Raw genomic sequence first — 110501 nt, 5'->3', positions numbered from 1 at the left:
CCTCTCGAATTTCGCCTTTGCCTCCGGGGCGGTCGCAACCGGCGTCGGCAGCTGGGTGATCCCGGCGCCCTGGGCCAATGCGGCCGAAGCCCCGATCAAGGTCGGCATCGCCACCGATCTCACCGGACCGATCGCCTACGCCGGCAATGCCGACGCCAATGTTGCGAAGATGGTGATCAAGGAGATCAACGCCGGCGGCGGTCTGCTCGGCCGTCCGCTCGAGCTCTACATCGAGGACACCGCCTCGAACGAATCCGTCGCGGTCGGCAACGTCCGCAAGCTGATCCAGCGCGACAAGGTCGACATGGTGCTGGGCGGCATCACCTCGTCGATGCGCAACGCCATCAAGGACCCAATCGTGGCGCGCGGCAAGACGCTCTACATCTACCCGCAGCTCTACGAAGGCAAGGAGTGCACGCCCTATCTGTTCTGCACCGGGCCGACGCCCGCGCAGCAGTGCGACGAGTTTATTCCCTGGCTGATCAAGAACGGCGGCAAGAAGTTCGCGCTGCCGAGCGCCAACTATGTCTGGCCGCACACGCTCAACGTCTACGCCCGCAAGGTGATCGAGGCCAACGGCGGCGAGGTCGTGTTCGAGGAATACTATCCGCTCGACCAGGTCGACTTCTCGTCGACCGTCAACCGCATCATCTCCAACAAGGTCGACGTCGTCTTCAACACCGTCATCCCGCCGGGCGTCGGTCCGTTCTTCAAGCAGCTCTATGAAGCCGGCTTCCTCAAGAACGGCGGGCGGCTGGCCTGCGTCTACTATGACGAGAACACGCTCAACATCAATCAGGCGGCCGAGATCGAGGGTCTCGCCAGCTGTCTCGATTATTTCAAGGTGCTGACCAAGGAGAACCCGTTCGACGCGAAAATCCAGGCGGCCTACGAGAAGGATTTCCCGGGCAATTTCCTGTTCGCCGCCGGCAGCGCCGCCACCGGTACCTATCGCGGCCTGAAGCTGTGGGAAGCCGCCGTCAAGGAAGCCGGCAAGATCGACCGCGAGTCGGTCGCGGCTACGCTCGACCACGCCAAGATCGCGGAAGGCCCGGGTGGACCGGCCGAGATGGTGCCGGGCAAGCGGCACTGCAAGATGAAGATGTACACCGCGGTCGCCAAGGGCGGGAACTACGAGATCGTCGGACGCAGCGACGGCCTCGTCGATCCCAAGGAATGCTAGAGTCGAATGCCGAAAGCGATGGGCGCAGTGAAGCAGGCAGTCCCCGCCGAGGTCGGCGGGGAGCCGAACGTTGCCATGGTTGAACACGGATCAGCAGGGCAAGCCGGTTCGGTGCGGAAAATCCTGCCGATCGTGGAGGGCGTCGTGCTGGTCGCGGCGCTGTTCGCGCCGTTGGTGCTGCAGGACTACCTCACGGTGTTCGCAACGCGCGTGATCATTCTCGCGCTGTTCGCGCTGTCGTTCGATCTGGTGTGGGGCTATGCCGGCATCATGAGCTTCGGCCAAGCGCTGTTTTTCGGGTCGGCCGGCTATGGCGTGGCGCTGCTCGCGCGCGATCTCGACATCACCAATATCTTCCTGGTGCTGCCTGCGGGAACGCTGATCGGGCTCACCTTCGCGCTGCTGCTCGGCGGCTTCCTGCTGCTGGGGCGGCATCCCTCCAGCGTGATCTTCGTCTCGCTGGGCACGCTGACCGGATCCTACGCCGCCGATCGGCTGGCGCGCGGCTGGTACTATCTCGGTGGCCAGAACGGCATCCCCTCGATCTCGTCGATGACGCTCGGCAGTTACGAATTCTCGGAAGGGCCGCCGTTCTACTATCTCGTGCTTGGCCTTCTTGTCGTGGTCTACCTGCTTTGCCGTTTTCTGGTGCGCTCGCAGTTCGGGTTGGCGCTCGCGGGATTGCGCGAGAACGAGCAGCGCATCGCCTTTTTCGGCTACAAGGCGCAGCACCTGAAGGCGATCATCTTCGCGATCGGCGGCGCGGTGGCGGGTCTTGCCGGCAGCCTCTATGCCTTCCACGAAGGTTTCGTCTGGCCCAACATGGTCGGCGTCGTCGTCTCGACGCAAGTGGTGCTCTACGTGCTGTTTGGCGGCTCCGGCACGCTGATCGGCGCAGTCATCGGTGCCGTCATCGTCGAGGGCGTCAGCTTCTGGCTCTCGGACAATTACCGCGAGGTCTGGCCGATCATCCTCGGCGTGCTGCTCTTGCTCGTGATTCTGTTCCGGCCGCTCGGCCTGATCAGTTTCGTGCTCGGCGAACGCGAGCGAGTCGGCAGCTTTGGTGGCAAATCCAGCAAGATCGGGAAGGAGAAGCGCGATGCCGCTCCTTGAAGCGACCGGCGTCAAGAAGATCTTCGGGAAGCTCACCGCGCTCGATGGCGCCGCGCTCACCGTCGGCGAGAACGAGTTTCACGGCCTGATCGGTCCGAACGGCTCCGGCAAGAGCACGCTGATGAAGTGCATTGCGGGCGCCGAGGTGCCGACGCAGGGCAAGGTGAGTTTTATCAACACCGACATCACCGCGTTCACGCCGACCGAGCGTGCCCGCGCCGGCATGAGCCTGAAATTCCAGATCACATCCGTACTGCCGACGCTGACGCTCTACGACAACATCCTGCTCGCGCTGCAGGCGCAGTCCTCGCTGTTCGACCTCGTGTTCTCGCGCACGCGCGGGCTCCTGCACGATCAGGTCATGACCATGCTGACGCAGTTTCGCCTTGCCGACCGCGCTTTCGATGCGGCCGCAGCGCTGTCGCACGGCCAGCAGCAATGGCTGGAGATCGCGATGGCGCTGGCCGGCAAGCCGAAGCTTCTGCTGCTGGACGAGCCCACCGGCGGCATGAGCCTGGAGGAGCGCCGCGTCACCGGCGAATTGCTGCAACCGATCAAAAAACATTGCTCGCTCGTCATCGTCGAGCACGACCTCGATTTCATCCGCGACATCTGCGATCGCCTCACTGTGCTCGACCAGGGCAAGGTGCTGGCGTCCGGCACGGTGTCGGAGATCCAGGCCAACAAGGCCGTCCAGGAGATCTATTTGCGCCGTGCCTGAATTTTTGGACATCAAGCATCTCGACGCCGGCTATGGCCGCAGCCAGGTCCTGTTCGACGTCAACCTCGGCATTCCCTGGCGCGGCGGTGTCGCCGTGCTCGGCCGCAACGGCGCCGGCAAGACCACGCTGATGAAGACCATCGTCGGCGAGCTGCCGGCGTGGAAGGGCGAGGTCGCCTTCGACGGCCGCGACATCAGCCGCCGCGCGACCCAGGAGCGCGTGCGCGCCGGCATCGGCTACGTGCCGCAGGAGCATTCGGTGTTCGCGCGCCTGTCGGTGCGCGACAATCTCGCGGTCGGCTCGCTCGCGAGCAGGAAGGCCGACGCGGTCGACCACGTGCTGACCATCTTCCCAAAGCTCGGCCAGCGCCTCGACCAGCCCGCCGGCACGCTGTCCGGCGGCGAGCGCAAGATGCTCGCCATCGGCCGCGCGATGCTGGGCGATCCCAAGCTGCTTCTGCTCGACGAGCCGACCGAGGGCGTCTGGATCGGCGTGATCGAGGAGATCACCGAACGCCTGATCGAGCTCGCAAAAACCATCGCCGTCATCATCGTCGAGCAGCACCTCGACCTCGCGCTCCGCGTCGCGGACTACGCCTACGTGCTGGACCGCGGCCGCGTCGCGCTGCAAGGCGAGGCGGCCGAGGTGAGGGGCAATCCGGAGCTGCTGCGGTATCTGGCGCCGTAGGAAAGCGCGCGTGAAGCGCGTCGCTCTCACACCGAACTCGGCTGTCATGCCACGCGAAGGCGGGGCATCCAGTACGCCGCAGCTTCTCGATCGATAAGGGGTGCCTCTGGAATACTGGATTCCCCGCCTTCGCGGGGAATGACGGCGTCAGGCTGGGATGGATCGGAGAGATTAAGCGGAGCGCCCGCCTACTTCACCGCCCCGAACCGGCTGTCGAACGAGTTCGACTGCACCACCGGCGCGGCGCCCATGATCTGGGTCGCTTCACCCGCGCCATCCGACACCGACGGCTTCAGCGTCGGGCGGGTCGCGGCGAGGCGGGTGTCGGGCTTCGCAGGTTCGGCGGGCTTGGCTGCGGCAACAGCCGGCTTCGGCGCGTCCTTCGCTGCTTCCTTGGACGTGTCGCGACCCGGAACGAACCGGGTTACCGCGGCTTTCAGCCGGGACGCTGCCGTGGGCGGCGTCGTGGTCGTCGCGGCCGGGGCGACGGATGCCGTGGCCTGCGGCGGAGGCGTGGTCGCCGTCGCGTCGGCGTTGCCCACGCCCATCTTGCGGCCGAGATTCGAGAAGAAGCCGGATTTCTCGGGCGGGGCTGCGGTGGCGACGCGGGCGTTGGCGGCGGGCGCGCTGACGGCGACGACCGGCTCTTCCTGCGGCGAGGGCGCGGCTGCATCGAGATTCGGCTTCGGCGGATTGACGTGTCCCGGGATCGTGCCCGGCGCCTTCGCCATCGCCAGCATCTGCAAGGTGGTGCCTTCGGCGCCCTCGGACAGGCCGGTCGAGCCTTCCGGAATCTTCGCGGCGAAGATCTTGTTCATGCCGCCGTCGATGCCGGTGTTCATGCGCGCAACGGGTGTGCCGCGCGAGACCAGCTTGCTGTACTCCGCCTGGTCGCGCGCATCCTTCTCGCGCACGGCGCTGGCGATCTCCTCGGGGATCACATAGGCCGGGCACTTCGCGGACGCGTCGAACACCGGATCACGCTTGGCGTCGGCCGGCTTCGCCGCGTCGAACACATACTTCTTCTCGCAGAAATCGACCTTCGGCTCCTGCCGCGTCACCTCGAAATGATCATAGCCTTCCTTGATCATCTTCCAGAACGGCATGTTCGGATTGTTCCGGTGCTTGGCCATGTTCACCGGCGTCATCTTGAACGGATAGGCCTGCAGCTGGAACGCCTTCTGACCGCCGAAGAAAGATTCGCGCCCGAGCGAATAGATCTCGGCGATCTGCTCGTCCGTCATCGCGTAGCAGCCGCGCGACGAACAATCGCCATGCACCATCAGCTGCGAGCCGCTGCGGCCCAAGGCCTTGTCGAACGCGTTCGGATAGCCCGTGTTGAACGACAAATAGTACGCGGACTGCGGATTCATCTGGCCCGGATTGATCGAGTAGAATCCTTCCGGCGCCTGGCGGTCGCCTTCGCGCACCTTCGGGCCGAGGTCGCCCGACCAGCGACAGATCGGATAGGTCTTGAGCAGCGCGAACTGGCCGTTGCGGGTCTGCTTCCAGACCTCGAGCTCGGCCTCCTGCTTGAACAGCCGCACCAGGATCGGGGATTGCAGGTCCATGTTCTTCTCGACCATCGCGGCGAGAAGTTTTGGCGGCACCGGCTGGTTGGCCTTGGCATTGGTCGCAAGCGAAACCTGGTCGGTATCGCAGCCGGCCAGCACGAAGCTGGCGGCAAGCGCCACCGAAACCAGAAACGCGCGAGCAAGCGAACGAGAAATCAAGATGGACCCCACACCGTCCAGGGCATCGCGCGCAAACCCCAATCTTGAAGCATGATCCGACCGGAGACCCGGACCCGTCGCGACGGGCTTTTTTCGCAATCACGCTCCAGCGCTTATGCCCTGAAGCCATTGATTAAAATTCTAACCTCTGGGTCATGTGGTCGCAACCCGAACGGGGATCACGAGCCCGTTGGCCCAAAGGCGTGGTCAACGAAGACTTAAACTGGGCCGTAACTTGGGCCTCGCGGCCAAACCGGTACAGAGATCGCTGATTTGGGCAAAAAAAGGGTTAACGCGGGGTTACCGGGGGCTCTTCACCTCCCCCCGCAAGCGGGGGAGGGAGCGCACCGCCGCTGCGGGCCCCAAACCGCCCGAATCAGCCCAGTTTCCGGCCGATATCGAGGAATTTCTGCCGCCGATGCTTGCGGATGGCGTCTCCATCCAGGCCCCGGAGCTCGTCAAAGGCCTTGGCGATGGCGTCGCCCGTGGTGGCGATCATCGCGGCGGGGTCGCGATGGGCGCCGCCGACCGGCTCCTTCAGGATGCTGTCGATCACGCCGAAGCGGAGCATGTCCTGGGCCGTGATCTTCATGTTGTTGGCGGCTTCCTGCGCCTTGGAGCCGTCGCGCCAGAGGATCGATGACGCCGCCTCGGGCGAGATCACGCTGTAGATCGCGTGCTCCAGCATCAGCACCTTGTTGGCGGTGGTGATGGCGATGGCGCCGCCCGACATGCCCTCGCCGGTGATGATGGCGACGTTCGGCACGGTCAGCGCCATGCAGGCATCGGTGGAACGCGCGATCGCCTCGGCCTGGCCGCGCTCTTCCGCGCCGATGCCGGGATAGGCGCCGGCGGAATCGGCGAGCGACAGCACCGGCAGGCCGAACCGCTCGGCCATCTCCATCAGCCGCACGCATTTGCGATAGCCCTCGGGCCGCGCCATGCCGAAATTATGCTTGATGCGGCTCTCGGTGGAATCGCCCTTTTCCTGGCCCATCACGCAGATGGCCTCGCCGCGGAAGCGGCCGAAGCCGGCCACCAGCGCCTCGTCCTCGCCGAACTTGCGGTCGCCGGCGAGCGGGGTGAACTCGGTGATCAGGCCCTTGATGAAGTCGTTGAAATGCGGCCGCTGCGGATGTCGCGCGACCAGCGTCTTCTGCCATGGCGTCAGGTTCAGATAGAGGTCGGCCATCGCCTGCGCCGCCTTGTCCTCGATCCGCCCGATCTCCTCGGCGATGTCGCTGCCGGAGGCCGCAAGCGTCCGCAATTCATCGAGCTTGGAATCGAGCTCGGCGACGGGCTTTTCGAAATCGAGATAGCTGCGCATCTGGTCTGGCATCAACTCAATATAGGGAGAACGGGGCGAGGCGGCGAAGCGGATTCGATGTCGCGGAAAGAAGTGTAGGTTCGTCAATGAGTTGGCTTGTGTACTCGCTGGGAGTACCGGCCAAATCATCGTAAGGCCCCGGCTCTTTCTGCGGAGATGTGGCCGAAGTCAAGGCGGTTTCGGGCTGTGACCGTACCGTAGCCCCGATGAGCGAAGCGATATCCGGGGCAGGTCGCCTCGATCGTCAATCCCGGATGTCGCTTCGCTCATCCGGGCTACTGCAGCTACGGCACCAACTACTTCTCCGCCAGCGGGTGCAGGTCGCGGACCAGGCTCTTCAGCCGCTCCTCGACCACATGGGTGTAGATCTGGGTGGTCGAGATGTCGGTGTGGCCGAGCAGCGTCTGCACGATGCGCAAATCGGCCCCGTTGTGCAGCAGGTGGCTGGCGAAGGCGTGGCGTAGCACGTGGGGGGAGACCAGCCGGGCCTGCAGGCCCGAGGCGACCGCAAGCTCTTTCAAGTCGCGGGCAAAATGCTGTCGCGTCAGATGCCCGCTCTCGCCGAACGAGGGGAATAACCATTTCGAGGCCGCCACGCTGTTCTTCTTGTTGCTTTCCTTGGCGGTCTCCGTCGCCGCGAGATAATCGGCCATCGCCTGGCGCGAGGCCTCGTTGAGTGGCACCAGCCGTTCCTTGTTACCCTTGCCGCGCACCACGATCATGCGGGCGTCGCGCTTCGCGGCCGTGCGCGGCAGCGCCACCAGCTCGGAGACGCGCAAGCCGGTGGCGTAGAGCACCTCGAGCAGACAATAGAGTCTGAGGGCGCGCAGCCGTTTCGAGGGCGAGGCAGCCTCCGCCTCGCTCAATTCCTTGGCGCGGCGGAGCATGCGGTCGACATCCGCGATCGACAGCACCTTCGGCAGGCCACGGCCGCGCTTCGGGCCGGACAGGATCGCCGCGGGATCGTCGGTTCTGATGCGTTCGTTCAGGAGGAAACGATAGAGATGCCGCATCGCCGACAGCCGTCGCGCGACACTGGTGGACTTGAAGCCGCGCGTGTCGAGATCGGCGAGATAGTCCCGCAGCGTCTGCGTTTCCGCGTCCGCGAATGCATGGCCGACGCGGCCGAGAAACTCGGAGAAGTCGGTGAGGTCGCGGCGATAGGCATCGAGCGTATTGGGGCCGGCACCCTGTTCCGCCGCGAGCATGTCGAGGAACAGGCCGGTGAGTTTTGTATCTGAGGGCTTGTTATCGGAAGGTCTGGCACGCATGCCCCGGAGGCTAGCCCCTATTTCTTGAGAAACTTATCCGGCGGGATCGTCACCGTCATTTCCCGCGGCTTGGGATTGACGAAGTTCGCCAGCGCGAAGACCACGCCATAGACGATGCCGGCGATCACAGCGACGACCGTCAGGAAGCGGAACAGGCTGGGCATCGGCAGGATCTCGGAGAGGGTCTCGGTCAGGGGCTTGGCGGGCAAATTAACCAATGAAATCATCCAACACGTTCGCCGTTTCGTGGCAAGAGTCCTCTGGCGAGGGCCCCTGCGGGGTCGTATAGGTGGCCAAAGGATGCCGCCTTTGGCGGCAGATCGAGCGAGACCCATTCGAGCGAGACCGATGCCCGACGCCGCGTTGCCGATCCAAGCTTCGCCTGAGGCCGACATTCTGTCGGCGCTGGGGACGCGCTCGATCGTGCTCGTCGGCATGATGGGGGTGGGCAAATCCACCATCGGCCGCCGCATGGCTCTCCGGCTCAAGCTGCCCTTCGTCGATGCCGACACCGAGATCGAGGCGGCGGCCGGCATGACCATACCGGAAATTTTCGAGCGCCACGGCGAGCCGCATTTCCGTGACGGCGAGGCCCGCGTGATCGCGCGTCTGCTCGACGGCGGCCCCATCGTGCTGGCGACCGGCGGCGGCGCCTTCATGCGCGAGGAGACGCGGACCCGGATCGCGGCAAAGGCGATCTCGATCTGGCTCAAGGCCGATCATGACGTCATCATGCGCCGCGTGCGCCGGCGCGCCGACCGTCCGCTGCTGCAGACCGCCGATCCGGAAGGAACCGTGACGCGCCTGCTCACCGAGCGCGAGCCGGTCTACGGCCATGCCGACCTCACTATTGCCTCGCGCGACGTGCCGCACGACAGAATCGTCGATGAGACCATCGAGACGCTACGCGCGCATCTTTGCGGCGAACGGGCGTCCCCGCCACCAGCCGACGTCGCGAGTGCCGCACGATGACCGCGCCTTTGAAACATTCCGATCCTGTCAACGTCGAGGTCGCGCTGGAGAATCGCGCCTATGACATCGTCATCGGACGCGGCGTGCTGGCTTCGCTCGGCGAACGCGTCGCGCGCCTGCGCCCCGGCGTGCGCACCGCGATCGTGACGGATCGCACCGTCGCGAAATACTGGCTCGAGCCTGCCGAGGCTTCGCTCGCAGCCAGCGGCATTGCGACATCGCGCATCGTCGTCGATGAAGGCGAGATCTCCAAGACCTATGCCGGTCTCGAAAAGGTCAGCGAGGCCCTGATCGCCGCGAAGATCGAACGCAACGATCTCGTCATCGCACTCGGCGGCGGCGTGGTCGGCGATCTCGCCGGCTTTGCCGCGGCGATCCTGCGCCGCGGTGTCGATTTCGTGCAGGTGCCGACCTCGCTGCTGGCGCAGGTCGATTCCTCCGTCGGCGGCAAGACCGGCATCAACTCGCCGCAGGGCAAGAATCTGCTCGGCGCCTTCCACCAGCCGGTGCTTGTGATCGCCGACACCGCCGTGCTCGACACGTTGTCGCCGCGGCAGTTCCGCGCCGGCTACGCCGAGGTCGCCAAATACGGCGTGCTCGGCGACGAGGCCTTCTTCGCCTGGCTCGAGAAGAACCATTCCGACATCTCCAAAGGCGGCTCGGCGCGCGAACATGCGATCGCGACCTCCTGCCGCGCCAAGGCCGGCGTGGTCTCGCGCGACGAGCGCGAGACCGGCGAGCGTGCGCTGCTCAATCTCGGCCATACGTTCGGCCATGCGCTGGAAGCCGCGACCGGCTTCTCCGACCGCCTGTTTCACGGCGAGGGCGTTTCGATCGGCATGACGCTGGCGGCGCAGTTTTCGGCGAAGCTCGGCATGATTGGCGACGCGGATGCCGCGCGCGTCGAGCGTCACCTCATCGAAGCCGGTTTGCCGACGCGCTTGCAGGACATCGCGGGCTTCGCGCAGGAGGGGCTTGCCGATGCCGACGCGCTGATGGCGCTGATGGCGCAGGACAAGAAGGTCGTGCGCGGCAGGCTCACCTTCATCCTGCTGGAGGCTGTTGGGCGCGCCGTCGTCGTGAAGAACGTGGAGCCGGCTCCGGTGCGCGACTTCCTCAAGGACAAGCTCGCCCACAAGGCGTGACACGCGGTTGAACGGCGCTAAAGCGTTTTCGAGCGAAGTGGGTACCGGTTCGCGTCAAGAAAACGCGTCAAAACAAGAAACCAGAGTGGTTCATGGATTGGCTCGGATTCACCATCGTCGTTCTCTGCCTGCTCGTCTCCGGCTTCTTCGCCGCGAGCGAGACCGCGCTGACCGGCGCCTCGCGCGCCAGCATGCTGCGGCTCTCCAAGCAGGGTAATCGCGACGCCGACGTGGTCTCGCAACTGCTCGACATGCGCGAGCGCCTGATCGGCGCGCTGCTGCTCGGCAACAACATCGCCAATATCAGTGCATCCGCCCTGGCCACCAGCATCTTCACGGCCTGGTTCGGCGATGTCGGCGTGCTCTATGCCACCGGCTTGATGACCGCGCTGGTCGTGATCTTCGCCGAGGTGCTGCCCAAGACCATCGCGATCAACGCGCCCGACCGCATGGCGCTGGCGGTGGCGCGCCCGATGCGGCTGACGATGTACGTGCTGGGGCCGCTGCTGCGGATCGTGGAAGTCATCGTGCGGCTGTTGATGCGCCTGTTTGGCCTTGCCGGCGAGCACCAGGCGATCCTGTCGCCGACCGAGCGCCTGCGCGGCGCGGTCGACCTGCTGCACCATGAAGGCAAGTTCGAGAAGCACGACCGCGACATGCTCGGCGGGCTGCTCGATCTGCGCGAGCTCCAGGTCTCCGACGTCATGATCCATCGCACCGAGATGACGATGATCAACGCCGACCTGCCGCCGGAGGATCTGGTGCGCGAGGTGCTGGCGGCCGAATACACCCGCATCCCGCTGTGGCGCGAGAAGCCGGAAAACATCATCGGCGTGCTCCACGCCAAGGATTTGCTGCGCGCGATCCGCGCGGCCGACGGCGAGACCTCGCGCATCGACGTTTCCACCATCGCGCTGCCGCCGTGGTTCGTGCCGGAGATGCGGCCCGTCTCCGAGCAGCTCAAGGCGTTCCGCCGCCGCAAGACCCATTTCGCCCTGGTCGTCGACGAGTACGGCGAAGTTGAAGGGCTCGTGACGCTGGAAGACATTCTGGAAGAGATCGTCGGCGACATCTCCGACGAGCACGACGTCGTGGTCGCGGGCGTGCGCGCCCAGCCGGACGGCTCGGTCGTCGTCGACGGCTCGGTGCCGATCCGCGACCTCAACCGCGCCATGGACTGGCACCTGCCTGACGAAGAGGCAACGACGGTCGCCGGCCTCGTCATCCACGAGGCGCGCTCGATCCCCGACCGCGGCCAGAGTTTCACCTTTCACGGCTTCCGCTTCCGCGTCCTCCGCCGCGAACGCAACCGCATCACCGCGCTCCGTATTTCCCCGGTGCCGCGCGAGACGGAGATGGAGGAAGCCAAGCGGCGGCGGGCGGGGACGTCGTTTTAGGATTCGCATGACCCTGTTGCCCCTCATGGTGAGGAGCGCCGCAAGGCGCGTCTCGAACCATGCAGGCCAGGATGCCGCAGCGGGGGCCTGCATCCTTCGAGACGCGCGCAAGTGCGCGCTCCTCAGGATGAGGAGAAATGGCGCCGTCTGACGCTCGAATTGGCGAGCTAGCTCCCGCCTTCTCCTGGCGCTTGCGCGTGGATCGCCAGCGCGTGCACGCTGCCGGAGAGTTCCGCGGCGAGCGCCGAATTTATCATGCGGTGGCGATCGACCCGGCTCTTCCCTTTGAAGGCGGAAGACACGATATAAACGCGGAAGTGCGTCTCGCCGCTCGGCCGATGGCCGGCGTGGCCCTCATGCAAATGTGACTCGTCGACGACTTGCAGGCTTTCCGGCGTGAAAGCTTCCTGCAACTTGTTGCTGATAGTGTCTCTGATGGGCATCTGGGTCATTACGGTGCGAGATCGCTCTCCGTATTGCATAGGCCGCCTCTGGCGGTCGTTCAAGGACGCCTCAGCATAGTTTCGGCTATGCTTTTCAGCTAATTGCAATGTCAAGACTTGAAGGTTTTTGCATTGCGTAGTCAAAGTCAGCCATGCCGATCGATTCATCAAAGTTCTTCGACTCCATCCGGATCAAGCCGAAAGGCAAGCAGCCGGAAGTGAAGCCGCGCGACGCCGTGGTCAATTGCGAATGGACCGGGTGTCAGAACAAGGGCGCGCATCGTGCGCCCAAGGGTCGCGACAATCAGCGTGAGTACTGGCACTTCTGCCTGAACCACGTGCGCGAGTACAACCAGAATTACAATTTCTTCTCCGGCATGAATGCCGACGCCGTCGCGCGCTATCAGAAGGATGCGCTGACCGGTCATCGTCCGACCTGGAAGATGGGCGCCAATGGCGGCGTCAAGAAAGGCGCGGAAGCCGAGATCGACGGCGCCTTCGATCCGTTCAGCATGTTCCAGGAGCTCAACGGCCGCACCGGCTGGCGCGCCGGTCCGCAGGCCGCGCCCAAGGCCGAGACGCGCAAGATCATGAACGCCGAGCGCAAGGCGCTCCAGGTGATGGGCCTCGGCCCGGAGTCCACGCTCGCCGACGTCAAGTCCAAGTACAAGGCGCTGGTGAAGCAGCACCACCCCGACGCCAACGGTGGCGACCGCTCCACCGAGGACCGCCTGATCGAGATCATCAAGGCGTATAATTATCTGAAGACCGTGGTGCGCGAGGCCTGAGGCCGCGCACTGTCTTCCCTTCTCCCCTTGTGGGAGAAGGTGGCGCGAAGCGCCGGATGAGGGGTTGCTTCCTCAAATTCCAATGCAAGGCATTGTGTGGGGAGAGAACCCCTCACCCGTCTCGCCGCTGCGCGGCGAGCCACCCTCTCCCACAAGGGGAGAGGGAAAGACGCCGTTCCATCCGGGCTCCTTCATCACGCCTCCGGCATCGCCCCCACATATGACGAGCTCGGCCGGATCAGCCGCCCGGTCCGCTGCTGCTCGCGCGCATGCGCGGTCCAACCGGCGGCGCGCGCCACCGCGAAGATCGGCGTGAAGGCCTGCCTTGGGATAGCCAGCGCATCGAGCAGGATCGCGGTGAAGAACTCCACATTGGTCTCCAGCGGCCGGTCCGGATTCTTCTTGCGCAAGGCTGCGCGGATATAGGCTTCGACCTCGCCGGCAAAGGGCAGGTCGGCGCCGTCCGAGGCCAGCACCTCGATCGCGGCCTTGAGCACGTCGGCGCGCGGATCGCGCACGCGATAGACGCGGTGGCCAAAACCCATCATCCGCTCGCCGCGGGCGAGTGCCGCGTCCACCCAGGGCTGGATGCGCTCGCGCGAGCCGATCGCGTCGAGCATTTCCAGCACCGGCTCCGGCGCGCCGCCATGCAGCGGGCCCGTCAGCGCGCAATAGCCGGCGGTGACGGCGGCAAACAGGTCAGCCTGCGTCGAGGCCACCACGCGCGCGGTGAAGGTCGAGGCGTTCATGCCGTGGTCGCTGGCGGTGACGAGATAGGCGTCCAGCGCCGTGACCTCGCGTGGTTCAGGCGCGCGCCCGTACAGCATGCGAAGCGTATCGGCGGCGTGGCTCACGTTGGGATCGGGCGCCACGGGATCGAGACCCCTGGCGCGGCGGACGAGCGCGCCCGCAATCACCGGGAATGCGCCGACGATCGTCGCCTCATGCGCGAGGCCGTGCTCGGCGCGAAGTCCCGCGACCGCCGCGCGAAACCCGTCGACGACGCCCATTCCGCGCGTTGCCGGCAGCAGCTCGTCCAGCCGCGCGAAGGCGCGCTCGCGTGCGGCGCCCAGGCTCGCGCGCACATTGGCTTCGCTCAGCGCGGTCATGCTGGCGCCGTTCCAGAGCCGGGCGGTGACGCCCTCAAAGCTCGACTGGCTCGCCAATCGGCCGACATGCTCGCCGGCGATGATCAACTCGCCGCGCTCGCCGTGGACATGGCTCAGCACGGTTTCGGCCGCGGGAACGCCGTCCAGCCCGATCTGGCTCTTGGTGAGGTGGATGTTCATGGCCCAAATCTCCTTTGCACCAGCCAAAGGTCAGGCCTCTCGACAGATTGATCAATCTTGATTACATAAATCAATATGAAAAATTCGGAAGGTCTCTACCTCTCCGCCCGGGAAGCCGCCGCCGAGCTCGCGATCTCGCCGGCCACGCTCTACGCCTATGTCAGCCGCGGCCTGGTCCGCTCCGAGCCGACGCCGGACTCGCGCAAGAACCGCTATCGCGCCGAGGACGTCCGGGCGCTGAAGGAGCGCCGGGTGCCGTCGCCGGAGCCGCGCGGCCTGCGCAGCTTCGATGCCGATCTGCCGGTCATGGACACCGAGATCTCCACCATCACCGAGGACGGCGCGATCTATCGCGGCGTCAATTGCGTCGATCTCGCCGAAAACGACACGCTGGAGCACACGGCGACGCTTCTGTGGGACGTCTCCGGCGTCGATCCGTTCGCGCCGGATAATCAGCCTGCGATGTCCGATGAGATGCGCCTGATCGCGCAGGCCGCGCGTCGCGCCGCGCCGATCGATCGCGCCATTGCCGTGCTGGCGCTCGCGTCGAGCGCAGATCCGCGCGCCTTCACCCGCGCGCATGATGGACGTGCGATGGTCGGTGCGCGCATCGTCCGGCTCCTGGTCGCGACCATGCTCAACATGGAGCCGTCCGCCGAGCCACTGCACCAGCAGATCGCGAGGGCCTGGGCGCCCGACAACAAGCACGCGGCCGATCTGATCCGCCGCGCGCTGGTGCTGCTCGCCGAGCATGAATTGAACGCGTCCACCTTCACCGCGCGCTGCGCGGCCTCGACCGGCCTCAATCTTTATGATTCCGTCATCGCCGGCCTCGCCGCGCTGAAGGGACCGAAGCACGGCGGCGCCGGTGTGCTCGCCTCGCAGCTCGTCAAGGCGCTGGTGGATCGTGACGTCGAGCCGATGGTCCGCGAACGCGTCGCGCTCGGCGAACGCTTTGCCGGCTTCGGCCACGGTGTCTACAAACGGGGCGATCGGCGCGCGCAGTCGCTCCTGAATGCCCTGGCCCGCGCCGGCGCACCGCGCAAATTCACCAAGGAGGTGCCCGAGCGGATCGCGGAGGCGACCGGCGAGCTCGTCAACATCGATTACGCGCTCGCGGTGCTCGTGCACGCGTTGCGCCTGCCGGGAGGCAGCGAGCTCGCGTTGTTCGCGATGGCCCGCAGCGTCGGCTGGATCGCTCATGCGAGCGAGCAGCTACAGCACGGCAAGCTGATCAGGCCGCGGGCAAGGTATGTGGGACCGGCGCCGGGGCGGAGGGCGGGGGTTGCGGATTAGAAATTCCGCGCGGGCCGCATTCTCCGCCGTCGTCCTGGCGAAAGCCAGGACCCATACCGCGGAATCTAGCGATGGGGCGCCGGGAGTACCGAACGACGATTCTTCGCCAAACCGCCCCTTGTGGCAATGGGTCCTGGCTTTCGCCAGGACGACGCAGGGAGAGGTCTATCCGCGCGGCTTCGCCGCCGCCACACCACCGCCATTCCGGCGGCGATAGATCCAGACCGCCAGGCCCAGCACGATCGCGACGCCGATCACGGTCAGGATCCAGATGTGCTTGCCGACATGTCCATGGTGGTGCAGCCCGGCATATTCGTGCAGCACTGAGACCGCCAAAACACCCGGCAGCACATGCGCCGGCGCCCAGACCAGGATCGCCGGGATGTTGATGGCATAGAAGCGGGCCGGGGGCATGCCCAGCGCGCCCGCGGTGACCGGGACGAAGGCACGGATCGGCGGCACGAAGCGGGCGAAGAACACCGCCCAGGTGCCGAAGCGGTGGAAGAAATTCTCGCTCTGGTCGACCACACGCGGATAATTGGTCAGCGGCCAGGTGTTGAGGATCTCCCGTTGCTGCCGGTGGCCGATCCAGTAGGCCGAACCGTCGCCGAGCACTGCGCCGAGCGCCGCCGCCAGCAACACCCATTGCAGCCTGAGCTCGCCGCCCGGGACCAGGGCGCTTAGCGCCAGGATGATGGTCGAGCCGGGGATCACCGACCCCACCACCGGAACCGCCTCCAGCAGGGCCGCCAGGAACAGGGTCAGATAGGCCAGCCACGCATGGGCCGAGACGAAGGAAATGAGGGGATCGAGAAAGGACGTCACGTCGTCTCTGTGGTGGGATTGGGCCTTATGGATTGGCTTGGGGTTCGGACCCTACATCGGACCCTACACAAGTAACGGGCGGCGGTAAAAGTGCCACCCGCGTGGGCAGGACCGCGCCCTTGGCACGAAATTCAGGCGTGATTCGCAGGGCAGCCTTCCAAAAATCGCGTTCCTTGCCTATCTAAATGAAAAGACAACGGAACTTTGATTGGGGGGCGGGCTTCTGCCCGCACGTTGTCTCTGATAGGTTCGCGATCGCACCCAGCCGCAGCCAACGTGCAATAACTGGTCACGGGATCGCCCGGGACCTCGGAGGATTGATGACGACCGCCGCGATGTCCAAAGTTGAGGGAGTTTCCGGTTTGCCCGACATGAAGGTGTCGGTGCGCCAGGTGTTCGGGATCGACAGCGATCTCGAAGTCCCAGCCTATTCCGAAGTCGATCCTCACGTGCCCGAAGTCGATTCCGATTACCGCTTCGATCGCGCCACCACGCTCGCCATTCTCGCCGGCTTCGCCCACAACCGCCGCGTCATGGTCACGGGCTATCACGGCACCGGCAAATCCACCCATATCGAGCAGGTCGCCGCGCGGCTGAACTGGCCCTGCGTGCGCGTCAATCTCGACAGCCACATCAGCCGTATCGACCTGGTCGGCAAGGACTCGATCGTGGTCCGCGACGGCAAGCAGGTCACCGAATTCCGCGACGGCATCCTGCCCTGGGCGCTCCAGCACAACATCGCGCTGGTGTTCGACGAATACGACGCCGGCCGCCCGGACGTGATGTTCGTGATCCAGCGCGTGCTGGAGGTCTCCGGCCGCCTGACGCTGCTCGACCAGAACAAGGTGATCAAGCCGCACCCGTCGTTCCGCATGTTTTCGACCGCCAATACCGTCGGCCTCGGCGACACCTCGGGCCTCTATCACGGCACCCAGCAGATCAACCAGGGCCAGATGGATCGCTGGTCGATCGTCACCACGTTGAACTATCTCGCCCATGACGAGGAAGTGGAGATCGTGCTGGCCAAGGCCAAGCACTATCGCACCCAGGAGGGCCGCGACATCGTCAACAAGATGGTTCGCCTCGCCGATCTCACCCGCAACGCTTTCGCCAATGGCGATCTGTCGACGGTGATGAGCCCGCGCACGGTGATCACCTGGGCCGAGAATGCCGACATCTTCAGCGACATTGGTTTTGCGTTCCGGGTCACCTTCCTCAACAAATGCGACGAGCTCGAACGTCCCCTCGTCGCCGAGTTCTACCAGCGCTGCTTCAACGCGGAGCTGCCGGAATCGGCGGTGAACGTGGCGCTGTCCTGATCTTGTGTGATGTCGTCCCGGCGAAAGCCGGGACCCATACCGCGAGGTCTCTCAGAATGAAGCGACGCCAATAATTTTCCCTGACCGACTACGGCCGGTGGTTATGGGTCCCGGCCTTCGCCGGGACGACGGATAGGGTGAAATGACCACCTCCAACTCCAAATTCCGCAACACCAAGGAAGCCCCGACCGAGCCGTTCAAGCGCTCGGTGGCCTCCTGCCTGAAGGCGATCGCCAAGGCCCCCGAGCTCGACGTCAGCTTCGCCGCCGAGCGTCCCGGGCTCGCGCCGGGCAAGGCGCGGCTGCCCGAGCCTGCGCGAAAGATGACCAGGCGCGATGCCGCGATCGTGCGCGGCCATGCCGATTCCATCGCACTCAAGCTCGCCTGTCATGATCCAAAGGTGCATCGCAAGCTGATGCCGGGCAATCCGCAGGCGCGCGGCGTGTTCGAGGCGGTGGAGCAGGCCCGGGTCGAGGCGATCGGCGCGCGGCGCATGGCGGGCGTTGCGAAAAACCTAACCGCGATGCTCGATGACCATTTCCATCGCGGCAAGTTCGACGAGATCACCGATCGCGCCGACGCGCCGCTCGCCGACGCGCTGGCGATGCTGGTGCGCGAGCGCCTGACCGGCATGGCGCCGCCGACGGCCGCCAAGAAGATGGTCGATCTCTGGCGCCCCATTCTCGAAGACAAGATCGGCAGGCGGCTCGACCGGCTCGATACCGTGGTCGAGGACCAGACCAGGTTTGGCGATGCCGTGCATGATCTCCTGACGGCGCTCGAGATCGGCGACGAGCGCAGCGCCGACAGCGAAGACAATGACGAGAACGACGAGAACCAGGACGGCGACAACGATCAGTCCGGTGCCGAGGGCTCGCCCGATTCCGACGCCGCGCAGGAGATGAGCGCCGACCAGGCGCAGGCCTCGAGCGAGGAGATGAGCGAGAGCGCGATGGAAAGCGCGCAGGCTTCGACCTCCGACACCTTCGACGACGGCGAGCTCGGCGACGACGAGACGCCGGGCGAGGCGACGCGGCCGAATTCGCATGGCAAGAACGAGCCGCGCGGGCCGGAATATCATGCCTTCGCGCCGAAGTTCGACGAGGTCATCGCCGCCGAGGACCTCTGCGACCATGACGAGCTGGAGCGGCTGCGTGCCTATCTCGACAAGCAGCTCGCGCATCTGCAGGGCATCGTCGCCCGTCTCGCCAACCGGCTGCAGCGCCGTCTGATGGCGCAGCAGAACCGCGCCTGGGAGTTCGATCTCGAAGAGGGCATTCTGGACCCCGCGCGGCTGTCGCGCGTGGTGACCGATCCCTATCACCCGCTGTCCTTCATGCACGAGAAGGAGGCGACGTTCCGCGATACCGTGGTGACGCTGCTCTTAGACAATTCCGGCTCGATGCGCGGGCGCCCGATCACGGTCGCGGCGACCTGCGCCGACATCCTCGCCCGCACGCTGGAGCGCTGCGGCGTCAAGGTCGAGATTTTGGGCTTCACCACGCGCGCCTGGAAGGGCGGGCAATCGCGCGAGGCGTGGCTTGCCGCCGGCAAGCCGGCCAGTCCCGGCCGCCTCAACGATCTCCGCCACATCATCTACAAGTCGGCGGACGCGCCTTGGCGCCGTGCGCGGAAGAATCTCGGCCTGATGATGCGCGAGGGGCTGTTGAAGGAGAACATCGACGGCGAGGCGCTGGACTGGGCGCACAAGCGCCTGCTCGGCCGGCCCGAGCAGCGCAAGATCCTGATGATGATCTCGGACGGCGCGCCGGTCGACGATTCCACGCTGTCGGTCAATCCCGGCAACTACCTCGAGCGGCACCTGCGCCACATCATCGAGGAGATCGAGACCCGCTCGCCGGTCGAGCTGATCGCGATCGGCATCGGCCATGACGTCACGCGCTATTATCGCCGCGCAGTGACGATCGTGGACGCCGAAGAGCTCGGCGGCGCCATCACCGAGAAGCTAGCCGAACTGTTCAGCGAGACCAACACCGCGCCCACGCAACCGGCCGGTCGCCCGCGACGCAAACTGCATTCGTGAGCAACCATCGATCCCGCCGCAGCTTTATCGGCCACGCGGCGGCGGGATTTTCCACTCTCGCACTGTCTCGCCTGGCGCAGGCACAGCCTGCGCCGAAGCCGGCGCTCATCGAGCACGCCGTCGCCGCGCCCGTCGGAATCGAGGTCAACGCGCGGCCGATCCCCAATTTCGAGCCGCGCGACCGCGCGCGCACGCGGTTCGGTTCGCTGGACTATCGCGGCGGCCTGGTGCTGACCTCGCCGCATCGCGGCTTCGGCGGCCTGTCCGGCTTCCGCTTTCTCGACAGCAAAGGCGAGCGCTTCCTCGCGATCTCCGACCAGGGCACCTGGTTCACCGGTCGCATCCGCTATTCCGGGCGGAGCATGACCGGTCTCGACGACGTCGAGGCCGCGCCGGTGCTCAATGCGGAGGGGCGGCCGATCACGGAGAAGCGGCTGTGGTACGACACCGAGGCGCTCGCGCGCGACGGCGACCTCGTCTATGTCGGGCTTGAACGCGTCAACCACATCATGCGGTTCGATTTTGCGAAGGGCGGCACGCGCGCCCGCGGCGAGGTGCTGCCGACGTCGCCGGCAGTGCGAAAACTGCCTTATAACAAAGGGCTCGAGGCGCTGGTGTTCGTCCCCAAGGACATATCAAAGGGGCAGCCGCTCGCGGGCACCTTGATCGCGCTGTCGGAGGGCGGCTTCGATGCCGACGGCAATCTGATCGGCTTTTTGATCGGCGGCCCCACGCCGGGCCAGTTCAGCATTCGCCGCACCGACCAGCAGCTCATCAGCGACGCCGTGCTGCTGCCCTCGGGCGATCTCCTGATCCTCGAACGCAAATTCTCCTGGTTCACCGGCGTCGATATCCGCATCCGCGCGATCCCTCTGAAATCGATCGCGCCGGGCGCATTGGTCGACGGCCCCGTGCTGTTCAAGGCCGATCTCGGCCACGAGATCGACAACATGGAAGGCATCGACGCCCACGTCACCGCCGACGGCGAGACCGTGCTGACGCTGGTGTCCGACGACAATTTCTCGATGCTCCAGCGCACGCTGCTGCTGCAGTTCGCGCTGGTGGAGTGATCGTCCGCTTGACCCCGGCAATTCGATTGCGCGATGATCGAGGTGTATTTGATCGATTGTAGCCGCATTGATTGAAGGATGGGGATAATGTCCGGGCTTGAGGTGCTCGTTTGGATCGTCGTTCTATTCATCCTGTTCGGACTGAGATATTTCGATTTTGGGACCGCCGGTGGCGTCGAAACGATTCCCCGGGAGCACAAGATCCTGGTTGTTTACAGCCCTGCGCTCGGCGGGCGAGCATCGAGACCCGATCTCGAAAAGCTGGTGCGGGAGGCTTACCCGTCCGCCGACGTGCTTATCCCCACTTACAGCCATGGCTGGGCGTCCAACATCGATCCCTATGACATCACGCAGACGATCGAGACTGCGATCGACAGGGCTCACAACACGCATGATTATGAGAAGATCATCCTGTTCGGCTACAGCACCGGCGGGCTTCTGCTCCGCAAGGTTTTGCTCTGGGGACACGGTTTTGAGGACCGTCCCCAGCAGCGCGAGAGCGGTCGGCATCACTGGGTAGGTCGCGTTGAGCGCTTCGTGTCCCTCGCGGCACCGAACCGCGGCTGGCCGAGCCACAAGCCGAAGAACTTGAGTTTCCCCAAATACATCATCGGCCAACTTGCGATAGAGATCGGCCGATTGACGGGGACAGGCCAGTTCATCGCAAGCCTGATGCAGGGCTCGCCTTTCGTCGCCAACATGCGGGTGCAGTGGATCGAGCTGTTTCGAGCGCTGCCAGAAGACGAGCGGCCGCTGATTATCCATCTGCTCGGCGCCAAGGATGAGTTGGTTGACCGCGACGACAGTATCGACCTCGAGGCCGGGTCTCCTGGCAGCGTGATGATCAAGACGCTGGAGGGCCTCTCGCACGCCGAGATTGCTTCGCTCATCTATCGTGATTCCCAAAAGAATGATCTCACTCCGTCGGGCGAAGCTATTCGGATGGCGCTGACGACCGTGGGAGGTGCGTTTCCGCCCTATTGGGCTGACAAGATCACGGCACTCAAGACCGACCCGAACATCACGCATCTCGTCTTCGTCATGCACGGTATACGTGATGAGGGCACTTGGCCGGCTGAGGTGAAGTGGGCGATCGAGCGGCAGATCGGCGCCGCGGCGGTGCGCGTGAAAGTCATCCCGCCGCTCTACCGCAGGTTCGCGATGCTGCCGTTCCTGTTCTACTGGGACCGTCAACGCAACGTGCGCTGGTTCATGGATCAGTACACGCAGGCGAGGGCGATGTATCCGGCCCTGGAGACGAGCAGCGTTGACTATATTGGCCACAGCAACGGTACCTACATTCTCGCAAGCGCGCTGCAAAACTATGTGGTCCTGAAGATCAGAAACGTGTTCTTTGCAGGTAGTGTGGTGCCTGCGCATTACCGCTGGGACAAGTTTATCGCCGCCGAGCGCGTGACGGGGCGAGTCTGGAATATCTGTGCCGCCGGGGACTGGGTTGTCGCGCTCTTCCCGCAGTTTTTCCAGCATGTCGCGGACTTCCTGAAGATCGACGAGCCAAAGCCGGGGCTGCTCGACATCGGCTCGGCCGGCTTCCGCGGCTTTCGTCACGGCACGGGGGACGACGGGAAGGTGTTCAACCTCAAATACATCGCCGGCGATCACGGCGCCGCCTTTGAGCACCCGAGACTCGACGACATTGCGCGGTTTGTCGCGCTCGGTCCTGAGTTGGATTTCTATGCGCTCTGGTGGTCCAGCAATGGGCCGCAGCCCGGGCGTCTCGAGATCGCATCCAACCTGTGCTGGGCGATGTGGATCGTTGGCCTTGGCGTGATCGCGTTTTTAGGGGTCGAGAGCTATCGCGAGAGCTGGACGTGCTTTGTCATTTATTGGGTGGTGCTGCCGGGTGTCCTGAACTCATGGTGAACATAGCATGATTCCTTACCGCGCCATCCTCGCTCTTGCCGTCACGCTCGCCGCGTCATCGCCGGCCTTTGCCACGGCCGAGCACAAATATGGCAAGAACGAATATGCCATCATCCAGGGCGGCCGCGCGCCGAATGGAAAACTCTCCGTTGCCGCACATGGCGAGGGCGAAGCCGGCTCCGAGAAGTTCCGCATCTATTTGATGGCCGAGCCCGGCCATCGCCGGCTGATGACACTCGACAATGTCAACGACGACAACATCCTCGACTCCGCGCCGGATGCCTTCCACGCCTCATGGTCGCCGGACTCGCGCTACGTCGCCGTCAGCTTCCGCAGCGAGCGCCATATCGTCACGCTGAACCTCTACGCGATCGCGGGCGGCCGCGCGCGACTGGTGGATGCGCCGGATCTGTTCCGCGACGTCACCGGCCGCAGCATCGACGTCAAGACCGACGGCGACATGCGCACATCCGTGCCGGCGCTGAGATGGCAGGCGCCGCGTCGCTTCCATCTCACCGAATACCGCGTGTTCGTGGTCGACGACACCGCGCTCGCCGATAAGCTCGGCCCGCTCGGCAAGGCGACCAAGCGCGATGGCGGCGGCAACACCATCCAGTTTTCGGCCGAGGCCGATGGCGAACTCCTGCCCGATGGCCACATTCGCATGGGCAAGCTCCAGCCGGGCAAGTTCGAGGATGTGGATTAGGGCACCCCGTCATTGCGAGGAGCGAAGCGACGAAGCAATCCAGACTGCCGCTGCGGAAAGACTCTGGATGGCTTCGCTGCGCTGGCAGCGACGAGTGGAGGATTGCCGCCAAACCCTCACCGCAATGCATGGCCCTTGGGGCGGCCATTCCCGCCGCGCAGGTGGCAATCCGCCATCCGCCCACTAAACTTCATGCAATCGCTTCCATCCCTCCCATCCCCGGAACTCCCCCGCATGAGCGCCCTGTTTTCCCCGATCAAGCTGCGCGGCCTGAATTTGAAGAACCGAATCGTGGTGTCGCCGATGTGCCAATATTCGGCCGAGGACGGCGTTCCCACCGACTGGCACTTCACCCACATCAACAATCTCAGCCTGTCGGGCGCGGCGATGTTCTGCATCGAGGCGACCCATGTCGAGGCGATCGGCCGCATCACGCCGGGCTGCCTCGGGCTCTACAGCGATGCCGCCGAGGCCGCGCTGAAGCAGATCCTCACCTCGGTGCGGAAACATTCGTCCACGGCAATCGCGATGCAGCTCGCGCATGCCGGCCGCAAAGCCTCGAGCGCGCGGCCCTGGGACGGCGGCCAGCTGATCCCGCAGGACCAGGGCGGCTGGCAGACCGTGGCGCCGTCGGCGCTGCCGCACAAGGAGGGCGAAGCCGCGCCGCTGGCGCTCGATGCCGCCGGCCTCAAGCGCATCCGCGACGCCTTCGTCGATGCGGCGAAACGCGCGGACCGCATCGGCATCGACGCCATCGAGCTGCATGGCGCGCACGGCTATCTGCTGCATCAGTTCCTGTCGCCGATCTCGAACAGGCGCACCGACGAATATGGCGGCTCGCTCGAGAACCGCATGCGCTTCCCGCTGGAGGTCTACGACGCGGTGCGCGCGGTGTTCCCGCACGACAAGCCGGTCGGCATGCGGGTGTCGTCGACCGACTGGGTCGAGGGCGGCTGGGATCTGGCGCAGACGATTGAATTCGCCAAGGCGCTGAAAGCGCGCGGCGTCGACTGGATCGATGCCTCCTCCGGCGGCGTCTCGCCGCTGCAGAAGATCGCGCTCGGCCCCGGCTATCAGGTGCAGTTTGCCGAGGCCATCAAGCGCGAGACCGGTTTGCCCACCATCGCCGTCGGCCTGATCACGGAGCCGAAGCAGGCCGAAGAGATCGTCGCCTCCGGCAAGGCCGACATGGTCGCGCTCGCCCGCGGCTTGCTCTACGACCCGCGTTGGGCCTGGCACGCCGCAGCCGAACTCGGCGGCGAGGTCGAAGCACCCCCGCAATACTGGCGCTCGCAGCCCTCGACCCAGAAGGCGCTGTTCGGCAAGACGACGTTCGGGGCGCGGTGAGTTCTTTACCTCGCCCCGCTTGCGGGGAGAGGTCGCATCCCATCGACGATGGGATGCGGGTGAGGGGGTACATGTGCGGCGATGATCTCACATGCGGAGAGAGGCCCCTCACCCCGACCCTCTCCCCGTAAGAACGGGGAGAGGGAGGCAACACCCCTCACGCATCCGTAACGCGTCTCACCTTCCACCTCCGCCAAATCTGGCCTAACCTCGCGTGCGTTCAACGCCTCACGGAGGCCCGCCATGCGGTTTCGTATCCGGAAAGCTGCCCACGTCATCGAGCGCGTGGGGCTTGCGATGGCGGGCGCGGCGTGCGGGCTGTTCGTCGGCGCTTATGTGGGATCCGCTATACCCGCGCTCACCACCGAGGGCTTCCTGCTGCTGATGATGGTGCTGGGCTTCGTCGGCTTCTATCTCGGCATCGACACGCCGCAGCTGCCGTTCGACGAGGCCCATGGCGACATCGACGCCGCGGAACTGTTGAGCGCCGCCGGCACGCTCTGCGCCACGCTCACCGCGCTCGCCTCTGTCGCCATCATCGTGCTCCGCCTCGAGCCGCACATCGCGTGGAGCTGGTTCGCCCTGTTCGGCTGGATCGCCGGCGTCGCGATGCAGATCGTCGCGGGCGCAAAGGCGCGGATGCGGAAGTAGGTTTCTTCCTTCTCCCCTTGTGGGAGAAGGTGGCGCGAAGCGCCGGATGAGGGGTCTCTCTCCGCAGATCCGACTGTGAGAGATGTACCCGCGGAGAGAGACCCCTCACCCGTCTCGCCGCTCTGCGGCGAGCCACCCTCTCCCACAAGGGGAGAGGGTGATCAAGCTGACGTCTCGCTTCCCCTAAAACACCACGCCCACTTTCGTGCCGCGCTTCCACGCCACGCGGCAGCGCTTCTTGGTGTTCACATGCAGCAGCTCGAAGCGATCGGGAATCTTCACCTGGCCGCCGAGATCGACGCAGGCGCCGCCCGGCGAATAGTCGATCAGCGTGCAGGGGATCACCGGCGCGCGCGGGTCGGTGATGATCTTGGCCTGGCGGGACACGAGGCCCGCGGGTTTGACGCGGGCATGTCGTCGCGGATGCATTGGCACTCTCCTCCAATTTCCGCGGATGGCGCGGGTGGTCTGGGAGATGATGCCCAGGAGTTGATTCGATCCGGCTAAGGCGGGGGCGAGAATTTTAATGAAAAGTGTCGGCGAATGGAGAAAGCGGCGGTAGCGGGGTGCTCTGCTTTCCCCTCTCCCCTTGTGGGAGAGGGTGGATCAATCGCGCGAAGCGCGATTGAGACGGGTGAGGGGTCTCTCTCCGCGTATCGAACTCTAGAGTGTGCGGAGGCATACCCCTCATCCGGCGCTATAGCCGATGCGAAGCATCGGCGTTTTCAAGAGCGGCGGCCGAAGGCCGCCTATGCCACCTTCTCCCACAGGGGGAGAAGGGAAGGCCCTCACCCCACCACGATCTCCCCCGCCTCCGCCGCCATGCCCATATGCGGCGGCATCGGCATCGGCACCGTCACATAATCCTTCGGCAGATTCACCGGCCGATAGCCCGGCTCCACCGCCATCCGCTTCACCACGCTCTCGTGCACATGCGCGCCTTCGGGGATCAGGCGCGGTTCGCAATCGGGGATGTAGAGCCCGAGAAACACCTTCCGCTCCGGCCATTCCTTGTAGATCGCGCGCTTCGGCAGATACTCCAGCACGCGCCACACCGCCGTCATCGAATTGTGCAGCTCGCCCACCTTCCCGGTGTATTCAGGCGGCACGTATTGGAACGGCGAGTTCTTGCGCTGGATGCCCCAGGCGAGCTGGTTCACCGTGCGCGGGTTGAAGTTCAGCCCGGCCTTGGCGGCCTCCTCGATCATCCAGAGCAGCGGATATTTGGACTCGCCGCTCTCGGCTTCCGGATAGCCGCCGCCGACGTCGCAATGCACGCCGGCGAACCACACCTGCAGGATGTCCTGCGGCTCCTTCTTGTGATCGGGCACGAAGCGGTTGCGCCAGTACTCCTGCGGCTCCTCATACGCCTTGAGGCGGAACATGCAGCGCTGCTCGTCGATCGCGATCGCCTGGCGGAAGATGTTGACGCTGGGATTGCGCAGCGTGAAGGCGAGCTCCTCGAAGCTCGGCAAATAGCCCCGGTCGGCGCGCGGCACGATCACGCTCGCCACCGTGTCCCAGACGCCGATGAAGTGGATGGTCGGCCAGCGCGACGAAGTAATGCGCGCGAACTGGGCGGCGAGATCGAACTTGTTTTTCGGCAGCGGCCCGCTGTCGTCAAAACCCTCGTCGATGAGGTCGCTGACATCGTTGCCGCGCCCGGTGCCGGAATATTGCTTGTAGGCGACGAGGCCAGAGCCTGCGAGGTTGGCCTGCTCCGGCGAGATCAGGCCGATCTTGTGGATCAGCCCCGCCAGCACCCGCACGGTATAGGCGCCGCGCGAAAAACCGAACAGATAGATCCTGTCGCCGGGCGCGTAATGCTGAACCAGGAAGCAATAGGCGGACAGCACGTTGTCATCGAGCCCGTAGCCGGTGGCGAGCCCCAGCACCAGGTTGACGTTGGCTTTCCAGCGGTGCCACGTCGACGGCTCCGTCACCGTGCCGACGCCGGGATCGTAGAACACCATCTGCCGCGGCCGCGTCTTGTCGGTCTTGCGCAGGCAGCGATAGAGCTTCAGGACGTTGGAGATGTTTTCGGAGATCTCGTTGCCGGTGCCGTCACAGCAGATGACGAGGTTCTTCGGCTCGGATGTATGCTCGGCGTTGCGCTCGTGCTCCACAGGATACCCCTCCCGCTGATGCTACCCGGGCGAGTATAGCGGAAAACGGTAGGGAGAGGGAGATGGTGATGCAGGGCGCAGTGCCTGCTCTCCCTCGCCCCGCTTGCGGGGAGAGGGTGGGGTGAGGGGGAGCCTCAGCAAGCGAGGTGAGAGATGGACTCGCGGAGAGTCCCCCTCACCCGGAATCCGCGCGTTCCGCGCGAATTCCGACCTCTCCCCGCACGCGGGGCGAGGTGAAGAAGCACCTGCTCCGCGGCGATAGCTTTGATCCGTCCGCTACTTCTTCTTCTGGCCGATCTCCGGCTGCCACGCCGCATCCTTGCGGCTGGGCGCTGCGGCGCTGGTCTTGATCTTGTCCTTCTTCGGCTTCTTGGTCTCGCGGTTGCTGCGTTGCTGTCCCTTGGCCATGACGTCGTCTCCTCCTGGGTTTCGAGTTCGTCCGCGTGCGAGATCGGCGCTGCGATGGTCGCTGGGCAGGGCTGTGAGATGCACCCGCCCGAACCATTGAAAGATCGCCGCCGCGCACACGAGGCGCGAAAGATGCAGCGCAACATCGACGCGCGGCAATTGCGTGAGCTGCGCTGACGTGGTCGAGCGTACGCCCGCGCCCTGCCGATGGCGAGGACTAAAACGCCGCGCACGAGCACCGCGCTTGCGCCTTAAGTCCCGGCCCGCGCTGACATAAAGCTGGCTATTGCCGCGCAAGGAGCGCATGGTCGCGACCAGCTGGCGTCGGTTGGGGCCCCTTCTTTGCGAAAGGCAGGCGCGCATGACCATCCGTTCGCGGCGAGAAACCATCACCTTCAAGCATCCATTCCACATCCGCGGCCTCGAACGCGAATTGCCGGCCGGCGCCTATGAGGTCGTCACCGACGAGGAGATGATCGAGGGCCTGTCGTTCGCGTCCTATCGCCGCGTCGCCACCATGATCACGGTGCCCTCCGAAGGCGTGCGCGGTGCGACGGAGATGCTGTCGATCGGCTCGGTCGATTTGGCGGATGCCCAACGTATCGATGCGAGTGCGGCAAATGACTGACATCCCGGTCGACCTCGACAGCCACCGCGGCATGGCCGCCCAGAAGGCAACCGATCTGCGCCGCGCGCTGGCCGATGTCGAGGCCCAGGTCAGGGAGCTGCGCGAGCGCGAGGCCGATCTCGAAAACCGCATGATGTCGGTGCCGGCCGCGTCCTGGCCGGAGGCCGCCGTGAAGGCCCGCCATCTGCTCAACCTCTATGCCGCGAGCCTGCCCGCCGAGGACACCCGCCATCGCGCGCTGGTGGCCGCCCTGTTCGACGATTTCGCAAGGCTCAACGGCGACGGCTGACGGCGAGCCAAGTCGTGGCGCCATCGCGAAACGCTCGCAAACACACCCGTCGTCCCGGCGAAGGCCGGGACCCATAACCACCGAAGTCAGTTGTTGTGCAGGCTTGTGCCACAGCGTGCTTCGAAGGCTGACCGGCGCCCCGGTGCGCAATTGCACGCCGCGCGGACGCAGAAGGAGTACCCCATGACGCTCACCAGCAGCCGCTTCATCGCCCACGACCAGGACCGCGGCATCGTCCAGTTCTCGATGCAGGACGGCGCAAAGGAGATCGCCTGCGCGATCTCCACCTCCGCGATGGACGACCTCGAGCGCGGCCCGCGCGCCAGGCCCAGCGAGCGCGAAGAGCAGTTCACGCGCCTGCGCGAACGCATCGAAGCCTGCACCGGACGCAAATATCAGGCGACGGAGTTCGAAGGCACCCCGCCGGGGATCGTGCTGCGGAGCATTGATTTTCGGGGGTAGGAGGGCGGACCGCATCTCGGCTCCGTCATCGTGACTACCCTAGATCGTAGACCACGCTCGCTGCGCCGCGCCTGTCCGTCTTGCTGTCAGCCATAAAGCTTCAGGACTTGTGGAGATATCGCTGCCGGAGTCGCCACACCAATGCCGCCGATTTTCGGTGTGGTGTTGCGGTCGAACTCCACAGGTCAGTCCCTTCCAGAGACGCTCCCGGCGAATATCGTGTATCGATAGGGAATTGAGCAAGAGAACGCGTACTTCCCCCTTTGCCGCAAGTGTGTCGGGTAGCTCCCTACTTCAGTGATAGTTGCGTCGCCAGGGAGAGACGACCAAGCTTAGTTGCAGCAATCGTGACTGAATGAACAAAGTTGGTCTTAGTCATGAGGTGCACTATCTTTGATTTCGGGTCGCCGGCGGCGGCGTGCTCCTTCTCTTTCCGCTCGACATAGACTTCGAAATGTTCTGGATAGACTCCGTCGCGCCCTAGGTAAAACATCGCTTCCAGCTCGCTCAACTTTGAGCCCGAAATCTTTTGGTGGACCGCATCAATGACGGTGACCATCTCCTTCTGTTCCTCATTCATCCTTTCAACCCAAGCCCGGTCGAACGCTTTCACGGAGCCTCCTCCCTCGCGGACCTTGGGGTGTATTCGCCTCCACTGTTCTGCGGTCCACACGATCTCTTCGTCAGAGAGGTGGAGGAGGCCAGTCTCAATCCCAAGAATGGCTCTGGTCTCGCGCGCGGTTTGAATCGCGTCCAGTGCCTGAGAGAACTGTCGGTTTGAGAGATTAAATCTAATCTTGACTGATGCCTTTTGTATATCGAACGAAGCGCTGCGCCAGAACTCCCTTCTCGGCATGAGATGGGCAATTGCCACGAGATCTCGTCGAGAGCAGCCTTTTGTGAAAAGGCCGGTTCGGCGCTCCTCAGCGAAAGAGACGACTCGGTTCTTCAGCACGTCGATTATACTCGAGAGATCGGTGAGACTCGTCTGAATGACCTGGAGATTTGCAAGGGAATATGCAGAGAGACTTGGATCACTAAACTGATTGAGCGGATATCGAAGTTCCTGGCCATCACGGTCGATTCGCGAGAGGCTGTCCACGAACGGCTTGAGGGCTGCGAGTTTCTTGCAGATCACTTCGTCTCCCACCGATGCGCGATCGAGTCGCTCCCAATATGCGCGGATATTGTGCGTGGGACGACCTGAAGCTCGCGGTACCACCGCCGCCCTCTCTAGATAGCTTGTGGCAAATTTCAACACGAGTTCGACTGCGTGTCGGGCATTGTAGAGAATGGGTAAAATTAGTGTGTCGCGCTTCGCTAACAGGTTGTTCTCAATCACAATTTGAGACAACTGCAAGGCGGCATCGACGTATCCATCTAGATAATTCTCCTCATCACCCTGCTCGCCAATGCAGGCATTCCATTTTGGGTCGGGGTGCCGCTTGAAGAAGGGGTCATCCGCGTACGGGTCCAAGTCCGAGTCCGCCACGTTGATTCCTTCCGGCCCTGTCATGACGGTGGGGAATGGAGTGGTTGGATTAAATAGCCGGGAAAAATGAGCGCTTCGCAATCCAAGCCTACGATGATGCCTTTCAATAGCGTCAAATCCTCGCTCGTCGAAAAGATGACCTGTTGCCCTCGTGACTTTGCAGACGAAGCCCGCTGAAGCAGTTGTTGGAAGCTAACTCTTGCGGAGGATTGTTGCCTTGGTTCGTCAAACACGAGCAAGCCAGGATGGTTAGTTGTCTCCAGGCTGGCTAGCTCAAGCAAGCCGAGCTGATACGCCCACTTAAGCCGGATTGCGTCGCTTGCGGATGTTTCAAATCCAATTTCGAAGCCCTCCTTTTGGGGCCTATAACTATCGTCAGAAATTCCGACTTCATTGGGATCAAATGTGCTGAAGCCAAATTGTTTCGTTTGCTCCCGAACGATCCGAGTTAGCTGGGCCAGCTTGTAAGTGTCGTCTGAACTAAGTTTCTCGCGCGGTAGCGCGGCTTGTTCGGCCAATAGTCTCGTATATTCTTGGCAAGCAATCCCAAGTCGCTCGATTGCGCGTTGAAAAGCCGTTTCTATCTCCTCTAGTTCGCGTAGGCGGTTTTCAGTGCGAACTCGCTCTTCGACAGCAGCAAGTGATGGAGAGGTGTTCGGCGAGATCAGGTCGGTCCGAAGCGAGCGGATGCGCGCATAGAGTTCCGTTAATTCTTTATCTGAGGCTTCTGTATCTCGATTCAGTGATGTGCTGGCTTCTAGCTCTCGAGCGAGGATATCTTTGAACATTCTGAGCTCAGAGCGAAGGTACTCAATATTGTCTTCGATTGGCATTACTGCCGAGAGAGCCTCTTGTCGCAGAAGGGTGTCGATCAATGCCTGCTCGCACGTCGGGCAGCGGTCGGGAGTAAGCTCAACCATGCTGCCGGAGTAGCGTTGAAGCTTTTGGACATCGAGGTTCTTCTGCAAGTCCTCCTCCAACGACCTTATCCGCCGACCTAGGGAGGCCATGTCTGCATCTTTAAGCTGTTTGGTGCCATGAGCGGATAGCCTGGTGGCGTTCAGCTCATCTACTCTTTGGCTTAGGAGGCCCAATTCCTCACCTAGCTTATCGGCCGAGGCCCCCACTTCTGGAATCGGGGCATTGCCCAGCGTCGATACGCGGGCTCGGAGTCGAGTCATGAGAACATTAAGATAAATCCATTCCGTGTTGTCGGCGATTAGCACGTGGGCTTGGCGCAAGTCGTCAAGGATTGAAGTCTGTTTAAGGGGAAGGGCTTCAATCCTGCCGCCGATCCTGCGGACAGTACGATCAATGTCTTCCAAGCAAGAACGCCACTCGTGTGCGTTCGTAGCTAGCTGTTCGGTGATCTGCTGGCGAAGAAGCTCTAGACGAGGAACGTCGAGATCCATGATAAACTCAACCGCTCGTTTGTGCACTTCGCGAATCCGCAGATACGTTGGGATTGCCGCCGGAATAGCGGACCAGCCAATCTTCTGCTCCACCCAAAATAATGGGAATACTGTTTCCAGATACAGTTTGCCGTCAGCGGCATCGTATCGCTTAACCGTTGGAAGCTCCCATCCAATGAAATTTTCTAAGAAGCGGTGGAAGCCGTCCTCGCGCGAGGCGGCGCCAGGATCGCTAACAAAGAAGTTTCTACGAGCCGGCTTCGCGTCGGACGCCGTCAATGTCGGCCCGAAATCAACTGTGACTAGGCGGTTGTCGAGTTGTGATTTCACGGGTCGTTGGATTGTAATTATCTGGCCGGCGCCATTCTCGACTTCTAATGCGACGTTAGATTCGAGTACCGCGTGTCGTTCTCTATGGCTGTCCTCGACGTAGCTCGTCATGGCATGTGGCAGTGGTATTTCTCGTCGAGGGCTGAGCATTCGCTCCATACCCAAAACGTAAAGCATTGCTTGCATACAAGTTGACTTGCCTTTGGTGTTGTCCGCCCAGATCACGGTCAACCCAGCGCCAAATGCAAGGTCGGCGCCATATAAGCCTCCCGAAGTTTCAGCGCGCAACCGCAGGTGCCTCAGGCGTAGCATCAAAGCAGATCCTCCATTCGCCAGATTCGTCGGAGTAGGGCTTCCGTGACTCTAGGTGCCACATCCTTCAGGAACGCGCATTCTTCCGAGAGAGCGCCGCTCTGTTGAATTTGATCCGCAACCGCAATGCCTTTGTCAGTCAGGGAAACGGCTTTCCCCTTGTCGACGGAAACGACGCCAAGCGCGTAGCCGTAGGAAATCGCTCTATTCAGCCAAGGTTCTACTCGAACCGAGAGATCTGATGGCCGGAGTTCGGCGCGGAGCAGCGCCCTTACATCGTCACGCCCCTCAGCTATTCGAACGGAGTGCGCCAAGAATTGAAGCTTTTGGAAGCTCGCCTTTTTTCCTCGGCTGTAAAGCAGGCTTAGAAGAAGTACAGATATGCCCCAAGACATCCTCAGGTCGCCAGCGATTGGCTCCGGTCGAGGTTTGAATGAAAATGGAGCGTCGAACAATTTCCGTAGCGGGGTCTCAATTGGCATTGTGTTAAAAATCCAGTGGGCATCTCATGATCCATTCGGAGATTGTCCCTAACGCAATATGCTGCACGAGATCATCAGAAAGACTCGGCGCGGCAGTCGCGATGGAGCCGATCAAACTATCAATTTCAGTGTTGAGAATTGAGGTCGGCGTGGGGCCGCCTTTAGGTCCGGCGAAACTCAATCTTCTGGAATGGTTTGCTACGACCGAAACGATTTGTTCGTGAAGGTCCGGCGCGCTTGAACGCAGAGCATCGAGTACAGATTGTCCTTGAAGAAACGATTTCGCAGCTTCTGCGACCGCGTCTTGGACCTCTTTCGAGCCTGTTCGCTTAGCCAACTTGTGTGTTGCGTTGGCGACAAGATTTGCCGATCCAACTTGCCAGTGGTCCAATTCCTCAGGAGTTGGTGGAGGAACGTTTAATCGAATAGTATTCAGCGTGATCATTCCTGCCGCGACAGCGCCAGTCGCAAACCACGCGAGGTCGTGAATGCCGACTTCAATGCTGCTATCGAGGTGGGGACAATTGAGCTTTCGAAGCTCGGTAGTTTTCTTTGCGCAATGCAGATTGACTTCTTTGCTGTCATGCAAAGGCGCTAAGAGTATCCAATGCTTGATCTTGTTGCCTAGGAATAGCTTCGAGATATCCGACGAGTTCGCAACCAGCTTACTCGTGTCTGTCGTGATCTTGGTCTTCTGCCGATCCGCGCGAGTCGCAATGTCGATGGGTTCTCGAACTGCGTAACATTGATAGGCAGCCAACTCGGATACGCAGATGTAGTCGAGGCCCAGGTCACCTTTGTGAGCCGCAGGGATCTTGTGCACGCTCAGCGCACCGTGCCTGTTCTGCAATAGGCTCAGTGCGAACGTTTCCCAGTCGTCTGGATTCCAGACCTGAACCGCATTCGACACGCGGCTTTCCCCCCATGTTCTGAAACAGTTGCACGATTGAGGAGGCGGTACAACCCAGCCGAGTGGCGTAGCTTCGCGTGCTACATAACAAAAACGGCCGGATCTTCCGATCCGGCCGCAATGCAAAACTCTTCCGGCTAAGCCTACGCCTCGTGACGCAGACCCTCGCCCAATTCGAAAACTCTTAGCTCGCCTTCTTCTCCGGCGCCGGCGTCGGGCCGACCTTCTTCTGGATGGCGCGCTTCAGCTCGAGGGCGCGCGGCGACAGCACAGCGGCCTTGGCCTTGAGCAGGAAGGGGTCGAGGCCGCCATTGTGGTCGACGCTCTTGATCGCGTTGGTGGAGACGCGCAGGCGCACGTTGCGGCCCAGCGCTTCGCTGATGAAGGTCACGTTGACCAGGTTCGGCAGGAAGCGGCGCTTGGTCTTGATGTTGGAGTGGCTGACCGTGTGGCCGACCTGGGGGCCCTTGGCCGTCAATTCGCAGCGGCGAGACATGGCAAAATCCTCAATCTTTCCCAACGATGTGCGGCCGCCATTCGGGGCGCCACGGGCAAATTCTCTGTCCTTGCAGGGAGCGGGCGGACGTATAGGGGGGAAGCGGCGGGACGTCAAGGTTTTGGCTGCTGTTTTCGCCTCTCCCCGCCTTGCGGGGAGAGGCCGGAATGCGCGCGATTAGCGCGGATTCCGGGTGAGGGGGAGTCTCCGCGAGGGCGCTGTGGGTTGAGTGTACTCAATTCTCACCTCCCCCCAGGAGAGCCCCCTCACCCCGACCCTCTCCCCGCAAGCGGGGCGAGGGGGAAGAGGTGGCGGGGTGAGGTGCGCGGTTCTGACCCGCCCCCATCACCAAAACGGCAATGATTATCGCGCCTTACCATCACATAAAGGGCGTATTCGCGCCCGAAGAGTCCGGTGGAGTTCCGGACGCCGATAGGCCCGGACACATTGCTTGGCGCGGTTTTTGGCTTAAGTAACAACCGTTCGCGCCCCGATTGGATTGTTTCGTGCTCACAACGCCTCATCTTGCGCCAAGCCTGCGCTCAATGGAGCTACGCGCAAGTCATCCGCGCTCTGCCGGCCGCTGGGTCATGGCGGCCCTTTTCGGGCTGGTTTTGGCGTGGGCGGCGGAGCCCGCGGCGGCGCAGGGCAAGCTCGAGGCGCAATACGAGGCGACGCTGGCGGGCATTCCGGTCGGCAAGGGCGCCTGGAATATCGACATCCAGGATGATGTGTTCGCGGCCGCGGCCTCCGGCGGCACCTCGGGGCTGCTGAAATCGTTCGCGGGCGGGTCCGGCACCGGCGCCTCGCAGGGCCGCGTGGTCAACGGCGCGCTGGTCGCGACCGGCTACCAGGCCTCCACCACCACCTCGAAGAAGACCGAAGAGATCCGCATCACGCTCGACAAGGGCAATGTGAAGGATTTTGCCATCCTCCCGGAGCCGCCGGTCGATCCCGACCGCATCGTCGTCACCGACGCGCATCGCCGCGGCGTCTGGGACCCGATGACGGCCTCGCTGGTGCGCGTCTCAGGCACCGGCGACGTGCTGTCGGCGGACGCCTGCCATGGCAGCGCCGCCGTGTTCGACGGCCGCATGCGCTACGAGCTCAAGCTCGATTTCAAGCGCATGGAAAACGTCAAGGCGGAGAAGGGCTATCACGGCCAGGTCGTGGTCTGCTCGCTGTATTTTGTGCCCATCGCCGGCTACATCCCCGACCGTCCGGTGATCAAATATCTCGCCGCCCAGCGCAACATCGAGGTCGCGTTCGCGCCGATCGCCGGCACGCGCATCCTGGTCCCGTTCTGGCTGAAAGTGCCGACCCCGCTCGGGCCGGCCATGCTGGAAGCAACCAGCTTCATCACCACGGCCCAGCCGCCCAGGGTCGCGAAGACGCAGTAGGCCGGGCTGTCGTAGCCCGGCCCAGCTGCCGTAGCCCGGATGGAGCGCAAGCGTAATCCGGGGTTCTTTGCTTCGGCCCCCCGCATTACGCTCCGCTTCATGCGGGCTACGGCACTGCCTTCTTTGTGAAAATAAACACAAGCAATTTCAATGACATCCCTACTGTGCATGGGGTTGTTTTCGCGCTTTTGTTTTGGAAGGGGCGGGGAGCGGGAATCCAATTGACTCCTCCCCGATTCTGATTCGACTCCGCGCCGTCCCCAGCTTTAACGATTCCGCCATCGAAACGACGCTTGTGCGGCGGGGCAAAACTCCATCTAGTGCGAACCCAATAAGCCTCCCGCGACATCTTGCGAGAACGGAACAGGACTCAAGGGGGAGTCAGCGATTCGGCCGCGATTCGTTCTCAACTCGTTCCGAAGCTTAAAGCCAACGGGAAAAGCGTCGCAAAGTGAGACAGTTGCGCGGGATCTGGGGAGCTCTCTCGTCCCCCTCGCCCCGTTCTTACGGGGAGAGGGTTGGGGTGAGGGGCTGCTGCCACGGAAGCGGTGACAGACGGACTCGCGGAGAGCCCCCTCACCCGGCGCTTCGCGCCGACCTCTCCCCGCAAGCGGGGCGAGGTGACTTCCGAGACCTTCGCGCCACCGCCCCAAAACAGCACTGACATTCGCCCCAATCGCCATTACCTAGTCCCCCAGATGCCTTTTTCCTCCTCCCCCTTCGCTTCCGAGCGGCTTCCCGGCGCCGGCGTCACTGCGGTGCTTGGTCCCACCAACACCGGCAAGACCCATCTCGCCATCGAGCGGATGCTCGCGCATCCCTCCGGCATGATCGGGCTGCCGCTGCGCCTGCTGGCGCGCGAGGTCTACAACAAGATCGCAGCAAGGGTCGGCCCCGACGCCGTCGCGCTCGTGACCGGCGAGGAGAAGATCAAGCCGAAAGCGCCGCGCTATTGGGTCTCGACCGTCGAGGCGATGCCGCGGGATCTCGACGTCTCCTTCCTCGCGGTCGACGAGGTGCAGATCGCATCCGATCTGGAACGCGGCCACGTCTTCACCGACCGCATCCTCAACCGCCGCGGCCGCGACGAGACGCTGCTGCTCGGCGCTGCGACCATGCGGCCGATCATCGAGCGGCTGTTGCCGGGCGTCTCCATGATCACGCGGCCGCGGCTGTCGCAGCTGGAATTCGCCGGCGACCGCAAGATCACGCGGCAGCCGCGCCGCACCGCCATCGTCGCCTTCTCCGCCGACGAGGTCTACGCCATCGCCGAGCTGATCCGCCGCCAGCATGGCGGTGCCGCCGTGGTGCTGGGCTCGCTGTCGCCGCGCACCCGCAACGCGCAGGTCGCGATGTTCCAGAACGGCGAGGTCGATTACCTCGTCGCCACTGACGCCGTCGGCATGGGCCTCAATCTCGACGTCGACCACGTCGCCTTTGCCTCCGACCGCAAGTACGACGGCTACCAGTTCCGCCGGCTGACGCCGTCCGAATTCGGCCAGATCGCCGGCCGCGCCGGCCGCGCCACCCGCAACGGCACCTTCGGCACTACCGGCCGCTGCGCGCCGTTCGAGCCCGAGCTGGTCAATGCGCTGCAGAACCACACCTTCGACCCCGTGAAGGTTTTGCAATGGCGCAATTCGAAGCTGGATTTTGCTTCCCTCGGCGCGCTCCAGGTCTCCCTGAACCTGGCCCCCGGCCATGAGGCGCTGACGCGCGCGCCGATCGCCGAGGACATGCGCGTGCTCGACCACGCCGCCCGCGACGCCGAGGTGCGCGATGTCGCACATGGCAAGGACGCCGTGGAACGGCTGTGGGAGGCCTGCCAGATCCCGGATTATCGAAAGCTGTCGCCGGCCGCCCATGCCGAGCTGGTCACCACGCTCTACGGCTTCCTGATGCGGAAGGGCTGCATCCCCGACGCCTGGTTCAGGACCCAGATCGACCAGGCCGACCGTGTCGACGGCGATATCGACACGCTGTCGGCCCGGATCGCGCAGATTCGCACCTGGACCTTCGTCGCCAACCGTCCCGACTGGCTGAAAGACCCGGAACGCTGGCAGGGGATCGCCCGCGAGGTCGAAAATAAATTATCGGATGCGCTCCATGAACGCTTGACTGAGCGTTTCGTTGATCGCCGGACCAGTGTATTGATGCGCCGCCTGCGGGAGAACACGAGCTTGAATACGGAAATCGGCAAGACCGGCGAAGTCATCGTCGAAGGCCATGTCATCGGCCGCCTCGATGGCTTCACCTTTGCACCGGATGCGGCGGAAGCCGGCTCCGATGCGAAAGCGTTGCAGGCTGCAGCGCAGGCCGTGCTCGCCGGCGAGATCAACGCGCGCGCCGAAAAACTGGGCAATGCGCCGGACGAGCAGTTCGTGCTGACCTCGGAAGGCATGATCCGCTGGACCGGCGACGCCGTGGCGCGGCTGTCTGCCGCAGAGGACGCGCTGCATCCGCGCATCCGCATCATCTCCGACGAACGCCTCACGGGCGCCCCCCGCGACAAGGTGCAGGCCCGGCTCGAGCTCTGGCTCAAGACGCACATCGAAAAGCTGCTCGGGCCGCTGTTCGAGCTCAGCAAGGCCGAGGACGTCACCGGCATTGCCCGCGGCATCGCCTATCAGCTCGTCGAGGCGCTCGGCGTGCTGGAGCGCCCGAAGATCGCCAACGAGCTGAAGGACCTCGACCAGCCCTCGCGCGCGACCTTGCGCAAATACGGTGTCCGCTTCGGCGCCTATCACCTCTATTTCCCCGGCATGCTCAAGCCGGCCGGGCGTGCGCTGGCCGCGCTGCTCTGGGCGCTGAAGCAGGACAATGTCGATCCCTCCGCGCTGTCGGGCGCCCAGCATCTGGCGAGCTCCGGCCGCACCTCGTTCCCGGTCGACAAGCAGCTGCCGCGCGATGCCTATCGCGTGCTCGGCTACAAGCAGGCCGGCGAGCGCGCCGTGCGCGTCGACATCCTGGAGCGCCTGGCCGATCTGATCCGTCCAGCGCTGGCCTGGCGCGAGAACGCGTCCGGCGAAAAGCCCGCCGGTGCATTCGACGGCCGCAGTTTCGTGGTGACGCAGGCGATGACGTCGCTCACCGGTTCGGCCGGCGAAGACTTTGCGTCGGTGCTGCGTGCGCTCGGCTACCGCATGGACAAGCGTCCGCCGCTGCCGGCGAAGCCGGTTGTTGCCGAGGCGCCTGTTGCTGAAGCCTCCAGCGAAGAGACGCCCGCAACCGAAACGCCGGTCGAGGACGCCGCAGCGCCCGCCGAAACCGCGATCGAAGCCGCCGCCGAGCCTGTGACCGTCGAAGACGCGCCCGGCATGGAGCAGCATGACGAGCCCGCGCCTGAAGAGCCGGCGCTCGAAGCTTCCGTTACACCGGAAGACGCTCCCGGCATCGCGCCACCTGCGGAAGAGGCTGTTGCTGCCGCTGAAGCTGCTGAAACCGCTCCCGCTGAAACTGTCCCCGCCGAAACCGCTCCTGCAGAGACTGCTGCAACCGAAGCCGCGGCGTCGGCCGATGCGGCAGCACCTGTGGAAGCCGCGGCCACGCCCGCCGAGCCCGAGCTCATCGAGGTCTGGCGTCCCGCCGGCCGTCACGATGATCGCAAGCCGCGCCACGAGCGCCATCGCAACCAGCGTCACCAGCCGCGTCCGCAGGCGGCGGCTGAAGCCGGCGCTGCGCCTGCCGAAGGCGAAGCCGCGCCTGCCGCCGACGGCGAGAAACGCGGTGAGCGTCATCGCCATGGCGGCGGTCATCGTCGCGATTCCGGTCGCGATGGCGGCAGGGACTTCCGCAAGCCGCGCGAAGGCGGCACCGAAGCCGCGCCGCGTCCGGAGGGGCGCGACGACAAGAACCGCCGCTTCGAGGGCAAGAATGGCGGCAACAAGGACCGCGACAACAAGGATCGCAACAACAAGGGCAAGTTCGGCGGCGATCGCGACAAGGGCCGCGACAATCGTGGCCGTGACCGCGACAAGGGCCGCGACCGCCAGGGCGGGCCGTCGTTGCGCCCCTACGCATCGAGCGCCACCCCGCGCGAGCGCGATCGTCCGGTCGATCCGAACTCGCCCTTCGCAAAACTCGCTGCGCTGAAGGAGCAGCTGTCCGGGCGTAAGGAGTGAGCCCACGACCGAGCGGCAGCGCATCGACAAATGGCTGTGGCACGCGCGGGTGGTGAAGGCGCGCACCTCCGCTGCCGAGCTTGTCGAGTCCGGCCATGTTCGCGTCAACGGCGCACGCGAGAAGTCGCCGGGGCATGCGATCAAGATCGGCGACGTGCTCACCATCGCGCTCGATCGTACCGTGCGCGTCTTGAAAGTCATCGCCTTCAACGAGCGCCGCGGCGACGCCGCCTCGGCCCGTGTGCTTTACGAAGAGCTCAGCGAAGGCCATCCGAATTCTCAGCGCAATTAATTGCGCTTTGAATTCATTTCTTGGTCGATCAAGCGCATAAAGCCGTCATGATCGGCCGTTCCTGAGCTTGCGGCGCCGGGCCATCCGCGCTACGCAAGCCGCGACTTTTAAAAGAGCTTTTCGGAGCGTTGGATGACTTACGTCGTCACTGAAGCGTGCATCAAGTGCAAGTACACCGACTGTGTCGAGGTCTGCCCGGTCGATTGTTTCTACGAGGGCGAGAACATGCTCGTCATCCATCCTGACGAGTGCATCGACTGCGGCGTGTGCGAGCCGGAATGCCCCGCCGATGCCATCAAGCCGGACACGGAACCGGGCCTGGAAAAGTGGCTCACGGTCAACGCCGACTACGCCAAGAGCTGGCCGAACATCACCCAGAAGAAAGAATCACCCGCCGACGCCAAGGATTTCGACGGCATGGAGGGCAAGTTCGACAAGTATTTCTCGGCGAACCCCGGTTCCGGCGACTAATTCGGGTCAAACTTAACCCTATTAGCGGCGTTATCGCCGAAAACCAGCCCTTAAGACCCCTAAATCATTGATTTTTGCGGGAAATGTGCTATATTGGGCACATTGAGCCGAACCCTGGTTAGCCCCGTCGGCCCCGTTGGGTTCCCGTGAAACCAAATGTCGAACAGGGGCGTGGCAGTTTCCGCGCGCAGGCTGTGTCACAGAAAACGCGTAAAAAGAGTACTTCAGCGAAGGCTTCCCATAAGGACGCCAAGAAAGTCGCCGCGGCCAGCCGTAGCGCATCCAAGGGTCGGACCGCGACGAAGGCGCCGGCTGCAAAGTCCTCGAAGAACAAAAGAAGCGCAATGCCTAACAAGACTGCCAAGCCGGCCGCGAAAGCGACCGTTGCCAAGCCTGTGGCCGCCAAGCCTGCCGCCAAGCCCGCTGTTGCAAAGACGCCCGCTGCCAAGGCTCCCGCTGCCAAGCCCGCCGCGCCGAAGGCTCCTGTTGCTGCTGCTCCTGCCAAGGCTCCTGTCGCTGTCGCGAAGCCGGCCGTGAAGCCCGCGGCTGTTGCGCCGAAGGTCGAGGAAAAGAAGATCGTGACCCAGCGTCAGGGCTTCAAGGCCAACGAATTCGTCGTCTATCCCGCTCACGGCGTCGGCCAGATCCTGGCCATCGAGGAGCAGGAGATCGCCGGCGCGAAGCTCGAGCTGTTCGTCATCAACTTCATCAAGGACAAGATGACGCTGCGCGTGCCGACCGCCAAGGTCGCCAATGTCGGCATGCGCAAGCTGTCCGAGCCCGCGCTGGTGAAGCGTGCGCTCGAGACCCTCAAGGGCCGCGCCCGCGTCAAGCGCACCATGTGGTCGCGCCGTGCCCAGGAATACGAAGCGAAGATCAATTCGGGCGACATCGTCGCGATCGCGGAAGTGGTGCGTGACCTCTATCGCTCCGAGTCGCAGCCGGAGCAGTCCTACAGCGAACGCCAGCTCTATGAAGCCGCGCTCGACCGTCTCTCCCGCGAGATCGCGGTGGTTCAGCACTCGACCGAGACCGAAGCGGTCAAGGAGATCGAGGCCCAGCTCGCCAAGAGCCCGCGCCGCACCGGCGCCAAGTCCGAAGCCGCCGAAGGCGAGGCCGATGCGGACGCCGAGGGCGATAGTGACGAGACCGAGGGTGGCGCCACGGTGGCCGACGAGGCCGCGTAAGCGTCTCGCGCGTCGATCGCAACAGATCAAAAGCCCGGCCGGTTGGCCGGGCTTTTTGTTTCGGAGGGACCGTCAGCGGGCCGAATTGCCTCTGAGCCTATGCGGTCCTGAGCGGGATCAAATCCGCGATGCGCTTCCCGAAGCGCCGCGCCCGGTCTCGCGGCGGTCTCCGCCCGCGTCAGTCGCAACCGTCGACCACCAAGCGCCCAACGCATCGATCAACGGCACCAATGTGTGGCCGGCGGCGGTCAGATCGTACTCGACCCTCAACGGATATCCGTCGAATTCCGTGCGGGTCACGATCCCGGCGTCCTCCAGTTTGCGAAGCTCGAGGGCGAGCATCCTGTGCGAGATGGTTGGATTGTCCCGACGCAAATCGCTGAACCGTTTGGTGCCCTGCTTCAAATAGTAGATCAGAAGCGTAGGCCACCGGCCGCTCAGGATCTGCATCACTTCCTCGATGGGACATCTCGAAACGAGGTCTTTCATCGGCGGACTCCAGGTTACAAAAATGTTCGCAATTTACTTGATGGAGCGAGCGACTAGGGTTCGGGACCGCTGCGCAGCGTGATCATCAGAAATCACGGAGAATAGATCGATGGACCCAATCCTACTTTACGGCTTCCCGATGGGAAGCTCCATGGGACTCGTTGCAGCTCTTGAATGGCTTGGCAGGCCATATCGCCTGTGTCGCGTCGACATGCTGGGCGAGATGCTGAGCCCGTCATACGCCGGGATCAATCCCCGACACGAGACGCCTGCACTCATCACGGACCAGGGCAATGTGCTGACGGAAACCATGGCGATCGCGGCTTGGCTCGAAGCCCGGGACATCGAACGGCGCATCAGCTTTGATCCGTTGTCGCCGCAAGCCGATCGCATGCACCAGCTGATGGCGTTCGTGAACACCGGCTTTACCGGTGCCTTCGCGCCGCTTTGGGTCGCAATGGAAGGCGTGGCGATGGACGACACCATGCGCTCGGCTTTGCGGGACTTCGGAAGGAGAAAGGTGATCGAACGCCACGACAAGCTCGAAGCCATGATCGAGCCGGCAAGATTCCTGCTCGCCGACCGGCCGACCCTCGCGGACGCCTTGCTGGCAGGTGTGGCGCGCTGGCTCGACTTCCACGCCGTTGCGGACAGGAGCCGCTGGCCAAAGCTGGCGGCGCTGCGCCAACAACTCGAGGCCGATCCCGGGGTCGTCTACGCCACCGCTGTGGAGAGCGGGAGCCATGATCCGGGACCAGGATCCTGCGCAGGCCATATCGCGCTGGCCGACGTCATCGCGCGATATGGCAAGCAAGCCTAACCAGCGGAGGGGAGGAGCGGCTTCGATCCGCTCCTCCCTACTTCACCGGCCGCTTCTCGAGCTTCCGCGCCAGCGTCCGCCGGTGCATTCCGAGCCGTCTTGCCGCTTCCGAGATGTTGAAATCGGTCTCGATCAGGGTCTGGTGGATGCGTTCCCATTCCAGCGTCTTGATCGATGTCGGCCGGGCGTCGAGCGCGACCTCGGCATTGCCTGCGGCCTTGTTGAAGGCGGCTTCGATGTCGTCGGTATTCGACGGCTTGGCGAGATAGTGGCATGCACCGAGCTTGATGGCCTCGACGGCAGTGGAGATACTGGCAAAGCCCGTCAGCACCACGATCAACATCTCCGGATCGTGCGTGTGCAAGAGCTCGACGCAGGCCAGTCCCGAGGCGCCGCCGAGCTTGAGGTCGACGACGGCATAGCCGAACGATCGCTCCTCCAGAACTTTCCGCACGTCCTCGATCGAGGCGGCGAGCACGACCTCGTAGTCGCGGCGCTCGAACGAACGCTTCAGGGTGCGCGCAAAGCCGGCATCGTCCTCGACGACGATGAGCGAACGGTCAGGCGTCAAAGCTGCCTCCGATCGCGAGCGTTGCGAGCGGCAGCGTGAGGCGCACCGTAGCGCCGCGCTTCCTGTGGTTCTCGGCGGTCACGCTGCCCCCTAGCTTGCGCACCACATTCACCACCAGGAATAGGCCGAGCCCGCCGCCGGCGCGGCCCTTGCTCGATTGATAGGGCTTTCCGAGCTGTGCCAGCATCTCCGGCGCAAAGCCGGGGCCGCGATCGCTGATCGACAGCACGAGATGATCGCCCTCGCGCCCGGCAACGAGCTCGACCCAGTCGCGCGAGACCTCGTAGGCGTTGTCGAGCACGTTGAAGATCACCTGCTTCAGCGCGACGTCCGAGACGATCGCGACGTCCTCGCCGAAGGTGTTGACGAAATACAGCGTGCGCGCCGAGCGCGCGTCGCGCCACTCATCCACCAGCGCGGTGACGAAAGCCGCCACCGTCGTCGGCGACGATCCCTCGCCGCGCGCTTCGCCCGCCGAGACCAGGATGCCTGTCACGATCGACTTGCAGCGTTGCAGTGAGGTCTCCATCTCCGCGAGGTCCTCGGCCAGCTCCTGATCGGCGGCGAGGTCGGGCATGCGGCGCCAGTCGCCGAGGATGACCGAGAGCGAGGCGAGCGGCGTGCCGAGCTCGTGAGCCGCGCCGGAGGCGAGCAGGCCCATGCGCACGATATGATCCTGCTCGGCGGCATGCTGGCGCAGCGCCGCCAGATGCGCATCGCGCTCGCGCAAATTCCTGTTGATGCGGGTGACGAACACCACCAGCAGCACGGCGTTGAGCACGAAGCCCAGCAGCATGCCGGCAACCGTGAGCGTGTAGGTCTCGCTCAGCGGGTTCGGCGGCAGATCGAGCGGCCGGTAGGCGACGGTCAGCCAGACGAAGCTCGCGCAGGTCAGCGCGACCAGCGACCAGGTCGAGCGGCCATCGAGCAGCACCGCGCCCAGCGTCACCTGGAGCAGGAACAGCGAGGTGAAGGGATTGGTGGCGCCGCCGCTGAGGTAAAGCTGCGCGGTCAGCGCGGCGACGTCCAGCATGAGGGCGACCAGCAGCTCGTTGTTGGTGATCGCGGCGCGATGGCGCACCCAGACCAGGCTGGAGATGTTGAGAAATATCAGTGCGCCGATCACCGCGCCCATCCGGGTGAGGGGCAGGGGGATGCCGAGCCACATATGCACGCCGCCGATGGTCACGATCTGGCCGACCACTGCGGTCCAGCGCAGCTGGATCAGCAGCGCCATGTTCTTGCGGTTGGTCTCGTCGTCGGTCGGCGCAGCGCCAATCAGCTCGCTGCGCGCGTCCGCCTGCGATTGCAGCGTGACGGCGCCCTGCGTTCTTCCGTCGTCAGGTGGGCTCGACGATCGTTCCAGCATCTGATCCCGTCCTGCGGGCGCCGGCATCGGAGCCGCCGACCGCTTCGTGGACGAAGCCGCTCCAGGGCTCCTTGCGGCGGAACAGCCCGCCGCCGAATGTGACGATAAGTCTGCCGGCCAGCATGAAAGCCAGGGCAAACCACGTCAGCGCGTAAATCAGGTGGTTATTGGGAAAGCTGATCACGGTCAATCCGGCGATTGGGCCGCTGCCGGATTGTGATCCAGCATCGGCATCGACGAAGAAGGGCGCGACATGGTCGAGGCCGCGTGCCGCCGCAATGGCGGTGACATCCCGCGAGTACCAGCGATTGTGCTCAGGCACGTTGGTCCTGAGGAATCCGCCTTTTGGCTCCGTCACGCGCAACAGGCCGGTGATCTCGACGGGGCCTTGCGGATTGCCATCCCGGCGCGTCGAAGCGTCGCGCCGGTCGGACGGCACGAAGCCACGGTTGACCAGGACCAGCGTGCCGTCGCTACGCTGAAGCGGTGTCAGCACCCAATAGCCCGGGCCTTCTTCCGTGACGGCCTGAACCAGCGTCTCGCGGTCATGCAGGAAACGGCCGGAGACGCTGACATGCCTGTATTCGTCGTTTGCGGCGGAGACGGTGGGCCATGCCGCCGGCGAGGGGATCGGCTGGGCCGGAGCATGAACGCGCTGCTCGACGCGATCGATCAGCGCCAGCTTCCAGGCGCGGCGCTCGACCTGCCAGACGCCGAGCGCGATCAGAAGTGCAATGGCCGTGAGCGAGAGGACCGTGAGCCACAAGGACGGGCGCGCAGCGTCGCCGCGCGTCCCGTTTGCCTTGCTCGTCACGGTCCGGGTTTCGTTCATTTCATCCCGGTCATCTGGTGGATCGGCATCATGTTGCTGTTGAGGTGGTTCATCACCCACAGAGAACCGGACAGGGCGATCACCACCATGACGATGGTGAAGATCAGAGCCATCATGCTCCAGCCGTTCTCGGACGTCGTGTTCATGTGCAGGAAGTAGATCATGTGCACGACGATCTGCACGACCGCGAAGGCCATGATGACGAGCGCGGTGATCTGCTTGCTCGGAAGCGCGCCGCTCATCACCAGCCAGAACGGGATCGCGGTGAGCACGACCGAGAGCACGAAGCCGAGCATATACGTCGAGAACGAGCCGTGCGCGTTGGCGTGGCTGTCGCCGTGGTGATGATCGCCCGCATGGGCGGCGTGAGTATCGGTGTTCATCGCAGAACTCCCAGGAGATAGACGAAGGTGAAGACGCCGATCCAGACCACGTCCAGGAAGTGCCAGAACATCGACAGGCACATCAGACGGCGGCGGTTGGCCTCGATCAGGCCGAACCTCCAGACCTGCACCATCAGGGTCACCAGCCAGATCAGGCCGCAGCTGACGTGCAGGCCGTGGGTGCCGACCAGGGTGAAGAAAGCGGACAGGAAGGCGCTGCGCTGCGGCGTCGCGCCTTCATGGATCATGTGGGCGAACTCAGACAGCTCGATGCCGATGAAGGCGGCGCCGAACAGGCCGGTGATCGCCAGCCAGATCTGGGTCTGCGCGATCTTGTTCTGCTGCATCGTCAGCATCGCAAAACCATAGGTGATCGACGACAGCAGCAGCATCGAGGTGTTGACCGCGACCAGCGGCAGCTCGAACAGATCCTTCGGCGCCGGACCGGCGGCGTAATTGCCGCCGAGCACGCCGAAGGTGGCGAACAGGATCGCGAAGATGAGACAGTCGCTCATCAGATAGATCCAGAAGCCGAGCGAGGTGCTGTAGCCTTCCGGATGCGGGTGTTCGTCGGCGAGGTAGAACACCGGCTCGCCGGTTTGCGTGGGATTGACAGCGACAGTCATTACTTGGCTCCGGCGAGCAGTTTGGTGCGCGCGTCCTCGGCCCGGATGACGTCCTCGGCCGGAATGTCGAAATCGCGGTGATAGTTGAAGGTGTGACCGATGCCGACGGCGAGCATCGCGATGAAGCTCGCGGCCGCCAGCCACCAGATGTACCAGATCAGGCCAAATCCCATCGCGGTGGCGAAGCCGGCGAGGATGATGCCGGTGCCGGTGCTGCTGGGCATGTGGATCGGCTTGAACCCGGTGAGCGGGCGCTGATAACCGCGCCTCTTCATGTCCCACCACGCGTCATTGTCGTGAACGACGGGAGTGAAGGCGAAGTTGTAGGCCGGCGGCGGCGAGGAGGTCGCCCATTCCAGCGTGCGCGCGTCCCAGGGATCGCCGGTGACGTCCTTGAGCTGCTCGCGCCTGAGGAAGCTGACGGCGAACTGCATCAGCATCGAGAGGATGCCGAGGAAGACCAGGAAGGCGCCAATGCCGGCGACGATGAACCAGATCTGCAGGCTCGGGTCGTCGAACACACGAAGCCGGCGGGTTACGCCCATCAGGCCGAGCACATAGAGCGGCATGAACGCGAGGTAGAAGCCCGTGACCCAGAACCAGAACGACAGCTTGCCCCAGAACGGGTCGAGCTTGAAGCCGAACGCCTTCGGGAACCAGTAACCGATACCGGCGAACGCGCCGAACACGACGCCGCCGATGATCACGTTGTGGAAGTGCGCGATCAGGAACAGGCTGTTGTGCAGGACGAAGTCGGCCGGCGGCACCGCGAGCAGCACGCCGGTCATGCCGCCGAGCACGAAGGTCAGCATGAATGCGATCGTCCACATCATCGGCAGCTCGAAGCGGATGCGGCCGCGATACATCGTAAACAGCCAGTTGAACATCTTCGCGCCCGTCGGGATCGAGATGATCATCGTGGTGATGCCGAAGAAGGAGTTGACGCTGGCGCCCGACCCCATCGTGAAGAAGTGGTGCAGCCAGACCAGGTAGGACAGGATGGTGATGACCACCGTGGCGTAGACCATCGAGGTGTAGCCGAACAGCCGCTTGCCCGAGAAGGTCGAGGTCACTTCCGAGAAGATGCCGAAGGCGGGGAGAACCAGGATGTAGACCTCGGGATGACCCCAGATCCAGATCAGGTTCACGTACATCATCGGGCTGCCGCCGAAATCGTTGGTGAAGAAGTTGGTGCCGACGTAGCGGTCGAGCGAGAGCAGCGCGAGCACGACGGTCAGAACCGGGAAGGAAGCGACGATCAGCACGTTGGTGCAGAGCGCGGTCCAGGTGAACACCGGCATCCGCATCATGGTCATGCCGGGACACCGCAGCTTGACGATGGTGCAGATCAGGTTGATGCCGGAAAGTGTCGTTCCGACGCCCGCGACCTGTAGTCCCCATATGTAATAGTCGACGCCGACATCCGGACTGTAGCCGATGTTCGACAGCGGCGGATAAGCGAGCCAGCCGGTGCGGGCGAATTCGCCGATGAACAGCGAAGCCATCACCAGCACCGCGCCGCCGACCGTCATCCAGAAGCTGAAATTGTTCAGGAACGGAAACGACACGTCGCGCGCGCCGATCTGGAGCGGCACGACGAAGTTCATCAGGCCGGTGACCAGCGGCATCGCCACGAAGAAGATCATGATCACGCCGTGGGCGGTGAAGACCTGGTCGTAGTGATGGGAATTGAGATAGCCCTCCGAACCGCCGAAGGCGAGCGCCTGCTGCAACCGCATCATCAGCGCATCGGCGAAGCCGCGCAGCAGCATCACGATGCCGAGGATCATGTACATGATGCCGATGCGCTTGTGGTCGACGCTGGTGAACCATTCGCTCCAGAGATAACCCCAGACGCGGAAATAGGTCAGGCCGGCAACCATGATGAGGCCGCCGGTCGCCACCACGGCAAAGGTGCCGACGACGATCGGCTCGTGCAGCGGCAGCGATTCGAAGGTAAGCCGGCCGAAGATGAGCTTGAGAAGATCAGGAGACATGCGGGATCTCTTTACGAATCTGACTTCGGACGTTGTCCGAGGAAGAAGGACGAGGACTTCAGCGGCGTGAAGGTCGGCCGCTTCAGGCCGGCGCCGAGGAGCGGCGCGGTGTCGACAGGTGCCGTGATGGAGGCGGTGGTCCTGCCCTGCGGAGCCTCGGGCGTGCAGGTGCCGGCGACGAAGCTCGGCTCCGGCCCAAGCGCCGTGCCGCGACGGGCGTACTTGTCGTAGGCCAGCGGCAGGGTGTTGTTCAGGCCCTCATGGCCGAGGCCGCCCTTGGCGTCGATCGCCATCATCTCGCTCTGGCACATCTTGCCGGTCTCGACGCACATGTTGAGGATCAGGCGGTAGAGATCGGAATCGACGGTGCCGAAGCGCCGCACCGGCTCGTTCTGGCTGGGCTTTTCGAGCTGGAGATATTCGGCGCGGCCGAGCGAGCCGCCGCCGGACTTGGCGCTGGCGATCCAGGCGTCAAAGCCCTTGTCGTCGAGGCCCTGGAAGTTGAAGTGCATGCCGGAGAAGCCGGCGCCGCTGTAGTTCGCCGAAAAGCCCCGGTAGGTGCCGGCGTGGTTCACGACGGCGTGGAGCTTGGTCTCCATGCCCGGCATCGCGTAGATCTGGCCGGCCAGCGCGGGGATGTAGAACGAGTTCATCACCGAGGACGCGGTGATGCGGAAGTTGATGGGACGATCGACCGGAGCTGCCAGATCGTTGACGGTGGCGATGCCGTAGTCCGGATAGATAAAGAGCCACTTCCAGTCGAGTGCGACGACGTCGACCTCGAGTGGGGCCTTGGACTGGTCCACGGCGCGGTCGGCATGAATGCGGCCGAGCGTGCGATAGGGGTCGAGCAGATGCGTGCCCATCCAGGTCAGCGCGCCCAGGCAAACGATGATCAAAAGCGGCGCCGACCAGATCACCAGCTCGAGGCTGGTCGAGTGGTCCCATTCCGGCTCGTAGCGGGCGTCGGCGTTGGACTGGCGGTAGCGCCAGGCGAACAGCACCGTCAGCGCCATCACGGGCACGACAATCAGGAGCATCAGGACGGTGGAGATGATGACGAGGTCGCGCTGCTGCGCGGCGATATCGCCGGCCGGCGCCAGCACGACGTAGTTGCAGCCGCTGAGCGCAAGCGCCAGGGGTAGCAGCGCCAGGATCTTGAAACGGGACACGGGCCGAGCCTTATGAGAATGAGTTTCTTTTGCGGGGCCAAGGGGTAGCTGCGGCGCAGCAATCCGGACATTGGACAATTTGTCCAATGTTGCAGTGCGGGATGTTGCGCCAGACAGGGCTAGATTGCCTGGCGCCTTGCCGGGCGGTCGGCTTTGGTTTTCAGGACGTTAAGGACGCACGAATGGCGATGGCACAGACCCCCGCAATGGCAGATCACTCGGGCGAGCACGGCCACGACCAGGCCAGTCCAGGCGAGATCGCTATCGGCGTCATCATCGGCCGCACCTCGGAATTCTTCGACTTCTTCGTCTTTGCGATCGCCTCGGTGATCGTCTTCCCGCGCCTGGTGTTTCCGTTCACGAGCGAACTGACCGGCACCCTCTATTCCTTCATGATCTTCGCGCTGGCCTTCATGGCCCGGCCGATCGGCACCGTCATTTTCATGACGGTCGACCGCGGGTACGGCAAGACGGCCAAGCTGATCTCGGCGCTGTTCCTGCTCGGCACCGCCACCGTCGCGATCGCGTTCCTGCCCGGCTATCACGAGATCGGCGCTGCCGCGATCTGGCTGCTGGCGCTGGCGCGCATCGCACAGGGTCTGGCCTGGGGCGGCGCCTGGGACGGCATGGCCTCGCTGCTGGCGCTGAACGCGCCGCCCTCGCAGCGCGGCTGGTACGCGATGGTGCCGCAGCTTGGCGCGCCGCTCGGTCTGATCGTGGCGAGCGGCCTGTTCGCCTATTTCGCCGGAAATCTCTCGGCCGACGATTTCTTCGACTGGGGCTGGCGCTATCCGTTCTTCGTCGCCTTCGCCATCAACGTCGTGGCGCTGTTCGCGCGCCTGCGCATGGTGACGACGGAAGAATATGCCTCGCTGTTCGAGACCCGCGAATTGCAGCCCTCGCGCATCTCCGAGACGGTCGCGCGCGAAGGCCAGAACATCATGCTCGGTGCGTTCGCGCCGCTGGCAAGCTTCGCGCTGTTCCACATGGTCACGGTGTTTCCGCTGTCCTGGGTGTTCCTGTTCACCCGCGAAAGCCCGGTGCGCTTCCTGATCATCGAGATCGTCGCGGCCGTGTTCGGCGTCGGCGCGATCGTGCTCTCCGGCGTCATCGCCGACCGCGTCGGCCGCAAGTCGCTGCTGATGGGATCGGCGATCGCGATCGCGATCTACAGCGGCTTCGCCCCGCAGCTGCTAGATGCCGGCGCGTTCGGCGAGACCATCTACATGGTGATCGGCTTCATCCTGCTCGGTCTGTCGTTCGGCCAGTCGTCGGGTGCGATCGCCTCGAACTTCAAGCAGGCCTATCGCTACACGGCCTCGGCGCTGACCTCCGACATGGCCTGGCTGTTCGGCGCCGGCTTTGCACCGCTGGTCGCTCTGTTGCTTGCGACTAATCTCGGCGTCATCGCCTCGGGTGCGTACCTGCTGTCGGGCGCATTCTGGACCTTGCTCGCGCTCTGGCTCAGCGGCCAGCGCGAGGCCGGCGATATGGACGCGGGGCGCTGATCGGGCGGAGCTTGTAGGGGGGGCAAAGGCGCGTAAGCGCCGTGCCCACCATCTTTCAACAATCCTGATCGGGAATGGTGGGCACGCTTCGCTTTGCCCACCCTACGGCTACCCGCTACGCGGCAGCCTCAATCCGCCACGACCTTCACACGATCGCGCACCTTCACCTGCGCGTTGCGATCGAGCCCGTTGAGGACGCGAAAACGCTCGGCCGGGTGATCGACGCCGGCCATGCGATGGGAGAGCGATTCCACGGTGTCGCCGGGCTGCACGGTGATGACCTTGATGCGCAGCGGGCGGGCGGCCTGGATCTCGTCGAGCGTCAGGCGGCGGAATGAACCGACGGTCTCGCGCGCATTGCGCTCGCTCTCGGTCGACTTCTGCCGCGCCGCGAAGATGAAGCGGTAGACGTCGCTGCCGAAGCGCAGCGCATAGACCTTGAACTGCCACTGGTCGCCCTTGGCGGTGGCGGACGCAGCCGGAAAACCGTTGATGGTGATGTCCTCGGTGGAGGCCTTCTCGACGCCCTCCATCCAGCCGGAATTCAGGTAATCGCCGAGCGACTGTTCGGCCGGCACCCGCACGACGTCGAAACGCATCGCCTGCGAGCCGCCGTCGCGCACGCCGATCACGGCCTGCGCGGTATTGTCGAGCGTAAAATTGTCCGGTGCCTGGAAGGTGAAGCCGAGCTTCGGATGCAGGAAGCGCCGGCCGCGGACAAAACCTTCGCTGGGGTCTTCGCCGTAGACGAGATTGTCGATCGCGGCGAGATAGGTCTCGCGGTCGCGCTCGCCGCCCTCTGGCGCAGCGTATTGCCGTGCAATGGTTTGCGCGTTTTGCACGCGCTCGGGCGTCGCCGGATGCGACGAGGTGAAATCCTGCGCGCGCGGATCGAGCGAGGTCTTGCCGACCTTCAGCTCGGCATTGCGCTCCATCGCCGAGAGAAAGCGTGCGGCACCATAAGGGTCGAAATGCGCCTTGGCGGAAATGCCGACGCCGACGCCGTCGGCCTCGAACTCCTGATTGCGCGAAAAGCTCGCCATGGTCAGCTTGGTCTTGGCGAGCGCAAGCGCCGTGAGATCGGGATCGTTGCTCATGTCGGTGACGACGCGGGTGACGATCGCCGCCTGGCGGGCCTGGTCCTCGCGCATCGCGGCGTGCTTGGACAGCACATGCGCCATCTCGTGGCTGAGCACGGAGGACAATTCCGACGTATCGCTCGCGAGCGCAAGCAGGCCGCGCGTGACATAGAGCTGGCCGTTCGGCAGCGCGAAGGCGTTCACCGCGCCGGAATTGAGGATCGTGACCCGGTAACCCTGATCGGGGCGATCGGACGCCGCGACCAGCCGATCGACGGTCTTGGTGACGAGCGATTCGAGCCTGGGGTCGTCATAGGTGCCGCCATAGCTCGCCAGGATGCGCTCGTGCTCCTTCTCGGTGGCGGGGGTCTGCGCGACGGCTGGCTTCGGCTTGGGCATCGCGACGGTCGGCGGGGCCGCCGCAGTCTGGAAGCGGCCCATATCGCCGCAACCGGCGAGCGCTGAACCCAGCACGAGGCATAGCGCAGCCGGCGCTGCCCGCAGGCGGCGTTCACCTCGTCCGTGCCGTCCTAGCACCCCATTCACGTCGCTTAACCCGTGCCTGGCCCCTTTTAGGGCCTTACCCCTGTCGGCTCGTTTGCGCCCAGCAACTCGATCTGTCCCACGAGGCGTATATCGATACGCGGCCCCGTATTCCCCTCAGCCCAGCCCCGGACACGAATACGTTTATTTTCCAGAGACTTAAGGCCGATCCCGGCGCTTTCGAACGCGGGTACCATGCGCTTTGAAATAGTCACGGCGAAGCCGCGTGTCCAGTTTCGTCCGAAGTTGAGGTAGGTCATTGCCCCAGCTTGCCGGACCGACAGGACTTTGCCCTCGACCACCACAAAACGCCCGATCCCCGCCAAAATATCGTCCGGACTTTCCGCGTTTTTTATGGCCGACGGGTCAGCCCAGCTGCCCTTTTTTTGGCGCCTCGCCTCGGCCTCCGCCGCCATCAGGGCGGCCGCGCAGTCCTTATCGGCGATCTCGGCGGAGACGATCGCGTCGCCCTGGGCGAGGAGTATCGCCTGCACGGAGATGTCGCTCTCGCCGACAAAGACCAGCGCGCCCTGACGGCCATAGCGGTCGGGCGTGTCGTCAGCGCTGCGCAAAATAACGTCGCGACCGACGAGCAGCGTGGTCAGCGCCTGCCTCGTGGTCGCGGTCGGCTCGATTCCGGTCAGACGGATTTCCCGGCCGTCATCGAGACGCAGACTGCGCGCATCGATCGCGGTGACGCGGCCTTCGCCCTGAGACTCGAACTGGCACGGCGTGGCGGACGCACCGCAAGCCGCGACCAGAAGACATGCGACGATGAGATGAAGCAGTCGCGTCACGTTGCCCGGAAAGGTTGCGTTGCGCTCCAACCATAACTCAAGCGCGGTGGGGCGCGAAGACTGTTTGTTCATACTCCGTCATTGCGAGCGCAGCGAAGCAATCCAGAGCCCCTCCGAGGAAAGATCCTGGATTGCTTCGCTGCGCTCGCAATGACGGCAGAGGCACTCTTCCGCATCTCGTCATTCCGCTTTGCGGAAAGCGCGTGTCGATCGTTCATCTGCATCGTCCCGCGCGCTTGCTGCGCTGTCGCGCATGCGGCATGATTGCGACAACACAAATAACCAAGCCGCCATTAGGGACAGGCGATCAAGGGAGGTCTTTTTCGATGAAGCATGTTTTGTCGGGCATTTTCGCTGCTGCGCTGGCGCTGAGTGCAAGCGCCGTGCAGGCGCAGGACAAGCCGCCACTGAAGATCGGCGGCATTCTCGACATGTCGAGCCTGTATGCCGACATCACCGGCCCCGGCAGCGAGACCGCGGCCAAGATGGCCGTGGAGGACTTTGGCGGCGAGGTGCTCGGCCGCAAGATCCAGGTGCTGGCCGCCGACCATCAGAACAAGGCCGATCTCTCCGCCAACATCGCCCGCGACATGCTCGACAATCAGGGCGTCGAGATGATCTACGACGTCGCGGCCTCCGCGACCGCGCTTGCCGCCGGCGAGATCGCCAAAGCGCGCAACAAGATCATCATGTTCAACGGCCCGGGCTCGATCCGCCTCACCAACGAGGCCTGCGGTCCCTATACCATTCACTACGTGTTCGACACCTATGGCCAGGCCAATGTGACCGGCCTTGCGGCCGTGAAGTCGGGCCTCGACACCTGGTACTTCCTCACCGCCGACTACGCCTTCGGCCAGGATCTGGAGAAGGACACCAGCGCGGTCGTGACCAAGACGGGCGGCAAGGTGCTCGGCAGCGTGCGCCATCCGCTCAACACGTCGGATTTCTCGTCGTTCCTGCTTCAGGCCCAAGCCTCGAAAGCAAAGGTGATCGGGCTTGCGAACGCCGGTGGCGACACCGTCAACGCCATCAAGCAGGCGGCCGAGTTCGGCATCACCAAGGGCGGCCAGAAAGTCTCGCCGCTGCTCGCCTTCGTGACCGACATCGATTCGATCGGGCTCGAGACCGCGCAGGGCCTGTTGCTGGCGGAAGCCTTCTACTGGGATCTCAACGACGACACCCGCGCGTTCTCGAAGCGCTTCCAGGAGCGCATGAAGCGGCCGCCGACCTCGGCGCAAGCGGGCGTCTATTCCTCCGTGACTCACTATCTGAAAGCGGTGAAGGCGGCCGGCACGACCGACGCTGCGACCGTGATGAAAGTGATGAAGGAGACGCCGATCAACGACTTCTTCGCCAAGAACGGCAAGATCCGCGAGGACGGCCGCATGCTGCACGACATGTACCTGTTCGAGGTCAAGAAGCCGTCGGAATCCAAGGGCCGCTGGGACGACTACAAGCTGCTCGCCACCGTGCCCGGCAGCGAGGCGTTCCAATCGTTGGAGCAGTCGCGCTGTCCGCTGGTGAAGAAATAAACCTCGTCACTGCGAGGAGCGAAGCGACGAAGCAATCCAGGCTGTCTCCGCGGAAACATTTCTGGATTGCTTCGCTTCGCTCGCAATGACGAGCGTTGATAGACCGAAGCAAACAACAACAAGGGAGACGTCCCATGAGCAACGACATGGTCCTGCAAAAGCTCGAAGGCGGGCTGCTCACCATCACCATGAACCGGCCCGAGCGGAAGAACGCGCTCAACCCGGATATGGTCGCCGGGCTGGTCGTGGCGGCACGGCGCGCGGCTGATGATCCGGAGGTGCGTGCGGTCTTGTTCAAGGGCGCGGGCGGCAGCTTCTGCGTCGGCGGCGACGTCAAGTCGATGGCCGAGGGCCGGGCGCCGCTGCCGTTCGAAGTGAAGATGGCGAACCTGCGCCGCGGCATGGAAGTGTCGCGTATCCTGCACCAGATGCCAAAGCCCGTGGTGGCACAGCTCGATGGTGCTGCGGCCGGCGCGGGTCTGTCGATGGCGCTGTCATGCGACCTCCGCGTCGCCTCCGAATCCTGCAAGATCACCACCGCGTTCGCAAAAGTCGGCTTCTCCGGCGATTACGGCGGCACCTATTTCCTCACCCAACTCCTCGGCAGCGCGCGGGCGCGCGAGCTCTATCTGACCTCGCCGGTGCTGACGGCGAAAGAAGCGCATGCGATCGGCATGGTGACGAAGGTCGTGCCCGACACCGAGATCGACGCGGCCGCGCACGAGCTCGCGATGTCGCTGGCGCAGGGCCCGTCGATCGCGCTCGGCTTCATCAAGCGCAACATCAATAATGCCGAGCATCTGGCGCTGGAGGATTGCTTCGACGGCGAGGCGATCCACCACACCCGCTGCAGCGACACCGAGGATCACAAGGAGGCCGCAAAGGCGTTTGTCGAGAAGCGCAAGCCGACCTTCAAGGGCGCATGACGATGGCGTCCTATATGCGGTTGCGGCAGATCTGCCTGGTCGCGCCGCAGCTCGCGCCCGTGATCTCTGACGTCGCGGATATCATGGGCCTCGCTGTCTGCTACCGCGACGGCAATGTCGCGAAGTACGGCCTGGAGAACGCGCTGCTGCCGGTCGACACGATCCTGCTGGAGGTGGTCGCGCCGTTCAAGGACGGCACCACCGCCGGCCGCTTCATCGAGAAGAGCGGCGGGCGCGGCGGCTATATGGCGATCTTCTGCTGCAACGATCCCGACGAGCGCGGTCGTAACGCCAACGCGCTGGGCGTGCGCACCGCCAACGTCATCGACCACGCGCCCTATCACGGCGTGCAGCTCCATCCCCGCGACTGCCGCGCCGCCTTCATCGAGTTCAACCACACCGAAGGCAGCGACGACATTTTGGGGCCCTATCCACCGGCCGGCCCCGATTGGCAAAAATTCATCCGCAAGGACGTGACGCAGACGTTGACGAGCGTGGAGATGCAGAGCCCGGACCCGCAAGGGCTGGCCGAGCATTGGGGCAAGATCATTGGCGTTGCGCCGAGTGGCGGTGCTGACGGTGGGGCCGAGCTGAAGTTGCCCAATGCGAGCTTTCGCTTCGTCAAAGGCGCCAGCGAAATCATGAGCGCGCTGGAGTTTCGGGTGACAGATGTGGCCGGCGTGCTGCATGCTGCCAGGGCGAAGGGATATGCCGTGGCGGGTAACGAGTTTTTGCTCGGTGGGGTGACGTTCCGCGTCAGTTGAGTGCTTGGTTGTGATCCGTCACTCTGAGGTGCTCGCCTCTTCGGCGAGCCTCGAAGGGCGACGGCCACCAGCGGGGCCGCTCATCCTTCGAGGCTCCCAGCGCGATGCTAGGCATCGCGCTACTCGCACCTCAGGATGACGGATTGAGAGAGGGCGTGCGGCGCGACCCTGCCGCAATCACCTTCCCTTGAAATTCGCCGTCCGCCGTTCTTCCGTGGCTTTCACGCCTTCCTTGAAGTCTTCCGTCGCGCGCAGGCGGGTCTGCTCCTCGAGTTCGTGATTGGTCGCGGCCATGACGCGGTCGGCCAAGCCGGCGCGCATCGTGGCGCGGGTGGAGACGAGGCCGAGCGGGGAGCATTCGGCGATTTCGCCGGCGAGCTTCAGTGCGGCCGCCTTGACCTGGTCCTGCGGCACCAGTTCGTTGGCGAGGCCCCATTTGAAGGCTTCTTCGCCGGTGACGCGGCGGCTGGTGTAGAACATCAGCTCGGCGTTGTTCTTGCCGATCAGCTCGGGCAGCGTCACGGTCAGGCCGAAGCCGGGATGGAAGCCGAGCTTTGTGAAGTTTGCGGAGAACCGCGCTTCGGGGCAGGTGACGCGGAAGTCTGCCGAGACCGCAAGGCCCAATCCGCCGCCGATGGCGGCGCCCTGCACGGCCGCGACGATCGGCTTCTTGGCGCGGAAGATGCGCACGGCCTGGATGTAGAGATGGTTGATCGCCCCGAGGCTGTCGGCCGGATCGCCCTTGGCCGTCTTGTCGGCTTCGCGCGCCTCCTGAGCCTGCCGTGCCGGGTCCTGGAAATTCGCGCCGGCGCAAAACGCCTTGCCCTGCGCCGACAGTACCGAGGCGCGAATCTCGATGTCGCGATCGAACGCGTCGAGCGCGTCCGCGATCTGGTTGATCAGCGAAATGTCGAAGAAGTTGAGCGGCGGGCGGCGGATCTCGATGGTGCCGACGTGACCAACTTTCTCGACGCCGATATCTTTGTAAGTACTCATGATGTCCTCGAATGATTAGCGCAAACCAAGCCCGCGGGCGATGATGCCGCGCAGCACCTCGGTGGTGCCGCCCTGGATGGTGAGTTTCGGCGCGGTCTTGATGGCGAAGTCGAGCTGCCGCTCCAGCGTCTCGCGGTTGGTCGCGGTCTCCTCGACGAAGGCGGCGAGATCGCGCACGCGGTGCGGCAGCTGCTGTTCCCACACCGTGCCGATGTCCTTGACGATGGAGGCTTCGACGACCGGCTCCTTGCCGGCTTGCAGCATGCCCGCGACCGAGACCGACATGCGCCGCATGGTGTGGAGCTGCGCCACCAGCCGGCCGATCCCTTCGGCGCTGCGCGTGTCCGGATTGGGACCAACGGCGCGAACCAGCTCGGTCAGCACGTAGTAGGTCTCCAGGAAGCGCTCGGGGCCCGATCGCTCATAAGCGAGCTCGCTGGTGGCCTGCTTCCAGGCGCCGTCGACTTCGCCGAGCACATGATCGTCGGGTACGAAGAAATCGGTGAACACGACCTCGTTGAACTCGTACTGGCCGGTGATCTGGCCGATCGGGTTCACCTGGATCCCCGGCTGCTTCATCTTGACCAGGAACTGGGTCAGGCCATGGCGCCGGTTCTCCTTGGTCGGCTGCGAGGTCCGGAAGATCGCGATCATGTAGTCGGCGATATGCGCCGACGAGGTCCAGATCTTGGTGCCGTTGATGAGATAGCCGCCGTCGGTCTTGGTCGCGCGCGTCTTCGCGGCGAACAGGTCCGAGCCGGAGTTCGGCTCGCTCATGCCGATCGCGAAGCAGATCTCGCCGCGGCAAATGCGCGGCAGGATGTCCATCTTGATGTGCTCGGGCGCGTACTTGATCAGCACCGGCCCGCTCTGGCGGTCGGCGACGAAGAACCGCCGCGTCGGCGCGTTGGCGACGCGCATCTCCTCGGTCACCACGTAACGTTCGAGGAACGAGCGCTCCTGGCCGCCATATTTTTTCGGCCATGTCATGCCGAGCCAACCCTTGGCGCCGACCCGGCGGGAAAATTCCGGCGCGTCGGTGTCTTCGCGGTTGGGCTTGTGCGGATCGAAGGTGCCGGCGGCGATTTCCTCGGCGAGGAAGGCGCGCACTTCCTTGCGCAATTGCTCGCATTTCTCGGGCAGGCGGATCGGATCGAAACGGAGGGCAGCGGTCATTGTTGTCTCGTCCCTGATCAGCGCGAAGCCACGAGCGGCCACAATTCGTCGGCGCCGCGGTTTGCGACCAGCTTGCCGAGCTCGACGGCCCAGTGGCTTTCCGAACCGAAATCATCGCGCCAGGCCAGTGCCCGCAGCGAATAGCGGTGCAGGATGTGCTCCAGGGTGAAGCCGATCGCGCCATGGACCTGATGCGCAATGGCGCCGCCCTTTTCCGCGGCTTCCGCGCAGCGGATCTTTGCCGAGGCGGCTTCGAGGTAGACCGCGTCGTCGAACGACTTTGCGTTGGCGATGGCGTCGGCGGCCGAGGTCGCCGCGGCAAGGGCAGCGGCCGACTCGCCGGCGAGGCGGGCGAGGTTGTGCTGCACCGCCTGGAATTTGGAGATCTTCTTCTCGAAGGCGACGCGCTCGTTGGAATAGCGCACGGAGATGTCGAGCATCGATTCCAGCGCGCCCGCGATCTGAAGGCTGCGCGCGACGACGCCCATCAGCATCATTGTGGTCTGGTCAAAGCCGTTCGGGGCGGGCTTGATGGTGACGGGCTGCACCTTGTCGAGCGTGACGGTGTCGCTGTGGTCGTAGCCGACGTTGAGTCCGGTCTCGATCCGACCCCTGCTCGCGTCGACCAGCGCGATCGAGGCGCCGTCCTTGCCGTGGGCCAGCACCGCGAAGTGCTTTGCCGCCTTTGCGAAGGGCACGCCGCGGGCGCGGCCGGAGAGCGCGCCGTCGGCGTCGCGGGTGATGCGATCCTTGGGCGACGCCGGCAGCACCGTCATCTCCCCTTCGGGGGATGCGATCTTCGCCTGCGCCAGCAGCCAGCCGGCCAGCATGGTTTCGGCCAGGGGAACCGCGACGGCGAAACGGCCGGCGGCGTTCAGCAGCGCAAAGCCGTCGGCAAGGCTCGCGCCGGAGCCGCCGAGATCGTCCGGCACCCAGGACAACGGCAAGCCGGCCTCGCTCAGCGCCTGCCACAGCGGCGCTTGCCACGAATCCTTCTTGTCGTTGTTGACGGTCTGCGGATCGGCGAGATCGGCGAAGATTTTCTCCGCAGTCTCGACGACGATATTGTCACTCTCCGCCACAGCGTTCCCCGTGTTTTGCCATTGGCGCTTCCCGCCCCGTGGGCGGACGCGCAGGTTCTTCTTGCGCCCGATGATCCAAAAAAGCCATGGCCCTGACAAGCGCTGATCGCAGGTCAACCTGCGGCGCGGGCATGGGCGCAAGGGACTATAGAAGGCTAATTCCGCTTAGCGGAGTTTTGCTCGATTTGCAGGGCGCGGCAAACTCGCTAAACAGAACGTCGATACTCAATCAAGGGGAAGGAAATCCGGATGGCAAAGGACAGTTTGTGCGCAATCGTGACGGGGTCCGCCTCCGGCCTGGGTGCTGCGACCGCGGAAATTCTCGCACGGAGCGGGGCGCGGCTCGTCATCAACTATTCCTCGAGCCAGAAGGAAGCGGAGGCGACCGCTGAGCTGTGCCGCAAGGCGGGCTCACCGGAAGTTCTGGTCGCGCAGGGCGACGTCTCGAAGGATGACGATTGCCGCAAGATCGTCGCGGCAGCTGGCGGCTGGGGCCGGCTCGACGTGCTCGTCAACAATGCCGGCACCACCAAGCATGTCGCTCATGCCGATCTCGATGGATTGTCGGCAGAAGATTTCCAGCGCCTGTATGGCGTCAACACCATCGGCCCGTTCCAGATGGTGCGTGCGGCGCGCAGCCTGCTCGAGGCGGGCGCCAAGGCCTCTGGGCGGCCGTCCGCCGTGGTCAACATCTCCTCCGTCGCCGGCATCAGCGGCGTCGGATCGTCCATCGCCTATGCCGCGAGCAAGGGCGCGCTCAACACCATGACGCTGTCGCTGTCGCGCGCACTGGCACCGCTGATCCGCGTCAACACGGTGTGTCCGGGCTATATCGACACACCCTGGTTCACCAAGGGCCGCGGCGAGGCTGGCGCCAAGCAGGTACGCGACAGCGTCGTGGCGAAGGTGCCGCTGAAGGTCGCATCATCGGCGGAAGACATCGCGCAGCTCGTCTGCTTCCTGGCGATGCCTGCCTCCAGCAACATGACCGGCGAGGTCGTGCGCATGGATGCAGGGATGCATTTGGTGACGTGAAGTCGCGCGGCGAGTGCGGCAAATAGAGCGTCGTCCCGGCGAAGGCCGGGACCCATAACCACCGAATTCAGTTTGGCGAAGACTGGCAATTCCCGGTTTCGCGCCTCACCACCTGTTGTGGTTATGGGTCCCGGCCTTCGCCGGGAGGACACCGAACTTGTGGATCGGCCACACCGCAAAGCGACTGTGCTACCCCTTGATCACACCGCTCGCCACCAGCCGGTGCCAGATGAACAGCACCACCACGGCGCCGATGGTGGCCATGATGAATCCCGCGCCCTGGTCGGGACTGTAATGCCCGATGGCCTGGCCGATGAAGGTCGCGAGAAACGCGCCGGCGATGCCGAGAATGGTGGTGAGGATGAAGCCGCTCGGATTGTTCGGTCCCGGCGCCAGCCAACGCGCGATGAGGCCGGCGACGAAGCCGACGACGATGATCCACAACAAGCCACCCATGCTCATGTCCGTGCTCCCCTCGTTTGACTAAACCAAATCAGACTCTGCCCGCGATCTCTTGCTCGGTCGGCAGCCGTCCGTCCGGCGTCAGATGATCGACCACCTGCGGCAGATACTGGCTGAGGCCGGAGAGCAGCTCATCACGCGACAGGCCGCTCTGGGCCGACAGGCTCTCGATCTGGTCGGCGCCGAGCGCATTGGCGAGATCGCCTGGTGCGATCGCCTTGTTATCGCCCTTGCCGACCCAGGTATTGGCAGTATCGCCATGACCGCTCTGCTGGAGCTGGTTGAGGAGATCGCCGAGCCCGCCGCTGAGCACGCTGCCGGCCGCGCCGCCCGCAAGCAGGCCGCCAAGGCCGCCCTTCAACAGGTCACCGAGGCCGCCGCCAGCGCCTGCATTCACCGACGGGGGGAGATGCGTCGGTGCCGGGGACGGCTGCGGCGCGCTGCCGCTCTGGTTGCCGCTCAAATGTTTGAATGCCTTCCAGGCGAGCAGGCCAAGCAGCGCCATGGTCATGGGCGACATGCCGCCGCTGGAAGAGGATTGTGAACTCGGCGTGCTTGGCCCGCGCGGGCCGTTCTGCATGCCGTTGAGGACGTCGAGCAAACCCATGGCGTTCTCCTTTGGCGCTTTCTTGCCTAACAAGCCCCGATCGAAAACATATGAGCCTGTCATGACGGTTACAAGGCGATTGCGCCGCAACTGCGGGAATGGGCAGCAGGCACAGCCTCTGCTATCGAGGGCAGATCGTTAAAGGGAGCAAGCCGAGGTGATGACGGATCGACCGATCGTGGTGGCCGGCGCAGGCGCCATCGGATGTTTCGTCGGCGGCACCCTGGCGGCTGCCGGCCGCCGCGTCGCGTTCCTGGTGCGGCCGCGGGTGAAGACCGAGATCGAGCGGTTCGGCCTGCTTCTGACCGATTTCGACGGCTCCGAGACGAAGCTCGACCCGGGCCGCCTCGCGCTGTCGGAAGATCCCGCGATCTTCCACAGCGCCGGCATCGTGCTGGTCGCGGTGAAGAGCGCCGACACGGCAGGTGTCGCGGACCTGATCGCGCAGCATGCGCCGCAGGACGCCGTCATCGTCTCGCTGCAGAACGGCGTCGGCAATGTCGCGGTGCTGCGCGAGCGCATGGGCGACCGCCGCGTGCTCGCCGGCATGGTGCCTTTCAACGTGGTCGGCATGGGCGAGGGCCGCTTCCACCGCTCGACCTCCGGCGACATTCATGTGGGCCAAGATGATGCGAACACGGCCGCAGTGCTGTCGGTGCCGGGGCTCGCCATGCGCGCGAGCCGCGACATCACCGGCGTGCAATGGGGCAAGCTGATCATCAATTTGAATAACGCGCTCAGCGCCTTGTCCGATATGCCGCTCGCCGCGCAATTGGCGAACCGCGACTGGCGAAGGCTGTTCGCCGAACAGATGGCGGAGGGGCTGGCTGCGATGAGGGCCGCCGGCATCACGCCGGTTTCGGCGACGCCGATCCCATCGTCCTGGACGCCCACCTTGCTGAGGCTGCCTGATCCGATTTTCAAGCTGATCCTGGGACGGACCATGAAGATAGATCCCGAGGCGCGCTCCTCGATGTGGCAGGATCTGAAGCAGGGCCGCAAGACCGAGATCGACTATTTCCAGGGCGCGATCATCGCGCTCGCCGAGCAGAACAATGTCGACGTGCCGCTGTCGCGCCGCATTGTTGCGCTGATCAAGGAGGCTGAGGCCGCGGGCAAAGGTCCACCGCGGCTGACGCCGCAGCAGGTTCGCGGGTAACGCATGAGTGCAGGCTGCGCGACGGGAGGAGCAACGATGAAGCGTCGTCTGATGAGCGGATTCGCGTTTGCCGTGCTCTGCGCCGCGTCCTCGGTCGCGGAGGCCCGGCCGCCGACGGTCATGAACTCTCCCGGCTATGACAGGCGATTGCAGGAGAGCAGGTCGCAATTGGGCAGTTCTCCGATCACGACGGCGCCTGCGAATGCGCGGGTAGCTCAACCGAAGCGCAGCAAGAAGAAGCCTCCGAACTGAGGCTAGGAGACGGATCTCCATCCACTTCGTCATTGCGAGCGTAGCGAAGCAATCCAGACTGGCTCCGCGGAGAGATGCTGGATTGCTTCGCTGCGCTCGCAATGACGGCGCAACTCAGCCCTTCTTCGCGGGCTTGCTCGGCGTCGGGCTGAACAGCTTCTTGATGTCGTTCAATCCATCCGACAGCCGCGGCCATTCGCAGGAGAACGAGCCCTTGGTACAGGGTGCGCCCTTCGGCCGCGGTCGTGCGTCGCCGATGGCGGCCTGCTGGACTTTCGGTCGCTCGACCGGCACGGGCACGCGCTCGACCTCGGTTCGCAACGCGACCCGCTGGAGCTGCTGCAGCTGTTGTTCCTGCTGCTCGCGCTGCTGGCGCGCGGTGGCCTGCGCGGCTTCATTGCTGCGGCGCTGATTGGCGAGATAGGCGGTGTAGGATTCGTCGATCTTCTTCTGCTCCTCCGGCGTCGGATTGGGGCCGGCGATGTCGAAGGTGCGATCCTGGAGGAAATCGTAATAGGAATAGCCGCCACCTGCCTTGCGCCGGCCGGCGAATTTGGCGTTGCAGTCGGCAAGCGCAGCCGTCTTCTCGGATTTGGTGGTGGCTTTCTCGGCGGCGTCGGCGCAGGCCTCGAAGTCGACAGGCGCGCGCTTCCACCATTGTGCCTGGGCATGCGACGGCGCCAGCAGGAAAAATCCTGCTGCGGCAACCACAAGCGCCGCACGACGCGATGCAACTACGTCCGACATTCTACGAGAGCATTCCTTGCAAAACTCAACCCGAACTGAGTCGGACTGATTTTTGCCCCTTTATGGCCGGCTTGTCACCCATGGAACCCGGGAATTTCATGGCTGCGATGCTGACATTTTTTGCTTGACGTGGCGCAGGAGTCACAGCGTCACTTCATCCTGCGCTCGCCTCATTGGCGACGCCAAGAAAACGAAGTGGAAACGCCTGATGCTGCTGCCCCTGTCCGACGTGCCGCGCTGGTACGCCGAGCGCAAACCGCAAGGCACGATCGCCGTCCGTCACGGGCAGGACACGCTGACATGGGACGCGCTCGAACGCGGCGCCAACCGGCGCGCGCGGGCGTTCATGGCCAAGGGCGTCAGGCCCGGCGACTTCGTCGCAATCGGTTTGCCCAACGGCAATGCGTTCTTCGAGACTTCCTTTGCGGTGTGGAAATGCGGAGCGACGCCGACCTCGCTGTCATGGCGGCTGCCGCGCGGCGAAGCCGCCGCGGTGCTCGACATCCTCAAGCCGGCGCTGGTGGTCGGCGGCGAAGCCGACTGGAACGCGCCGAACCGTCTGCCCGCGGATTTCGTGCCGGAAGGATTTTCGGACGAGCCGCTCACCGCACCGGTGGCGCGCTATTGGAAAGCCATGACCAGTGGCGGATCGACCGGGCGGCCGAAGGTGATCCTCGATCACCAACCGGCGGTGATCGACACGGTCGCCGCGCCGCCGCTCAACATCCCCTTCGGGGTCTCGCTGCTCAATCCCGGTCCGCTCTATCACAATGCGCCGTTCATCGTGTCGCATTACGCGCTGTTCACCGGCGGCCAGCTCACCGGCCTCGTCAAGTTCGACGCCGAGGAGGCGCTGCGGCAAATCGCGCGCGAGCGCGTGCAATGGGTCAATTTCGTGCCGACCATGATGCACCGGATCTGGGCGCTACCGGAGCACGTGCGCAACGCCTATGATGTGTCGAGCCTGCAAACCGTCTTCCACATGGCCGCTCCGATGCCACCCTGGCTGAAGGAGAACTGGATCGCCTGGCTCGGGCCCGAGCGAATCTGGGAGCTCTATGGCGGCACCGAGCGACAAGGCTCCTGCATCATCTCCGGCACGGAATGGCTGACGCACAAGGGTTCGGTCGGCAAGATCGGCGAGATGGCGCGCTTGCGCATCATCGGCGAAGACGGCAACGACGTCGCGCCCGGTGAGACCGGCGAGATCTATTTCCTCAACAATGACGGCAAGGATGCCACCTATCATTATCTCGGCGCCGAGCCGAAGCGCCGCGCCGACGGCTGGGAATCGCTCGGCGATATCGGCAGGCTGGATGCGGAAGGCTACCTTTATCTCGGCGACCGTCTCGCCGACATGGTGCTGCGCGGCGGTGCCAACATCTATCCCGCCGAGGTCGAAGCTGCCGTCTCCGCCTGTCCGGGCGTGCGCTCCTGCGTCGTGGTGGGATTGCCCGATCCGGAATTGGGCCAGCGCGTGCACGCCATCATCGAGCCGGAGGGCGATGCGGACGGTCAGGCGATCGCCGACGGCATGGCGGATTTTTTGAGAGACCGGCTCAGCCGCTACAAGCATCCGGAGAGCTTCGAGCTCGTCACCGCCCCGCCGCGCGACGATTCCGGAAAAGTTCGCCGCACCCTGTTGCGCGACGAACGCGCGGCGTGGATGAAGGAGGGGCGCGCCTTCCGGATTTGGCCGGCGAAGGCGCGGGCGGACGCAGAGTAAGAGAATTCACGGGAAGGACTGAAATTATGACCATCACCATTGCTGCGAACGCTGTGCCGAAGCCGCCGGCTGCGATCATCGAGGGTTTTCGCGGTGTGCCGACCTCGGTCATTTCCGACAATCTCGGCCGGTTGCCGGGCGCAGTGGGGCTCAAGCCCTATCATCGCGGCGCCAAGCTGGTGGGCACGGCCTTCACGGTGCGCACCCGTCCCGGCGACAATCTCGCCATCCATCGCGCACTCGAGCTGGTGGGCCCCGGCGACGTCATCGTGGTCGATGGCGGCGGCGATGAGACCCGCGCGCTGGTGGGCGAGATCATGAAGAACATCGCGCAATGGCGCAAAGCCGAAGGCTATGTCATCGACGGCGCGATCCGCGACGTCGCGGCGTTCGCGGCCGATGATTTTCCCTGCTACGCCCGCGCGGTGATCCACCGCGGGCCCTACAAGAACGGCCCCGGCGAGATCAACGTGCCTGTTTCGATCGGCGGCAGCGTGATCTCGCCCGGCGACATTGTCGTTGGCGACGAGGACGGCGTGGTGTCGTTTGCCGCCGCCGGTGCCGCGGCGCTGCTGGATGCCGTGCGCGCCCAGGTCGCGCGCGAGGAGGAGACTCTGAAGGCGATCCGCGAGGGCCGCTATCAGGGCTCGTATGGCAAATCCTGAACAGCGCGAGGCTTAGGTCAAAGCAATGGTCGAATCGATCGCACGTCGACGTTGGCCATTGCCTCTTTCGAAAGTGATTTCACGACTTTGTTTCGGTCAGACTTGCTTCATGCTTTTTGCTGCTGGGGATACTTCACGTGACGAGGAATTACGCGATCGTCCTGCCTAGCTTCTTCGTTCTGTTGGTCTCTGGAAGCAACGAGGTTGGTTCGTGGAAGATGCCGCCTTTTGGCTCCGGCCGCGGGGCAGCGCCCATTTTCAATCGCGATCGCGTCACTGATAGTCATCTGGCAGTCAAGGCCGCTTCGATCGATACAGAGCGACGACTGACTGAAGGGGTTTACGCAAAAGCCAACGGTCTCCCCTCAGGTGAGGTGGAAAAGCGCTTTGCGGCAAGTGGAGCCCTGCGATGTCCTGGTGGAGATAGCAGCGCTCAAGTGACTGGAGCGCGCGACGTGATTACCACGGCGGCTCACGCGTTTCGGGACCTTTGCAAACCCCATACGTCACCTGACAAGTGCATATTCGAGTACTATCTCGGAGCCGAGAGGCGTACCATTCCTCTGTCAGCGACCCTATGGATGGGCACATGCGTTGAGAGTGCGCCCAAGGCGATTGTCAGCGATTGGGCAGTCGCAAAGCTCGAGTCTGCCGCGGAAGTGACGCCTTACGAGATCAATGATCGGGCTGAAACTGTGGTCGCGTTGGAGCGTGTCCTGGCGGTTGTCGGTTACGACATCGAAGCCACGGGAAAGAGGGACAGGTACGGCCCCTTCAACAAGACGATTCAGGAGTGCCAGATACGCGACGTAAGGGACTGGTCGATATTCGAAACGAGCTGCGAATTCACAGTAGGGGCATCAGGTAGCGCTTTGTTTCGTCTGTTGGACGGTCGAATGACTCTGTTCGGCGTCCTCAATGGAGACTATCACGACAAAGAATATTGCCCACGAGGCAGCTGCGAGTTCAAGAGCCGGCATTGGTCGAGCGTGTATGTTACCGTGAAGGGTGAGTTCAAAGACCGCCTTCTGGCCGCCGTGAGCCAGTCTGCTGCAAAATAAAGCGTAAAGGGGAGGATCGCGTGAGCCAGAAGGACGAATTCCACAATCTCGACGACGCCAGCGACGGGCTGTTTCGCGAGCTCGCGGCAGGGGTGACCACGCGCATCTTCTCCGGCGAGCAGGCCATGCTGTCGGTGGTGACGCTGGCGCCGCATGCGCAAGGCACGCTGCACCATCATCCCGAGGAGCAATGGGGCGTGCTGCTCGATGGCTCCGCCATCCGCGTCCAGGGCAGTGAGGAGATTGCCGTGAAGAAAGGCGACTTCTGGCGCACGCCGGGCAATGTGCCGCACACCATGCGCGCCGGCCCCGACGGCGCCCGCGTGCTGGACATTTTCAGTCCGCCGCGGCCAGAATACAGAAAAGTGGGATCCGGTTTCGGGACCACTTAAAGCGCCAAGAGCAAAAGCCAGGCGCGAGAAAACAGGGGAGGGATACCATGACGATCACACGACGGACGCTGCTCGCAGCGCCGGCTATTCTCGCGATGACGCCGGCGTTGGCGCAGGCTTCAAAAATCACGCTGGTGGTGCCGTTCCCGCCGGGCGGATCGACCGATGCGATGGCGCGGCTGCTCCAGAGCCATCTGCAAACCAAGCTCAACCGCATCGTCATCGTCGAGAACAAGTCGGGCGCCGCCGGCGCGCTCGGCGCGGCGCAGGTCGCCAAGAGCCCGCCGGATGGCTCGACGTTCCTGGTCACGTTCGATTCCCACGCGGTGATCCCCTCCATCCTCGACAAGCCGCCGGTCGATGTCGAGCGCGAGCTGATGCCGGTGTTGCTGGTCGGCACCGCGCCTTACGTGATCGCCGCCGGTGCCGGCCGTCCCTACAAGAGCTTTGCCGACGTGGTGGCGGCCTGCAAGGCGATGCCCGGCGCGGTGAAATATGCCTCCGTCGGCATCGGCACGCTCGGCCATCTCGCCATGACCGTGCTCGGCAACAAGGCTGGCGTCGAGATCATGCATGTGCCCTATCGCGGCGGTGGCCCCGCGATGAACGACGTGCTCGGCGGCCATGTCGACCTGATCGCGGGATCTGCGGCGCTGGTCGCAGCCCAGCTCGGCACCAACATGCTGCGTCCGATCCTGCAGCTCGGCCGCGAGCGGCTGCCCGGCCTGCCGGATACGCCGACCGCGATCGAGGCGGGCTTCCCGGATTTCGAGACGCTGGCCTGGTGGGGCATCTTCGCGCCCACGGGCACGCCGCCGGACATCGTCGCAGGCCTCGCGGCGGCGTCCAAGGAGATCCTGAGCGAGCCCGCAACCGCCGCGCAGCTCAAGGAGACGCAGCAGATGACGCTGCTGCTCGAGGACGGTCCCGCCTTCAAGACCTTCTTCGACAAGCAGGTCGCCATTTGGGGCAAGGTGGTGAAGGACAACAATATCCGGGCGTGACGGCAGCCCCCCGCATTGAGCAACGCGGAGGGCTTCCGATCCCGCCTCCGCTTTGATATGAAGCCCCGGTAACCCGCTCTGCGGGTTCCGCGGTCCCGTAGCTCAGCCGGATAGAGCGACGGTTTCCTAAACCGTAGGTCGGAAGTTCGAGTCTTCCCGGGATCGCCAGTTTTTCATCAGCCGCAGTCATGGTTTGCCACGCCGATCGGCGCAAAAATTGCTAGAAGCGAACGGCTTCCTTCCTTGCTGGCCCGGCTGATGTGCCCGCCAGCCACGCCCCACTATCCCATCCGGAGACGACAATGCCTTTCGACTTGATCCTGCGCGGCGGCCGTGTGGTCGACCCGTCCCAGAAGCTCGACGCCGTGACCGATGTCGCCTTTGCCGGCGGCAAGGTCGCTGCGATCGGCGCCGGGCTCAAGGCTGATCCGGGCACTGACGTGCGCGACGTGTCTCGCTACATCGTGACCCCGGGGCTGATCGATCTCCACACCCATGTCTATTGGGGCGGCACGTCGCTCGGCATCGACGCCGAGGAATTCTGCCGCCTCTCCGGCGTCACCACCGCGGTCGATACCGGCAGCGCGGGGCCGGGCAATTTTGCGGGCTTCCGCAAGCATGTGATCGAGCCGAGCCAGGTCCGCATTCTCGCTTATCTGCATGTCTCGCATGCCGGCATTTTCGGCTTCTCGCACCGGATCATGGTGGGCGAGAGCGAGGAGCTGCGGCTGATGAATCCGATCGAGGCGGCCAAGGTGGCCGATGCCAACCGCGACCTCATCGTCGGCATCAAGGTGCGCGTGGGTTTGCACTCCTCGGGCACGTCGGGCGTCGTGCCGCTCGATATCGCGCTCGAGGTCGCGAACGAGGTCGGCATGCCCCTGATGGCGCATATCGATCATCCGCCGCCGAGCTACGAGGAGGTGCTGGCGCGCCTGCGCCCCGGCGACGTGCTCACCCACGCGTTCCGGCCCTTCCCCAACACGCCCGCGACCGCGCAGGGCACGGTGAAGCGGGCGGTGCTCGACGCGCGCGAGCGCGGCGTGCTGTTCGACATCGGCCACGGCAAGGGCTCGTTCGCGTTCAAGACCGCGCGCGCCATGCTCGCCAACGGCTTCTATCCGGACACCATCTCGTCCGACATCCATCAGCTCTGCATCGACGGCCCGGCCTTCGACCAGGTCACGACCCTGTCGAAATTCCTGTGCATGGGCATGCCGCTGTCCGACGTCATCGCAACCTCGACCGTCAACGCCGCGATGGCGCTGCGGCGCCCCGAGCTCGGCAGCCTCAAGCCGGGCAGCGTCGGCGACGCCACGCTGATTTCGATCAAGCAAGGCCAGTTCGACTATGAGGACGTCGTCGGCGAGCACCTGATCGGTGACCGCAAGATCGTCTCCGAAGGTGTCGTGATCGGCGGCCGCTGGTGGCATCCGAATTGAGCGGCGCTAGCCCCGCTCGCGATAGAATTGCAGCAGCCGCGCGCCTGCCGGAGAAAGCCAGTCGGGCGCACCGGTGATGTAGCCCTCGACGTGACCGCTCGCTCCGACGAGATAGGTGATGGGCATGCCGACGAGGGAGAACGGCGCGATCGACGCTTCGGCCGCCGCGCCATAGGCGTCGACATAGCAAGCGAGTTTCTGCACGGCGAGGCCGCCGAGGAACGAGCGGATCTTGCGCAGGTCTTTGGTATCCGTGCAGATCGCGACAACATCGAGCCGGTCGGGCCGCGATCCCGCGAGACTTGCGAGCACAGGCAGATCGAGCCGGCAGGCCGCGCACCAGGTGGCCCAGAAATTGACGAGGGTGATGCGGCCCGGCGTCGCGCTCAACGCGACGTCCTTCCCGCCAGTGTCTTGAACCCTGAGCGTTGGCATCGACGCGCGCGGCCGCACCAGCGTGAACTGACTGCGGCCGGCCTCGAGCACCGGCGGCCAGCCTTCCTGCGCATCGGCCGCGCGCAAGGAGGCAAGAAGCGCCGGCATGGCCATCAAGATCGATCGCCGCGACGGCAATGGACCGCTTTCGCGCGCCTCGTTACGCATGGATGTAGGCCCAGCCCTTGAGCTGCAGATCGACCACGCGTCCGATCCCGAACGGCACGAGGCTGGCACCTGCTATCAGCGGAATCGGGACCTGCTCCTTGGCTTCGGCGATCGCTTTTGACGATGCGCACATGCTGTAGGTGAGATTGGGCACCGACTGCCGCAGCGTCGCGAGCGGCTCGACCAGCGGGGTCTTGTCCGCCCGGAAGACGTCGATGCCCTTGCCGTTGGCGACGACCTCGATCAGCAATCGCGCGCCCCTGTCCGCAAAGTGCTTCGAGAGGTTAGCCGAGTAGCTGATCGCGTGACCCATGACATAGGGCTCGTTGCTGTCGATCAGGATCACGACGCCGTCGGCGAGACGATCCTCCTTGGCCGCGGCGGTGCCGCCGGCCGTGAGGATCGCGGTGCCGGCGAGCAGGCCCCTGCGGGACCATCCGTTGGCGGAGATCATGGCCGCGGCGCTCGCCGATCAGAACCGGCGTGGCGCGATCGGCGCCTTGCGGTCGCGGCCCCAGAGCACGAACAGGCTGAGCGCGAGCAGAACGACGTTGAGCGGCGTGACCGGCGCCTCGCCGCGCGAGATGTGGAAGACGAGCGCCAACACCTGCAACATGGAGCAGCCCAGCGCGGCCAGCACCGTCAGCCGGGGCAGGACCCGCGTCAGCGCCGGCAGCAGGATGCCGATTCCGCCGGCGAGATCGACCAGCCCGATGAACCGGACGAACGTTGCGGAATACTGGCCGGCCCAGGGCATCATCGCGGCAAGCTCTGGAATCGGCGTCAGCAGCTTGACCAGCCCGGCTGCGGTGAAAACGAAAAAGAGCAGGCCCTGTGCGATCCAAAGGCCGATACGAATGGCGCGGCCGGGGGAGGCAGTCTCGAATGCGGTGGTGGACACGGTGGTTCTCCAAAAGGTGACGGTCGCCACCATTTGATAGTTTCCTCATATTTGATCATTATGCGTCCCAGGATTAGTTCATTTCCTGGGTGTTGATGATTTCATGGATTCTTTGGTCAGCATGAGGGTGTTCTGCCTGGTCGCCGAGCTGAAGAGCTTCGCGACCGCGGCGCAACGCCTGCGCATCTCGCCCGCGATGGCGAGCAAACACGTGATGCAGCTCGAGAAGCGGCTGGGCACGAGACTGCTCAACCGCACCAGTCGGCGCGTCAGCCTGAGCGAAAGCGGAGCGCTCTATTTCGAGCAGACGCGGCAGATGCTGGATTCGCTTGATGAGGTCGAAGCCGCCGTCAGCAATGCGACGGTCGTTCCGCGCGGCACGCTGCGGTTGACCGCGCCGGTGTGGATGGCGAACACGATCTTCGCGGGCGTGCTGGCGGACTACCAGGCGCGCTATCCGGAGGTGCGCCTCGATGTCGATCTCAGCGGACGGATGGTCAATCTGGTCGAGGAGGGATTCGATCTCGCCCTTCGCGCAACCGGCGCGCCCGATGAGGCGCTGATCGCGCGGCCCATCACCAAGGTTGCGTTCCTTATGGTCGGCGCGCCCGCTTATCTCGATCGCGCGGGGCGCCCGACCAAACTTGCCGATCTCGCCGGCCAGGCGATGCTGCACTACGCGCTGTACCCGGGTGAAAGCGTCTCCTTCGAGGGCGAGCACGGCACCGAGACCGTCAAGCTCAATCCGGTGCTGCGCAGCGGCAACGAAACGCTGCTGCACATGGCAGCGCTCGAAGGCATGGGCCTCGCCTTCCTGCCGAAATGGCTGGTCGCGGAGGATATCGCCGCCGGCCGCCTCGAGCACGTCATGCCCGAGCAGGTCCTGTTCGAGGGCAAGCTGTTCGCGGTCTATCCCAGCCGCAAATACCTTTCCGCCAAGGTCCGGACGTTCATCGACTTCGTCGCGGCGGACAAGCGGATGAGATAGCCGGCTATAGCGATCTGATTACAGCGACCTCGCGATCAACAGCTTCATGATCTCGTTCGTCCCGCCATAGATCTTCTGGATGCGGGAATCGATGAAGATGCGCGAGATCGGATATTCCTGCATGTAGCCGTAGCCGCCGAACAGCTGGAGGCATTCGTCGGCGGTCTCGACCTGCTTCTCCGAGCACCAGTATTTCGCCATCGACGCCGTGACGGTGTCGAGGTCCTTGGCGACCAGCCGCTCGATGCACCAGTCGACGAAGACGCGCGCGATCATCGCTTCGGTCTTGCGCTCGGCGAGCTTGAAGGCGGTGTTCTGGAAATCCATCAGCGGCTTGCCAAACGCTTTCCGCTCGTTGGTGTAGTCGACGGTGAGTTTTATTGCGCGCTCCATCGCGGCGACCGCGCCGACCGCGAGCGCGAGGCGCTCCTGCGGCAATTGCTGCATCAGCTGCACGAAGCCCTGGCCTTCCTCGCCGCCCAGCAGGTTCTCCGGCGGCACCGCGACGTTGTCGAAGAACAGCTCGGACGTGTCGGAGGCATGCAGGCCGATCTTGTCGAGGTTGCGCCCGCGCTTGTATCCATCCGCGCCTGAGGTTTCGACCACGATCAGCGAAATGCCCTTGGCGCCGACATCGCCGGTGCGCGCGACCACGATGACGAGATCGGCGGCCTGGCCGTTGGTGATGAAAGTCTTCTGTCCGTTGATGACGTAGGAATTGCCCTGCTTCCTGGCCGTGGTCTTGATGGCCTGCAGATCCGAGCCGGTGCCGGGCTCGGTCATGGCGATGGCGCCGACCATCTCGCCCGACGCCATCTTCGGCAGCCAGCGCTTCTTCTGCTCCTCGGAGCCGTAATTGAGGATGTAGTGCGCGACGATGGCGCTGTGCACGGAGACGCCGGTCGTCAGCTCGGGTACCGTGCTTTCGAGGTCGTCGAGCACGGCGGCGTCATAGGCGAAGGTCGCGCCGAGGCCGCCATATTCCTCCGGCACGCTCGCCAGCAGCGCGCCCATCTCGCCAAGCCCGCGCCAGGCAAAGCGGTCGACCATCTTCTGCTCGCGCCATTTTTCGGCATGCGGGGCCAGATCCTTGGCAAGGTATTTCCGGAACTGATCGCGGAAGATTTCGAGCTCTTCGGTCATCCAGGAGGAGCGGTAGGACATGAAAACCTCGGTTGATGCAGTGTTCCGGCTTGGTAGGCCAGTCGGCAGCGGCAATTATTGTGTTTTCAGGCTGCGCCGGTGACGCTACCAAGGCGGCCGGAGCAGCATCTGTCGGGATGGTTGATTGTGGCTGTCAAAACTCAAACCGTCAAAACCAAAGAGCTCAAGCTCGACATCGCGCGCATCGGCACGGTCTCCGCGATCCTGATGCAGCCGGACAAGGCGCGCGCCTGCTACGTTCTGGCGCATGGTGCCGGTGCAGGAATGCGGCACGCATCGATGGACAGGATTGCGGAGGGGCTCGCTGCTCGCGGCATCGCGACCTTCCGCTTCAATTTTCCCTACATGGAGAACAAGCTGGGCCGTCCCGACCAGCCGGCGGTCGCCCATGCCACGATCCGCGCGGCAGTCGAGGAAGCCGCGCGGCTCTGCCCCGGTGTGAAGCTCGTTGCGGGCGGAAAATCCTTCGGCGGGCGCATGACCTCGCAGGCGCAGTCCAAGACTCCACTGCCTGGTGTCAAAGGGCTCGCCTTCCTCGGTTTTCCCCTGCACGCCGACAAGAAGCCGTCGACGGAGCGCGCCGAGCATCTCGCCCGTGTCGAGATCCCGATGCTGTTCCTGCAAGGCACGCGCGACGGGCTTGCCGATCTCGGCCTCCTCAAGCCGGTCATCGCCGCTCTTGCCCCCAAAGCGACGCTGCACGAGATCGAAGGCGGCGATCACTCTTTCGCGGTGCTGAAAAAATCCGGCCGTAGCAATGAAGAGGCGCTTGCGGAGGTGCTTGATGCGCTGGTGGTCTGGATCGACCAACTCGCCTGAAATCTCACGACGAATATAGCCCCTTGTCGCGCGCCTTCTGGATCGCCAGCGCGGCGATCAGGTCGAGCGTCGGCGTCGACAGGCCGGCGGTGCGCGCGAAGGCTTGGGGCGCCTTCACCAGGACGTCGATCTCCATGGCGCGGCCGAGCTCGTAGTCCTGCAGCAGCGACGGCTTGTGATTGGGGGCGGGGCCGCTGCGTGATACGCGCTTGACCTCGGGGATGAAGTGCTGGGCGATCTCGTTGGCCTCGTTCAGCATCCGCGGGATGACCTCGGCGAACGCAGGATCGTCGCGCACGCCGCGCGCGGTCTGGCCGGTGAGCAGGCACAGCACCGACAGTGACATGTTGGTCAGCAGCTTTGACCAGATCGCCTCGCGGATCTCGGCGACCGGCGGCGATTCCAGCCGCGCGTCGGTGAAGACACCGCGCAGCGTCGTGATGCGCTCGCAATTGCGGTCGTCGCATTCGCCGATCAGCAGGCGGTTGCGGTCGGGCGTCAGGTTCTGCACCACGCCGGGCGCGATCACCTCATTCGAGGAGAAGACCACGCCGCCGACGATCCGCTCCTTCGGGATGCAGGCGCGCAGGCGTCCGCCCGGGTCGAGGAAGGAGATGTCGGGCGGGGTCGGGTGCCGCGGCGGCAGGCCGATCCCGTACCACCAGGGAATGCCGTTCTGCGCGAACACGATGGCGGTGTCGTCCTGCAGCAGCGGCTTGAGACTGGAGACCAGCCCGGTCAGCGCGGTTGCCTTCAAGGTGCTGATCACGACGTCCTGCGGGCCGAGCTGGGCCGGATCGCCGGAGGCGTTCACCTTGGCGGAGACCTCGGAATCGCCGACGCGCAGCTTCAGGCCGTTGGCCCGGGCTGCCTCCAGGTGCGCGCCGCGCATCACGCACGCGACCTCGTGGCCGGCGCGGGCCAGCCTGACCGCGAGATGGCTGCCGACGGCGCCCGCGCCGAAAATGCAGATGCGCATGTGATGTCCGTCCCTGATCCCTTAATGCCGCCCCGCGGCAGCATGACACAAGCCGCCATGCGATGGACGCGGCCGCCCTACGCTCGAAAGATATGGATCAAGGCGCGGAGCCTCGGTCATAGTGCGCGCCAAACAAACGAGCGGAGGAACAAAGATGACCGACAGCCCCGTCCTGTGGACCCTGGATGCGCGTGGGGTTGCGACCGTCACGTTGAACCGGCCGGAGGTCAACAACGCCTATGACGGCGCGTTGATCGCGGGCGTGCTCGCGGCCATGGACGATCTCGGCAGCAAGCCCAACCTTCGCGTCGTCGTGCTCAAGGGCAACGGCAAGCATTTCCAGGCCGGCGCCGACCTCAAATGGATCAACGGCGTGCGGCCGCAATCGACTGATGCGAACGAGGCCGCGTCGCGGGCGACATTCGAGGCCGTGCAGCGGCTCAACACACTGCCGATCCCGACGGTCGCGCTGGTGCAGGGCGGCTGCTTCGGCGGCGGCACCGGCGTGATCGCAGCCTGCGACGTCGTGATCGCGGCCGACAACGCCCTGTTCTCGATCACCGAGGTGCGCTGGGGCCTGACCGCGGCCATCATCATCCCGCAGCTCTGCGATGCCATTGGCGTACGGCAAGTCCGCCGCTACGCGCTGACAGGTGAACGTTTCGGCGCCGAGGACGCCCGTCGCATCGGCCTCGTCCACGAGGTGGTGCCGCTCGCCGATCTCGACCCCGCCGGCGCGAAGGTGATCGAGCAGTTGCTTGCCAACGGACCTGAAGCGATGGCCGAGACCAAGCGGCTGGCACTGGAGAGCTCGTTCGGCGGAATGGCGGTGGACGATGCCGCCTACGAGCGGCTCGTGCACCTGCATTCGGTCAAGCGCCAGAGTGCGGAAGCCGCGGAGGGGCTGGCGTCGTTCGCGGAGAAGCGCGCGGCGAATTGGAGTGGCGGCAAGGCCTGAGCGCGCCGCTCAGCAGCAAGCCGATACGATCTGCATCGTGCACCATCCCCAAATCGTGCACGCGGGATCGATCCGAATCCCCGTAATTCCGCGGGGCCATCCTTAAGAGTTCAATCATTCCCGACCATTATGGTTACGACAATTGTCACGCCATGGTGTCGGATGCACAGAGAAGTTCTGGGATTTTGGAAGGCCGGATCGATCGTCGCGGCGGCAACGCTGCTGGTCCTGCATCCGGTTGCCGCTTCACCTCGGCTGGTCTCTCTGGCGTTCAATTCCCAGCTTGGGAGCCCGCAGCAGATCGGGGCGGATGAGTTTCGCCAGAAGCTGGTGGCATTGCCCGGCAAGCCCATCGTGATCGACCAGCGCGCCACCAATGCAGTCGGCAGCGAGAACGCCATTCTCGCAGCGACGCAGTCCGGCGCTGTCGATATGGCGGTGCTGTCGGGTTCGGTGGTCAGTGCGGTCGTCCCCGAACTCGGCGTGTTCGACATTCCCTTCCTGTTTCGCGATACGGCTCACGCCAAGGCCGTGGCGCAAGGTCCGGCCGGCGCGGCAATCGCCGCCAAATTCGGCGACAAGGGGCTGACCTTGCTGGCGATTGGCCGACAGGGCTTCCGCAACATCACGAATTCCAAACGACCCGTTCGCAGCCCCGAGGATATCAAGGGTCTGAAGATTCGTGTCATCCCGAACCCGATCTATCAGATGACGTTCAAGGCGCTCGGTGCCGAAGTGGTCCCGATGGAATTTCCGCTGGTCTATACCGCGCTCAAGGACGGCCGGCTCGATGGGCAGGAAAATCCGGTGCCGACCATAGCCGGATCCCGTCTCTATGAAGTCCAGAAATACCTCACATTGACCGGCCACTTCTTCGCGCCGGTCGTGTTCATCGCCAACCGGGCCATGTTCGAGCAGCTCACTCCGGCCGACCAGGCCACGCTGATCGCGCAGGCAAAGGCGGGAGCGGAGGCGACATGGCAGGCGAAGCTCGATGCCGCGTCGCTCGAGCAGGTGCGCAGCGGCGGCATGGACGTGATCGAGAAATTCGATCGCCAACCCTTCGTCGACGCGGTCAAGCCGCTCGATCAGGAATTCGAGAAGCGGTTCGGCAAGGATCTGCTCGCCACCATCCGGTCCACCCAGTAAGGATTTCGGAATTCCCATGAAATTATCGCACATGATGTCCCGGGTCGGTGTTCGTCCGCGCGTGTTTGGCGGTTTCGCGCTCGTTCTCAGCTTTCTGGTCGTGCTGGCGGGCTTCGCCGTAGTCCAGGTCGAGCGGATTGGCGGAACGGTCAATGACCTCGTGACCAGCGCTGCCGGCGACGCCGGCATGTCACAGGCGCGTGCCGCGCTTTTGGAAGCGAACTCGGCGGTCGAGAAATTCATCCGGACATGGAATGTCGGCGACAAGGATGCCGCAGCCAAGGCGATCGACGGCGTGGGCAAACTGGCCGATCAGGCCGATCGGCAATTCGGCAAGCTGCAAGCGATCGCGGAAGGCATCGGCCCGGTCAAGACGGCGCTGGAAACCTATCGTTCGTCGTTCACCGCGGCGGCGGATGCGGCGGATCGGCTGCGCGCCGCCACCACGAAGACTGACGCCCAGGGCGCGGCCGCCGGCCTCAATGTCAGCGGCATTCAGGTTGCGCTTGCCAATCGCTCGGATGATGCGGAACGGCTTGTCAACCCGATGCGGCTGGCCGGCGTCGTCGACGCGTTGCGCGTCACCGTGATGCGCTATGGGTCCACTTTGTCGACGGGCGATGCGGACGACGCCAGGCAGGCGTTGTCCTACGCCCAGTTGGCGATCGCAGACACCGAGGCCGAGCTGGCGACGGCGGACGCCCCCAAATTGAAGACGCTGGTCGCAGCACTCAAGACCGCGATCGCCGCCGACACGACGGCGCTCGAAGAGGTCATCAAGGTTGCCGCCGATCTGCGCGCCAGGCAGGCCGAACTGAAGAAGGCGAGTGCAGCGATCGACGATCAGGTCAACAAGATCAATGCGAAGCTCGGCACCGTGCGCGCCGAGCAGGGTGACAAGACCTCGGCGGCGGTCGATCAAACCAAACAGACCGTCATCGCGACCGCGGCCGGCGCGCTGCTGCTGGGAGCGGTGCTCGCATGGCTGATCGGAGCCAGCGTATCCGGCCCGATTCGCGGCATGACGGACCGGATGCAATCGCTGGCGGCGGGCGAGCTCGATGATGCCATTCCGGGCGGCGAATCGCGCGACGAAATCGGCCGCATGGCGCGTGCCGTCGAGGTGTTCCGCGAAAACGCGCTGGCGGTTCGTCGTATGGAAGGCGAGGCCACGGCACAGCGCGAAGCCACCGAGGCCGACCGTGCCCGCATGATGTCTGATCTTGCCGGCCGCTTCGAGCAGGGCATGCAGGGGGTGATTGCCGGTGTCGGTGGCCGCGCCGACGACATGGGGCGCAGCGCCGAGGAGTTGGCAAAGGTCGCCGAGCGTGGTCGCGGGCTCGCCGAAGCGGTCGCGACCCGCGCCGAGCAGGCATCGATGAACGTGCAGACCGTCGCCTCCGCCACTCAGCAACTGGCGGCTTCGATCCGCGAAATCTCGAGCCAGGTGCACCGCTCCGTCGCAGTCTCGAACCGGGCGACTGACGAGACCAACCGGACCTCTGATTTGATCCATGGGCTGTCGGATGCGGCTGAAAAGATCGGCACTATCATTCAATTGATTCAGGCCATCGCCAGTCAGACCAATCTGCTGGCGCTGAACGCGACCATCGAAGCGGCGCGCGCCGGTGACGCCGGCCGGGGCTTCGCGATCGTCGCCAGCGAGGTCAAGAGTCTCGCCACCCAGACAGCGCAGGCGACCGAGCAGATCGCCAGCCAGATCGCGACGATCCAGAGTGCGACCGGCCAATCGGTCCAGGCGATCAAGCAGTTCGGCACCACCGTCAAGGAAATGGCCGACATCGCCACCGCGATCGCCGCGGCGGTCGAAGAGCAGGGCGCGGCAACGGGCGAAATCGCGCGCAACGTCGAAGAGGCGGCTAACGGCACCACGGCGGTGACGCAGGAAATCGGTCAGGTGCGCGCGGTGGCGGGCGAGACCGACGCGGGTGCCGAGGCCGCTCTTACGGTCGCGGCGGCCCTCAAGCAGCAGGCGGATTCGATGAAGTCGAACGTCGACGATTTCCTCCACACTATCCGCTCGGCGGCCTGAATTCCCGTTGAAATAGGCGACGCCGCCGGTGCAAACGAAACGGGCTTACAGCACCGGCAACAGCGAGCTCTTCAATTCGCGCAATAGCGCCTGAACCGCTGCAGCCTGGACCCGTCGCTCGGGAATGGTGGCCTTGACCCATAAATCGGGGATTGGAAAATCCGGCAACACGACCTGCAACGTGCCTTGGCGTAGAGCCTCTTCCGCAAGGTAGTGCGAGATGAAGGCGATGCCGTTGCCGGCGATCGCGCTTTTCACGAGCACGTGGCCCTCGTTCGAACTCAACAGCGGCCGGACCTGAACGGTGATACGGTCGCGCGGCCCGTCGAACACCCAGTCCGGGCCGGTGGGAAGAAAACTCAGGCAACGATGATCGACCAGATCGCGCGGGTGTCGCGGCATGCCGTGCGCGCTGAGATAGGCCGGCGACGCGCACAACAGGCGCTTCAATCGGCATAGGGGCTCGTCGACCACGCCGCCAAACGAATGCGGGAACGCGCCGATGGCGATATCGAAGCCTTCCGTCACCGGATCAACGGGACGATCGATTAAGACGATTTCGAGCTTCAGCTTCGGGTTTTGGGTCTGGAACGCACTGAACACATCGGCAAGCCGGGCGATGGTCAGCGATGTCGGTGCCTTGATACGCAAATGATCGATAAGATCATGTCCTTTCTCGCCCATGCGCGACAGGAGATCGCCGACATCGGCGACCACGCTCCGCGCCCTCTGGACATATTCCTGGCCGGCCGCGGTCAGCCGCAATTGCCGCGTCGAGCGATGAAACAGCGGCGTGCCGATCCGCGCCTCCAATTGGGTGACCCGCTTTGCGACCACCGAAGTTGCGACATTGAGTTTTCTCGCCGCGGCGGAAAATCCGGCGGCGTCTGCGGTGGCGAGGAAGGCTTGGAGGTTCACGAGGACGTCCATTTCCCACCTTTCTCGATTCGTGAAAGCTGATCGTGTATTTTGGTGGATTGTAGCCCGGCACGCGTTAATTCATAGTCGGCCCAAGCAAGAGATTTCGGGAGCAGGACGCGCCATGCGGGCCACGACGATCGAAGAACCGGCACGCCATGTGCCGATCTATGGCGAATATGAAGTGGTCGTGCTCGGCGGCGGTCCGGCCGGCATCGTGGCGGCGGCCTCAGCTGCGCGCGCTGGGCGGAAGACGTTGCTGATCGAGCGCTACGGCTTTCTCGGCGGCATGGGGACCGCTGCCGGCGTCACCAATTTCTGCGGCCTGCATGGCAATGTCTACGGCGAGGCTCATCGGCTGGTGCAAGGCATGGCATCGGAGCTGCTGGCGCGGATCGACCATTTGAACGGACTCAATGCGCCGCATCTGATTCTCGGCAAGGTCTTCGCCCAGGCTTACGACACCGCCGCCTATAAGATCGCGGCCGACCAGCTGCTCGCCAGCCACAAGGTGCACATCCTTTTCCACGCGCTCGGTGCCGGCGTCGTGATGGGCGATAACAGCCGCATCGACGCGCTGATGGTCGAGACCAAGGCCGGCCGGCAGGCGGTGCGATCCGAGATCTTCATCGATTGCTCCGGCGACGGCGATCTCGCGGTTTGGGCCGGCGCGCCGTTCGAATTCGGCGACGAGCACGGCCATCCGATGTATCCCTCGATGATGCTCCGTCTCAACGGCATCGATCCCGCGAAGGCGGGCGATGCCTGGCGCACCATCCCACAATTGATGGAGCAGGCCACCGCCGCCGGCACGCACACATTCCCGCGCAAGAGCGCGATCGTGCGGCCGCAAAAGTCCGGCATCGAATGGCGGGTGAACTTCACCCAAGTGGCGCGCGAGGACGGCCACGCCATCAACGGCATCGAGCCTGACGATCTCACCCGTGGCGAGATCGAGGGCCGCAAGCAGGCGCTGGCCGCGTTCGAATTCCTGCGCACCGTGCCGGGCTTTGAAAAATCCTACATCGTCGACCTGCCGCCGCAGCTCGGCATCCGCGAAACCCGCCGCATCAATGGCGGCTATCAGCTCAGCGGCGCGGACGTGCTCGGCTGCGCCTCGTTCGAGGATTCCATCGGGGTCAATGGCTGGCCGATCGAGGCCCATGTCCCCGGCGACGTCGTCTTCACCTTCCCGCCGATCCCGGAATCGCGAGGCTATAACGAGCTGCCTTACCGCATGCTGGTGCCCGAAGGCGTCGACAATCTGCTGGTCGCCGGCCGCTGCGCCTCGATGACCCATGAAGGCCAATCGGCGGCCCGGGTCTCCGGTGCCTGTTTCGTGATGGGGGAGGCCGCCGGTTCCGCCGCCGCGCTGGCGCTGTCCGGAAACCGGATCCCGCGTGACATCCCCGTTGAAAAGCTGCAGGAAACGTTGAAACAACAGGGCGCCTTTATCGGCCGGGACCAGCCCGTGCCCGAAGGGCTCTGACGGACTGCAAAAACGACCAAAAGAACCACTGGAGGAAACGGGATGATCGGGATTGTACGGCTCGCGCTAGCTGGCCTGATGGCGATCACGGCGATGGGCACGGCGCGGGCCGAGGACGCGCTGAAGGCCAGGATCGGCGTGCTCCGCCTGTCGTCCTCCGCGCCCGTCTTCATCGCCCAGGACAAGGGCTATTTCCGCGAGGCCGGCCTCGACGTCGAGCTGAAATTCTTCGATGCGGCGCAGCCGATCGCGGTCGCGACCACATCCGGCGACATCGATTTCGGCGTCACCGCCTTCACCGCCGGTCTCTACAATCTCGCCGGCAAGGGCGTGCTCAAGGTGATCGGCGGCATGAGCCGCGAGAAGGCCGGCTATCCCCTGATCGGCTATTTCGCCAGCAACAACGCCTATGCGAGCGGCCTGAAGACGCCGAAGGACCTCGCGGGCAAGCGCGTGGCGATGACGCAGGTCGGCTCCTCCTTTCACTATTCGCTCGGGCTGCTTGCCGACAAATACGGCTTCAAGCTCGCGGACGTGAAGATCGTGCCGCTGCAATCGCTGTCGAACGCGGCGGCCGCGCTGAAGGGCGAAACCGTGGATGCCGCGCTGCTGCCGATCTCCACCGCGCGAAAGCTGATGGACGACGGCGGTGCGAAGTTCCTTGGCTGGGTCGGCGACGAGACACCCTGGCAATTGGGCGCGGTGTTCGCCTCGCCGAAGACGCTGACCAACAAGGTGCTGGTGACGAAGCTGCTCGGCGCTTTGGCAAAGGCCGACCGCGAATATCACGACGTCATCCTTGCCGCGATGAAAGACGGTGTCGCGCCGATCAATGACAAGACAAAGCCGCTGCTGGAGATCATCGCCAAATATACAAATCTCCCGGTCGAGCAGGTGGTCGGCAACTGCGCCTATATCGATCCCGACGGCAAGCTGGATGTGAAGAACGTCGACAACCAGATCAAATGGCTGCAGGAGCAGGGCTTTGCCGACAAGGGTTTTGACGCGAATGCGATCATCGCAAAGGAATTTGTGAAGGCGGATTGATGATGCGCGCTCGCAACGATCTCCGTCATCCCCGCGCAACGGCAAAGCCGTTGTCGCTGGAGGTGCTCGCGAAGCGAGCCTCGAAGGATGCACAGCCCGGATGCAGTCGCGCCCTCAGTGTCGTCCCGGCGAAGGCCGGGACCCATAACCACCGAATTGAATTTGGCGAAGACAGGCAATGACCACTTTGCGCCACACTGCCACTCGGCGTATGGGTCCCGGCGTTCGCCGGGACGACACTGAGGCCATGACATGGACCTGATCGCCAACCACATCACCCATCGCTTCGGCGAACTCGCCGTGCTCGACGACGTCTCGTTCACCGTCAGCGCGGGCGAGGTGGTGGCGATCGTGGGGCCCTCGGGCTGCGGCAAGAGCACGCTGCTGTCGATCCTCGGCGGGCTGTTGCTGCCGACCTCCGGCGCGCCCGAGCTGCGTGGATCGCCGCCGGCGGACAGTCTCAATCCGCTCACCTTCGTGTTCCAGGACTTTGCGCTGTTGCCCTGGGCCAATGTGGAGGAGAACGTCGAATTCCCGCTGCTGCACACCCAGCTCTCGGCCGTGCAGCGCCGCGCGCTGGTCGACGACGCCTTGCGCCGCACCGGCCTGACCGATTTTCGTAAAACCTATCCAAAGCAGCTGTCCGGCGGCATGCGCCAGCGCGTCGGCATTTCGCGCGCGCTTGCGGTACGTCCCGCCATCCTGCTCATGGACGAGCCGCTCTCGGCGCTGGATTCGCAGACCCGCGAACTGCTGATGGAGGATTTCGTCCGGCTGCTCGCCGATGGCGGCATGGGCGCGGTCTATGTCACGCATAATCTCGAAGAGGCGGCGCGGCTTGCCGACCGCATCGTGGTGCTGTCGCGGCGTCCTGGCCGCATTCGCGAGGTCGTGAGCGTGCCGATGACGCGCACGGAGCGCGGTGACATTGCAGCCCGTGAAAAGCTGCTCGCGCTTCAGAACCAGATCTGGTCGCTGATCCGCAACGAGGCGATCGATGCCGAGCGCGAGGTCCAGCATGCTTGATCGCGCGCCAGTGGGACCATCTGCGAAGGATGAAGCGGTCCGGCGCGTCCGCTTTCGCGGCGCCGGCTTCGTGCCGGCGAGCAGCCGCTTCGGCGGCTGGATCGCGCTCGCGCTGGTCATTGCGATCTGGCAGGCGGCGGGCAGCACCGGCCTGGTCAATCCGCTGTTCCTGCCGCCACCATCGGCGATCGCGCGGGCGATCTACCAGCTCGCGATCTCAGGCGCACTGTGGCAGCACCTTTCCGCGTCGCTCCTGCGCATCGGTGTCGGCTGGCTGCTCGGCACGGCGGCCGGTGTCGCGGTCGGCTTTGCCATCGGCCTGTCGCGGCTGGCGCGCAGCGTCGGCATCACCTTCATCTCCGCGCTGTTCCCGATCCCGAAGATCGCGCTGCTGCCGCTGTTGATCCTCTGGCTCGGCATCGGTGAAGAGCCCAAGATCGCGACCATTGCGCTCGGGGTGTTCTTCTCGACCGCGATCTCGGTCTATAGCGGTGTCGACGCGGTGCCGCGCAATCTGATCCGCATGGCGCAAAGCTTCAACGTGCCGTTCGCCACCATCGTGCGCAAAGTGGTCTGGCCGGGCGCGCTGCCCGCGATCCTCGCCGGCTTCCGCATCACGTCGTCGGTGGCGCTGCTGCTCGTCGTCAGCGCCGAGATGATCGGCGCGCAATACGGCATCGGCGCGTTCGTGCTGCAGGCCGGCAATTTGATGCAGACGGATCAGCTGCTCGCGGGCGTGGTGATCCTGTCGGTGTTTGGGTTGATCGTGGGAAGGGTGATCAACTGGCTGGAGACACGGCTGCTGCACTGGCGTTAGCCATAGTCGCTGCTGCCGTAGGGTGGGTTAGCGAAGCGTAACCCACCACCTTGTGTCGACGTGGAGAAACCGATGGTGGATTACGCCTTCGGCTAATCCACCCTACGACATTCACGCATTCCCCCGATCTTCCCGGAACAAATCCAGCTTCTGCTGCACGGGCCGATCCGAGAAGCTGAACAGCACCGCATCCATGTCCGCCTCGTGCGTGACCCATTGCCAGCTCGGCACCACGAACAAATCGCGCGGGCCCCATTCGAAGGTCGCTTCCCCGATGCGGGTACGGCCGTGGCCTTCGATCGGACAGAACACCGTTGCGTCCGTCGCACGATAGCGCGCGGTCTTGAAGCCCTTGGGCAGCAACTGGATGAAGGTGCCGATGGTCGGCATCGCGAAGTCGCCGGTCTCGGGGTTGCTGAATTTCAGCTTCAGCCCGTGACAGGCGTCCCACTCCTGACTCGTGCGGGCTTTCTCCAGTGCTTCGCGCGTGTAGGCATAGGGATAGCTGAAGATCGGCGAGGTCTTCGAGCTCCGCTTCACGTCGACCGGCAGCAGATTGTGGCCGTAGCGCGCGAAGCTGTCGCCGGCGGGCCTCGTAATCTTCTGCTGGTCCTCGTTGGAGCCTTCCGCGAAGGAGCAGTCGAAGAACTGCACCAGCGGAATGTCGAGACCGTCGAGCCAGAACATCGGCTGGTCGGTCTCGTTGGAATGATCGTGCCAGGTCATCGACGGCGTGATGATGAAGTCGCCTTGCTCCATCGCGGTGCGCTCGCCGTCGACCGCGGTGTGGGCGCCCTTGCCTTCGAGCACGAAGCGCAGCGCCGATTGGCTGTGCCGGTGGGCGGGCGCGACGTCGCCGGGCACCACCATCTGCACGCCGGCATAGAGCGACGTGGTGATCTTCGACTGCCCGCGCAGGCCGGGATTTTCCAGCACCAGCACGCGCCGCTCGGCTTCTTTCGCCGTGATCAGCCTGCCGGCTTCAGTCATGTAGTCGCGGATGATGTCGAACTTCCACAGATGCGGCCGGCAGGCGCTCTTCGGCTCCGGCGTGATCAAATCGCTCATGACGGTCCAGAGCGCGGTGAGATTCTCGCCGTCGATCTTCTTGTAGAACGCCTCGCGTTCCGGCGTCTTGGTCACGGCTTCCATGGTGCGGCTCCCGTCGTTTTGTTGATTGACAGTATACTTACGATCTAGGTAGCGTCAATGTGCGAACAAGAACGAAACGGGAGGTTTCCGATGAAGCTGCACGGCTATTTCCGCTCCAGCGCCGCCTACCGGGTAAGGATCGCGCTAAATCTCAAGGGTCTCGGTGCCGAGCACCTGCCGCATCATCTTCGCAAGGGCGAGCAATGCGCGCCCGCCTATCTCGCCATCAATCCGCAGGGCCTGGTGCCCGCGCTGGAGAACGATGCGGGCGCAGTGCTGACCCAATCGCTCGCCATCATCGAATGGCTCGACGAAACCCATCCCAACCCGCCGCTGCTGCCGCAGGATGCGTTGCAGCGCGCCAAGGTGAGGGCGTTCGCGTTGGCGATCGCCTGCGACACTCACCCCGTGCAGAATCTGAAAGTGCTGGCGCGGCTACGCGAGCTCGGCCTTGCCGAGGAGAAGGTTCAGGACTGGGCGGCCTGGGTCAACCGCGAGGGGCTCGCGGCCTGCGAGACGCTGATCAGAAACGAGTCAGGCCCGTTCTGCTTCGGGGAAGCACCGACGCTCGCCGATCTCTGCCTCGTGCCGCAGCTCGCCAATGCCCGCCGGTTCGGCGTCGAGGTTTCCGCCTATCCGCGCCTGCTTAAAGCGGAAGCTGCGGCCAAGGCGCTGCCGGCGTTCGTCAACGCCGCGCCGGAGAAGCAGCCCGATGCCGAGTAAGCCCGCCCCTCCAATCACGATAGATGCGGTCTATACCGCGCCGGGCTATCTGTTCCGGCGCATGCAGCAGATCGCGGTCTCGATCTTCATGGAGGAGTGCAAGGCGTTCGACCTCACGCCGGTGCAATACGCAGCGCTGATCGCGATCCACACCCATCCCGGCATCGACGCGACGCGGCTGTCCGCGGTGATCGCCTTCGACCGCTCCACGCTCGGCAGCGTGATCGAGCGGCTTCAGGCCAAGGATTTCGTCGAGCGCAGGCCGGCGCCGGAAGACAAGCGGATCAAGCTGCTCTATTTGACCAAATCAGGCGCGGCGATCCTGCGCGACATCATTCCCGCCGTCGAACGCGCCCAGATGCGGATGCTCGAGCCGCTCAAGCCTGCGGACCGCAAGGCGTTGATGGGGCTCCTGGTGCAGCTCGTCGATCTCAACAACGAGGCATCGCGGGTGCCGCTCCGGGCGGAGGACGCGCTGGAGCATCTGGGGAAGACGGGGTGAGGGGCGGGCGTCAAATACCGCCGTCGTCCCGGCGAAGGCCGGGACCCATAACCACCGAGTTTGGTTTGGCGAAGTTAGGTGGTGACCAGCTCGCGCCAATAACTCCCACTCGGCGTATGGGTCCCGGCCTTCGCCGGGACGACAGCGAGAGTGTGGCTCACATCCGCAACAGCGCCTGCCGGTCGATCTTCCCTGTCCCCGTCTTCGGCAGCTCGTCGATGAAGATCACCTCACGCGGATATTTGTAGGGAAGCAGCTTGCCTTTCACGTAATCCTGCAGCCTGCGGGTCGTCTCGCTCTGATCCGCCGCGCGGCTGTTCATCACCACGACTGCCTTCAGCGTCATGCGCCGATCCGGCAGCTCGGCAGCGAACACTGCGCATTCGCGGATGTCCGGATGGTCGGCGAGGCACAGCTCGACCTCGAGCGGGTAGACCCACTGGCCGGAGATCTTGATGAGGTCGTCGGCGCGGCCGCGGAAGAAGTGAAAGCCGTCGGCATCGCGGACGAAGCGGTCGCCGGTGTAGATCCAGCCGCCTTCGCGGATGGTCTCGACGGATTTGTCCGGCCGGTTCCAGTACAGCGGCGTGTTGGAATCGCCGCGCACCCACAAGATGCCTTCCGCGTCGTCGGCGACATCGCGGCCGTCCTTGTCGCGCAGCGCGACCTCGTAGCCGGGCACACGCAAGCCGGCGGCGCCGAGCTTCTTCCGCTCGGGGCGATTGGAGAGATAGATGTGCAGCACCTCGGTCGAGCCGAGGCCTTCGACGATCTCGAGACCGGTGAGCGTCTTCCAGCCGTTGAAGACGTCGGCCGAGAGCACCTCTGCGGCTGAGAGCGCCATGCGCAGCGACGAGAAGTCGGTCTGGTCGGCACCCTCGGCCCTGGTCAGCGACGTATAAAGCGTCGGCAGGCCGAAGAAGACCGTCGGCTTGTACTGCTCGATCGCCGCGAAGATCGCCGCGGGCTTCGGCTGGCCCGGCAACAGCAGCGTCGTCGCGCCCGCCGAGAACGGGAAGGTGATCGCGTTGCCAAAGCCATAGGCGAAGAAGATTTTCGGCACCGAGAAGCAGATGTCGTCCGGCGTCAGCTTCAAGACGTTCTGCGCAAAGGCGACTTCGCTATAGGCCATGTCGTGCTGGAGATGCACGATGCCTTTGGGCCGGCCAGTCGATCCGGACGAGTACATCCAGAACGCCATCTCGTTGCGATGCGTATCGGCTTCCGCGAGTTCGGCCGAGAATTGCGGGAGCCAGCCGGCGGCAGAGACGGCGTTCGGTGCTGCGTGATCGCCCACCGCGCCATTGACGACGATTAGCGTGCGCAGGCTCGTGTCCTTGCAGGCCTCAGTGTTGAACCGTGCACAGAACTCGGCATCCGCCACCGCAACAGCCGCGCCGGAATCGGCGAGATAGAATTGCAGCAGATCCGGCGGCGTCAGCGTATTGATCAGCAGCGGCACGAAGCCGGCGCGCACCGCGCCGAAGAACGCGGCCGGATAGGCCGGGGTATCATCGAGGAACAGCAGCACGCGATCGCCGCGCGCCAGGCCCAGCGAGGCAAGGCCGTTGCCCCAGCGGCAAGCCTCTGAGCAGAGTTCCGCGTAGGTGCGCGTACCCGCGGGGCCGATGAGCGCGAGCTTGTCGCCGCATCCTTTCGCGAGATTGTCGAACAGCACGCGGCTGGCATTGTAGGCCTGCGGAATGGCGAAGCCGATCTCGCGGGCACCCGCGCCGTCCGCGGGCACCTGGTCACGAATCTCGTTGCTCATGCCTCGTCCCCACCGTTCTTGGCGGCTTCGTAGCGCGCCATGAAGGCCGGCGACATCGCGCGCAGGCGGGAGTCATCGATGCGGCCGGAGCGGGTGATGTAGCTGTAGGCAAAGTCCATCAGGCCCTGCTGCATGTGCTGAGCAAAGTGCTCGTACCAGAAAGCGCTGGTCCGCGCGGCGTTGACGAGCTTCTGCACCACCGGCTTTCGTGCGGCCTGGTAGCGATGCAGGGCGGTCGAGAGATGGGCATCCGATTCCAGCGCCTTGACCAGCGCAATGGCGTCCTCGATCGCGAGCCGCGTGCCCGATCCGATCGAGAAATGCGCCGAGTGCAGGGCGTCACCGAGCAGCACCATGTTCTTGAACGACCAGTGCTCGTTCCAGACCCAGGGGAAGTTGCGCCAGACTGATTTGTTGGAGACCAGCGAGCGGCCGCCGAGCGTGTCGGCGAACACCTCCTCGCAGACACCCTTGGACTGCTCCACGTCCTTGTAGGCGAAACCGTAGGCCTGCCAGGTCGCGTGATCGCATTCGACCAGGAACGTGCTCATGGTCGGCGAGTAGCGGTAGTGGTGGGCGTTGAAGGCGCCGCGGTCGGTTTTGACGAAGGTCTGCGACAGCGTGTCGAAGCGCTTCGAGGTGCCGTACCAGACGAACTTGTTGGAGGAGTAGGACAGCGAGGTGCCGAAATCGCCCTCGAAGGCGCGGCGTACCAGCGAGTTCAGCCCGTCGGCGGCGACGATCAGATCGTGCCCGTTGAGCTGGTCAATCGCATGAATCGGCGTATCGAAGCGCGGGGTGACGCCGGCATCGAGCGCGCGCTGCTGCAGGAATCGCAAGAGCTCGAGCCGGCCGATCGAGGAGAAGCCGACACCGTCGATGGCGACGCTGTCGCCGCTCAGGTTCAGCGTGATGTTCTCCCAGCTCTCCATGTGCGGCGCGATCGCGTCGACCGTCTCGGGGTCGTCGGCACGCAGGAATTCCAGGGCCTGGTCCGAGAACACGACGCCAAAGCCCCAGGTCGCGTCGGCCGGGTTCTGTTCGAACAGCTCGACCTGATCCTCGGGGTGACGCTTCTTCCAGAGATAGGCGAAGTAGAGCCCACCGGGCCCCCCGCCAATCACGGCGATCCGCAACGTCTGTCCTCCCTGATTGACAGTATACTTACTATCTAGGGGTAGACTAATGTGCTCCGGCTTCCCGCGCCAGCGGAATTATCGGCGAAGCGCGCGGCACGCCGAAGCTCATGTCCGGACGCGCGTTTGGCGCGCGTCCGAAGCAGTGACCTCGCGAAGCATAGCCAAACCGCGCCGGCTTGGCCATCCGCCCCGTCAGACGCAGCGCTTCACGTAAACCCCGTCCACCAGCAGCCTGGTACAGCGGACCACCGGATCGCACGCCTCTCTAGCGTGCAGCGAACGGCGCCAGCACGTCCTTGCAGGCGGGCGACAACGACGCGGCGTTGCTGGCAACGCATTGGATGATCCGACCGCCACCTGGCGCCACGCTGCCGCACAGCGTGCGGACATCCTCGCGACATGCGGACTGGACGATGAACAGCTCTTCGCGTGGCCGCAGCGGGCGCAGCACGATCACGGCGGGCGCGGCCGCCGGTGCTGCTGCCGCCGCAGGAGCCGCGCCCGCAGGTGCTGCCGTTGCTGCCGCGCCACCGCCCCCGGCCGCGGCGGTCACGGCCTTCTCGCAGGCCGGCGAAACCTTTGCCTTGTTCTTCTCCAGGCATTCGAGTGCGGGCGCGCCGCCCGGCGGGACGCTGGCGCACACCTTGGGATAATCGGCGCGACACGCGCTCTTGACGGCAGCGACCTGAGCGCTGCTTGGCTGTTTGGCTGCAGCGGCCTTGGGCGCGGCAGCGGCAGCGGGCTTTGCGGCGGGAGCGGATTCAGCCTTCGGTGCGGCAGGCGCGGCCTCCGCCTTGGGTGGAGCCTCTTTGGGTGCAGCCTCGGTCTTCGGTGCAGCTTCGGTCTTCGGCGCCGCAGCAGGCTCGACCGCGCGAACCGCGGTTTGGCATCCCGATGACAGGCCCGACATGTTCTTCTGCAAACATTGATACGCTTCCACACCGCCCGGCGTGACGCTCGCGCAGTGCGCCATGAAATCCGAGCGGCATGCGGAGCGGATCGCGCTCTTCTGCGCCTCGGTCGGTGCTTGTGCGAACGCGCCTGCTGCAGTTGCGAAGAGAGCCGCCGCCAGCAACGTCCCGCGTGCCGACGCATGTTTCAACATGTTGAACATCTGAGTGAATTCCCGCCCTGTCGGTAACGCCGACAATTTTTCAAATGTGATGCAAACAATCGTCGCGGGTGATGCCGCGCGCGGCATCATTGGCCGCCGCGACCTCTACCGCAAGTAGATATTGGCTTTGCAATTGCGACCTAACTACGTCGTCAGAGCTTGACCATCCGCTTGCCGCGGTTGTCGCCCGCCAGCAATCCGATCAGTGCCTTCGGCGTGTTCTCGAGGCCGTCGATGATGTCCTCCTGCACCTTCAGCTTGCCGGATGTGACCCAGGCCTGGAGGTCGGCGAGCGCACGCTGGCTCTCTTTCATGTAGTCCATCACGATGAAGCCCTGCATGACGAGCCGCTTCACCACGATCAGGCCGGGCACGCCGCGCGGGCCGTGTGCCGAGGGCGCGCCGTCATATTGCGAGATCGCGCCGCAGCAGGCGATGCGGCCGTAATTGTTCATCTGCGGCAGGCAGGCTTCGAGAATGTCGCCGCCGACATTGTCGAAATAGACGTCGATGCCCTTCGGAGCCGCCGCGCGTAACGCCTTGAACACCGCGCCGTCCTTGTAGTCGACGGCGGCATCGAAGCCGAGCTCGGAGGTCAGCCAGCTGCACTTGTCGGCGCCGCCGGCGATGCCGACCACGCGGCATCCCTTGATCTTCGCGATCTGCCCGACGATCGAGCCGACCGAGCCTGCGGCCGCGGAGACCACGACGGTCTCGCCCTCCTTGGGCTTGCCGATCTCCAGCAGGCCGAAATAGGCCGTGAGGCCGGCAATGCCGAACACGCTCAGCAGATGCGTCATCGGCTCGAGCTTCGGCATCTTGGTGAGATGCTTGGCAGGGACTGCCGCCAACTCCTGCCAGCCGGTGTCGCCGAACACGAGGTCGCCCGGCGCTAGCCCCGGCGCCTTTGAGCTGACGACCTCGGCGATGGCGCCGCCGGCCATCACGCTGTTGGCTTCGACTGCTGAGCGATAGGTCGCGCCGTGCATCCAGGCGCGGTTGGCGGCGTCGAGCGAGATGTATCGCACGCGCAGCAAGGCCTCGCCGTCCTTCGGCTCGGGTACTGCACCTTCGACCAGCTTGAAGTGCTCGGGGCCGAGCTTGCCGCTGGGCTTTTCCACCAGAAGAATCTGACGATTGACGCTGCCGCTCATGATGTTTCCCCTCGGTCGTCTGACGATTATTGATGCAGCTGCCGCAAGAAAAACGTGCAAGCCGCATTCGTTGTGCGCTGCATGAAGCTAGATCGCGGGCGCCAGTTGCGCAACGGGAACATCCGCTCCGGCGATCGCACGCCAAGCGTGTTGCGTCATCGTCATATCTGCGACATCATGAAGCGGTCGGTGTAGCGGGGGTGTTCAATGTCGAACAGGTTTACGCAATTTATTCTGGTGGCGATGGTGCTGGGCATCATCATGGGCGCGGCGATCTACAATTTCCTGCCCGACACACGGGGCGACTGGGCCTCGTCCATCAACCTGATCGCCGTGATTTTCCTGCGCCTGATCAAGATGATCATCGCGCCGCTGGTGTTTGCGACCCTGGTCGGCGGCATTGCTCATATGGGTTCGGGCTCCAAGCTTGGCCGCATCTTCGCCAAGACCATGGGCTGGTTCGTCAGCGCCTCTTTCGTCTCGCTGATGCTCGGCCTCGTGATGGTCAATCTGCTCCAGCCCGGCGCGAACTTCCCCGGTACGTTGCCTGACAAGGCGCAGTCGACCGGCCTGCCGGTTTCCGCCTTCTCGATCGAAAAATTCCTGACCCATCTGATCCCGACCTCTATCGCGGATGCGATGGCGCAGAACGAGATCCTGCAGATCGTGATCTTTGCCGTGTTCTTCTCGGTGGCGATGGGCTCGATGCCCGAGCGCTCCAAGCCGATCCTGGCGCTGATCGACGACATCGGCCACATCATGCTCAAGGTGACGGGCTATGTGATGCTGTTCGCGCCGTTCGCGGTCTGGGCCGCCATCACCGCGACGGTTGCCAAGAACGGCCTGCTGGTGCTCTGGAAGCTCATCGTCTTCATGGGCGGCTTCTATCTCTCGCTCGCGCTGCTGTGGGGCATCCTGGTGGTCGTGGGCTTCATCGTGATCGGGCCGCGCTACGCCCATCTGCTGAAGCTGATCCGCGAGCCGCTGATGATCGCGTTCTCCACCGCGAGTTCCGAAGCGGCCTATCCGAAAACCCTGGAGGGGCTGAACAAGTTCGGCGCCTCGTCGCGGATCTCGAGCTTCGTGCTGCCGCTCGGCTATTCCTTCAATCTCGACGGCACGATGATGTACTGCACCTTCGCGAGCGTCTTCATCGCGCAGAGCTACCACATCGACATGCCGCTCGGCACCCAGCTCGCCATGCTGGCAACGCTGATGATCACCTCGAAGGGCGTCGCCGGCGTGCCGCGCGCCTCCCTCGTGGTCATCGCCTCGACGCTGTCGCAGTTCGGCATCCCCGAGGCCGGGCTGTTGATGATCATGGGCATCGACACCTTCCTCGACATGGGCCGCAGCGCCACCAACGTGATCGGCAACACGCTCGCGACCTCGGTCGTGGCCAAGTGGGAAGGCGAGCTCGGGCCCGAGCACGAGCTTGGAGCGGGCGATGCCGTGCCGGGGGACATGATCCCCGGCGAAGTGCCTGCGATGGCCGGCCATTGATCGGAGTGCATCATGCGCCTTTCAATGGCGATATCGGGCGGCTTGTTTTTGGCAGCGTGCCAGCTGGCCACGGGTGCCTCCGCCCAGACCGGTGGCAGCGAAGGGCTTAGCCCGACGCTGTCAGCGATCAAGACCGCGCACACCGTGCGGCTCGGCTATCGCGAGAGCTCGCCGCCGTTCTCCTTCCTCGATCAGGCCAACCGGCCGATCGGCTACAGCCTCGAGCTTTGCGAGGCCATCGTCGAGGAGATCGGCGTCGAGGTCGACGATCCCAATCTCAAGATCGCTTACGTCAAGGTCACCTCGGATGACCGCATCGACGCCGTGCTCCAGAACAAGATCGACCTGGAATGCGGCTCGACCACGGCCAATGCCGAGCGCGCCAAGCGCGTCGCCTTCTCGCCGCTGATGTTCGTTGCCGGCACCAAACTGATGGTGCCGAAGGCGTCCAGCGTCCAGTCAGTGGCTGATCTGAAGGGCAAGACCATCGTGGTGACGAAGGGCACCACCAACGAGCAGGCGATCCAGGCGGCCGACAAGAAGTCCTCGTTGGGACTGACCATCGTTGTCGGTGCTGATCACGAACAGTCGTACCAGATGCTCGTCGACGGCAAAGCCGATGCGTTTGCGACCGACGACATCCTGCTGTCCAGCCTGATCGTGCGCCACAAGGCTCAGGACAAGTTCCGCGTCACCGGCGATTACCTGTCCTACGACCCCTACGGCATCATGTTCCGCAAGGGCGAGCCGCAACTGACGGCCGTGGTCGATCGCACCTTCCGCAAGCTCGGCTCCAACCACGACCTCGTTCCGCTCTACAACAAATGGTTCACCGCAAGGCTTCCGACCGGCGAACGGCTGAACGTGCCGATCTCGCTGCAGCTGGAGGAAGCCTTCAAGGCGATGGACGATTCTGCGAGCGCGAATAACTAGTGCCTGTGCGACGAGCGCCGCTGCGCCCTTTCCCTTTACAAGGGAGAGGGCCTGGCAACGATCAGCGCGTGCTCACGCGCCTGCGGGCACCTGGTCCAGAAATCCCGTGATGCTCCTGATACGGCCGTCCTTCAGCACGGCGAAATCCGTCCCCTTGATCGGGCTGTCGATGCCCTCGGGACCAAGGCCCCAACTGAAGCGGACATGGTCGCCGTAGCCGTTGGGCTCGCCGATCAGCTTGAACTTGAAATCGGGAAAGCGCTGCTGCACGCCTGCGATCAGCGCATCGACGCCGTCATGGCCGTCGCCCTTCATCAGGGGATCGACATAGCTCGCATCCGCCGTCCAGTTCTGGCTCAGCAGTTCGCGCCGGCGGCCGGCTGCACGTTCGTTCCAGAGATCGATGTAGCGGCGGGCGATGGTGATGGGGTCGGTCATTGTAGTCTCCTTCGATGGCGCCGTGTCGTTCGGCTGACCTGACTATCGAAGGTTCACGCGCGCTGATCGATTACCTCTGAGGTCATCAGCGCGCGTAAATTTTCCGCGGTTACTTCGCCGCAGTGACCATGATCTCGACGGTGTATTGTGCTGCCGCGAGCTTGGCTTCGACGGTGGCGCGCGCCGGCGTGTTGCCGGGCGAGACCCAGGCGTCCCACACCGCGTTCATCTCGCCAAACGTCTTCATGTCGGTGATGTAGATCGTGGCCGAGAGCAGCTTCGACTTGTCGGTGCCCGCTTTGGCGAGATGGCTGTCGATGGTCGCCAGGATGTCCTGGGTCTGCTTCGTCACGCTTTCGCCGGCGGCGTTGTTGGCGACGACACCGGCGAGATAGACGGTGTTGCCGTGCACGACGACCTGGCTCATGCGCGGGCCGGTTTCAAGACGCTGAATGCTCATTGGGAGTCTCCTTTGAATGGCGGCCCTGTCTAGCGCAGCGGCCTGCCCTGTGCCACCCCAGGCAAGCATGCGTTGCCGGGGACGCATGCGTCGCGCTTCAAGGAAACTGGCCGAAGAACGTCCAGATCGTCTCGGCGGCGTCGATGTCGCCGTTCTGCGATCCCAGCAAGCTGGCGGCGACCTTCGGGAAACGCGCATCCGGAGAAAATCCGGGCATGCGGTGACCGCCTTGATTGATGCGATAAAGCACGACGTCGTGCCCTCCAGGACAGCGCGAGGAGATCCGTGTCACCGTGGACTGGTCTGCGGGCGCCCTGTCGGGCAAATCGGTTATGTCGGAATTGTCGGTCTCGCAGCCGTTGAGCTTGCGCCAGAACGCAAGCGTCTCGTCGGTGGACCAGAATCCGTCTGCGGCATAATAGCTCGATCCGCGGCCGCCCTCGTAGGGGACCAGCGGATCGGCCGTGCCGTTCATCAGCAGCATCGGTAGCGGCCGCGACGGATGGCACGTGACTGCGGCCTCATCGGTGAGGTTCATGCTCACGCTCGCGGCGGCAGCAAACAGATCGGCGCGGGCGCAGACCAGCGTCATTGCCATGGCGCCGCCATTGGAGATGCCGGTGACATAGACGCGGCGAGGGTCGGCGGTGCCGTTCGCCACCAGCTTCTCGACGAGCTTTGCGATGAAGGCGACGTCGTCGGTGCCCGCGGGCGGGCCACGGAGCGCCGGTCCCGCCTTGGTCCTCGCATCGGCCCAGGCGTGGTTGAGGCCATCGGGAAAGACCACCGCAAACCCTTCGCGCTTTGCGACCTGCGGCCACGCCGTCCGCGTCATCATGTCGGCGCCGCGCTGGGTCTTGCCATGCAGCACGACGACGAGCGGCACGAGCCGCTTCGCCGGCAATTGCACAGTGTAGGACCGCTTCACGCCGTCGACGTCGATCGTATCGGCGGACGCAGCCGAGGCGGCGGCCAATGCCGCAACAAACGCCGCGATGCGCAGCCGCCACCGCATGTCTAGCCCACGGCCTTCGCCGCGGCGCGGCCCGCATTGCGGCCCGAGAACAGGCAGCCGCCGAGGAACGTGCCTTCCAGCGAACGATAGCCGTGCACGCCGCCGCCACCGAAGCCGGCGGCCTCGCCCGCTGCATACAGACCAGGGATGACGCTGCCCTCCTCGCCGAACACGCGCGAAGAGAGGTCGGTCTCGAAACCGCCCAGCGTCTTGCGCGTGAGGATGTTGAGCTTGACCGCGATCAGCGGCCCTTGCGCGGGATCGAGGATGCGGTGCGGGGAGGCGGTGCGGATCAGCCTGTCGCCGATATAGCGCCGCGCATTGTGGATGTTCATCACCTGCGCATCCTTGACGTAAGGATTGGCGATCTCACGGTCGCGCGCCTCGATCTGCATCCTGATGTGCTCGAGCTTGAGGAGGTCGCTGCCGGCCAGCTTGTTCATGGCCGCAACGAGGTCCTCGATCTTGTCGCGCACGATGAAGTCGACACCATGGCTTTTGAACGCTTCCACGGGCGCCGGTGCGCCCTTGTTGGTGGCGCGCTTGATCGTCATGCGCCAGCTCTTGCCGGTGAGGTCGGGGTTCTGCTCCGAGCCCGACAGCGCAAACTCCTTCTTGATGATGCTCTGGGTCAGGATGAACCAGGAATAATCGTAGCCGGTGGACATGATGTATTGGAGCTGGCCGAGCGTGTCGGAGCCGGGAAACAACGGCGCCGGCAGGCGCGTGCCGGTGGCGTCGAACCACATCGAGGAGGGGCCGGGCAGGATGCGGATGCCGTGGCGCGGCCAGATCGGTGACCAGTTCTGGATGCCTTCGACATAATGCCACATGCGGTCGCGGTTGATCAGGCGCGCGCCTGCTTTCTCGGTGATGCCGATCATGCGGCCGTCGACATGCTCGGGCACGCCGGAGATCATGAATTTCGGCGGCGCGCCGAGCCGCTTCGGCCAGTTCTGCCGCACCAGCTCGTGATTGCCGCCAATGCCGCCGGACGCCACGATCACGGCTTGGGCCTTCAACGCGAACTCGCCGACGATTTTGCGCGATGAGCTCTTGCCGCGCTCGACATTATCCGGGGCGAGAATGGCACCGCTGACGCCATCCACCGTACCGTTGGTGATCGAGAGCGCGTCGACGCGATGGCGGAACCGAAAGCTCAGCCGGCCGCTCCTGACGGCCTCGCGCGCACGGCGCTCGAACGGCTCGATGATGCCGGGCCCGGTGCCCCAGGTGACATGAAAGCGCGGCACCGAATTGCCGTGGCCCATTGCGTCATAGCCGCCGCGCTCGGCCCATCCGACCACGGGGAAGATGCGATGTCCCATCGCACGCAGCCACGCGCGCTTCTCGCCGGCCGCGAACGCCACATAAGCCTCGGCCCATTGCCGTGGCCAGAAATCCTCGTCACGGTCGAAGCCGGCGGTGCCAAGCCAGTCCTGCATCGCAAGGTCGAAGGAATCCTTGATGCCGAGTCGTCGCTGCTCCGGCGAATCGACCAGGAACAATCCGCCGAACGACCAGAACGCCTGGCCGCCGAGCGACTGCTCGCCCTCCTGGTCGACCACGATCACGCGCTTGCCGGCGTCCGCGATCTCGGTTGCGGCCACGAGGCCCGACAGTCCTGCGCCGACAACGATGACGTCAGTCTCTTCAGTCATCTGTTCGGCCATATGTTTCCCCCTTCATGTGTTTCCCCCTCCACAGGTTCCCCCCTGTAGTTGCCCGGATTGAAGCCGGCGGTTGCAACTGAGATCAAGAGGACGGCGCGCAAGACATCGTTAACTTGTTCCACTTCGGGAAAAAGACCGGCTGAGTGCAGCGCCGGCGCAACACTGGATTTGAATTTGTTTTGAGCGAGCCGGCATGCCTAGACAAAACCGCGGTTACGACGGACCCTAGCAGGGCATCACCACCTGACACACAGATTCGAATTCGACTGGGGCGGGGGCCAATGAAGTTTCTGACGGGGTTGCTTGCGGCGGTTCTCCTGATCGCGAGCATGGGCGCTTCTCACGCGGTGGTTCGGATCGCGGATGACCGCGGTGGCCGGATCGGAACCTACGTCGACAAATACCAGGACCTGCGGCAGTCGGGCGACACCGTCATCATCGACGGTCTCTGCGCCTCTGCCTGCACCATCGTCCTCGGCGCCATCCCGCCTGACCGCATCTGCGTGACGTCGCACGCGACACTGGGCTTCCACGCCGCGTGGGATTTCGGCAGCAACGGTCGCGCGGTCACCAATACCGAAGCGACCCAGATGCTCTATGCGATGTATCCCTCGCAGGTGAAACGCTGGATCAATCAGCGCGGCGGCCTCACCCCGCACATGCTCTTCCTGAAGGGCAGGCAGCTCCAGGCCATGTACAAGCCCTGCTACCTCGACGCGCAGGCCTCGGCCAATAAGCCGTCGCCGCGGTAGGCCGCAGTCGGTCGTTTTCAGAGCTGATCTCTATCCTTCGTCATGGCCGGGCTTGTCCCGGCCATCCACGTTTTTGGCCCGAGCGAGAAGTACGTGGATGCCCGGGTCTTCGCCTCGCCGGAGCGGCTTCGGCCGCGCAGGCGGGACAAGCCCGGGCATGACGGAGATCCTCCGCACCAATTGATCTCCGGCCGCCTACCGCGCTTGCCCGGCCCCGCCCCAACGCCTATTTGAGAGCCAAGGGAACCCTTCACCCCGATCGTTGTCATGGCTCAACCACTGCACCCCGCCCATCCTGTATCGGACAATTCGCCCACTGCCGGCCGGATGCCGTTCGTGCTGCTGTTGGCGGGTGCTGGCGTCGGCGGCCTGGTCGTGCTCGGCGTGCTCGCGCTCTGGTTCCACTACGGCAGCCAGGTGTTCTTCGAAATGATCAGGACCGGTTTCGCCGCCTGCTTCTGATCCCGCGACAGGAAGTTTTCCGCCCATGAGCTCCGCCGCCCGTCCCCTGGTGATCGCGACAGCCTTCGCCGCAAGCCTCATCCTCGGGCTGCTGATCGTATTCTGGGCCATGGGCGGGGTCAGCAAGGTGGCGCAGCCGGCCGCGATCGGTGGCCCGTTCCAGCTCACCGACCAGAACGGCAAGGCCGTCACCGACAAGAACCTCAAGGGCAAGCCGACCCTGATCTTCTTCGGCTACACCCATTGCCCCGACGTCTGCCCGACCTCGTTGTTCGAGATCTCGGAAGTGCTGCGCGCGTTGGGCAAGGACGCCGACAAGGTCAATGCGGTCTTCATCTCGGTCGATCCCGAGCGCGACACGCCGGCGGCGATGAAGGACTATCTGTCGAGCTTCGATCCGCACCTCGAGGGGCTGAGCGGCGATCCTGCCGAAACCGCCAAGGTGATCACCTCCTATCGGGTCTACGCCAAGAAGGTCCCGACCAAGGACGGCGACTACACCATGGACCACACCGCGCTGATCTATCTGATGGACCGCGACGGCCGCTTCGTCTCGCCATTCAACCTGAAGCGCACGCCGGAAGAAGCCGCGGTGGACTTGAAGCGGTATCTGTAGGCTCCCTATTGGCCGCAATACGCGCTCGCGTTCCCGGCCGGATGGGCTATAAGGCCCTCCGATCCCAACGAAAATCGTTCATTTTCAGCCGATGGCCCCATCGCAACAGGCGAAATCGTCCAAATCCGCCCGTGGCTTGCTGACCGGGCTGGTCGTCGGCGTCTGCCTGCTCGCTGCTGCGCCACGCGCGCAGGCGCAGGCCCCGGCCAAGCAGCCCCCAACGGCGCCGCAAGCCTCACCCCAGGTCGCGCCGCAAGCCGCCCCGCAGGCGGTGCCGGGCTTCTGGGACCCGCGGCGGCGGCCGGAGCGGCCGGATTTGTCGCGCCTGACCGTGATCCGTTTCCTGACCGAGACTGACTATCCGCCGTTCAACTATACCGGCGCCGACGGCAATCCGGCCGGCTTCAACGTCGATTTCGCACGCAGCCTGTGCGAGGAGATCAAGGTCACCTGCACGGTGCAGATGCGCCGCTTCGAGACGCTGGTCGATGCGCTCGCCTCCAACCGCGGCGACGCCATCATCGCCTCAATGGCGGTGAGCCCGCAGCTGCGCGCCCGGGTCGACTTCACCGACCCCTATTACCGCGTGCCGGCGCGCTTCGCTTCGCGCAAGGACGCGGTGATGCCGGAGATCCGGCCCGAATATCTCGAGGGCAAGAAAGTCGGCGTCATCGCCGGCTCCGCGCATGAAGCCTATCTCAAAGCGATGTTCACCGACGCCGAGCTGCACCCCTATCCCAACGACGACGCCATGCGCGGCGCCTTGCGCAAGGGCGAGGTCGATTTCATCTTCGGCGACGCCATCGCGCTCGCGTTCTGGATCAACGGCACCGATTCCGGCGATTGCTGCGCCTTCTCCGGCGGTCCCTTCGTCGAAAGCCGTTTCTTCGGCGAAGGCATCGGCATCGCCGTGCGCAAGGGCAACGACGTGCTGCGCCAGGCCCTGAACTGGGCGATGTTCCGCGTCTGGGAAAAGGGCCGCTACACGGATCTGTGGCTGCGGTATTTCTCGGTGAGCCCGTTCTAGTTTCGCTGCCTGCTCTGCCGTCATTGCAAGGAGCCCTTTCGACGAAGCAATCCAGGCTGTTTCCGCAGTGGCAGTCTGGATTACTTCGCTTCGCTCGCAATGACGGCGCGGTGGCAGTACCCCGCAAAATTGCATTCTGCCTGGAAATCGCTATTTTCCGCGCCCCGGAGGCCCTTAGATGTCCGTTGTCGATCTTGCCGCGAACCCGAGCGATCTGCGTGCGCTCGCCGAACAATCCAACGCCTGGCCGTTCGAGCAGGCGAAGGCCATTGTCGCGCGGCTGAAGAAAAGCCCGAAGGACGAGGTGCTGTTCGAGACCGGCTATGGGCCATCAGGCCTGCCGCATATCGGCACCTTCGGCGAGGTCGCGCGCACCTCGATGGTGCGGCACGCATTTCATGTGCTGACCGAGAACAAGATCAAGACGCGCCTGCTCGCGTTCTCCGACGACATGGACGGGTTTCGGAAAGTGCCCGACAACGTCCCCAACAAGGAGATGCTGGCCGCGCATCTCGGCAAGCCGCTGACGCGCGTGCCGGATCCGTTCTCCAACGAGTACCCGTCGTTCGGGCACCACAACAATGCGCGGCTGCGCGCCTTCCTCGATCATTTCGGCTTCGACTACGAATTTGCGAGCTCGACCGACTATTATACGTCCGGCCGTTTCGACGCGACGCTGCTTAAAATGCTCGCGGCCTACGACAAGGTGATGGCGATCATCCTGCCGACGCTCGGACCCGATCGCCGCGCGACCTATTCGCCGTTCCTCCCCATCAGCAAGACCACGGGTGTCGTGCTGCAGGTGCCGATGATCCGCCGCGACGTAGCGGCCGGCACGGTGACCTATCTCGATCCCGATACCAACCAGGAAGTCGAGACGCCGGTCACCGGCGGCAACGTCAAGTGCCAATGGAAGGCCGACTGGGCGATGCGCTGGGTCGCGCTCGGCGTCGATTACGAGATGGCGGGCAAGGATCTGATCGACTCGGTCAAACTCTCCGGTGCGATCGCGAGGGCGCTCGGTGCCACGCCGCCGGAGGGCTTCAACTACGAGCTCTTCCTCGACGACAAGGGCCAGAAGATCTCGAAGTCGAAGGGCAATGGGCTGACCATCGACGAATGGCTGCGCTACGCCTCGCCGGAATCGCTGTCGCTGTTCATGTACCGCGAGCCGAAGGCGGCCAAGCGGCTGTATTTCGACGTCATCCCGCGCAATGTCGACGACTACCAGCAGTTCATCGACGGCTTTGCCAAGCAGGACGCCAAGCAGCAGCTCGGCAATCCGGTCTGGCATGTCCACAGCGGCCATCCGCCGAAGTTCGACATGCCCGTCACGTTCCAGCTCTTGCTGACGCTGGTGTCGTCGTCGAATGCGGAGAACGCCGAGACGCTGTGGGGTTTCATTGGCCGCTATCGGCCCGGCGTGAGCCCGCAGACGCATCCCAAGCTCGATGCGATGGTCGGCTATGCCATCAATTATTATCGCGACTTCGTCGCGCCGACGAAGACGTTCCGCGAACCGACCGAGACCGAGCGCGCGGCGCTGCAGGATTTGCGGGATGCATTATCGCAGCTGCCGCAAGACGCCTCGGCCGAGGACATCCAGAACGTCGTCTACGAGATCGGCCGCCGCGAGCCGTTCCTCGACCAGGTCAAGAAGGGCAAGGACGGCCGTCCCGGCGTGACACTCGACTGGTTCAACATGCTCTACCAGGTGCTGCTCGGCCAGGAAAAGGGCCCGCGCTTCGGCTCCTTTGTCGCGGTGTATGGCGTGCAGAACGCAGTGAAGATGATCGACGGCGCGCTGGCGCGGAGTGCGTGACGCGACAACTTCCGTTCTAGCGACCTCGTAGCCCGGATGAGCGAAGCGATATCCGGGACCGTCGGTGCGGCTAGCTAGCAAAAACCCCGGATGTCGCTTCGCTCATCCGGGCTACAACCTTCAGCCCCCGCTCAGATCGACCGCAGCACGTAGCGACGGTTGTCCTTCTGCACCGGGCGCGCGTTCATCGGATAGAGCTTTGCGAACGCGGCGACATCGGTGGCCGACACCTGGATCGGGTTGGTCAGCAGCAGCCATTCGACCACTTCTGAGCAGGGTGGCGTCGTCAGCGAGCCGGGATAGCGGAAGTAGCTGAGCTTCGTGGGCAGCATGGCGTGGGGATCGATGGTCGTATCTGCCTTCACGGCGGGGCCTTCCGCGGCCGGCATGGTCTTGACGATCTTGCCGAAGGCCGGGTTCGGCCTGCCCTCGGCCATCAGCACGCCGACCACGGCGAGCCCGCCGGCCTCGTTGCGATGGACGAAATGTGCCTCCATCGGAAAATTCTTGCCGCCGATCATGTGCTCGCTCGGCCGGTGGAAATGCACCTGGAGCAGCTTGTATTTGACATCGCCGAGCGTGAGCGTGCTGCCCTCGGTGAAGTTGAGCTGGATCGTGTGCCCGTTGTTGACGATGGTGTCGGCGCTCTTGCCCCAGTTCAGCTTCAGCGCGGGCAATTGCGATTTGACCGTCGCCTCGATGTCGATCGGCGATTGTTGCAGGCCGACCGCGCAGGCCTTGTTGGCCGCGTCGAGATCGCCCCATTTGGCGCCGGCGCCTTCGTAGCTCCAATGCGCACCTTCGGCGGCGAAGGCCGGCTTGCAGAGCGGACAAAGCGCAAGACCCGCGAGGGCCTTCAATGCGTGACGGCGATTCATCATATTCCCCCTGACATGAATTTGCACGGCAATGAGTGGCGGCAACCTATGCGAGAGAGATGATGAGTCGCAAGGCTGCCCGCGGCGAATGCGGCGCGGCTGACGTCATCGCCCGGTCACGACGCCAGGCGAGACGCGATCACTGGCTCGCCCACACGATCCGCGCGATCCAGCCGACCTCGCTCGCCGCCATCCTGCGTTCGGCCTGAGAGGTATCGAGCGGCTGCAACTCCAGAGCTTTTGCCGTGCGGCGCTTCAGCGTCGTCACCGTCACCTCGCCCGCCTTGGTCCTCACCACCACGCGATCCCCTTTGCGGATCGGCGCGCCGGGGGCGACCAGGATGATGTCGCCGTCGCGATAGGCGGGCGCAAGCGCTTCGCCGGAAATCTGCAGCGCGAAGCTGTGGTTGCCCTCGACGTCGGGAAGGGCAAACTTGGTCCAGCCCTTGCCGGTGGGAAAGCCGGACTCGTCGAAGGCGCCGCTCGCGCCGGCCAGCGCGAAGCCGAGCAGCGGCACCGAGCGGCCGCCGCCTGCCTCGTCGGCGACCAGCCTTGCAAAAATGTCGATCGACGAATCTGCGGCCGCCAGCGCTTTCGCGATCGATTCGGTCGAGGGCCAGCGCTCGCGGCCATCGGAGGTGACGCGCTTGGACTTGTTGAAGGTGGTGGGATCGAGCCCGGCGCGCTTGGCGAGGCCGGACGGCGACAGGCCGGCATGCGCCGCCAGCCGATCCAGCGCGCCCCAGATCTGGTCGTGGGTGAGCATCCTCTGCGCTTTGGCCTGCTTGACCATGGAAGGTCCAGCCCGTCGCAACTCAGGAAAACTATCCTCAAATCAATCGGTTTTCCGTTTTCGGTGCAAGAGGCGGCGTCTAAGTCTTGAGTTCGGCAGGGGTGGCCTTTACGGTCCCGCCCGGGATTTAACGACCCACGAGAGACGAAAATCCCCAGGAGACTCAAAGAGCTGTCTCCACGGGCAAACAGGACTGCGTAAGCGGTGGTCAAGATCTACAAAATCTGTCCGGCCTCGGCCTGGCGTGAGGCGGAACGGCAGGGTGTCTACCGCGGCAGCGCGGACGATTCGCGCGACGGATTCATCCATTTCTCGACCGCCGCCCAGGTTCCCGAGACCCTGCAGAAGCATTATGTCGGGCAGCGCGCGCTGTTCCTGGTCGAGGTCGACGGCGATGCGCTCGGCAGCGCATTGCGCTGGGAGCGTTCGCGCAATGAGGAGCTGTTTCCGCATCTCTATGGCGAGCTCGATCTCGGCGCTGTGCTTGCGGTGATCAACCTCAACACGCGCTCCGACGGCGGCCACGACGTTCCGGAGCTTGCCCCGTGATCCGCGCTTTCGACGCTCTCTCGCTGCCGGTGTTGCGTTGGCTCGATCCGGAGGATGCGCATCGCCTCGCGATCCAGGGCCTGCGCTTCCTGCCGCCGGGCAAGCCGCACGCTGACGATCCCAAGCTTGCGGTGCGTGCGTTCGGGCTCAACTTCCCCAATCCGATCGGCATGGCCGCGGGTTTCGACAAGAGCGCCGAAGTGCCGGATGCGCTGCTGCGGCTCGGCTTCGGCTTCATCGAGATCGGCTCGGTGACGCCGAAACCGCAAAGCGGCAATCCGCGGCCGCGGCTGTTTCGTCTGGAGCGCGACGAGGCCGTGATCAACCGCATGGGTTTCAACAATGACGGCGCGGAGACCGCCCTGCGCCGGCTCGCGGCGCGCGCGCAGCACGGCGGCATCGTCGGCGTCAATGTCGGCGCCAACAAGGATTCGCCCGATCGGGTCAACGATTACGTCAAGCTGATCGAGACCTTTGCGCCGGTCGCGAGCTATTTCACCGTCAACGTCTCCTCGCCGAACACGCCGGGCCTGCGCAATCTGCAGGAAGGCGCGCTGCTCGACGATCTCCTCGCCAGGGTGATCGACGCGCGTCAGCGGGTGCGCGAGAGCGCCGGCGACACGCCGGTGCTGCTCAAGATCGCGCCGGATCTGAGCCTCGCCCAGCTCGACGACGTCGTCCAGGTCGCGCGCTCGCGACGGGTCGACGGCATGATCGTGTCGAACACCACGATCGCGCGGCCGAGCACGCTGCGCGAGGAGATGCGCGCCAAGGAGCAGGGCGGCCTGTCCGGCCGGCCGCTGTTCCGACTGTCGACGCGGATGGTCGCCGAGACCTATGTGCGCGTCGAGGGCGCATTCCCCCTGATCGGCGTCGGCGGCGTGGACTCGGGCGGTGCCGCGCTGACGAAAATCCGCGCTGGCGCGAGCCTGATCCAGCTCTATTCCTCGCTGGTCTACAAGGGCCTCGGCCTCGTCGACGAGATCAAGCGCGACCTCACCTCGACCCTATTGCGCACCGGGCGGGATTCTCTCTCCGAGATCGTCGGCTCCGACGCCGCCACGCTGACGGCGGAAGCCTGGCCGGGGATGTAGGGTTTTCTTCACCTCGCCCCGCTTGCGGGGAGAGGTCGGATTGCATCGAAGATGCAATCCGGGTGAGGGGCACTCTCCGCGAGTCCCACTCTCACCGTTCCTGCCGAGACTCCCCCTCATCCCGACCTTCTCCCCGCAAGCGGGGAGAAGGAGAAGAAAGAAACGTCTTCCTGTACAGCGCCGGATAGCGCGCGGCCTGCAAGCCGCCGCGCGAGACGTAGGAGGCGATCAGCGCGCTCCACAGCCCGGCATTGCCGAACGATTGCAGCGCCCACCATGTGGCGAGGAAGATCGCGAGCGAAGCCAGCATCAGATTGCGCATCTCGCGCGCCCAGGTCGCGCCGATATAGATGCCGTCGAAGCCGAAGGCGAACACGCCGGGAATGGGCGCAAGCACGACGAACGGCAGGAATTCCCGGGCGCCGCGACGGACGGCTTCGCTCGCCGTCATGACATCGATCAAGTTCGGCCCGAACAGCGCGAACAGCGCGGACACGACCAGCGCGAAGCCGAGCCCCCATAGCAGCACCAGCCGGGTCGAATCCGCAAATCCCCTGGCGTCGCGTGCGCCGAGCGTACGGCCGCAAAGCTGCTGGGCTGCGTTGGCCAGACCATCGAGGAAGAAGGCGCTGACCAGCAGAAAATTGTTGAGCACGGAATTGGCGGCCAGCGTGACGTCGCCGGCCCGCGCGCCCTTGGCGGTGAAAAACAGAAACACGGCGATCAGCGCCGCGGTGCGGATCAGGATGTCGGAATTCACCGCCAGCAGCCGCATCAGCTTGGCCCGGTCGAACAGCTCTGCGTATGGCACCGCGAACCCGCCGTCCGCATAGCGGCGGCAGACGATCATGCCGAGCCCGAATCCGGCCGCTTCAGACAGCAGTGCGGCGATCGCAGCACCCGCGATGCCGGTGTCGTAGACCAGCACCAGCAGGATCGTCGCCGCCGCGTTTACGACATTGATGACGACCTGGAGCGCGAGCGCCGGATTGGCGCGGGCCTGGCCGACCAGCCAGCCGAGGATGACGTAGTTGGCGAGCGCGAGCGGCGCCGACCAGATCCGGATCACGAAGTAGGTTTTCGCCGCGCGCGTAACGCCTTCGCTGCCGCCCATCAGGTCGAACAGTATTGCCGCCAGCGGCAGTTGCAGCGCGATCAGGGCTACGCCGATCAGGCCCGCGACGATGAAGCCGCGCACCAGGATCGCGGTCAGCTCGCGCGTCTCGCCGGCGCCGAGCGCCTGCGCCGTGAAGGCGAGCGTGCTCATGCGCAGGAAGCCGAATAGCCAGAACAGGCAATCGAAGATGACGGACGCGATGGCGACGCCGCCGAGCAGCGCGGCATCGTCCAGCCGTCCGATCGCGGTGGTCGAGACCACACCGATCAGCGGCGTGGTGAGGTTCGCGACCATCGCGGGGCCTGCGATGGCGAAGACCTGACGGGAACCGATCTTCAAGTGAACGGGTGCGTGCATGTCAGAACACGAGCACCATGCCGTCTTCGGCGGCGAGATGGGCGATGTCGTCGAGGCGCGACAGCACGTCTTCGCTCATATGGGTGAGCACGAGGCGTTTTGCGCCGATTTCGGGAAGATGCTGTTCCAAGGTCTTCAGGCTGAGGTGATTCTTGACCACCCTCTCGTACATATAGGCTTCGGCGATGAAAAGGTCCGCGCCATGCGCCAGCGGAATGAGCGCCTCCGTCCATTCGGTATCGGCGCTGTAGGCCAGCGTGCGGCCTTCCGCTTCGATGCGATAGGCGAGGAACGGTCCGCCGGATTCGCCGTGCACGACGGGATAGGGCATCACCGTCACCGCGCCGAAGCTTTGGCTCTGCTCGGGCGCGAGCTCGATGACCGTCTGCTCGAAGCGCTGTTTCGTCTTCGAGGAATGCTCGAACAGAGCCTCCATCACCGCACGCAGCCGCATCTCGATGCCTTTGGGGCCGGCGATCGTGAGCGGCCGCGTCCGCCGCGAGAACTGCGCGTCGAGCAGAACAAACGGCAGCCCGGCAAAATGGTCGCCGTGGAAATGCGTGATCAGGATGAGATCGATCTCATTGCGGTCGATCTCGAGCCGCTTCAGCGCCGGCAAAGCCGACGCGCCGCAATCGATCAGGAAGTTGGCCTCGCGCCCCGAGACGTGGAAGCAGGTGTTGAGCCTGCCGCCCGATCCGAAGGCGTCGCCGCAGCCGACAAAGCGCAATTGCATCGGCTGCGGACCTCCAAAACCTTACCGGCCGCGCGGCGTGCCGAAAACACGCATTAGCAGCCAGATCGGGATCACGATGACTGCGCCGAGCAGGAAATAGCGCCACAGCCAGTTCACGGTATCGAAGCCGAGATCCCACAAGCGCTGGAACAAGAGGCGAATGCTGTAGATGATATTCCAGGGATCGAAACCGATCGCCGCCAGCACGACGCCGACGAGGATCGAGAGCAGCACCAGGCGAAACGCGACCGCCAGCGGCGAGCCGCCGAGAAAGCGGTGCAGGCCGTCACTGCGGCCGGCCGGCAAATCTCTGACGTCTTGGACCATCTCAAACTCCTCAGCGGATTCGGCCCCAGTATAGGGCACGGCGGGGGACATGGGGAACCCGCAACGGTGCGTCAATCGGCTTACGGGATTTTAATTCGGGCAAGCACACGCCCGGGGCTTCTTAAGCCTCAATCTCCGCCGCCTCCGCTTTCAGCATCTTTTCCAGCGTTTCCAGCCGGTCGGCTTCCCGCGGCGGCTTGTCCCAGCGCAGCCGGCTGATGCGGGGGAAGCGCATCGCG

109 protein-coding genes and 1 tRNA gene (2 of these 110 cut by a window edge) are annotated in these 110501 nt (G+C 64.3%); 59 read left to right on the top strand and 51 right to left on the bottom strand.

Annotated elements, in window-relative coordinates:
* The 4 genes in view from AC0L3U_RS18095 to AC0L3U_RS18080 are tightly spaced (at most 6 nt apart) and all read left to right on the top strand, a layout consistent with a single transcriptional unit that may run on beyond the window.
* Positions 1-1183, top strand: the 3' portion of a protein-coding gene (locus AC0L3U_RS18095) for a substrate-binding protein (protein WP_007599205.1). Its footprint begins 35 nt before the window's first position; 1183 of the gene's 1218 nt are visible here — the last part of the coding sequence; its start codon lies beyond the left edge, outside the window; its stop codon occupies positions 1181-1183.
* A 6-nt stretch (positions 1184-1189) separates the two neighbouring features.
* The gene (locus tag AC0L3U_RS18090; RefSeq protein WP_473362617.1) at positions 1190-2296 is read left to right on the top strand and encodes a branched-chain amino acid ABC transporter permease; all 1107 of its coding nucleotides are present in this window, start codon (positions 1190-1192) and stop codon (positions 2294-2296) included.
* Complete coding sequence (locus tag AC0L3U_RS18085) at positions 2283-3017, top strand: ABC transporter ATP-binding protein (RefSeq protein ID WP_007599214.1); 735 nt, start codon at positions 2283-2285, stop codon at positions 3015-3017. Before AC0L3U_RS18090 ends, AC0L3U_RS18085 begins: the two co-directional genes overlap by 14 nt.
* Complete coding sequence (locus AC0L3U_RS18080; RefSeq protein ID WP_275172723.1) at positions 3010-3705, top strand: branched-chain amino acid ABC transporter ATP-binding protein; 696 nt, start codon at positions 3010-3012, stop codon at positions 3703-3705. The genes AC0L3U_RS18085 and AC0L3U_RS18080 overlap by 8 nt, the downstream gene beginning before the upstream one ends.
* Before the next feature lie 188 nt (positions 3706-3893).
* Here AC0L3U_RS18080 and AC0L3U_RS18075 read toward each other — a convergent pair whose 3' ends face one another.
* The 4 genes from AC0L3U_RS18075 to AC0L3U_RS18060 all read right to left on the bottom strand — a co-directional run bounded on the left by AC0L3U_RS18075 (position 3894) and on the right by AC0L3U_RS18060 (position 8200).
* On the bottom strand, positions 3894-5438 hold the full coding sequence (locus tag AC0L3U_RS18075; protein ID WP_473362616.1) for a L,D-transpeptidase family protein: 1545 nt from the start codon (positions 5436-5438) through the stop codon (positions 3894-3896).
* Between the two features lie 376 nt (positions 5439-5814).
* Positions 5815-6777 carry an acetyl-CoA carboxylase carboxyltransferase subunit alpha gene (locus tag AC0L3U_RS18070; protein ID WP_007599220.1) on the bottom strand — a complete coding sequence of 321 codons (963 nt, stop codon included), beginning with the start codon at positions 6775-6777 and terminating at the stop codon, positions 5815-5817.
* A 284-nt stretch (positions 6778-7061) separates the two neighbouring features.
* The gene (gene xerD, locus AC0L3U_RS18065; RefSeq protein WP_473362615.1) at positions 7062-8036 is read right to left on the bottom strand and encodes a site-specific tyrosine recombinase XerD; all 975 of its coding nucleotides are present in this window, start codon (positions 8034-8036) and stop codon (positions 7062-7064) included.
* Between the two features lie 17 nt (positions 8037-8053).
* On the bottom strand, positions 8054-8200 hold the full coding sequence (locus AC0L3U_RS18060) for a hypothetical protein (RefSeq protein WP_035669499.1): 147 nt from the start codon (positions 8198-8200) through the stop codon (positions 8054-8056).
* Between the two features lie 184 nt (positions 8201-8384).
* On the opposite strand from AC0L3U_RS18060, the gene AC0L3U_RS18055 reads away from it, so the two are divergent.
* From AC0L3U_RS18055 to AC0L3U_RS18045, 3 genes are all read left to right on the top strand, one after another.
* Positions 8385-9008: a shikimate kinase gene (locus AC0L3U_RS18055; protein ID WP_473362614.1), complete on the top strand. Its 624-nt coding sequence runs from the start codon at positions 8385-8387 to the stop codon at positions 9006-9008.
* On the top strand, positions 9005-10153 hold the full coding sequence (gene aroB / locus AC0L3U_RS18050; protein ID WP_473362613.1) for a 3-dehydroquinate synthase: 1149 nt from the start codon (positions 9005-9007) through the stop codon (positions 10151-10153). Before AC0L3U_RS18055 ends, aroB begins: the two co-directional genes overlap by 4 nt.
* A 92-nt stretch (positions 10154-10245) precedes the next feature.
* Positions 10246-11550 (top strand): HlyC/CorC family transporter, encoded by a 1305-nt coding sequence (locus tag AC0L3U_RS18045; RefSeq protein ID WP_473362612.1) that lies wholly within the window; start codon positions 10246-10248, stop codon positions 11548-11550.
* Positions 11551-11717: 167 nt separating this feature from the next.
* Here the strand turns inward: AC0L3U_RS18045 and AC0L3U_RS18040 are convergent, their stop codons facing one another.
* A complete protein-coding gene (locus AC0L3U_RS18040) occupies positions 11718-11993 on the bottom strand; it encodes a BolA family protein (RefSeq protein ID WP_473362659.1) in 276 nt (91 codons plus the stop codon).
* Between the two features lie 152 nt (positions 11994-12145).
* Here AC0L3U_RS18040 and AC0L3U_RS18035 point away from each other — a divergent pair, with 152 nt between their 5' ends.
* Positions 12146-12781, top strand: a complete 636-nt coding sequence (locus AC0L3U_RS18035) for a J domain-containing protein (RefSeq protein WP_027515160.1) — start codon at positions 12146-12148, stop codon at positions 12779-12781.
* Between the two features lie 194 nt (positions 12782-12975).
* Here AC0L3U_RS18035 and AC0L3U_RS18030 read toward each other — a convergent pair whose 3' ends face one another.
* Complete coding sequence (locus AC0L3U_RS18030) at positions 12976-14070, bottom strand: citrate synthase/methylcitrate synthase (protein ID WP_473362611.1); 1095 nt, start codon at positions 14068-14070, stop codon at positions 12976-12978.
* 75 nt (positions 14071-14145) lie between these two features.
* Here AC0L3U_RS18030 and AC0L3U_RS18025 point away from each other — a divergent pair, with 75 nt between their 5' ends.
* Positions 14146-15366 (top strand): citrate synthase, encoded by a 1221-nt coding sequence (locus AC0L3U_RS18025; protein ID WP_473362610.1) that lies wholly within the window; start codon positions 14146-14148, stop codon positions 15364-15366.
* A 165-nt stretch (positions 15367-15531) separates the two neighbouring features.
* On the opposite strand, the gene AC0L3U_RS18020 is transcribed toward AC0L3U_RS18025, so the two are convergent.
* The gene (locus AC0L3U_RS18020; RefSeq protein WP_473362609.1) at positions 15532-16191 is read right to left on the bottom strand and encodes a DedA family protein; all 660 of its coding nucleotides are present in this window, start codon (positions 16189-16191) and stop codon (positions 15532-15534) included.
* 320 nt (positions 16192-16511) lie between these two features.
* Here AC0L3U_RS18020 and cobS point away from each other — a divergent pair, with 320 nt between their 5' ends.
* From cobS to AC0L3U_RS17985, 7 genes are all read left to right on the top strand, one after another.
* Entirely contained in the window at positions 16512-17510 is a 999-nt protein-coding gene (cobS, locus tag AC0L3U_RS18015) for a cobaltochelatase subunit CobS (RefSeq protein ID WP_473294352.1), read from the top strand.
* 142 nt (positions 17511-17652) lie between these two features.
* On the top strand, positions 17653-19554 hold the full coding sequence (cobT, locus tag AC0L3U_RS18010; RefSeq protein WP_354207464.1) for a cobaltochelatase subunit CobT: 1902 nt from the start codon (positions 17653-17655) through the stop codon (positions 19552-19554).
* Entirely contained in the window at positions 19551-20624 is a 1074-nt protein-coding gene (locus AC0L3U_RS18005; protein ID WP_473362608.1) for an esterase-like activity of phytase family protein, read from the top strand. Before cobT ends, AC0L3U_RS18005 begins: the two co-directional genes overlap by 4 nt.
* An 87-nt stretch (positions 20625-20711) precedes the next feature.
* Entirely contained in the window at positions 20712-22508 is a 1797-nt protein-coding gene (locus AC0L3U_RS18000) for a hypothetical protein (protein ID WP_473362607.1), read from the top strand.
* 7 nt (positions 22509-22515) lie between these two features.
* A complete protein-coding gene (locus AC0L3U_RS17995) occupies positions 22516-23214 on the top strand; it encodes a hypothetical protein (RefSeq protein ID WP_473362606.1) in 699 nt (232 codons plus the stop codon).
* Between the two features lie 234 nt (positions 23215-23448).
* Positions 23449-24561: an NADH:flavin oxidoreductase/NADH oxidase gene (locus AC0L3U_RS17990; protein WP_473362605.1), complete on the top strand. Its 1113-nt coding sequence runs from the start codon at positions 23449-23451 to the stop codon at positions 24559-24561.
* 243 nt (positions 24562-24804) lie between these two features.
* Positions 24805-25212 (top strand): hypothetical protein, encoded by a 408-nt coding sequence (locus AC0L3U_RS17985; protein WP_456766647.1) that lies wholly within the window; start codon positions 24805-24807, stop codon positions 25210-25212.
* 183 nt (positions 25213-25395) lie between these two features.
* Here AC0L3U_RS17985 and AC0L3U_RS17980 read toward each other — a convergent pair whose 3' ends face one another.
* The 3 genes from AC0L3U_RS17980 to AC0L3U_RS17970 all read right to left on the bottom strand — a co-directional run bounded on the left by AC0L3U_RS17980 (position 25396) and on the right by AC0L3U_RS17970 (position 27746).
* On the bottom strand, positions 25396-25641 hold the full coding sequence (locus AC0L3U_RS17980; RefSeq protein WP_007599245.1) for a PilZ domain-containing protein: 246 nt from the start codon (positions 25639-25641) through the stop codon (positions 25396-25398).
* A gap of 359 nt (positions 25642-26000) precedes the next feature.
* Complete coding sequence (locus tag AC0L3U_RS17975; RefSeq protein ID WP_473362604.1) at positions 26001-27338, bottom strand: DUF2235 domain-containing protein; 1338 nt, start codon at positions 27336-27338, stop codon at positions 26001-26003.
* 276 nt (positions 27339-27614) lie between these two features.
* Positions 27615-27746, bottom strand: a complete 132-nt coding sequence (locus AC0L3U_RS17970) for a hypothetical protein (protein ID WP_007599247.1) — start codon at positions 27744-27746, stop codon at positions 27615-27617.
* 361 nt (positions 27747-28107) lie between these two features.
* Here AC0L3U_RS17970 and AC0L3U_RS17965 point away from each other — a divergent pair, with 361 nt between their 5' ends.
* The 3 genes from AC0L3U_RS17965 to AC0L3U_RS17955 all read left to right on the top strand — a co-directional run bounded on the left by AC0L3U_RS17965 (position 28108) and on the right by AC0L3U_RS17955 (position 29125).
* Positions 28108-28374: a hypothetical protein gene (locus AC0L3U_RS17965; RefSeq protein ID WP_085351640.1), complete on the top strand. Its 267-nt coding sequence runs from the start codon at positions 28108-28110 to the stop codon at positions 28372-28374.
* Positions 28367-28663 (top strand): hypothetical protein, encoded by a 297-nt coding sequence (locus tag AC0L3U_RS17960; RefSeq protein WP_456766645.1) that lies wholly within the window; start codon positions 28367-28369, stop codon positions 28661-28663. The genes AC0L3U_RS17965 and AC0L3U_RS17960 overlap by 8 nt, the downstream gene beginning before the upstream one ends.
* A gap of 183 nt (positions 28664-28846) precedes the next feature.
* Positions 28847-29125 carry a DUF1488 family protein gene (locus AC0L3U_RS17955; RefSeq protein ID WP_018452941.1) on the top strand — a complete coding sequence of 93 codons (279 nt, stop codon included), beginning with the start codon at positions 28847-28849 and terminating at the stop codon, positions 29123-29125.
* A gap of 289 nt (positions 29126-29414) precedes the next feature.
* Here the strand turns inward: AC0L3U_RS17955 and AC0L3U_RS17950 are convergent, their stop codons facing one another.
* The 4 genes from AC0L3U_RS17950 to rpmB form a co-directional block, all read right to left on the bottom strand.
* The gene (locus AC0L3U_RS17950) at positions 29415-30617 is read right to left on the bottom strand and encodes a hypothetical protein (RefSeq protein WP_473362603.1); all 1203 of its coding nucleotides are present in this window, start codon (positions 30615-30617) and stop codon (positions 29415-29417) included.
* A 20-nt stretch (positions 30618-30637) separates the two neighbouring features.
* On the bottom strand, positions 30638-32671 hold the full coding sequence (locus AC0L3U_RS17945; protein ID WP_473362658.1) for a hypothetical protein: 2034 nt from the start codon (positions 32669-32671) through the stop codon (positions 30638-30640).
* Positions 32672-33157: 486 nt separating this feature from the next.
* Positions 33158-34063: a hypothetical protein gene (locus AC0L3U_RS17940; RefSeq protein WP_473362602.1), complete on the bottom strand. Its 906-nt coding sequence runs from the start codon at positions 34061-34063 to the stop codon at positions 33158-33160.
* Positions 34064-34247: 184 nt separating this feature from the next.
* Positions 34248-34559 (bottom strand): 50S ribosomal protein L28, encoded by a 312-nt coding sequence (gene rpmB / locus AC0L3U_RS17935; protein ID WP_026232426.1) that lies wholly within the window; start codon positions 34557-34559, stop codon positions 34248-34250.
* Between the two features lie 590 nt (positions 34560-35149).
* Here rpmB and AC0L3U_RS17930 point away from each other — a divergent pair.
* From AC0L3U_RS17930 to AC0L3U_RS17910, 5 genes are all read left to right on the top strand, one after another.
* A complete protein-coding gene (locus AC0L3U_RS17930; protein ID WP_354063450.1) occupies positions 35150-35959 on the top strand; it encodes a DUF3108 domain-containing protein in 810 nt (269 codons plus the stop codon).
* 698 nt (positions 35960-36657) lie between these two features.
* Complete coding sequence (locus tag AC0L3U_RS17925; RefSeq protein ID WP_473362601.1) at positions 36658-40080, top strand: helicase-related protein; 3423 nt, start codon at positions 36658-36660, stop codon at positions 40078-40080.
* Positions 40081-40102: 22 nt separating this feature from the next.
* Positions 40103-40372 carry an RNA-binding S4 domain-containing protein gene (locus AC0L3U_RS17920; protein WP_473362657.1) on the top strand — a complete coding sequence of 90 codons (270 nt, stop codon included), beginning with the start codon at positions 40103-40105 and terminating at the stop codon, positions 40370-40372.
* Between the two features lie 132 nt (positions 40373-40504).
* Positions 40505-40843 carry a ferredoxin FdxA gene (fdxA, locus tag AC0L3U_RS17915; protein ID WP_007599264.1) on the top strand — a complete coding sequence of 113 codons (339 nt, stop codon included), beginning with the start codon at positions 40505-40507 and terminating at the stop codon, positions 40841-40843.
* A 344-nt stretch (positions 40844-41187) separates the two neighbouring features.
* The gene (locus AC0L3U_RS17910) at positions 41188-42030 is read left to right on the top strand and encodes a CarD family transcriptional regulator (RefSeq protein ID WP_473362600.1); all 843 of its coding nucleotides are present in this window, start codon (positions 41188-41190) and stop codon (positions 42028-42030) included.
* Between the two features lie 117 nt (positions 42031-42147).
* On the opposite strand, the gene AC0L3U_RS17905 is transcribed toward AC0L3U_RS17910, so the two are convergent.
* Complete coding sequence (locus AC0L3U_RS17905) at positions 42148-42519, bottom strand: winged helix-turn-helix transcriptional regulator (protein WP_473362599.1); 372 nt, start codon at positions 42517-42519, stop codon at positions 42148-42150.
* A 109-nt stretch (positions 42520-42628) separates the two neighbouring features.
* Here AC0L3U_RS17905 and AC0L3U_RS17900 point away from each other — a divergent pair, with 109 nt between their 5' ends.
* Positions 42629-43339, top strand: a complete 711-nt coding sequence (locus AC0L3U_RS17900) for a glutathione S-transferase family protein (RefSeq protein WP_473362598.1) — start codon at positions 42629-42631, stop codon at positions 43337-43339.
* Positions 43340-43376: 37 nt separating this feature from the next.
* Here the strand turns inward: AC0L3U_RS17900 and AC0L3U_RS17895 are convergent, their stop codons facing one another.
* Genes AC0L3U_RS17895 through cyoA form a run of 7 tightly spaced genes read right to left on the bottom strand, consistent with a single transcriptional unit; the run spans position 43377 to position 50289 of the window.
* Positions 43377-43910 (bottom strand): response regulator transcription factor, encoded by a 534-nt coding sequence (locus tag AC0L3U_RS17895; RefSeq protein ID WP_007599266.1) that lies wholly within the window; start codon positions 43908-43910, stop codon positions 43377-43379.
* Positions 43900-45279, bottom strand: a complete 1380-nt coding sequence (locus AC0L3U_RS17890; protein WP_473362597.1) for an ATP-binding protein — start codon at positions 45277-45279, stop codon at positions 43900-43902. Before AC0L3U_RS17890 ends, AC0L3U_RS17895 begins: the two co-directional genes overlap by 11 nt.
* Positions 45251-46111 (bottom strand): SURF1 family protein, encoded by an 861-nt coding sequence (locus tag AC0L3U_RS17885; protein WP_473362596.1) that lies wholly within the window; start codon positions 46109-46111, stop codon positions 45251-45253. Before AC0L3U_RS17885 ends, AC0L3U_RS17890 begins: the two co-directional genes overlap by 29 nt.
* Entirely contained in the window at positions 46108-46494 is a 387-nt protein-coding gene (gene cyoD, locus AC0L3U_RS17880; RefSeq protein WP_473362595.1) for a cytochrome o ubiquinol oxidase subunit IV, read from the bottom strand. The genes AC0L3U_RS17885 and cyoD overlap by 4 nt, the downstream gene beginning before the upstream one ends.
* Entirely contained in the window at positions 46491-47120 is a 630-nt protein-coding gene (gene cyoC, locus AC0L3U_RS17875; RefSeq protein ID WP_473362594.1) for a cytochrome o ubiquinol oxidase subunit III, read from the bottom strand. The genes cyoD and cyoC overlap by 4 nt, the downstream gene beginning before the upstream one ends.
* Positions 47120-49117 carry a cytochrome o ubiquinol oxidase subunit I gene (gene cyoB / locus AC0L3U_RS17870; RefSeq protein ID WP_473362593.1) on the bottom strand — a complete coding sequence of 666 codons (1998 nt, stop codon included), beginning with the start codon at positions 49115-49117 and terminating at the stop codon, positions 47120-47122. The genes cyoC and cyoB overlap by 1 nt, the downstream gene beginning before the upstream one ends.
* Positions 49118-49128: 11 nt before the next feature.
* The gene (gene cyoA, locus AC0L3U_RS17865; protein WP_473362592.1) at positions 49129-50289 is read right to left on the bottom strand and encodes a ubiquinol oxidase subunit II; all 1161 of its coding nucleotides are present in this window, start codon (positions 50287-50289) and stop codon (positions 49129-49131) included.
* A gap of 182 nt (positions 50290-50471) precedes the next feature.
* Here cyoA and AC0L3U_RS17860 point away from each other — a divergent pair, with 182 nt between their 5' ends.
* Positions 50472-51797 carry an MFS transporter gene (locus AC0L3U_RS17860; RefSeq protein WP_247464363.1) on the top strand — a complete coding sequence of 442 codons (1326 nt, stop codon included), beginning with the start codon at positions 50472-50474 and terminating at the stop codon, positions 51795-51797.
* 128 nt (positions 51798-51925) lie between these two features.
* Here the strand turns inward: AC0L3U_RS17860 and AC0L3U_RS17855 are convergent, their stop codons facing one another.
* Positions 51926-53317 (bottom strand): M48 family metalloprotease, encoded by a 1392-nt coding sequence (locus AC0L3U_RS17855; RefSeq protein WP_018452960.1) that lies wholly within the window; start codon positions 53315-53317, stop codon positions 51926-51928.
* Between the two features lie 131 nt (positions 53318-53448).
* Positions 53449-54288: a thermonuclease family protein gene (locus AC0L3U_RS17850; protein WP_473362591.1), complete on the bottom strand. Its 840-nt coding sequence runs from the start codon at positions 54286-54288 to the stop codon at positions 53449-53451.
* 254 nt (positions 54289-54542) lie between these two features.
* On the opposite strand from AC0L3U_RS17850, the gene AC0L3U_RS17845 reads away from it, so the two are divergent.
* From AC0L3U_RS17845 to AC0L3U_RS17835, 3 genes are all read left to right on the top strand, one after another.
* The gene (locus tag AC0L3U_RS17845) at positions 54543-55748 is read left to right on the top strand and encodes an ABC transporter substrate-binding protein (protein ID WP_018452962.1); all 1206 of its coding nucleotides are present in this window, start codon (positions 54543-54545) and stop codon (positions 55746-55748) included.
* Between the two features lie 134 nt (positions 55749-55882).
* Positions 55883-56674, top strand: coding sequence for an enoyl-CoA hydratase (locus AC0L3U_RS17840; protein ID WP_473362590.1), 792 nt, complete (start codon positions 55883-55885; stop codon positions 56672-56674).
* A 2-nt stretch (positions 56675-56676) separates the two neighbouring features.
* Positions 56677-57438: a VOC family protein gene (locus AC0L3U_RS17835; protein WP_473362589.1), complete on the top strand. Its 762-nt coding sequence runs from the start codon at positions 56677-56679 to the stop codon at positions 57436-57438.
* Between the two features lie 177 nt (positions 57439-57615).
* On the opposite strand, the gene AC0L3U_RS17830 is transcribed toward AC0L3U_RS17835, so the two are convergent.
* From AC0L3U_RS17830 to AC0L3U_RS17820, 3 genes are read right to left on the bottom strand one after another with little or no spacing between them, the layout of a single operon-like run.
* Positions 57616-58434, bottom strand: a complete 819-nt coding sequence (locus AC0L3U_RS17830) for an enoyl-CoA hydratase/isomerase family protein (protein ID WP_473362588.1) — start codon at positions 58432-58434, stop codon at positions 57616-57618.
* Positions 58435-58449: 15 nt separating this feature from the next.
* Positions 58450-59610, bottom strand: a complete 1161-nt coding sequence (locus AC0L3U_RS17825; protein ID WP_008133127.1) for an acyl-CoA dehydrogenase family protein — start codon at positions 59608-59610, stop codon at positions 58450-58452.
* Positions 59611-59627: 17 nt separating this feature from the next.
* Positions 59628-60692 (bottom strand): acyl-CoA dehydrogenase family protein, encoded by a 1065-nt coding sequence (locus tag AC0L3U_RS17820; protein ID WP_473362587.1) that lies wholly within the window; start codon positions 60690-60692, stop codon positions 59628-59630.
* A gap of 249 nt (positions 60693-60941) precedes the next feature.
* Here AC0L3U_RS17820 and AC0L3U_RS17815 point away from each other — a divergent pair, with 249 nt between their 5' ends.
* Positions 60942-61727: an SDR family NAD(P)-dependent oxidoreductase gene (locus AC0L3U_RS17815; protein ID WP_473362586.1), complete on the top strand. Its 786-nt coding sequence runs from the start codon at positions 60942-60944 to the stop codon at positions 61725-61727.
* A 189-nt stretch (positions 61728-61916) separates the two neighbouring features.
* Here AC0L3U_RS17815 and AC0L3U_RS17810 read toward each other — a convergent pair whose 3' ends face one another.
* Together AC0L3U_RS17810 and AC0L3U_RS17805 are read right to left on the bottom strand one after the other, a co-directional pair.
* Positions 61917-62189 (bottom strand): GlsB/YeaQ/YmgE family stress response membrane protein, encoded by a 273-nt coding sequence (locus tag AC0L3U_RS17810; protein WP_196236584.1) that lies wholly within the window; start codon positions 62187-62189, stop codon positions 61917-61919.
* A gap of 31 nt (positions 62190-62220) precedes the next feature.
* Positions 62221-62796, bottom strand: coding sequence for a YidB family protein (locus AC0L3U_RS17805; RefSeq protein WP_473362585.1), 576 nt, complete (start codon positions 62794-62796; stop codon positions 62221-62223).
* A 157-nt stretch (positions 62797-62953) separates the two neighbouring features.
* On the opposite strand from AC0L3U_RS17805, the gene AC0L3U_RS17800 reads away from it, so the two are divergent.
* On the top strand, positions 62954-63955 hold the full coding sequence (locus tag AC0L3U_RS17800) for a 2-dehydropantoate 2-reductase (protein WP_473362584.1): 1002 nt from the start codon (positions 62954-62956) through the stop codon (positions 63953-63955).
* Between the two features lie 36 nt (positions 63956-63991).
* Positions 63992-64207, top strand: a complete 216-nt coding sequence (locus tag AC0L3U_RS17795; protein WP_473362583.1) for a hypothetical protein — start codon at positions 63992-63994, stop codon at positions 64205-64207.
* Positions 64208-64321: 114 nt separating this feature from the next.
* Here the strand turns inward: AC0L3U_RS17795 and AC0L3U_RS17790 are convergent, their stop codons facing one another.
* Positions 64322-64954 (bottom strand): hypothetical protein, encoded by a 633-nt coding sequence (locus tag AC0L3U_RS17790; RefSeq protein WP_456766624.1) that lies wholly within the window; start codon positions 64952-64954, stop codon positions 64322-64324.
* 208 nt (positions 64955-65162) lie between these two features.
* Between AC0L3U_RS17790 and AC0L3U_RS17785 the strand changes: the two genes are divergently transcribed.
* The 7 genes from AC0L3U_RS17785 (at position 65163) to AC0L3U_RS17755 (ending at position 71244) form a co-directional block, all read left to right on the top strand.
* Entirely contained in the window at positions 65163-66680 is a 1518-nt protein-coding gene (locus tag AC0L3U_RS17785; RefSeq protein WP_473362582.1) for an AMP-binding protein, read from the top strand.
* A 26-nt stretch (positions 66681-66706) separates the two neighbouring features.
* Positions 66707-67345, top strand: a complete 639-nt coding sequence (locus AC0L3U_RS17780; protein WP_473362581.1) for an RraA family protein — start codon at positions 66707-66709, stop codon at positions 67343-67345.
* A 137-nt stretch (positions 67346-67482) separates the two neighbouring features.
* On the top strand, positions 67483-68406 hold the full coding sequence (locus tag AC0L3U_RS17775; RefSeq protein WP_473362580.1) for a hypothetical protein: 924 nt from the start codon (positions 67483-67485) through the stop codon (positions 68404-68406).
* Between the two features lie 20 nt (positions 68407-68426).
* Entirely contained in the window at positions 68427-68798 is a 372-nt protein-coding gene (locus tag AC0L3U_RS17770) for a dimethylsulfonioproprionate lyase family protein (protein WP_473362579.1), read from the top strand.
* 47 nt (positions 68799-68845) lie between these two features.
* Positions 68846-69802 carry a tripartite tricarboxylate transporter substrate-binding protein gene (locus AC0L3U_RS17765; protein WP_473362578.1) on the top strand — a complete coding sequence of 319 codons (957 nt, stop codon included), beginning with the start codon at positions 68846-68848 and terminating at the stop codon, positions 69800-69802.
* A 91-nt stretch (positions 69803-69893) separates the two neighbouring features.
* Positions 69894-69970: transfer RNA gene (locus AC0L3U_RS17760), tRNA-Arg, on the top strand.
* A gap of 134 nt (positions 69971-70104) precedes the next feature.
* Complete coding sequence (locus AC0L3U_RS17755) at positions 70105-71244, top strand: amidohydrolase/deacetylase family metallohydrolase (RefSeq protein WP_473362577.1); 1140 nt, start codon at positions 70105-70107, stop codon at positions 71242-71244.
* Between the two features lie 6 nt (positions 71245-71250).
* On the opposite strand, the gene AC0L3U_RS17750 is transcribed toward AC0L3U_RS17755, so the two are convergent.
* From AC0L3U_RS17750 to AC0L3U_RS17740, 3 genes are read right to left on the bottom strand one after another with little or no spacing between them, the layout of a single operon-like run.
* Positions 71251-71793, bottom strand: coding sequence for a TlpA family protein disulfide reductase (locus tag AC0L3U_RS17750; protein WP_473362656.1), 543 nt, complete (start codon positions 71791-71793; stop codon positions 71251-71253).
* Between the two features lie 46 nt (positions 71794-71839).
* Entirely contained in the window at positions 71840-72301 is a 462-nt protein-coding gene (locus tag AC0L3U_RS17745) for a DsrE family protein (RefSeq protein WP_473362576.1), read from the bottom strand.
* Positions 72302-72319: 18 nt separating this feature from the next.
* Positions 72320-72781, bottom strand: coding sequence for a DoxX family protein (locus AC0L3U_RS17740; RefSeq protein ID WP_473362575.1), 462 nt, complete (start codon positions 72779-72781; stop codon positions 72320-72322).
* A gap of 70 nt (positions 72782-72851) precedes the next feature.
* Here AC0L3U_RS17740 and AC0L3U_RS17735 point away from each other — a divergent pair, with 70 nt between their 5' ends.
* Positions 72852-73736: a LysR family transcriptional regulator gene (locus tag AC0L3U_RS17735; protein WP_473362574.1), complete on the top strand. Its 885-nt coding sequence runs from the start codon at positions 72852-72854 to the stop codon at positions 73734-73736.
* Positions 73737-73754: 18 nt separating this feature from the next.
* Here the strand turns inward: AC0L3U_RS17735 and AC0L3U_RS17730 are convergent, their stop codons facing one another.
* Positions 73755-74900 carry an acyl-CoA dehydrogenase family protein gene (locus AC0L3U_RS17730; protein ID WP_473362573.1) on the bottom strand — a complete coding sequence of 382 codons (1146 nt, stop codon included), beginning with the start codon at positions 74898-74900 and terminating at the stop codon, positions 73755-73757.
* A gap of 120 nt (positions 74901-75020) precedes the next feature.
* On the opposite strand from AC0L3U_RS17730, the gene AC0L3U_RS17725 reads away from it, so the two are divergent.
* Positions 75021-75719, top strand: a complete 699-nt coding sequence (locus tag AC0L3U_RS17725; RefSeq protein WP_473362655.1) for an alpha/beta hydrolase family protein — start codon at positions 75021-75023, stop codon at positions 75717-75719.
* Positions 75720-75723: 4 nt separating this feature from the next.
* Here the strand turns inward: AC0L3U_RS17725 and AC0L3U_RS17720 are convergent, their stop codons facing one another.
* Positions 75724-76698, bottom strand: coding sequence for a ketopantoate reductase family protein (locus AC0L3U_RS17720; RefSeq protein WP_473362572.1), 975 nt, complete (start codon positions 76696-76698; stop codon positions 75724-75726).
* A 154-nt stretch (positions 76699-76852) separates the two neighbouring features.
* On the opposite strand from AC0L3U_RS17720, the gene AC0L3U_RS17715 reads away from it, so the two are divergent.
* From AC0L3U_RS17715 to AC0L3U_RS17705, 3 genes are all read left to right on the top strand, one after another.
* Entirely contained in the window at positions 76853-77656 is an 804-nt protein-coding gene (locus AC0L3U_RS17715) for an enoyl-CoA hydratase-related protein (protein WP_473362571.1), read from the top strand.
* 162 nt (positions 77657-77818) lie between these two features.
* Positions 77819-78805, top strand: coding sequence for a TRAP transporter substrate-binding protein (locus tag AC0L3U_RS17710; protein ID WP_456766519.1), 987 nt, complete (start codon positions 77819-77821; stop codon positions 78803-78805).
* A 16-nt stretch (positions 78806-78821) separates the two neighbouring features.
* A complete protein-coding gene (locus tag AC0L3U_RS17705) occupies positions 78822-80858 on the top strand; it encodes a methyl-accepting chemotaxis protein (protein ID WP_473362570.1) in 2037 nt (678 codons plus the stop codon).
* 45 nt (positions 80859-80903) lie between these two features.
* Here AC0L3U_RS17705 and AC0L3U_RS17700 read toward each other — a convergent pair whose 3' ends face one another.
* Positions 80904-81788, bottom strand: coding sequence for a LysR family transcriptional regulator (locus AC0L3U_RS17700; protein ID WP_247363017.1), 885 nt, complete (start codon positions 81786-81788; stop codon positions 80904-80906).
* 112 nt (positions 81789-81900) lie between these two features.
* Between AC0L3U_RS17700 and AC0L3U_RS17695 the strand changes: the two genes are divergently transcribed.
* The 4 genes from AC0L3U_RS17695 to AC0L3U_RS17680 all read left to right on the top strand — a co-directional run bounded on the left by AC0L3U_RS17695 (position 81901) and on the right by AC0L3U_RS17680 (position 86155).
* Positions 81901-83265 carry an FAD-dependent oxidoreductase gene (locus AC0L3U_RS17695; RefSeq protein ID WP_473362569.1) on the top strand — a complete coding sequence of 455 codons (1365 nt, stop codon included), beginning with the start codon at positions 81901-81903 and terminating at the stop codon, positions 83263-83265.
* A 42-nt stretch (positions 83266-83307) separates the two neighbouring features.
* Entirely contained in the window at positions 83308-84312 is a 1005-nt protein-coding gene (locus tag AC0L3U_RS17690; protein ID WP_473362568.1) for an ABC transporter substrate-binding protein, read from the top strand.
* Positions 84313-84564: 252 nt separating this feature from the next.
* The gene (locus AC0L3U_RS17685) at positions 84565-85338 is read left to right on the top strand and encodes an ABC transporter ATP-binding protein (protein ID WP_473362567.1); all 774 of its coding nucleotides are present in this window, start codon (positions 84565-84567) and stop codon (positions 85336-85338) included.
* Complete coding sequence (locus AC0L3U_RS17680) at positions 85331-86155, top strand: ABC transporter permease (RefSeq protein ID WP_473362566.1); 825 nt, start codon at positions 85331-85333, stop codon at positions 86153-86155. Before AC0L3U_RS17685 ends, AC0L3U_RS17680 begins: the two co-directional genes overlap by 8 nt.
* 111 nt (positions 86156-86266) lie before the next feature.
* On the opposite strand, the gene gtdA is transcribed toward AC0L3U_RS17680, so the two are convergent.
* Positions 86267-87307 (bottom strand): gentisate 1,2-dioxygenase, encoded by a 1041-nt coding sequence (gene gtdA, locus AC0L3U_RS17675; RefSeq protein WP_473362565.1) that lies wholly within the window; start codon positions 87305-87307, stop codon positions 86267-86269.
* Between the two features lie 90 nt (positions 87308-87397).
* Between gtdA and maiA the strand changes: the two genes are divergently transcribed.
* On the top strand, positions 87398-88030 hold the full coding sequence (gene maiA / locus AC0L3U_RS17670) for a maleylacetoacetate isomerase (protein WP_473362564.1): 633 nt from the start codon (positions 87398-87400) through the stop codon (positions 88028-88030).
* Positions 88020-88532, top strand: a complete 513-nt coding sequence (locus AC0L3U_RS17665; protein WP_473362563.1) for a MarR family winged helix-turn-helix transcriptional regulator — start codon at positions 88020-88022, stop codon at positions 88530-88532. Before maiA ends, AC0L3U_RS17665 begins: the two co-directional genes overlap by 11 nt.
* Positions 88533-88689: 157 nt before the next feature.
* Here AC0L3U_RS17665 and AC0L3U_RS17660 read toward each other — a convergent pair whose 3' ends face one another.
* The 4 genes from AC0L3U_RS17660 to AC0L3U_RS17645 all read right to left on the bottom strand — a co-directional run bounded on the left by AC0L3U_RS17660 (position 88690) and on the right by AC0L3U_RS17645 (position 93710).
* Positions 88690-90303, bottom strand: coding sequence for a benzoate-CoA ligase family protein (locus AC0L3U_RS17660; RefSeq protein ID WP_473362562.1), 1614 nt, complete (start codon positions 90301-90303; stop codon positions 88690-88692).
* Positions 90300-91439, bottom strand: coding sequence for an FAD-dependent monooxygenase (locus AC0L3U_RS17655; RefSeq protein WP_473362561.1), 1140 nt, complete (start codon positions 91437-91439; stop codon positions 90300-90302). The genes AC0L3U_RS17660 and AC0L3U_RS17655 overlap by 4 nt, the downstream gene beginning before the upstream one ends.
* Before the next feature lie 268 nt (positions 91440-91707).
* The gene (locus tag AC0L3U_RS17650) at positions 91708-92556 is read right to left on the bottom strand and encodes a hypothetical protein (protein ID WP_473362560.1); all 849 of its coding nucleotides are present in this window, start codon (positions 92554-92556) and stop codon (positions 91708-91710) included.
* Between the two features lie 152 nt (positions 92557-92708).
* Positions 92709-93710, bottom strand: coding sequence for an NADP-dependent oxidoreductase (locus AC0L3U_RS17645; RefSeq protein ID WP_473362559.1), 1002 nt, complete (start codon positions 93708-93710; stop codon positions 92709-92711).
* 207 nt (positions 93711-93917) lie between these two features.
* On the opposite strand from AC0L3U_RS17645, the gene AC0L3U_RS17640 reads away from it, so the two are divergent.
* Positions 93918-95213 carry a dicarboxylate/amino acid:cation symporter gene (locus AC0L3U_RS17640; RefSeq protein ID WP_473362558.1) on the top strand — a complete coding sequence of 432 codons (1296 nt, stop codon included), beginning with the start codon at positions 93918-93920 and terminating at the stop codon, positions 95211-95213.
* A gap of 12 nt (positions 95214-95225) precedes the next feature.
* A complete protein-coding gene (locus AC0L3U_RS17635; RefSeq protein ID WP_473362557.1) occupies positions 95226-96146 on the top strand; it encodes an amino acid ABC transporter substrate-binding protein in 921 nt (306 codons plus the stop codon).
* A 72-nt stretch (positions 96147-96218) separates the two neighbouring features.
* Here AC0L3U_RS17635 and AC0L3U_RS17630 read toward each other — a convergent pair whose 3' ends face one another.
* The 4 genes from AC0L3U_RS17630 to AC0L3U_RS17615 all read right to left on the bottom strand — a co-directional run bounded on the left by AC0L3U_RS17630 (position 96219) and on the right by AC0L3U_RS17615 (position 99720).
* Positions 96219-96584: a nuclear transport factor 2 family protein gene (locus tag AC0L3U_RS17630; protein ID WP_063994233.1), complete on the bottom strand. Its 366-nt coding sequence runs from the start codon at positions 96582-96584 to the stop codon at positions 96219-96221.
* Between the two features lie 109 nt (positions 96585-96693).
* Positions 96694-97044, bottom strand: coding sequence for a RidA family protein (locus AC0L3U_RS17625; protein WP_007599359.1), 351 nt, complete (start codon positions 97042-97044; stop codon positions 96694-96696).
* A gap of 97 nt (positions 97045-97141) precedes the next feature.
* A complete protein-coding gene (locus AC0L3U_RS17620) occupies positions 97142-98059 on the bottom strand; it encodes an extracellular catalytic domain type 1 short-chain-length polyhydroxyalkanoate depolymerase (protein ID WP_473362556.1) in 918 nt (305 codons plus the stop codon).
* A 2-nt stretch (positions 98060-98061) separates the two neighbouring features.
* Entirely contained in the window at positions 98062-99720 is a 1659-nt protein-coding gene (locus AC0L3U_RS17615) for an FAD-binding dehydrogenase (protein WP_473362654.1), read from the bottom strand.
* A 293-nt stretch (positions 99721-100013) separates the two neighbouring features.
* Here AC0L3U_RS17615 and AC0L3U_RS17610 point away from each other — a divergent pair, with 293 nt between their 5' ends.
* The 5 genes from AC0L3U_RS17610 (at position 100014) to AC0L3U_RS17590 (ending at position 104411) form a co-directional block, all read left to right on the top strand.
* Positions 100014-100484 carry a Clp protease/crotonase-like domain-containing protein gene (locus tag AC0L3U_RS17610; RefSeq protein WP_027569999.1) on the top strand — a complete coding sequence of 157 codons (471 nt, stop codon included), beginning with the start codon at positions 100014-100016 and terminating at the stop codon, positions 100482-100484.
* A gap of 267 nt (positions 100485-100751) precedes the next feature.
* Positions 100752-100946, top strand: coding sequence for a hypothetical protein (locus tag AC0L3U_RS17605; RefSeq protein WP_027570000.1), 195 nt, complete (start codon positions 100752-100754; stop codon positions 100944-100946).
* A gap of 25 nt (positions 100947-100971) precedes the next feature.
* Positions 100972-101562, top strand: a complete 591-nt coding sequence (locus tag AC0L3U_RS17600) for an SCO family protein (RefSeq protein ID WP_247283115.1) — start codon at positions 100972-100974, stop codon at positions 101560-101562.
* Positions 101563-101653: 91 nt separating this feature from the next.
* The gene (locus tag AC0L3U_RS17595; protein ID WP_473362555.1) at positions 101654-102589 is read left to right on the top strand and encodes a transporter substrate-binding domain-containing protein; all 936 of its coding nucleotides are present in this window, start codon (positions 101654-101656) and stop codon (positions 102587-102589) included.
* Positions 102590-102767: 178 nt separating this feature from the next.
* On the top strand, positions 102768-104411 hold the full coding sequence (locus tag AC0L3U_RS17590; RefSeq protein WP_473362554.1) for a lysine--tRNA ligase: 1644 nt from the start codon (positions 102768-102770) through the stop codon (positions 104409-104411).
* Between the two features lie 131 nt (positions 104412-104542).
* Here AC0L3U_RS17590 and AC0L3U_RS17585 read toward each other — a convergent pair whose 3' ends face one another.
* Positions 104543-105289, bottom strand: a complete 747-nt coding sequence (locus AC0L3U_RS17585; protein ID WP_473362553.1) for a carbonic anhydrase — start codon at positions 105287-105289, stop codon at positions 104543-104545.
* A 139-nt stretch (positions 105290-105428) separates the two neighbouring features.
* Positions 105429-106082: a S24 family peptidase gene (locus AC0L3U_RS17580; RefSeq protein WP_473362552.1), complete on the bottom strand. Its 654-nt coding sequence runs from the start codon at positions 106080-106082 to the stop codon at positions 105429-105431.
* A gap of 204 nt (positions 106083-106286) precedes the next feature.
* Between AC0L3U_RS17580 and AC0L3U_RS17575 the strand changes: the two genes are divergently transcribed.
* Together AC0L3U_RS17575 and AC0L3U_RS17570 are read left to right on the top strand one after the other, a co-directional pair.
* Positions 106287-106631 (top strand): DUF952 domain-containing protein, encoded by a 345-nt coding sequence (locus tag AC0L3U_RS17575; RefSeq protein WP_027515237.1) that lies wholly within the window; start codon positions 106287-106289, stop codon positions 106629-106631.
* Positions 106628-107725 carry a quinone-dependent dihydroorotate dehydrogenase gene (locus AC0L3U_RS17570; RefSeq protein WP_473362551.1) on the top strand — a complete coding sequence of 366 codons (1098 nt, stop codon included), beginning with the start codon at positions 106628-106630 and terminating at the stop codon, positions 107723-107725. Before AC0L3U_RS17575 ends, AC0L3U_RS17570 begins: the two co-directional genes overlap by 4 nt.
* Positions 107726-107816: 91 nt before the next feature.
* Here AC0L3U_RS17570 and AC0L3U_RS17565 read toward each other — a convergent pair whose 3' ends face one another.
* The 4 genes from AC0L3U_RS17565 to AC0L3U_RS17550 form a co-directional block, all read right to left on the bottom strand.
* The gene (locus tag AC0L3U_RS17565) at positions 107817-109199 is read right to left on the bottom strand and encodes an MATE family efflux transporter (RefSeq protein ID WP_473362550.1); all 1383 of its coding nucleotides are present in this window, start codon (positions 109197-109199) and stop codon (positions 107817-107819) included.
* A 1-nt stretch (position 109200) separates the two neighbouring features.
* Positions 109201-109935 carry an MBL fold metallo-hydrolase gene (locus tag AC0L3U_RS17560; RefSeq protein WP_473362549.1) on the bottom strand — a complete coding sequence of 245 codons (735 nt, stop codon included), beginning with the start codon at positions 109933-109935 and terminating at the stop codon, positions 109201-109203.
* A 21-nt stretch (positions 109936-109956) separates the two neighbouring features.
* A complete protein-coding gene (locus AC0L3U_RS17555; protein ID WP_473362548.1) occupies positions 109957-110262 on the bottom strand; it encodes a DUF6460 domain-containing protein in 306 nt (101 codons plus the stop codon).
* A 121-nt stretch (positions 110263-110383) separates the two neighbouring features.
* Positions 110384-110501 carry the 3' end of a cisplatin damage response ATP-dependent DNA ligase gene (locus tag AC0L3U_RS17550; protein WP_473362547.1) on the bottom strand. 1541 nt of this gene lie beyond the right edge of the window, so the window shows 118 of its 1659 coding nt (coding positions 1542-1659); the start codon falls outside the window, past its right edge — the gene reads right to left on this strand; its stop codon occupies positions 110384-110386.

This window comes from Bradyrhizobium sp. Kon69 (assembly GCF_055807515.1).
This window is presented reverse-complemented; position numbering and strand designations above follow the sequence as displayed.

Excerpts from the sequence above, each read along its gene's own strand:
- AC0L3U_RS18090 (WP_473362617.1), top strand. The coding sequence starts at position 1,190 with ATGCCGAAAGCGATGGGCGCAGTGAAGCAGGCAGTCCCCGCCGAGGTC.
- AC0L3U_RS18085 (WP_007599214.1), top strand. The coding sequence starts at position 2,283 with ATGCCGCTCCTTGAAGCGACCGGCGTCAAGAAGATCTTCGGGAAGCTC.
- AC0L3U_RS18070 (WP_007599220.1), bottom strand. The coding sequence starts at position 6,777 with ATGCCAGACCAGATGCGCAGCTATCTCGATTTCGAAAAGCCCGTCGCC.
- xerD (WP_473362615.1), bottom strand. The coding sequence starts at position 8,036 with ATGCGTGCCAGACCTTCCGATAACAAGCCCTCAGATACAAAACTCACC.
- AC0L3U_RS18060 (WP_035669499.1), bottom strand. The coding sequence starts at position 8,200 with ATGCCCAGCCTGTTCCGCTTCCTGACGGTCGTCGCTGTGATCGCCGGC.
- AC0L3U_RS18055 (WP_473362614.1), top strand. The coding sequence starts at position 8,385 with ATGCCCGACGCCGCGTTGCCGATCCAAGCTTCGCCTGAGGCCGACATT.
- aroB (WP_473362613.1), top strand. The coding sequence starts at position 9,005 with ATGACCGCGCCTTTGAAACATTCCGATCCTGTCAACGTCGAGGTCGCG.
- AC0L3U_RS18045 (WP_473362612.1), top strand. The coding sequence starts at position 10,246 with ATGGATTGGCTCGGATTCACCATCGTCGTTCTCTGCCTGCTCGTCTCC.
- AC0L3U_RS18040 (WP_473362659.1), bottom strand. The coding sequence starts at position 11,993 with ATGCCCATCAGAGACACTATCAGCAACAAGTTGCAGGAAGCTTTCACG.
- AC0L3U_RS18035 (WP_027515160.1), top strand. The coding sequence starts at position 12,146 with ATGCCGATCGATTCATCAAAGTTCTTCGACTCCATCCGGATCAAGCCG.
- AC0L3U_RS18030 (WP_473362611.1), bottom strand. The coding sequence starts at position 14,070 with ATGAACATCCACCTCACCAAGAGCCAGATCGGGCTGGACGGCGTTCCC.
- AC0L3U_RS18025 (WP_473362610.1), top strand. The coding sequence starts at position 14,146 with ATGAAAAATTCGGAAGGTCTCTACCTCTCCGCCCGGGAAGCCGCCGCC.
- cobS (WP_473294352.1), top strand. The coding sequence starts at position 16,512 with ATGACGACCGCCGCGATGTCCAAAGTTGAGGGAGTTTCCGGTTTGCCC.
- cobT (WP_354207464.1), top strand. The coding sequence starts at position 17,653 with ATGACCACCTCCAACTCCAAATTCCGCAACACCAAGGAAGCCCCGACC.
- AC0L3U_RS18000 (WP_473362607.1), top strand. The coding sequence starts at position 20,712 with ATGTCCGGGCTTGAGGTGCTCGTTTGGATCGTCGTTCTATTCATCCTG.
- AC0L3U_RS17995 (WP_473362606.1), top strand. The coding sequence starts at position 22,516 with ATGATTCCTTACCGCGCCATCCTCGCTCTTGCCGTCACGCTCGCCGCG.
- AC0L3U_RS17990 (WP_473362605.1), top strand. The coding sequence starts at position 23,449 with ATGAGCGCCCTGTTTTCCCCGATCAAGCTGCGCGGCCTGAATTTGAAG.
- AC0L3U_RS17985 (WP_456766647.1), top strand. The coding sequence starts at position 24,805 with ATGCGGTTTCGTATCCGGAAAGCTGCCCACGTCATCGAGCGCGTGGGG.
- AC0L3U_RS17980 (WP_007599245.1), bottom strand. The coding sequence starts at position 25,641 with ATGCATCCGCGACGACATGCCCGCGTCAAACCCGCGGGCCTCGTGTCC.
- AC0L3U_RS17970 (WP_007599247.1), bottom strand. The coding sequence starts at position 27,746 with ATGGCCAAGGGACAGCAACGCAGCAACCGCGAGACCAAGAAGCCGAAG.
- AC0L3U_RS17965 (WP_085351640.1), top strand. The coding sequence starts at position 28,108 with ATGACCATCCGTTCGCGGCGAGAAACCATCACCTTCAAGCATCCATTC.
- AC0L3U_RS17960 (WP_456766645.1), top strand. The coding sequence starts at position 28,367 with ATGACTGACATCCCGGTCGACCTCGACAGCCACCGCGGCATGGCCGCC.
- AC0L3U_RS17955 (WP_018452941.1), top strand. The coding sequence starts at position 28,847 with ATGACGCTCACCAGCAGCCGCTTCATCGCCCACGACCAGGACCGCGGC.
- AC0L3U_RS17945 (WP_473362658.1), bottom strand. The coding sequence starts at position 32,671 with ATGCTACGCCTGAGGCACCTGCGGTTGCGCGCTGAAACTTCGGGAGGC.
- rpmB (WP_026232426.1), bottom strand. The coding sequence starts at position 34,559 with ATGTCTCGCCGCTGCGAATTGACGGCCAAGGGCCCCCAGGTCGGCCAC.
- AC0L3U_RS17930 (WP_354063450.1), top strand. The coding sequence starts at position 35,150 with ATGGCGGCCCTTTTCGGGCTGGTTTTGGCGTGGGCGGCGGAGCCCGCG.
- AC0L3U_RS17925 (WP_473362601.1), top strand. The coding sequence starts at position 36,658 with ATGCCTTTTTCCTCCTCCCCCTTCGCTTCCGAGCGGCTTCCCGGCGCC.
- fdxA (WP_007599264.1), top strand. The coding sequence starts at position 40,505 with ATGACTTACGTCGTCACTGAAGCGTGCATCAAGTGCAAGTACACCGAC.
- AC0L3U_RS17910 (WP_473362600.1), top strand. The coding sequence starts at position 41,188 with ATGCCTAACAAGACTGCCAAGCCGGCCGCGAAAGCGACCGTTGCCAAG.
- AC0L3U_RS17905 (WP_473362599.1), bottom strand. The coding sequence starts at position 42,519 with ATGAAAGACCTCGTTTCGAGATGTCCCATCGAGGAAGTGATGCAGATC.
- AC0L3U_RS17900 (WP_473362598.1), top strand. The coding sequence starts at position 42,629 with ATGGACCCAATCCTACTTTACGGCTTCCCGATGGGAAGCTCCATGGGA.
- AC0L3U_RS17890 (WP_473362597.1), bottom strand. The coding sequence starts at position 45,279 with ATGCTGGAACGATCGTCGAGCCCACCTGACGACGGAAGAACGCAGGGC.
- AC0L3U_RS17885 (WP_473362596.1), bottom strand. The coding sequence starts at position 46,111 with ATGAACGAAACCCGGACCGTGACGAGCAAGGCAAACGGGACGCGCGGC.
- cyoD (WP_473362595.1), bottom strand. The coding sequence starts at position 46,494 with ATGAACACCGATACTCACGCCGCCCATGCGGGCGATCATCACCACGGC.
- cyoC (WP_473362594.1), bottom strand. The coding sequence starts at position 47,120 with ATGACTGTCGCTGTCAATCCCACGCAAACCGGCGAGCCGGTGTTCTAC.
- cyoB (WP_473362593.1), bottom strand. The coding sequence starts at position 49,117 with ATGTCTCCTGATCTTCTCAAGCTCATCTTCGGCCGGCTTACCTTCGAA.
- AC0L3U_RS17860 (WP_247464363.1), top strand. The coding sequence starts at position 50,472 with ATGGCGATGGCACAGACCCCCGCAATGGCAGATCACTCGGGCGAGCAC.
- AC0L3U_RS17855 (WP_018452960.1), bottom strand. The coding sequence starts at position 53,317 with ATGGGCCGCTTCCAGACTGCGGCGGCCCCGCCGACCGTCGCGATGCCC.
- AC0L3U_RS17850 (WP_473362591.1), bottom strand. The coding sequence starts at position 54,288 with ATGAACAAACAGTCTTCGCGCCCCACCGCGCTTGAGTTATGGTTGGAG.
- AC0L3U_RS17845 (WP_018452962.1), top strand. The coding sequence starts at position 54,543 with ATGAAGCATGTTTTGTCGGGCATTTTCGCTGCTGCGCTGGCGCTGAGT.
- AC0L3U_RS17840 (WP_473362590.1), top strand. The coding sequence starts at position 55,883 with ATGAGCAACGACATGGTCCTGCAAAAGCTCGAAGGCGGGCTGCTCACC.
- AC0L3U_RS17835 (WP_473362589.1), top strand. The coding sequence starts at position 56,677 with ATGGCGTCCTATATGCGGTTGCGGCAGATCTGCCTGGTCGCGCCGCAG.
- AC0L3U_RS17830 (WP_473362588.1), bottom strand. The coding sequence starts at position 58,434 with ATGAGTACTTACAAAGATATCGGCGTCGAGAAAGTTGGTCACGTCGGC.
- AC0L3U_RS17825 (WP_008133127.1), bottom strand. The coding sequence starts at position 59,610 with ATGACCGCTGCCCTCCGTTTCGATCCGATCCGCCTGCCCGAGAAATGC.
- AC0L3U_RS17815 (WP_473362586.1), top strand. The coding sequence starts at position 60,942 with ATGGCAAAGGACAGTTTGTGCGCAATCGTGACGGGGTCCGCCTCCGGC.
- AC0L3U_RS17810 (WP_196236584.1), bottom strand. The coding sequence starts at position 62,189 with ATGAGCATGGGTGGCTTGTTGTGGATCATCGTCGTCGGCTTCGTCGCC.
- AC0L3U_RS17805 (WP_473362585.1), bottom strand. The coding sequence starts at position 62,796 with ATGGGTTTGCTCGACGTCCTCAACGGCATGCAGAACGGCCCGCGCGGG.
- AC0L3U_RS17795 (WP_473362583.1), top strand. The coding sequence starts at position 63,992 with ATGAAGCGTCGTCTGATGAGCGGATTCGCGTTTGCCGTGCTCTGCGCC.
- AC0L3U_RS17790 (WP_456766624.1), bottom strand. The coding sequence starts at position 64,954 with ATGTCGGACGTAGTTGCATCGCGTCGTGCGGCGCTTGTGGTTGCCGCA.
- AC0L3U_RS17785 (WP_473362582.1), top strand. The coding sequence starts at position 65,163 with ATGCTGCTGCCCCTGTCCGACGTGCCGCGCTGGTACGCCGAGCGCAAA.
- AC0L3U_RS17780 (WP_473362581.1), top strand. The coding sequence starts at position 66,707 with ATGACCATCACCATTGCTGCGAACGCTGTGCCGAAGCCGCCGGCTGCG.
- AC0L3U_RS17765 (WP_473362578.1), top strand. The coding sequence starts at position 68,846 with ATGACGATCACACGACGGACGCTGCTCGCAGCGCCGGCTATTCTCGCG.
- AC0L3U_RS17755 (WP_473362577.1), top strand. The coding sequence starts at position 70,105 with ATGCCTTTCGACTTGATCCTGCGCGGCGGCCGTGTGGTCGACCCGTCC.
- AC0L3U_RS17750 (WP_473362656.1), bottom strand. The coding sequence starts at position 71,793 with ATGGCCATGCCGGCGCTTCTTGCCTCCTTGCGCGCGGCCGATGCGCAG.
- AC0L3U_RS17745 (WP_473362576.1), bottom strand. The coding sequence starts at position 72,301 with ATGATCTCCGCCAACGGATGGTCCCGCAGGGGCCTGCTCGCCGGCACC.
- AC0L3U_RS17740 (WP_473362575.1), bottom strand. The coding sequence starts at position 72,781 with ATGGTGGCGACCGTCACCTTTTGGAGAACCACCGTGTCCACCACCGCA.
- AC0L3U_RS17735 (WP_473362574.1), top strand. The coding sequence starts at position 72,852 with ATGGATTCTTTGGTCAGCATGAGGGTGTTCTGCCTGGTCGCCGAGCTG.
- AC0L3U_RS17730 (WP_473362573.1), bottom strand. The coding sequence starts at position 74,900 with ATGTCCTACCGCTCCTCCTGGATGACCGAAGAGCTCGAAATCTTCCGC.
- AC0L3U_RS17720 (WP_473362572.1), bottom strand. The coding sequence starts at position 76,698 with ATGCGCATCTGCATTTTCGGCGCGGGCGCCGTCGGCAGCCATCTCGCG.
- AC0L3U_RS17715 (WP_473362571.1), top strand. The coding sequence starts at position 76,853 with ATGACCGACAGCCCCGTCCTGTGGACCCTGGATGCGCGTGGGGTTGCG.
- AC0L3U_RS17710 (WP_456766519.1), top strand. The coding sequence starts at position 77,819 with ATGCACAGAGAAGTTCTGGGATTTTGGAAGGCCGGATCGATCGTCGCG.
- AC0L3U_RS17705 (WP_473362570.1), top strand. The coding sequence starts at position 78,822 with ATGAAATTATCGCACATGATGTCCCGGGTCGGTGTTCGTCCGCGCGTG.
- AC0L3U_RS17700 (WP_247363017.1), bottom strand. The coding sequence starts at position 81,788 with ATGGACGTCCTCGTGAACCTCCAAGCCTTCCTCGCCACCGCAGACGCC.
- AC0L3U_RS17695 (WP_473362569.1), top strand. The coding sequence starts at position 81,901 with ATGCGGGCCACGACGATCGAAGAACCGGCACGCCATGTGCCGATCTAT.
- AC0L3U_RS17690 (WP_473362568.1), top strand. The coding sequence starts at position 83,308 with ATGATCGGGATTGTACGGCTCGCGCTAGCTGGCCTGATGGCGATCACG.
- AC0L3U_RS17685 (WP_473362567.1), top strand. The coding sequence starts at position 84,565 with ATGGACCTGATCGCCAACCACATCACCCATCGCTTCGGCGAACTCGCC.
- AC0L3U_RS17680 (WP_473362566.1), top strand. The coding sequence starts at position 85,331 with ATGCTTGATCGCGCGCCAGTGGGACCATCTGCGAAGGATGAAGCGGTC.
- gtdA (WP_473362565.1), bottom strand. The coding sequence starts at position 87,307 with ATGGAAGCCGTGACCAAGACGCCGGAACGCGAGGCGTTCTACAAGAAG.
- maiA (WP_473362564.1), top strand. The coding sequence starts at position 87,398 with ATGAAGCTGCACGGCTATTTCCGCTCCAGCGCCGCCTACCGGGTAAGG.
- AC0L3U_RS17665 (WP_473362563.1), top strand. The coding sequence starts at position 88,020 with ATGCCGAGTAAGCCCGCCCCTCCAATCACGATAGATGCGGTCTATACC.
- AC0L3U_RS17660 (WP_473362562.1), bottom strand. The coding sequence starts at position 90,303 with ATGAGCAACGAGATTCGTGACCAGGTGCCCGCGGACGGCGCGGGTGCC.
- AC0L3U_RS17650 (WP_473362560.1), bottom strand. The coding sequence starts at position 92,556 with ATGTTCAACATGTTGAAACATGCGTCGGCACGCGGGACGTTGCTGGCG.
- AC0L3U_RS17645 (WP_473362559.1), bottom strand. The coding sequence starts at position 93,710 with ATGAGCGGCAGCGTCAATCGTCAGATTCTTCTGGTGGAAAAGCCCAGC.
- AC0L3U_RS17640 (WP_473362558.1), top strand. The coding sequence starts at position 93,918 with ATGTCGAACAGGTTTACGCAATTTATTCTGGTGGCGATGGTGCTGGGC.
- AC0L3U_RS17635 (WP_473362557.1), top strand. The coding sequence starts at position 95,226 with ATGCGCCTTTCAATGGCGATATCGGGCGGCTTGTTTTTGGCAGCGTGC.
- AC0L3U_RS17630 (WP_063994233.1), bottom strand. The coding sequence starts at position 96,584 with ATGACCGACCCCATCACCATCGCCCGCCGCTACATCGATCTCTGGAAC.
- AC0L3U_RS17625 (WP_007599359.1), bottom strand. The coding sequence starts at position 97,044 with ATGAGCATTCAGCGTCTTGAAACCGGCCCGCGCATGAGCCAGGTCGTC.
- AC0L3U_RS17620 (WP_473362556.1), bottom strand. The coding sequence starts at position 98,059 with ATGCGGTGGCGGCTGCGCATCGCGGCGTTTGTTGCGGCATTGGCCGCC.
- AC0L3U_RS17615 (WP_473362654.1), bottom strand. The coding sequence starts at position 99,720 with ATGACTGAAGAGACTGACGTCATCGTTGTCGGCGCAGGACTGTCGGGC.
- AC0L3U_RS17610 (WP_027569999.1), top strand. The coding sequence starts at position 100,014 with ATGAAGTTTCTGACGGGGTTGCTTGCGGCGGTTCTCCTGATCGCGAGC.
- AC0L3U_RS17605 (WP_027570000.1), top strand. The coding sequence starts at position 100,752 with ATGGCTCAACCACTGCACCCCGCCCATCCTGTATCGGACAATTCGCCC.
- AC0L3U_RS17600 (WP_247283115.1), top strand. The coding sequence starts at position 100,972 with ATGAGCTCCGCCGCCCGTCCCCTGGTGATCGCGACAGCCTTCGCCGCA.
- AC0L3U_RS17595 (WP_473362555.1), top strand. The coding sequence starts at position 101,654 with ATGGCCCCATCGCAACAGGCGAAATCGTCCAAATCCGCCCGTGGCTTG.
- AC0L3U_RS17590 (WP_473362554.1), top strand. The coding sequence starts at position 102,768 with ATGTCCGTTGTCGATCTTGCCGCGAACCCGAGCGATCTGCGTGCGCTC.
- AC0L3U_RS17585 (WP_473362553.1), bottom strand. The coding sequence starts at position 105,289 with ATGAATCGCCGTCACGCATTGAAGGCCCTCGCGGGTCTTGCGCTTTGT.
- AC0L3U_RS17580 (WP_473362552.1), bottom strand. The coding sequence starts at position 106,082 with ATGGTCAAGCAGGCCAAAGCGCAGAGGATGCTCACCCACGACCAGATC.
- AC0L3U_RS17565 (WP_473362550.1), bottom strand. The coding sequence starts at position 109,199 with ATGCACGCACCCGTTCACTTGAAGATCGGTTCCCGTCAGGTCTTCGCC.
- AC0L3U_RS17560 (WP_473362549.1), bottom strand. The coding sequence starts at position 109,935 with ATGCAATTGCGCTTTGTCGGCTGCGGCGACGCCTTCGGATCGGGCGGC.
- AC0L3U_RS17555 (WP_473362548.1), bottom strand. The coding sequence starts at position 110,262 with ATGGTCCAAGACGTCAGAGATTTGCCGGCCGGCCGCAGTGACGGCCTG.